Here is a 112,475-nt window from a genome sequence, read left to right as displayed (position 1 = left end):
AAAGGTCGCTCATCTTCATGCCGAAACCTCCGCGACGCTGCGCATGCGGATCATGACCGCGTTCTCTCCGAGGCAGACCAGTTCGCCGCGCTGGTTTTCGACCTCATGGCGGAACCTGACGATGCCGATACCCGGACGGGAGCGCATGGGACGGGCCTCGACGACGATCGATCGGCCCGACAGGGTATCATCAGCCAGAACCGGCTTTTTCCACTCCATAAAATCGATGCCCGGCGCGCCTTGCGCATCGGTGGCAAGGAGATAGGAATCGCACATCATGCGCATGAACACCGCCGAGGTGTGCCAGCCGGAAGCGGCAAGGCCGCCGAGAATGCTGGCGCGGCCCGCTTCCTCATCCAGATGCATCGGCTGCGGATCGAATTCCCTGGCGAATTCGATGATCTCCCCCGCCGTTACATGTTTCGGGCCGAGCGGAAATTCTCGCCCCGGCTGGAAGTCTTCGTAGACGAATTTCGTCATGTCTTCTCTCCTCCTCCACGTCTCGTTTATCGGCAAATCGCATGGCCGGCCGTGGTGGCGCAAGCATTTTCACGGTCAATATAAGGAAGGGACGACGATGACTGTCTATTGGCCGCCGACAGCCCTTGATTGTATGCTGGCGATATGTTGAGGCTTGGGTCGTGGCAAGATGGTATGAGAGCTAGAATGAGCGAACTCAAAGTCGCACTGGAAGAAGCAGCAGGCGCGGGGATCATTTCCTCCAGTCAGGCCGAGAGATTGCTGCCCTATCTGGCGGACAAGAACATCGGTGCGTTGCCGACCGGACAGGGTCTCTCGGCACCGCGTTTTCCGGATGATCCCAACCCTCTGGAAGATACGGAAGCGCCGCGTTTCGTGCGAGGCTTTCACGATGTGCTCATCACCATCGGTCTCGTCGTTCTGCTCATCGGGCTATGGGGGCTCGCGAACCGCTATGCGCCCTTGCTGGCAATCGTCGTCCTGGCCGAGATCCTGGTGCGCCGACAGCGGCTGGCGCTTCCGGCCGTGGTCTTGACCGTCGCGCTCGTTGTCTGGGTTTTCTACATGATGGTCAGCTATGTGAGTTCCACACCGACGCTGAGCGATAATTTTACGATCGGCGCAATCGTCCTGGTGGCGCCATTCCCGCTGTCGCTGGCATTGTTTTACTGGCGCTACCGCGTGCCGCTGTCGCTGGCTTTGTTCCTGTTTTCACTGTTCGGCCTGTTTCTCGCCGCGGTCTTCTATGTCGCCGGCACGGTAGCTGGCTCTTCGAATGTGCCGGCGGATTACCCCATCCAGACGATGATGATCTTGCTGGTGACTGCTCTTAGCAGCTTTGCATTGGCAATGCGTTATGATCTCAGCGACCCGCAGAGGGTTACGCGCCGTTCCGACGTGGCCTTCTGGCTGCATCTCGCAACGGCGCCGGCTCTGCTTTATTCGACGATCCTCTTGGCCCTGCGCCTCGAGCTCGCCAGCAGCGGCATCGTCTTCACCAATCTCACCGATGCCCTCTTCGGTGGCTATCTGCAGGCGGTGACGGTCCTCGTGGCGGTGCTGGTGATGATGCTGATCGGGCTTGTCATCGATCGCCGCGCTTTCGTGACCGCCGGCCTCGTATCGCTGGGCTTGGCGACGGCAGCCATCCTCAGGCACAACAATGCCGGGCTCGACAAGGTCGGCTTCCTGGTGTTGATGATTGTAGGTCTGGTCGTCCTCGTGATCGGCATCGGCTGGACCGATCTGCGCCGCCTTATCGTGCGGCGCCTGCCCGCCGGCGTGCAGGCGAGATTGCCGGCGCTCAGATAGAGTTTTTCGCTTTTCTTCGAATCGCGAAAACGCTCTATCCTTTTGTTTTAACGCAATTCCGGACGGAAAGCCGCTTCGCACTTTTCCTGAAATTGCTTAGGCGCCGGCATCCGAAAAGCGATCAGGTGTTGAAGCGGAAGTGAATGACGTCGCCGTCCTGGACGACATATTCCTTGCCTTCGTCGCGTGCCTTGCCGGCTTCCTTCGCGCCGGTTTCGCCGTTGTAGGCGATATAATCGTCATAGGCGATCGTGTTGGCGCGGATGAAGCCGCGTTCGAAATCCGAATGGATCACGCCGGCCGCCTGCGGCGCCTTCGTGCCCTGTTCGATCGTCCAGGCACGCGTCTCCTTCGGGCCTACGGTGAAGTAGGTAATGAGGTGCAGGAGCTTGTAGCCGGCACGGATCAGACGGTCGAGGCCGGCTTCATCGAGGCCGAGCGCGGAGAGGAATTCCTTCGCTTCTTCGTCGGGCAGCTGCGCCACTTCCGCCTCGATGGCGGCGGAGATGATGACGACTTCCGAATTCTGCTCCTTGGCCATGGCGGCGACGGCGGCCGTGTGCTCGTTGCCGGTTGCGGCATCGCCTTCGGCGACGTTGCAGACGTAGAGCACCGGGTGCGAGGTCAGAAGGTTCAGACTCTTGAGGATGCGGATCTCTTCGGCGTCGAGTTTCGACAGCAGCGTGCGCACCGGCTTGCCTTCCTGAAGCAATGCGAGCGACGCATCCATGATCGGCAGCATCGCCATGGATTCCTTGTCCTTGCCGGTAGCGCGCTTGCGCGTCTGCTCGGTACGGCGCTCAAGGCTCTCGAGATCGGCTAGCATCAGCTCGGTCTCGATCGTCTCGGCATCGGCGACCGGATTGATGCGGCCTTCGACATGGGTGATGTCGCTGTCTTCGAAGCAGCGCAGCACATGCACGATGGCATCGACTTCGCGGATATTGGCAAGGAACTGGTTGCCGAGGCCTTCCCCCTTCGAGGCGCCACGGACGAGACCTGCAATATCAACGAAGGAGATGCGCGTCGGGATCAGTTCCTTCGACTTGGCGATGTCGGCAAGTTTGCGCATGCGTGGATCGGGAACCGCGACTTCACCCGTGTTCGGCTCGATCGTGCAGAACGGATAATTCGCCGCCTGCGCCGCCGCCGTCTTGGTCAGCGCGTTGAACAGAGTGGACTTGCCGACATTCGGCAGCCCGACGATACCGCATTTGAAACCCATGGCATCTTGTCCATATCTTGAAAATCTTTGCAGTGCCTATGGGGGAAGGGCCGTTGCGGGTCAAGTCTTGTGCGGAAGCTGAGCCGATTTTCTGCTGAAAGCTGGGCTTCCGGGTGGATGCTGGGCGGCATTGTCCCCTGACGCAACTGTCCTTGAAGGATGTGGTGCGCTGCACTATAATCCTCTCATTAGCCCAAAACCCTTTCCCCTGTCGTCAACGGTGATGCCGATGAGTGACAATGATGTTGTCCTGAAGCCAAAGCCTAAAACGAAGCCGAAGGTCGAAAGGCCGAAGCTCTATAAGATCATTCTCGTGAACGACGATTATACGCCGCGGGAATTCGTCATCATGGTGCTGAAGGCCGTCTTCCGTATGAGCGAGGAGACTGGCTACCGGGTGATGATGACTGCACACAAGCTCGGAACCTGCGTGGTCATGGTCTGCGCGCGGGATGTCGCCGAGACGAAGGCGCAAGAGGCGGTCGATCTTGCTAAAAGCGCTGGATTCCCGCTGATGTTCACGACAGAGCCGGAAGAATAGGATTGGCCGTTTTCACCGCGCGGGGCGGCGGATATGGAAGCCGGTCTTATCCTGCTTGAAGCCGCAATTGGCGTAGAAGCGCAGCGTTGCCGGGTTCTTCGAGCCGGTCAGCAGCATGACCTTGTAGCAGTTCTTTTCCCAGGCAGTTGCGAATGCCGCATGGATGACTGCGCCGGCAAGGCCGCGCTGACGGTAATCGGCGTGGGTTACCACGTTCTCGATCAAAGCATAGGGCGCACCGCCGCGCGTGAGATTGGGAATGACGACCAGCGTCACGGACGAGGCGGCCTTGTCGCCGTCAAAGGCGGCGAGGATCGTCATGCCGGGATGAGTGAGGATTTCTGCGAGGCGGCTTTGCGCCAGTTGCAGATCCAACACCGGGTCTTCCGTGTTCAGGTGCCGATAAAGGGCAAGCAGCGTCGGAAGGTCCGCCATTGCGACCGAACGGATTGGGAGATTTGCGGCGTCTGCGACTGCTGGCTGCGGCACCTCAATCGTCCTTCTTGCCGAACATCCGCTTCAGCATTTCCGCCATAGGCCCGGTTTCCGGAACCTTTGGCTTGATCTGATTGCGCGCCTGATGAATGTGGGACTTGGCGGGCGCTTTCTTTTCCGGCTTTGGTGCGTCTTCCTCCGGCTTGCCGCCGAGGGCAAGCGCGATCTTGTTCATCAGCTGCGAATCCTCGCCGCGCACCAGCATGTCGGCATTGTCGGCGAGCGCATCGAACAACGGGTCCAGCCAGTCCCTGTCCACTTTGGCGAAATCGCCGAGAACGTGGTTGTGCACCAGTTCCTTGGCGCCGGGATGACCGATGCCCAGCCGCAGACGGCGATATTCCTTGCCGCAATGGGCGTCGATGGATTTGATGCCGTTATGGCCGCCATGGCCCCCGCCCGTCTTCAGCCGCGCCTTGCCGGCCGGCAGGTCCAGTTCATCGTAGATGACAACGAGATCGGACGGCTGGAGCTTGTAGAAGCGCATGGCTTCGCCGACGGCTTCGCCTGAGAGGTTCATGAAAGTCTGCGGCTTGATGAGCAGGACCTTCTGGCCGCCGAGTTCGCCTTCGGCAATCTCCGCCTTGAATTTCTTAGACCAGGGCGAAAAGCTGCGGCGACGATAGATCGCATCTACGGCCATGAAGCCGATGTTGTGGCGGTTGCCTTGATACTTGGCGCCCGGATTGCCGAGGCCCGCGATGAGAAGCATGCGCTTCATCCCTTGGAAAATACCGATGCCCTTCACCACAGCGATTTGACGGCAAAGTCAAGGCGGCATGCGGTCAGTCGCCCAGGTGAAGGCCGTACTTCAGGAAAATCTGGCGCTGCGTGCCGTTTGCGATCAGCATGTCGAGCGCCGTCTGCATTCTGCCTTGGAGTTCGGCAGGAAAATCCTTCTGGCATGCAATGCCCATGGGCTGCTGGGAAAGGATCGTCACTTTCTCGACGGCATTGCCTTCTTTACGCAGCTTGTCGAAATAAAATTCCGAGATCGGCATCAAGTCGATACGATCGCTCATCAGCTTCTTCAGGGTAGCTTTGAAATCGCTGCCGATGTCGATGCGCGGGAAATTATTCCGGCGCAGGATCGCTTCCGTATAATCTTCGCGCCATGTGCCGACGATATATTTCTTGGCTTCGGCGATGGTCGTTGCGGCAACGTTGGAGCCGCTATGCTTGATTAGAACGTTGCGATCGATCAGCAGCGGCTGTATCCATTTAAAGAGCTTGTCGCGCTCATCATTATGCGCAGTGACGAATACGCAGGTCATCGGCTCCGCCAGAGCCTGATTGTAGGCTCTCGCCCAGGGCATGACATCGATCGTGTAGTCGACTCCGATATCGGCCATAAGCTTTTGTATCTGCTCGGTGGCTGCGCCGACGGGCGTCTTGCCTTCACGATAGTTGAAGGGTGGATATTCCTCGGTGGTGAAATGAACGCTTTCGGCGCGGGCCGGAAAGAGACATGAAAACGAAAGCAGGCTGGTGGCGATTATGAACAGCAGCCCTCGCATCCGGCTCTCCATTGCTATGACGCCTGCGCTACGGGGGAAGAGCGGTCTTCCTGTAGGCTCGCCATCGTCTTCATGAGGTGGTCGGGATGCAGCGGGCGATAGAAAAGATAGCCTTGGCCGTAGTCGATACCCATCGTACGAAGGGTTGCGCATTCCTCTTCCGTTTCCACGCCTTCGGCAATCACCGTACAGTTCATCTTGTGCGACAGAGTGGTAATGCTTTCGACCAGCATGCGGCTCTTGGCGCTGACATCGGAGGCGGTATCGTTGATCGCGCGGATGAAGGATTGGTCGATCTTGATGATATCGACCGGGAAACGGTTTATATAGCTCAGCGAGGAATAGCCCGTGCCGAAATCGTCGAGCGCGATGCGGCAGCCATAGCGGCAGATCTCGTTGATGACCATGCGCGTCTCGGGATTGTCGTCCATGAGCACGGCCTCGGTGATTTCCACGACGATACGCCGGGGTGCGATTTCGTAGCGTGACAACAGAGCCGCCATGCGCAGCGGCAATTCGGATTCGAATTGCAGCGGCGAGAAGTTGATGGCGAGATAGGTATCCTGCATGCCCTCGATCCGCGAGAGACGGGCAAAATCGGCGATAGCCTTCTCCATGATGCGGTTGCCGATGCGAATGATCGAGCCGGTCTCTTCTGCGACCTCGATGATGCGGCCAGGGGGCAGGATACCTTTCTGCGGGTGATGCAGGCGCATCAGCGCCTCGAAGCCGGCGATAGAGCGGTCATCTATATTCACCACGGGCTGCAGATAGGCCTCGAACCAGTCTTCGTTGAGGCCGGTTTCGATATGGCTCTCGAGTTCGGCGCGGCGGCGGGAATCGTCCAGCATGCCGTTGTCGAAAATCTGTGCGCCATTCTTGCCATCGCGCTTCTTGGCATACATGGCGATATCGGATTTCAACAGCAGTTCCGCCGCATTGGTGGCTTGACGCGGGTAGATCGCGATCCCGATGCTGGCGCTGAGGCGCGCATCGCCGACGAAGGGCGCCTCGAAGACCTCGGCGATGAGGGCGGTCATTTCGATTGCTCTTGCTTCGGCATTCTCGGCCAGAAGCAGCATGGCAAATTCATCGCCGCCGAGGCGGGCGGCAATATCGCCCGGCGTCATGCATTTCTGCAGGCGCGATACCAATTCGCGCAGTGCAGCGTCGCCAGCAGCATGGCCCATATTGTCGTTGATCCATTTGAAACGGTCGAGATCGACAAAGAGGCAGGCGAGTTCGCGCTTGCGCAGGTCGGCTTCGTTGATCTTAGCATCCAACGCGCTCTCGAAGCCCTGGCGGTTGAGAAGGCCGGTCAGATGGTCGGTAATCGCCTGTCGCAGAATACGGTCTTCGGATTGCTTGAGTTCGGTGACGTCGGTCATGACGGAGAGCGACAGGCCATCCTGGATCGCTGTTGTCTCAAGGATAAGGACATCCATGACCCTCCCATCCCGGCAGAGGAATTTTACCGTGACGTCGATGCGGGCGGCGCTGTGGGTGTTGCCGCGTTTGCGCTCGACATATTGCGTGCGCGAATCCGGCGAGACCAGGCTCGCAAACTCGCGTCCGATCACTTCGGCACGATCATAGCCCGTGGTGGCAAGCCAATAGTCGCTGACGGCCGCGATGCACTCGTCCTTGTCGAGCGAAAAGAGCATGGCGGGCGTTAGATTATACGTGTCGGTTGCCCGGCGGTGGGCAAGCTTAAGTTCGTTTTCCTCTCGTTGCAGCTTGCTCTGCATGTCGTTGAAACTGCTTGCAAGCCGGCCCATTTCATCATTCGACTGCCAGTCCACATGATGACGCGAGCCGAGCCTTCGCGTAGCCTCGATGGCATGCGTCAACCGCATCAGCGGCTGGATGACGAAGATGCGATTGCCGATCAGCGCCGCGCCGAACACAGTCAGGACGGCGAAGATGAAGATGGAGATGAAGACGATCTCCTCGCTCTTCAGGCCGTCGAAGAGGCCGAGCTTAGGATAATAGACCGTGATGGTCCCGAGCCGTTTCGGACCATCGATGCCGTTATAGATGATCGGCCGGTCAATGGACTCGAGATCGCCCTTGTATGATTTCGGAATGGTCGATTGCGTGACGTCGAGCTGGCCGGAAAGATCGCGGACATTGACACGGACGATCGCGCCTTCCGCAACGGTCGTCGCACTGATCTGGGTCACGCTGTCTTCGTCCAGATCCCATAGCGGTTTTGCAAGGGCTTGGGCATTGGCGACGAGGAGAACGGTTATGTGATCCTTGATTTCCTTTTCCGCGCGTTCAGACGACAGAAAAAGGAATAGGACGAAGAGTGGCGCCACGAAAATCAGTAGCGCACCGCAGACGATCGCGAAAAACCTGTTTTCGACCGAATGACTCATAATTCCGTTAGCTCCCCAGCCATAGACCAGCAGATCTTGGGGCCGCATTCTACAACTCTTTCGCGTAGGTTTTCATGAATCCGTTAAATGTTGCTGAAACTGTGGGGTTAATGGAAATCAACCAATAGTATAGATTCCAAATCGTTCTTAGTTTTACTTTCTCTAATATTTATTTCTAGGCATAAAAAACCCGCCGTCCCGGAGGGCGGCGGGTCTCAATGTGCGGGCTTGAAGATGCCAATCAGGCGCTGGCTTCTTCGCCGCCTTCAGCTTCGTCTTCAGCAAGGCCGGCAGCCGGGGCAACGATCGTTGCAATCGTGAAGTCGCGGTCGGTGATGACCGGGGTCACGTTCTTCGGCAGCTTGATGGCGGAGATGTGGATGCTGTCGCCGCTCTTCAGGCCCGTGAGGTCAACGGTGAAGAATTCCGGGATCGCATCGGCCGGGCAATGAACTTCGACTTCGTGGCGAACGATGTTCAGCACGCCGCCAGCCTTGAGGCCAGGCGACTTCTCGTGGTTTTCGAAGTGAACCGGGATTTCGACGGTAACCGCCGTGTTGCCGGAAACGCGCAGGAAATCGACGTGAAGCGTGAAGTCGCGGACCGGATCGAGCTGGTAGTCCTTCGGCAGAACCTTGATCTTCTTGCCGTCGACGTCGATCGTGGCGATCGTCGTGAGGAAACCACCGGCGTGGATGCGCTTCGTCACCTCATTGGTGTTGAGGGCGATGGAAACGGGGGCCTGCTTGTCACCATAGATGACAGCGGGGATCAGACCATTGCGGCGAAGTTCACGGGCGGACCCCTTACCAACCCGTTCGCGCGCCTCGGCCTTGAGCTCGTAGCTTTCGTGGCTCATAGCTATTCCTTTCGAGGTTATTTGGAGAGTTCAGTCGGTCGGCCTACGCCGCATCGCTTGAACTGGAGGAGGGTATGCCCTGCCTCATCCGCGTTGCCTCCAAGGGTGTCTACGCGGACGCGTGGCGTATAATACAAAGCGGCCGAAGGTGCAAGCACCCCTGGAATCGGGGCCTTGTGATGACATTGCAACTGCCGCCGACAAGCCTGCGACTATGCCTCTATCAACGGCTTGACATATATCCTCAGCCCCATCAACAGTCGAATGCAATCGTTCCGGATCAAAAGGAGAGATCGGGCATGCGTTCCAGGGTCATCGCCGCCGCGGTTTTTTCCATGGGTCTTGCTGGTGTCTCACACGCAGCTGACGTGAACGAGCAAGGTGCCAAGGAACTCCGCAATGTTCTGACGCATTCGCTTTCGCAGGACCTTGCCCGCAGCGATTTCGTGACCGTAAAACCGGCCGGCGATCAATACGAGATCACCTATGATCTTGCGAAATTCTTCGACAAGATCAATTCGAGCGCGTTTTCGGTGACGGGTTTCAAGCCGCTCTCCCTTTTCGCACAGCCCGTCGAGCAGGGAAGGTGGCATCTGACGGGCGACAACAGTCTCGATGTCGCCTTGCATTCGCCGACCTCGGACATTGCCTATTCCATCGCTTCCAGCTCTTTTGACGGTGTTTTCGATCCTGCCATCGAAATGATGCGGTCGATGGGTATCAAGAGCAGCGGCGTGAAATTTTCGAGCGCCGGCGGCGGTCAGAAAAGCGGGCGCAAGATCGATGCGACCATCGACAGCGCCTCATTCGCTCACACGGTCACCGACAGCAGCGAAGCGGGTAAGGTCGATCTGCAATTGCAAGGTACGCTGCAGCGCTTGCATGAGCAGGTGACGCTGCGGCCGGATGCGGCGCCGATCACTTTCAGCGCCGACAGCGTCGATACCAACCTTACTGCCACCAGCCTGCCGGTGAAGGATCTGCGCGCGCTCATCCGGTTCTTCGTTCAACACGTCAAGGCCAAGCAACTTTCGCAAAGTGGCAGCGAAAAGTTCGAGCAGCTGGTCCATCAGGCTCTGCCGGTTTTCGGCTCGCTCGGCAAGACCGTGACCGTGAACAACGCGCTGGTGGCAACGGAGAAGGGCAAGGTCGGCGTCAAGCGTATCGATTACAGTTTCAAGATGGACGGTCTGACCAAGGCTTCGAACGTCAACCTGGAGCTTAGGGCCGAGCAGTTTACGCCCGATGCGGGTCTTGTGCCGGCTGCTTTTGTGCCCTTCCTGCCCGCGATGGTGGATGTTCAGCTCGGCGTGCCCAATATCAATTTCTCCGGCCTCATCGATGCTGGCCTCGATTCAATTGTCGCGCGGGAGGCGCCGGTTTCCGGTGAGGCTCTGAAACGCACGATGTTCCCGAGCGGCTACGGAACGCTGGAGTTTCCGAAGATCAGTGCAAAATCCGATGTCTACGACGTCGAGGTTTCCGGCGAGCTGAAGGGCTCGACCAAGCCACATTCCGGCTTTTCGCTGCAGGCGACGATCCTGGCGCGCGACTTCGACAAGACTGTCGCTGCCATGCAAGAGGCTGCCAAGACCCAGCCTCGCTTGAACAGTGTTTCTTTCAGCTTGATTGCTGCAAAGGGTTTTGCCAAGACCGACCCGGACGGCCGCCTGCGCTGGGACGTCACCATGGATGAAGACCGAACGGTGACGGTCAACGGACAGGTGATGAAGAAGCCTTGAAGTTTGAGGGTAAGCCCATGTATCAGGGCGATGATAAAGTTCCATGTAAAAGGCCGGTCGGCGCCTTCCAGGTTTCCACGTTTCTTTTCCATCATATTTGGGGGTGAGTTATGCGTTTCAAAGCGGTTGCCACGGCGGCTGTTCTCGCTGTCGGCGTGGTCGGCGTTGTGCAGGCGGCTGACGTCAGCGAGCAAGGTGCCAAGGACCTTTACGGCAATCTGACCTATTTCCTGCCCGATGATATCGCCAAGAGCGGTGCGATCGCGGTCAAGCCGGTCAGCCCACACTACGAAGTCACGTATGATTTGCAGAAGCTGCTCGATAAGTTGAATGTGAGCGGTTTCGATATCAGTGGCCTCAAGCCGCTGATGATGCTGGCAACGCCGCTTGATAGCGGCCTTTGGAACATTGAAGGCAACAACGCCTTCGATGTGACGGCCCGTTCGAAGCCTGGCAGCGGCCCCGATACCGAATTTCGCTATGCCTTGGCATCATCGACCTTTCAGGGCGTTTTCGATCCGGCACTTCATTATCTGCGTTCCATGGATATGAAGGGCAACGGCATCACCATCGCGATAAAGACCACCGACGAAGATAAGAGCGTCCAGAAGAATGACGCGACCGCCGACAGCATCACCTATACCGTGTCGTCGGCAGACAGCGGCGAGCCGGGCAGGCTCGATCTCAAGATGAGCGGCAGCCTGCAATCGCTCTACGACAAGGTTTCGGCCGACGATGCGACGCTCGGGGAAGTCAAGATCGCGGCGATCGATTTCAGCATGGGGGCGACGAAGCTGCCCTTGAAGGCACTGAATTCGCTGCTGCAGTTCGTCTCCGAACACAAGGATGAGAAGACGCTTTCCGATGCCGATAGCAAGGCGATCAAGGCCTTGCTGATGGATGCCATGCCGATCGTCGGCTCCTTTGACGAGTCCGTCGCCATCAAGGATATCGCGGTCACGACACCTTTCGGTAATGGCGGCTTGCAGAAGATGGGCTATTTCTTCAAGGTAGCCGGGCCAGCCAATGCCATGAATGCGGACTTCGGGCTGAATGCCGAGAAGCTTGCACTGGAAACGGGCCTGATCCCCGAAGACTATGTCGCCTTCATCCCCGATACGGCCGATATCCAGGTGCAAGTGCCGAACCTGAATTTCTCCGCTCTCGTCGATGTTTTTCAGCAAGCCGATTTGAAGAATCCTGAGAGCGACACGGCCATGGACGAGAAGCTGCAGAAGGCCATGTTCCCGGACGGGACGATGACCGTCAACTTCCCGAAGATCAGCGCCGTATCGGGTCTCTATGATGTCGAGGCATCCGGTAGCCTGCGCGGCTGGCTGAACGAGAAGGACCGCGTTGCCATGAAGATGACGGTTCTTGCTCGCGATCTCGACAAGACGATCGCCGCCATCCAGGAGGCCGCAAAGACCAAGGAGGATCTGTCTCAGCTCTCCTTCGGCCTGATGATGGCCAAGGGCTTTGCCAAGACGGATGCAGATGGGCGCTCGCGCTGGGATATCGATCTTTCAGACGATGGTCACGTGTCGGTCAACGGTCAGGTCCTGAAGTAAGCCAATTTGAAATCAGAATGCGATCATGTTTGTCCTGAAGCCGCTGAGCCAGCGCTCGATCTCTCTCCTATGGGCCGGCCAGGTGCTGGCGGCTACAGGCTCCGAATTCTACATGGTCGCAGTCGTCTGGATTGCGGCTGATTTCATCGGCAGCAATGCGGGATATGTTTCGGCGTTGCAGTCCGGCGCGCTGCTGTTCGGCAGCCTGTTCGGCGGTATCGTCACGGATCGCTGGCGGCACAGCAGGACGATGATCACGGCCGATCTGATGCGTGCGGCTCTATTGCTGATGCTGTCGTTGGCAAGTCTTCTGCATCTGATGAGCTTGCCGTTGTTGGTGGTGCTTGCAGGAAGCATCGCGTTGTTGACGTCGACGTTCGATCCGTCGCTGCAGGCGACCCTGTCGGTGATTGCGGTCGATGCCGAAGTCCGGCACGCGACCAACGGCCTCTTCGACGCCACGCGCCGCATGGCGCGCATTCTCGGTCCGAGCCTGATCGCGCTTGTGAACGGGTTCCTGCCGAAATCTCAGTTCTTCATGGTCACGGCCGCCGCCTTCACACTCTCAGCGCTTGCCGTGTGGTTGGCAGTGGCGAAACTCCCGACGGCGTCGCGGCGCCGCAATTTCTCCGGAATGGCGGCCGTCGTGGACGGCATTCTTGGCGGATGGCGCGCGGCGCGTGGCCATGCGGCAATTCTCTATGGCCTCTTCGCCAACCTGATGGGAAATGTCGCCTGGGCGATGGGGATTCTGCTCGGCATGATCCTGCATTTGCGCGAAACCAGCGCCGACCCGCTGACCGATTACAGTCTGATGATGACGGCTTACGGTGTCGGCAACCTGACCACCAATCTGATCCTCGGAAGCGTCAAGCCGCGCCGGCCGGTGGTCTGGATCATCGTGGCGAAGCTCATTTTCGGATCTGGAGTTTTCCTGTTGCCGCTGATGCACGATCGGATCGGGCTGATGATCGTTGCCTGCTTTGCGGCGATCAACGGACCTTTCGAGAACCTTGCCATGCTCCATCTGATGCAGACGCGCAGCGAGCCGCATCGTCTGGCGCAGGTCTATCGCTTATCGATGTGCGCGATCTTTACCGGCCTGCTTCTGGCCTACCTGATGTCGCCAACGCTGTTTGCGCGGTTCGGCATCGGGCCTTCGATCATGGGATCGGGCGCGGCCGTCTTCATCTCGGGGCTGTTGGGCATTGGCCTGCTCGCATGGAAACAGGCGCATCCTGCGGGAGCAAAGGCCACCTGAAGTATGCCGAAGGCTCAGTCGAACAGACTTGAAACCGATTCTTCCTGGCTGGTGCGGTTGATCGCTTCGCCGATGAGGCCAGCCGTCGTGATGACGCGAATATTCGGAGCCGATAGCACGGCGGTCGTCGGCTGGATGGAATCGGTAATCACCAGTTCCTTCAGCTGCGAGTTTGCGACGCGGGTCACGGCGCCACCGGAGAGAACGCCGTGGGTGATATAGGCGGTGACGCTTGCCGCGCCTCGTGCGAGCAGGGCATCGGCAGCGTTGCAGAGCGTGCCGCCGGAATCGACGATATCGTCGATCAGGAGGCAGTCCTTGCCGGAGACGTCACCAATGACGTTCATGACTTCGGATTCGCCGGGGCGATCACGGCGCTTGTCCACGATTGCCAGCAGACAGTCGAGGCGCTTGGCGAGCGCGCGGGCACGTACGACGCCGCCGACATCCGGAGAAACGACCATGACATTGCCGATATCGTAGTTCGCCTTGATATCGCGCGTCAGGATCGGCAGTGCGTAGAGATTATCCGTCGGGATATCGAAGAAGCCCTGAATCTGGCCGGCATGCAGGTCGAGCGTAAGAACGCGGTCCGCACCTGCCTCGGTGATCAGATTGGCGACGAGCTTTGCCGAGATCGGCGTGCGCCCCGAGGCGCGGCGATCTTGACGGGCATAGCCGAAATAGGGGAGGACCGCCGTTATGCGCCGCGCCGACGAGCGGCGCATCGCATCGATCATGATCAGCAGTTCCATAAGGTGATCGTTGGTCGGAAACGACGTCGGCTGCACGAGGAACACATCCTCGCCGCGTACATTTTCCTGGATCTCTACGAAAATCTCCTGGTCGGCGAACCGGCGGACGCTGGCTCTTCCCAAGGGAACGTTGAGATAATTGCAGATCGCTTCGGCAAGATGCCGGTTCGAATTGCCTGCGAAAACCTTCATTGTGGCCCGCCTATTACCAACCTGATAGCCGCGCTTTTAACCGCCTTGCTCTCGAATGCAAGAGGCAGAGGCCCGTTAGCTTCATATTTCTGAAAAGCTTTTAGCTATCCACCGTTGGATTCGCGCCAGGAATTGAAATCCGACATGGTTTTGGTGGCAATTTTCTGCATAACCGTTGGAGGAACGGCCGACCAAGGATCGCCACGCTTCAGAGGCGCGCTTTCCGAGCCCTGGATGCGATGGACGCGGTTGCCATTGCTGTCCAATACATCCCAGACGTAGGTCACGGAAATCTGCGGGCCATCTTCAAAGGCGGAAAGATAGCCCTTGAGGATATAGGCGGCACTGGAATCGCTTGAGCTCTTGATCGTCAGGCCGAGCGAGCGGGCGTCGGCACCAAGCTGGCGCGACAGCGGCGTGACGGCTTCGACCGGCGCGCCGATGATCGGAAGAAAGCGTACGCTGTTGCCGCCGGCTGCGGCTGTGGGCGGCAGAGCCGCCTGTTGATCCGGCTGCTGTTGATCTGGCTGCGGGTCGTCGGCAGTCTGTTGTTGCTGCTGCTGCGGTTGTGGATCGTCCGACAGGCGCCGGTCGGCCTCGCGCTGCTCGTCGGCTTCCGAAAACTGATTGTTAGATGGAGCGATGGAGGCGGTGCGGGAACCGTCGAGCGGGCGAGATGCATAGGGATTGGTGCCGTTCGATCTCAGCGCCGAGGCCTGGTCGTCGAGCGTGCCGCTGCCGCCGTAGTTTTGCGGCTGATAGGCCTGCTGCGAGGTCTGCTGCTGATAGCCGTAGCTCTCCTGCGCGCTTTGAAAGGTTTGGCGGTGCTGAGGCGTCGAAGCCATACGCTCGACATCCCGTTGGGTTACCGGGCTGGAGCCGGCATCACCGATGGCTTCGGGCGGCGTCAGGGCGTCCGTGGTGTTGCAGGCGGAGAGCGCTAGGCAAAAGCCGGCGACAATCAACGTTATCCTGACCACTCCCATTGACGCGATCCTTTCTCCCGACGGTCTGACCGTCCAGGATCGCTATCTTACGCCCCTAACGGTTAAGAAATTCGAGAGGGTGGCGGGAAAGGGCTTTCGGGGCCTGCGAGGTCGTCAGATAGGTCTGACCGAGTGTCATGGCGGTGCCGCTGTCGGAATCCATGATGATCATATGCACGAAGAGCGACATGTTCTCCTGGATCTCAAGCGGATTGCCCATGTGGAACATCTCGTGCTCCATCCATGAAGGCGAGAAGCGGGCGCCGAGAGAGTAGCCACAGGCGTTCAGCCGGTGGCGGCTAAGGCCGCGCTCGTCCATGATCTTGGCGTGCATGTCGAAGACGTCGCCGAAGGTGTGCCCCGGCATCAGGATTGTCTCGATTGCCTGCAGGGTTTCAAGGCAGGCGCTGTAAAGCTCGCGATGGCGATGGCTGGGAGTGCCGATGACGACCGTGCGCATCATGGCTGTGTGATAATGGGCATCGACACCGGCCCACTCGAGGGTCAGCTGGTCATCGGCATCGAGCTTGCGACGGCCGGACTTATAGCGGCAGAGCAGGGCCTCCGCGCCAGAGCCGATGATGAATGCATTGGCGGGATAATCGCCACCGCCGGCAAAGACGGCACCCTGCATGGCTTCCAGAATGTCTGACTCATCCGCGCCCACCTTAACCAGAGACAGGGCAGCGTCCAAGGCGTCGTCGGCCAATGCTGCGGCGCGTTCGACATGGATGATTTCCGCCGGGCTCTTCGTCAGACGCAGGCGGCTGATGAGATAGGAGGCGTCGACGATCTGGCCGAAGCTCGCCAATTGCTGGTCAAGCAGCCGGGCGATGCGTCCGGTCATGCCATGGGTGTCATATTCGATGCCGATACGGGCACCGAGAAGATCGAGATCCGACAATAGTTCCTTGAGATCGAGTGTCGGATCGGCGTTGACGCGATCGACCCAGATGCGGATGTCGGTGATGACGGAAGTCAGCTGCGCCTGGCGCAGATCGGCCGAGCGCGTCATCAGCGTCAGAGATCCATCCGCCTTGACGACCAGTGTCTGGAAAAAGCAAAAGCCGAACGTATCGTAGCCGGTGAGCCAATACATGCTCTCCTGTGCGAAGAGCAGCATGGCATCGAGTTTTTCTTCCTGCATTCTCGCCAGCAGGCGTGCCAGACGAGCATCGAATTCGCTGCGTTCGAAATGCAGGGCCATATTAACTTGCCTCCCCGATAGCGATGGCGGAAATCTGACGCCCGTAATCCGGCTCCTTCGCATGCGTCGTGCGACGATAGGAGAAGAAACGCTCCGCGTCCGGATAGGTGCAGAGGTTCAGGCTTTCGGCGGTGACGCCCGCCTTGCGCAGGCGATCGACCGTGAGGGACGGCAGATCGAACATGGCATGGCCTTCGCGCTCAGAAGGGGCGAAATATTTGGCATAACCGGGATCGTGAGCAAGGAAGCGTTCGACAAATTCGGGGCCGACCTCATAGCTCGCCTGGCTGATAGATGGGCCGAGGCCGGCAATGATGGCGTCACGCCTTGCGCCGAGCGTCACCATCGCATCGATGGTGTTTTCAAGCACGCCGGTCAGCGCGCCCTTCCAGCCGGCATGGGCTGCGCCGATAACCCGGTTTTCGGGATCAGCAAAAAGGATCGGGCCGCAATCGGCGGCGAGCACGCCGATGGCGATGCCCGGCGTGGCCGTCACCATCGCATCGGCCTGCGGCCGGCTGCCGTCGTAATGCGCACCGATGGTCACGACATCGGGCGAATGTATCTGATGCACGGTGGCGAGCCGCTCGACCGGCAAGCCGAACCAGCCGGCAACACGGCGCCGGTTTTCCTGCACGCGCTCGCGATCGTCATGCGAACCGAGCCCAACGTTCAGCCCGCGATAGAGGCCCTCCGACACACCGCCGGCGCGGGTGAAATAGCCGTGGCGAATGCCCCCAGCCTCGGCGGCGCTCAGCAATGTGCTTGCAAGTGGTGTCGGCAACGAGATGTCCCTTGATAATCTTGATTGACCTATCGTGCTTGAGATAACGCAGCCGCGGCGAAGCAGTTCGATCATTGAGGAATGTTGGCCCAGCCCGATGCACGCTGTCAATCCGAAGGATTGGTGGTCAAGTCTCAGCTGACGGGACGAAAGGGCAGGAGATCGATCGCAGGGCTGGAGACTGCCAGCACCTTGAAAAGCTCCCCCATCTTGCCTTCGCCGGCGCCGGCAAGCCGCTCTACCGCGACGCTGATATTCTCCTGCGTTGCTGCATCCTGGTCGCGGCCGAGGGCGGCTGCACGCTCCAGCAGACCGAGCCCGACAAGAAAATCGCCCTGATGACAGCAGCCGTTGATATGCAGGCCGGAGGCGAGCGCCGTCTGGGCCAGATGCTGAAAATCGACATGGCTGGTCAGGTCGGCTTCGCCGGGGTGCTCCAGCGGCGAATCGTATTCGTGCATGCGGACGGCCTGCAACGTATCGCCGAAGCTTGTCGCCATATGACCGTAGTCGATGGCAAGCGCCGTGCCGCCATGGGCGGCAAGCCTGTCGCAGATCGTCGTCATGACGGCCTGACGGGCGGGCGCAATTTCAAAGATCGTGCCGATCGGCGGCAGGCCACCGTCGGGAAGAAGCAAGGGGTCGAGAGTCGCGACGCCTGTCGTGAAGGTCAGCTCGTCGCTGATGTCGAGACCGACCATACGCTCGCGAAAACCATTGGCGGTGCGCACGAACTGGCGGATCGGAATGGCGTCAAAAAGCTCGTTGGCGGCGAGCAAGGTGAAACCCTCAGGCACCTCGCCGAAATCCGTATGCCAGGAAATTTTGGCGCCATACGCTTCCAGGGTTTGCCGCTGGAAGCCCTGCAGGCGTTCACTGGTCTCGACGAGATGCACCGTCATGACATCGTAAAGCGGCGGCGCCAGCTTGCTGATGACGCGCAACATGTCGGACATCATCGTGCCGCGGCCGGGACCGATCTCGACGAGGCGCACCTCGGCCGGCGTTCCATGCCGCTGCCAGGCATGCACCATGAAGACGCCGATCATTTCGCCGAACAACTGGCTGATCTCGGGTGCGGTGACGAAATCGCCGGATTGGCCGAAGGGTTCACGCGTCTTGTAGTAACCATGCACGGGGTCGGCGAGACACAACGAAAAATAATCCGTGATGCTCAATGGTCCGTTGGTGCGGATGATGGCTTTGATTTTTTCCCCGAGCGCCGTCGTCATTCTTTGCTTTCGCTAGTGCGTGATCCTGAAAGGCTGGGAGCCGTTCCTGAAAGGATCCCGCGTATTGAACTCCACCTCAAGCCATCTGCCTTGCCGCCGCCTGCCGGGCGCGGATGACAGCCCATAGGCCGATGGCAACCATCGGAAGCGATAGCACCATGCCCATCGTCAGCCAGTTCGTGCCGAGCAGATAGCCGAGCTGCTCGTCAGGCTGACGGAAGAATTCGACAAAAATACGCGAGAAGGCATAGCCGATGACGAAAATACCGCTGACCGTACCCGGCTTTTTCAATGCCAGCGCCCAGCGCGTAAGCATAAAGAGAATAAGGAAGAGGATGATGCCTTCGATGCCGGCTTCATAAAGTTGGCTCGGGTGCCGCGGGTCTGGGCCTGCAGGGCATACGCCATTATGGGCGGCGATCACATGTGGGCTGCAGAAGACCATCGCCCACGGAACGTCGCTGGCCCGACCCCAAAGCTCGCCGTTGATGAAATTGGCGATACGGCCGAAGAATAGGCCGATCGGCGCGACGGCGGCGACGATATCGAACAGGCTCCAGGTGGGGATCTGGTTGCGCCTTGCGAACAAGATCATGGCGATAGTCGTGCCTATTAATCCGCCGTGGAAGGACATGCCGCCATTCCAGACCTCGATAGCGCGGATCGGATTGGCGATCACCGGGTCGAGATCGTAGAAAAGGATGTAGCCGATGCGGCCGCCGAGAACGATGCCGAAGGCGACCCAGAGAATGAAGTCATCCAGATGCTGGCGCGTCATCGGTGCAGTATCGTTCTGCCAGAGTTTGCCATTGTCGACCAGCCGCCTTGCATAGAACCAGCCGAGCAGGATGCCTGCGACATAGGCAAGCCCATACCAATGGACTGAGATCGGGCCGAGGGAGACGGCGATGGGGTTGATGTCCGGGAACGGCAGGATGGCGGCGAGATTGGCGGATGTCAGCAAGATCGTCAGGCCCGTTTCAGCATGTTCCCGAAAGCACCGTGCCATTCCGGAACGGGGATCATGCTATATAGCTAAATGTGCGCGGAACATGGCGTTCGCTGTCGAAACGGTCAAGTCGATTGTTGATCCGGCCGAGATGGGGCTCCGGTTGTCCAGTCCTATCTCAATTTGCTTGCATCGGCCCCTTGGAAATCCTACCTCAGCACTATCTGGCCCATATCGATGCCTGACCGTTGAGGGCCGACGGCTGCAAGGAGATTGCCATGAGCACTGGACCGAACCGAATCTTGGATGAATTCGCCAAGCTGATGACCGATGCCGCCGGTGCTGCCCAAGGCGTGCGCCGTGAAATAGAGACCGCCTTCAATGCCCATGCCGAGCGCTGGCTGAACAGCATGGATATCGTCAAGCGCGAGGAATTCGAAGCCGTCCGCGAAATGGCGATCAAGGCGCGCGACGAAAACGAGGCGCTGCTGGCGAGAATCGAAGCGCTTGAAACTAAGCTTGCTTCCAAGGGCAAATAAGCCCGGTCTTACGTTTGCAGATCGGCACGGCACCCGTTTGCCGTGCCTTTTTCCTCTGAAAATTTGCGTTTGTTTTTCCACCTGTGGACATAGGCAAAAAAGCCAATCGCCAGAGTCGGTTATGACTCCCTTCTGAATAGACGTCGGAAGAGCTTTCCACAGTGCCGTTTCCAAAATCACCGTTCAGGGGCTGGCATGCCGGGCATGCCGCTATACACTGATTTTAAATGATGATTCGAAACGGACTTGGTAAGCCCCGGGCATGGTGGAAGCGTTAGTCTGGCAGCCGTTCAACATCATCCCGAGGATGTTTCCGGAGTAAAATTGTTTGCGTTCTTTCAGTGTCGAGCCACGGGAAAACTGCAACCGATCCGGTCAAGAAGGTGCTGCATGAGCCTTATGGAAATGGAAGCCGAACGACAATCGAACCCGGTCGACATGATCGAATTCGTCGCTGCCAACAACGATTGGTCGTTCGAACGGTCCGGCGAGGACGAACTCGCCATGACCGTCGAGGGACGATGGACCGACTATCACGTCTCGTTCTCCTGGATGGAGGAGTTCGAGGCGCTGCACATAGCCTGCGCGTTCGACGTCAAGGTTCCGGATCCCCGGGTCAACGAGGTGATCAAGCTCCTGTCCTGCATCAATGGGCAGGTGCTGATGGGTCACTTCGATCTATGGCGTCAGGAAGACATCGTTATCTTCCGCCAATCGCTTCTCTTGTCGGGTGGGGCGGAACCCACCAACCGTCAGGTGGAAGTGCTGCTTTCCAACGCGCTTGACACCTGCGAAGCTTACTATCAGGCTTTCCAATTCGTTGTATGGTCCGGCCTTGACGCGAACCGCGCCATGGAAGCCGTACTTTTTGAAACGGTAGGCGAAGCGTGACATGACAGGCGAACAATCCGCCAATGCATTCGCAGCCTCCGGTCCGATCGTCCTGATCGGCGCCGGTAACATGGGCGGGGCATTGCTGACGGGGTGGCTGAAAAACGGCGTGCCGGGATCATCCGTCATCGTTGTCGATCCAAACCCTGCCGAAGCGATGCGGAAAATGATTGCGGATGCCGGCGCAAGCCACGTCACTGAAGTGCCGAAACGCGTGACGGCGGGAGTTCTCTTCATAGCCGTCAAGCCGCAACTGATGGATGCAGTCCTGCCGCCGTTCAAGCCGCTTGTGGGCGAGACGACGGTCGTCGTCTCCATCGCGGCCGGCAAGACGCTGTCCGCGCTTGAAACGCATCTGGGAAAAGCGGCCATGGTGCGCGCCATGCCGAACACGCCCGCTATGGTCGGGCGTGGTGTGACGGGCGCTTTTGCCAATGCACGCGTGAGCGACGGCCAGCGGCAGCTGGTTCAAAACCTGTTGAAGGTATCCGGTCCGGTCGAATGGGTGCCCGGCGAAGCCGATATCGATTCGGTGACTGCGGTTTCGGGCAGCGGCCCGGCCTATGTCTTCTATCTCGTGGAATGCATGGCGGAGGCGGGTCGAAAGCTTGGCCTGCAGGCGGACCTCGCCATGCGGCTCGCACGGGAAACCGTCGCGGGGGCTGGTGAACTGTTGCACCAGTCTCCCGACGACGCTTCGCGCCTGCGCCAGAACGTGACCTCTCCCGGCGGCACCACAGCTGCGGCGCTGAGCGTCCTGATGGCGGAGGATGGCATGCAGCCGCTGTTCGATGAGGCCCTTGAGGCGGCGCGCAAGCGGGCACAGGAATTGGCCGGCTGAGTTTTCTATAAAGGCAGGACATGGCGGAAGAGATCACTTACGGCGATTTCGAGCGGGTGGACATCCGTGTTGGGACGATTATCGAGGCGGAAACTTTTCCGGAAGCGCGCAAGCCCGCTTACAAGCTCAGGATCGATTTCGGGCCGGAGATCGGCATCAAGCGTTCCTCCGCGCAGATTACCGTGCACTATACGCCGGAAACCCTTGTCGGCCGGCAGGTGCTGGCGGTCGTCAATTTTCCGCCGCGTCAGATCGGTCCGGTGCGCTCCGAAGTGCTGACGCTGGGCTTCGAAGACGAATCCGGCGCGATCGTTCTGGCCGCGGTGACCCAGCCGGTGCCGAATGGCAAAAGGATGATGTGAGCCTTTCCCTTTCGCAATAGGAGAGGGAAGGCGTCAGTGAATATCCCGTGAAACCGGGTCGGTCAGGCTGAAATCGAGGAATTCCGCTTCGAAGCCTTCGCGTTGCGGCGAGCAGAAGGCCGGGCCGACCAACACTTCCTCGAGCATCGGATCGAACCAGGCGAGCCTTGCCATCCGCCATTCGCTCATGCGGTCGGTGCGGTACTGGATGAAGAGGGCGTCACCGTTGCGGGTGACCCGTGCCGACATGGCATCGAACTCGTGATCGAGGCGGAAGGCGGACCAATCGGAATTGCGATTGGTGACGACGACGCTGAAATGCCTGGCGCCGTCGGTATATTCTATCCCGCATTTCATCCAGTGCCTGGCATCATGGCGGACCATCAGGCCGGCCTGATCGTAAAGCTCGCGATAATGCCCGACGAAGGTGACTTCGGCGGTAAAATCGCCCCGGCGGGACGTTCCAAGAAAATGACCGTCGTCGCGGTGGAAGCCGTAATAGGTTTCCTGCCAGAAATCGGTCTTGTTGCCGGATTGAACGAACAGGCGTCCCTGGTTCACTTCCCACATAGGCGGCGTGTTCAACCAGTGCATGCCCTCGATATCGATCGGCATATGCTCTCTCCCTCAGGCAGGAATGCGGATGGTGGCGCGCAAGCCCCCAAGCGGGCTGTCGCCGAGCGTGACGTTGCCGCCATGGCTGCGGGCGATGTCGCGCGCGATGGCAAGGCCGAGACCTGTGCCCGATTTGTCGAGATTGCGGGCTGAATCCAGCCGGAAGAACGGTTTGAAGACGTCGTCTCGCGCGGCGACGGGAATGCCGGGGCCGTCATCATCGAAGATGATCGTCAGCCATTTAGCACTGTGCCTGGCTTCCACGCGGAGGCTGTTGGCATAGCGTCGTGCATTGGTAGCGAGGTTCGTCACCAGACGGTTGAATGCATTCGGCCGGACGGAGATTTCGTCATCCCCTTCAATGGAGAAGCTCATGGACTTGTCGTGCAGCGTAAAGTCCTGCCGGATCTTTTCGAGGATATCGCTAAGCTTGAATTGTCCGACATCTTCTTCGGCTTCGCCGCGCGCGAAGGCCATGTAGCCCTCGAGCATGCTTTGCATGTCCTCCACGTCTTCGCTTAGGCCGACAAGATCCGGATTTTCGCCCACAAGGGCGAGCTGCAGCTTGAAGCGGGTGAGAACGGTGCGTAGGTCGTGACTGACGCCGGAAAGCATCGCCGTGCGCTGTTCGATCTGCCGTTCGATGCGCTCGCGCATCAGGATGAAAGCAAGGCCCGCGCGGCGTATTTCGTCGGCACCGCGGGGAGAGTAGTTTTCCAGGCGCTGGCCCTTGCCGAAGCTTTCCGCCGCCTGAGCCAGCGCCAGGATCGGGCGGATCTGGCCGCGCAGGAACAGGACGGCGATGCCGATCAGCACCAGCGAGGTGCCGACCATCCATAGAATGAAGATATGGGTGTTCGAGGCATAGGTCTGGCTGCGCTTGGCGAAGACGCGCAGCACCTTGTCCGGCAGTTTGATGCGGATTTCGACCAGACTGGAGTTGCCGACGGTATCGATCCAGAAGGGTAGATTGATCTGTTCCTTTATCTCGTCGCTCAAAATGCCATCGAGGATCGAGAAGAAGGGCTTTTCGCGCGGCGGCGGCAATTCGCCCCCGGGTTCGATCGATATGCTGAGGTCGAGCTTTTGCCGCGCTATCTGCGTTATGGCGGAATAGTCGGCATCCTGCGGATAGGTCTGGATGATGGTGATGATGGCGGCGATGTCGCGCGTGGTCGCCATCGACAGCCGCTGCGTCACCATCTGCCAGTGGCGCTCCATGAAGACGACGGTAACAACCGCCTGCAGAATGATCATCGGCAGGATGAAGATCAGCAATGAGCGGGCGTAGAGGCCGGTCGGCAGGATATAGCGACGCATCCAGCGCGAAAGCCACCGCAATCCGTTGGACGGCGTGTGATCCTGGTCGCGTCTGATGGAATCGAATGTCACCATAATCTGGTCCCGCGGGCCGATCTCAATCTATGCTCAGGCGATAGCCGATACCACGCACCGTCTGCAGCCAGATAGGGTTGGCAGGGTCATCTTCAATCTTGCGACGCAGCCGGTTGATCTGCACGTCGATCGTCCGCTCTCCCACTTCGGCGTCACTGCCGATGAGTTCATGGCGCGGGATCGTCTCGCCCGCGCGCTTGGCAAAGAGCAGCATGATTTCCTGCTCGCGATCGGTAAGCCGGATAAGTTCCGCGGCCTTCTTGAGCTCCTTGCGGGTGAGCGAAAAGGTGTACGGCCCGAACATGACCAGTTCGATCTTCGGGGAATCGGCGGGCGCATTGCGCCGCAGGATATTGTTGATGCGCAGCACCAGCTCACGCGGGTCGAAGGGTTTCGGCAGATAGTCATCCGCGCCGGCCTCAAGGCCGGCTATGCGGGAATCGGCTTCGGCCAGCGCCGTCAGCATGATGATCGGAATGTTCTTGATGGCGCGCAGGCTCGACGTCAGCGCAATGCCGGATTCGCCGGGCATCATCACATCCATGATGATGAGATCGAAATCGAGCCCTTCCAGCTTGCGGCGCGCTTCGGCGCCATCGGCGGCAGCCGTGACGCGGAAGCCCTTCTCCATAAGATAGCGGTTGAGGAGGGCGCGGATACGGGTATCGTCGTCCACTACCAGAAGATGTGCTGCATCATCCGAAATTGCTGCTTTTGTCGTCATTCGATCAATCTCGATCCTGTCCTACCCGTCGGTTTCGTTGACGCATTCCATTCCGGCCCCGCAGACTGGATGCTGTCATTTTACGGTCTGCATTCCTCTCAGGAAACGCTTCACGCTTTCGCGCGTCGCTTCGGACGCGCCTTCGAATGCCCTTTCAATGCGGCGCGATTGGGGCTCGGCCAGAGCCAGCGCCAAGTCTCTGCCGGCTTGCGTCGGGTACAGCTTGCGCTGCCGCCGGTCCTCCGGACCTGCGACCTGGCGAATATAACCCGAATCGATCAATTGTTTGAGAACCCGCGCCAGACTCTGTTTTGTGATCTGCAATGTTTCCAGAAGGTCCGCAACCGTCATGCCGGGTTCGCGGTTAACAAAATGGACGACGCGATGATGAGCCCGGCCGAAGCCGCTCTTGAGCAGAATCTGGTCCGGATCGGAAACGAAATCGCGGTAGGCGAAGAAAAGCAGCTCGATGATCTCGAAATCGATGCTTCCCGCGTTCTGCAACGGCGTGGCCAGCAGCTCCGTCTTTGCCGCATTCTGGCTCATCTGTCGTGGCACCGTGGCATTTCCTTTCCTATTATGGAGCATTCGGGAAACTTCCGCAAAAATACGTCAGGCCTGTTGACGCATTTTTACGTTGCCGCCCGGCTTCGCACAATGCCATGTTGCTCGAATGGCGCTGCTTCATGAGGAAATTAAGCGCGGTCCCAACGAAAACTCTAACATATCCTGTATTTTCGCGCACTGCCACCGGTGTTGAGACTCAGCGATTGGCCGCATGGCGAATCGGCAGATCGTCTGGGGCAAGTGGAGACGAGAGACGGACGCCTCGGGCTGGAAAGCCCTGCATATCCGACCGTCGAAGATGGCGAAAACCCTGGAGATGTCATATTTTTCCGCTCCGCCCGGCTAGAAGCACGGCTGAGGTAGCTGTGGCCAAGCAGAATGCGCATTGATCCGCACAAGCCGGGTCATTGCCAAGCCCGGCCTGCACGATCCGATTATTTACGCCTTGCGGCCGAGAACGGCGCCGACGATTGCGGAGAGTACGCCGCCGGCAACCAGCGAGGATATGCCCTGCGCGATAAGGCCGGTAAGGGCCTCGCTGCCGATCAGGTTCAGGATCAGGCCGCCTCCAAGGCCGCCGACGGCCCCGGCGATCGTTCTCGCAACAAGATTGATCCCATCCTGCTTCAAAACGGCGCTCGCGGCGTTGCCACCGATCGCACCGGCAATCAATTGCGTAATGATAGGCCCTAGACTTTCCATGACTGCCCTTCTCCCATAATTCCGGAGACGCTTCCGGATGCCCTCTCGCCGCAAACAGGTTCGATGCCAGGCAGCGGCGATAATCCCTGCTGATATTAGAATTACATCATGCATGGATCGCTGGAAATAGAAGGGCAACTCAAACGGGAGAATTCCGCAATAATTTCAGGGGAAATCCGCGGTTTGGACATGCGGCTGTCTGGCCGCATGTCAATTTCGCCATTTTATGCGGTCCCGTGAGGCGAATCAGCGGTAGACGTAGACGATCCTGCGCGTGCCGGGATCGACCAGAACCGGCTGATGGTTCACCTCGACATAGCTGTATTGATAATCCGGAATGCGGTGCACCTCCACGCTTTGCGGGACGGTGGCGCCCACGACCAGATCACCATTCAACCGAACCGTATCGACCGGGTTGTCATCAATATAGGTCCGGACTTCCTCAGGCGGGGTGACGGCGACCACATCGGTGTCATTCTCATCGACGGGACCCAGTAACTGATCGTTCGAACTTGGCTGAACGCGCCGGACGCTGCCGGTCTGGACTGGGTCTGTCTGTTCATAGGTGATGGTGGGAATGCCCAGGTCATCGCGGTGGTCCTGGACGACGACCGAGGCGCCATTCTGTTCCACGCTTAGATATTGCGCATAGACCCAGCCCCGCATGCCGTTGACATCGACCCGGCACCAGCGGCTGCCCTCGACGCAGCCATCCAGAGTGGCTTCGGACCCTCGTGTGGCGACGCCGACTGTGGGGAATTCCGCGCCTGGACCGGAACGAACTTCGATATCGGTGGCGGTCGTTGCGGCCATCTCGGCCTCGGCGAGACCCGCACTGCCGAGAAGGACAAAGCTGGCCAGCAACAGATTTCTTTTCAAGGACATTGGTTTTCTCCTTCTGTCTTGAAAGACTTCTCTTCAACGCTTCGGATGCTTCGGTGTTCCGATTGGCCAGGTGAGAGCAATGTGACAATCAATCGAAAATCAGAATAACCGTATGGAATAACTTGCCCTTCCGGAATTTCACGAGGATGGTCTTCGTTACCCGCGCCACTTTGCAGCCTACAGGGGCTGTTTTACCTGGAGTTTGCCGCTATACCGGCGACAAGACGATCAAACAGACGAGGCGCTCCATGGGCATGCTCCAGGCCGGCATCATTCCGGTGACCCCTTTCGAACAGAACTGCACCATCCTGTTCGATCCGGAGACGAAGGAGGGCGTGGTGGTCGATCCGGGCGGTGATGTCGATATCATCCTACAGACGGTGCGCGAGAACGGCCTTACTCTGAAGGCCATCTGGCTGACACACGGCCATATCGATCATGCCGGCGGTGCCGACGAGGTGCGCGAAGCGCTCGGCATCGAGGTGATCGGTCCCCATGAAGACGACCGCTTCCTGCTCGAGGATATCGAAGCCAAGGGCAAGATGTTCAACATCAGCGGCGTGCGCAACGTCACGCCGGACCGCTTTCTGAAGGAGGGGGACAAGGTCTCCTTCGGCGAACATGAGTTCGAGGTTTTCCACTGCCCCGGCCATGCACCGGGTCACGTCATCTATGTCAACCGGAAACAGGGTTTCGCCCATCTCGGCGACGTGCTGTTCAACGGCTCGATCGGCAGAACGGATCTGCCCGGCGGCAATCACCAGCAGCTTTTGGAATCGATCCGCGACAAGGTCTTTCCGCTGGGCGATGAGGTAGGTTTCATCTGCGGCCACGGACCTGGAAGCCGCATCGGCGATGAGCGCCGCAGCAATCCCTTTCTGCGCGGATTATGAGGAAAGCTCCGCTCGCTTGCTAGCGGCCATCCGGCCGCTTTGCTAACATTTCGAGAGAATATCATCGACAACGCTGGCGAGCGGCGCGGTGGCGTCAATGGTCACCGCGTTCTTCGGAACATCCTCCTGCGTCGCGTGCAATCGCATGATGACATCTCGCTCGGCAGGCCTACCGCCAAATTCGTCTTCCGGCCTGCTGGCAAGGCGGTGCCTCAGCGTGTCCAGATCGACATTCAGAACGAAGATTTTATCGAACAGATCGATAAAGCGATCGAAATTCCGGGAGCCGCCGCAGAAGAAGGAGATCGGGTGGCTTCGATCAGCGGCCAGGGATTTGACCTTGCCGACATCCCAAAGTTGATGTCTGTGCCCGAAGGCCACATCCGCAATGTGCTTCTGAAGGGCATAAGCATCCAGCGGTTCACCCGTCTTCGGATCGCCCTTATAGGCCAATTCCCGGTCACCATGGATCACATGATGCCCGCGCCGCTGCAGTTCGGCGGCAACAGCGGTCTTGCCGGTTCCTGAAACACCTTCGATCAAATAGTTCTTGATGCCCATTTGAAAGCGGTGCCTTGGTTCCTGCATTCTCATGCGGGGGTACGGTCGAAATCAATCGGCCGTGCAGAAATGGCGCATGCCGTCATAGCCGGCATAGGTGCCGGAGCGGCTGTCGAAGCTTCTATAACGGTCGTAGCAATAACGCATCCACGCCGGCGACCAGGGACGCAGGCCATATGCCGGCGGCGGCGCGTAATAACTGACGTTACGCTCGACATAAACACGGCGCGGCGGTGGACGATAATTATAGGCCGGAGGAGGCGCATCATAGTCCGGATCGACATAGGCCGGGGCCGGCTCGACGTAGCGCGGCTGGCTGGCAATGGCGGAGCCGACGATCAAGCCGGTTGCAAGCCCCGCAGCGCCGAGCGCCCAACCATCGCGGTTGTGATGGCGCCAATATTCATCGGCGGAAGCAGCGCTCATCGAAGCGACTGTCACCGCCGCGGCGACAGCGGACATGACGAGCGTTTTGCCGAGTATGGTCATTGGCCTGTCCTCTAACGGAGGCGGGATAAAAATTAGTCCCGCTCTTTCATGGAAGGCAAATTATATGGGGCAAACTGAATGCAGACTGAATGACAAAACCCGGCATTGCTGCCGGGCCTCAACTCGAATTTGATAACCGTAGGGTGTCTCAGCCAGCAATCTGCAGATTGACGGCCTTCGGTCCCTTGCCGCGGCGATCCGGTTCCGTGTCGAAGCTTACCTTCTGGTTTTCCGACAATCCTGCCAGACCAGAAGCCTGAACTGCAGAAATGTGTACAAAGATGTCTGCGCCACCCTTGTCCGGTTTGATGAAACCGAAGCCCTTATCGGTATTGAAAAACTTTACAGTGCCAGTCTCGGCCATGCCTCAGGTCCTTTTCTCTCTGCCCACCATCCACACGGGCAGCATTACTTCAGTTGCCCTTGCGGGCGCTTGCAGGCAGTTCTCGAAATTTGAAGGAAAAGGTCCCCGTAACTCGGCATGGACGTGATGCGATGTTTGCCACCCCGCTTCTCGACCAAGCTGACCGGAATATTAGCGTTTCCGGCTCGCAATTCTATTAGGACTTCCCATGCTCTAAAAATGCCCGAACACTGTTGAGAGTGCTGTGTTTAGGGGAAATTGGCAAGCAAAAGTTTTTTAACGTGGCACAACGAGCACAATACCGTAACGCGAATATGTTAAGGCGATTCGCAAATTTTCCCATTTTGAAACAGGTTTCTAAGGGTTTTGCATCGTCCACGATATAGTTTTGACAAAATTTCCCCAAATCCGTTGGTGTGAACGGTCGTTTTCGATCGTTCGAAAAATTTTGCCAAGCCATAGAGGCACGCGACCGAAAGCCCGCATTTCCGGCGTTTTTACGCTGCAGCGTCGCGCCGGCGTGTCAGTTCTGGGACCAATTCTACAGCGAGCATCGCCGCAAACATTAAGGCGCAGCCGGCATAGCCAAGCGGGCGGATGGTCTCGCCGAGCAGCAAGGCGCCGAGTGAAGCTCCGAACAGTGCTTCCGAAGACAGGAAGATCGCGGCCTGGGGTGCGGTCGTATAACGCTGGCCGATGATCTGCAGCGCAAAAGCCAGGCCGGAGGAAAAGATGCCGACGTACAGGATCTCGCCGAGTGCGGCACTTATATCGGCAATGCTGATTGGTTCGATGACGGCGGCAACCGCGAGAGCGAGAACGGCGGTGACGGCAAATTGCGTGGCCGAAATACCGAGCGGCCGACCGGTTTCGTTGACGGCGGAGCCGGCGAGCGTGATTTGGGCTGCCCAGAAGAGGGCGCAGATCACAGTCAGGAAATCGCCAACGGTAAGGCGCGAGAAGGAGCCCCCCGAGAGCAGGTAGATGCCGCAAAGCGCCATCAAGGCTGCAGGCCAGATGACCCAATGCGGCGAGCGTCGCAGGAAGATAACGGCGATCAGCGGCACGAAGACCACGTAAAGGCCGGTTATGAAACTCGAGTTCGTGACGGTCGTCGTCAGAAGGCCGAGTTGCTGCGTTGCCGCTCCGCCGAAAAGAGCAAGGCCGATCAGCAAAAAGGAGAGCCAGTTGCGAGGCGTCAGGGGCTTCGCAGCCTTCCTGTTTTCCATCCACACGAAGGGCAGGACGACCAGGGTGGCGACGGCGAATCTGAGACCGATGAACCAGAAGGGGCCGATCGCCTTCATCGCTGTCGATTGCGCAACGAAACCGCCACCCCAGATCGCGGCGGCAAGCAGCAACAACAAATTCGCCTGTATGCGAGACATCTGCATCCTGCGGAAAGGGGAGGAAAGAACGAGGCCGACCGTTAGCAGCTGCTTTTGCTTGCGGCAAGGCAGAAAGGCGCAAGAAGCGGAATGCTTCCCGCTAGCTTGCAGCCCTCGAAATCCTCAGGAGCGCACCATCGCTTTCATCCGTCGTTATCAGCAAGGCACCATCGGGCGCGACTATTACATCGCGCATGCGGCCGAATTTTCCCTCAAATATGCGTTCCTGTTCGATGATCTTGCCTTTGCCGTCCTGGCTTAGCCGTGAGAGCAGCTCGAACTTCAACGCCGTGACGAGAAAATCGCCATTCCACTCGGGAAACATCTTGCCGCGATAGACGGCAATGGCGCCGGGCGCGATCGAAGGATCCCAATAGAAGCGGGGCTGCTCCATGCCGGCGTTTGCGGTTCCGATGCCGATCTTGGTGCCGTTATAATTGACGCCGTAGGAGATGACTGGCCAGCCGTAATTCTTGCCGGCTTCGGGCGTGTTGATCTCATCGCCGCCCCTGGCGCCATGCTCGGCCGTATAGAGCCTGTTTGTCTGGCTGTCGAAAGTGATGCCCTGCGGATTGCGATGGCCCTTCGACCAGATTTCGGGTAAAGCGCGCTTGCCGTCCTTGAACGGATTGTCGGCGGGGATGCTGCCGTCGGCGCCGATGTGAATGATGGAGCCGGCGTCGTCGTGAAAGTCCTGAGCTCGATCCTGTTGGCCGCGATCGCCGAGGCTGACGAAGAGGCTGCCGTCGCGGGCAATTGCGATGCGCGAACCATACTGGATATTGCCGCGCGACAGCTTGTTCATCAGGAAGATGCGCTTCACATCGGTCAGCCGCGTTTCGTCCGGCGATAGTCTGGCGCGAAAGACGGCTGTGCCGCTTCCGCCGTCGCCTGCCACGGAGGCCGTCAAATAGAGGGTGCGATTGCTGGCGAAGTTCGGATTAAGGGTTATATCGAGGAGGCCACCCTGACCATGCGCGTAAACTTCGGGCACGCCTGATATAGGGCCTGAGACCTTGCCGTCGCGGATAAGGCGAATGCGGCCGGGCCGCTCGGTCACGAGATAGGCGCCATCCGGCAGCACTTCGACGGCCCAGGGGTGATCAAGCCCCGTCGCGACTGTTTCGACTTTGACATCAACCTTTTGCGTCTTGAAAGTCTGCACCGGTTCGGCAAGCACCGATGTTGCGGTGAGCAGAGCGCCGGCCATCAAGGCGATGGAGAAACCCGTTCTGCCTAATCCCGTTCTGGCGCCGCGCATCTTTTCGACCTCCCCATAGGCTCGCTTTTGGAAGGTGGGACCGTTCGGTTGCCATTCAAGGCGGATCGCGGAACCGATAACGTCATTGTGTTCCTGCCTTCGGCGAAAGGACGTTTTTGGATCTGCCGATCTCGTCGGCAGGCGAAAGCATTTCCCACGCAAGAGCTATTCGACTGAAGGCGCGAGAGGCCGATGTCGAAGAAGTGTCTGATCCATATAGGAAATTCCCACCATCTTCAGAGTTTGATTCAGGTGCTTCGCGTGATGATTCAAGTTGAGAGGGGTTGGAGATGCCGGGCTACGGCCGATCTAACCTTGGCGAAAGGGGCGTGTGGTCTCTTGGGCAGGCTTCTAGCCGGATAAAAAAGCTAGCGCGCACGGCGCGGAAAGCCATGAAATAAAGCCACTGTGACGCCTTTGTGCTTGAAACGTCGGTCCATATTCGACATAGAGCTTAGCGCAGAAATCTGGTCCACAGGCTTTCTGCCATTTTCAACCGAATAGGACCGATCACCATGGCCTTTCTTGCCGACGCTCTTTCCCGTGTAAAGCCTTCTGCCACCATCGCCGTTTCCCAGAAAGCGCGCGAGCTGAAAGCAAAAGGACGCGACGTGATCGGCCTCGGTGCCGGTGAGCCCGATTTCGATACGCCCGATAATATCAAGACGGCGGCCATCGACGCGATCAACCGCGGCGAGACGAAGTACACGCCGGTCTCCGGCATTCCGGAACTGCGCAAGGCGATCGCCACCAAGTTCAAGCGCGAGAACAATCTCGATTATACGTGGGAGCAGACGATCGTCGGCACCGGCGGCAAGCAGATCCTGTTCAACGCCTTCATGGCGACGCTGAACCCGGGCGATGAAGTCATCATCCCGACGCCTTACTGGGTTTCCTACCCGGAAATGGTGGCGCTGTGTGGCGGCACGCCGGTTTTCGTCGCAACCACGCAGGCCAACAGCTTCAAGCTACAGCCGGACGACCTCGAAAAGGCGATCACGCCGAAGACCAAGTGGTTCATGTTCAACTCGCCGTCCAACCCGTCGGGCGCCGCCTACACGCATGCCGAGCTGAAGGCGCTGACGGACGTGCTGGTCAAGCATCCGCATGTCTGGATCCTGACCGACGACATGTACGAGCACCTGACCTATGGCGAGTTCAAGTTCGCCACCCCGGTCGAAGTCGAGCCGAGCCTCTACGACCGCACGCTGACGATGAACGGTGTCTCGAAGGCCTATGCCATGACCGGCTGGCGTATCGGCTATGCCGCCGGCCCGCTGCAGCTGATCAAGGCCATGGACATGATCCAGGGTCAGCAGACCTCGGGCGCAACCTCGATCGCGCAGTGGGCTGCCGTCGAAGCGCTGAACGGTCCGCAGGACTTCATTCCGCGCAACAAGAAGATCTTCGAAGGTCGCCGCGATCTCGTCGTGTCGATGCTAAACCAGGCGAAGGGCATTTCCTGCCCGGTTCCGGAAGGCGCCTTCTACGTCTATCCGTCCTGCGCCGGCCTGATCGGCAAGACGGCTCCGACCGGCAAGGTCATCGAGACGGACGAGGATTTCGTCTCCGAGCTGCTGGAATCGGAAGGCGTTGCTGTCGTCCACGGCTCGGCTTTCGGCCTCGGCCCGAACTTCCGCATCTCCTACGCGACCTCGGAAGAGCTGCTTGAGGAAGCTTGCCGCCGCATCCAACGCTTCTGCGGCGCCTGCAAGTAAGCGGCTAGCGATAGCTTACATGGAAAGCCCGCCAGAGATGGCGGGCTTTTTCGTATTCAGGCTGCCGGTTTCGGCTTCATCAACTGATTCAACTGTTTCGCAATTTGAATCCGATCATCGGCGTAAGTCCCTGAAATCAGAGTCAAAGGCCGAGCGCCGTCAGCATGATGAAGGTGGCGAAGAGAATGAAATGGGTCATCCCCTCGATGGCGTTGGTTTCGCCGTCGTTTAGGTTGATGGCTGCAACGATCAGCGTAATCATCACCATGACCGTCTGCACCGGCGACATCGCCATGATGAAGGGCTGGCCGGTATAGAGCGCAATCGCCTCCATGACCGGCACCGTCAGGATCACGGTCGACAGCGAGGCGCCAAGGGCGATGTTGACAGTCGCCTGCATGCGGTTTCTGAGGGCTGCCCGCAGAGCCGTCAGAATTTCGGGTGCAGCGGAGATGGCGGCAACGACTATCGCGGCGATGGCGGGCGGAGCGCCAGTGCCCTTGAGACCAGTATCCATGAAGGCCGACATGAATTCGGCGAGCGTACCGATCAGGACGACCCCGATCAGGATTGTCACGATCGAAGTCGCCGTGGAGTCCTCTTCATGATGTTCTTCAGCCTCGGTAGCTGCGAGCTTCTTTTCCGTGCGCGGATAGCTATAGCTGAAGAAATAGCTGTGCCGGCCGACTTGCATGCGCAGGAACAGCGCATAGAGGGCGATCATCGCAACGATGGTGAAGGCGGAATAATAGTGCCATTTCGCGTCCGGTATGAATTCCGGCACGATCATCGAAATGCCCATGGCAGTCAGGATCATCACGCCATAGGTCCGGCTGGAATCGTCATTATAGGGCTGTTCGCCATGCTTCAGCCCGCCGAGAAGGGCGGCGAGGCCGAGGATGCCGTTGATATCGAGCATGACGGCGGCGTAGATCGTGTCGCGCACCAGCGTCGGCGAACTCTCGCCGCTCATCATGATGGCAAGGATGATAACTTCGACGGCAACGGCGGAAAGGGTGAGGATCATCGTGCCGTAGGGATCGCCGACCTTGACGGCGAGCGTCTCGGCATGATGGGCGACGCGCATGGAGGCCAGCACAATGGTTGCGATCAATGCCGCGGCTGCGATCATTGATGCGCCCTGGCCCATTTCCAGAATGGAATGCTCGCCGACATAGGCGCCAACGGCAACTATCAATGCCACCAGCAGGTTTCTTTCCTGCTTAAACCACTTTGCTATGAGCACTTTCCCACCTCTGCGCCGATTCACGGTTGCACTCTAAAGCAAGGAGTTCGCACATCAAGCTTGCGGGAAGAGGGCGAAATTTGCAGTTAACGCGGTTTAATGGAATACTGCGCGGATAGGTCTGCCCAACCACAACGCCGCGGCATCCTCGAATCCGTCTCAGATGCACGCGATCCCGCCGGCGACATCCGGTTCGAAGGTCTTGGCAGATGAGAAGGAGGGTCTGAATGGTCAAGGTCGTTTACGAAATCGTGCCGCATGACGGTGGGTGGGCTTATCGCTTCCGTGATGTTTATTCGGAAGCGTTTCCAACACATTCCGAGGCGGTGGAGGCCGCCAGGATCGTGGCCGCGGAACAGCAGATCGGGGGAGACTCAGCCGAAATCAGCTGGCAGGACGAGAGCGGCAAGTGGCATGAGGAATATGCCGACGGCGGTGACCGACCGGAAACGGAAGTCATCGATGGCCAGGTGCATTTCCCGCCGATCGATACTGCTCCTGGCGCTTAGCCTTTCGGCTTCTTTAACGCCTTTTCTATAATCGCGTCGACGAAGCGACGCTTTTCGGCGGTGTAGTGATCGCCATCATGGCGATGGAGTTCGGCCAGCTCCACTTTCAGCGCAGTATAGGCTGCTGCTTCTGCCGGGTGGGTCCGAAGATAATCGCGAAAGATCAAACGTCGTTCGTGTGTTCGGTTGTCCGGTGGGCAGAGATAAATTCGTTCCGGCGGCTTGCCGTCGCGCCGCATGAAAGCCCAGACATCGTCGTCATAGCGATTGCCGCGCGGTTCGTAATTCTCCCCTAGAAGAATCTGGGTCGCCGGCGGTACATCGGCTGAGCTGCGCAGGATGATGTCGATATCGATGAGCGGTTTTGCGGCAATCCCGGGAATTGACGTACTGCCGATGTGCTCGATCGCCATGACATAGGGCGCCAGCAATCGCTGAAGCTTATCACGGATGCGCTCGAAATCCTCTGGCCAGCGCCGATCGTATGGCACCAGTTCCACCGCTGTTGCCATGGTCAAGATCCATTATCCACGCTGTTTTCCTTGATATAATCAAGCAACCCCATCACCAGCCCATCGAATGTCACGCGGCAGCGTGGCGATGTCTTCAGGTTTTCGTGCATGACGATCCAGGTGTCGATCTCGACCTTGATCTCCGGCAACAGCTGCACGAGGGCTGGATCGCGGCTTGCCAGGGGGATTTGAAGGAAGCCGATGCCGATGCCGGCGCGCAGGGCGTTATGCAGAGCAATGCTGTGATCGGAACGAAAGCTGAAGGAAATGCCTTCGAGCACAGGATAACGCTTCGTCATCATGCGGATATAGGCAGTCTGGCGATCGAAGCCTATGAGCTTGTGCCGGCCCAGTTCCCCGACGGTTTCGGGCTTGCCGTACCGCTCGATATAGCTGCGATGGGCGAAGAGGCCGAGAGAGATGATGCCGATGTGCCGAGCGAGCAATGCTTCTTGCGCGGGCGCGACCATGCGCACGGCGATATCGGCCTCACGCTGCAGCAGATCCTCCACCGTATCGGAGGCCGAAAGCTCTACGATCAGATCGGGATATCCTGCCTGCAGCTTGGCAAGGATCGGCGGCAGCACTTCGGCGCCGATGACCTCGCTCGCGCTGATGCGCACCGTGCCGCTGACCTTATCCTTCGAGCCGGAGGCCGCGCGCAGCAGTGCCGCAGCTGTGCTGGCCAAAGTCTCGGCATAGGGTTTCAAAACCATAGCGGCATCGGTGGGCAGCAGCCCCTGTTGCGAACGCGTGAACAGTTCTGCGCCGACCGATTGCTCCAATGCAAGGATATGACGGCCGACCGTCGGCTGTGTCAGGCCCAGTTCGCGGGCAGCGGCTGATAGCGAGCCGTGTTCCAGCGCGGCAAGAAAGGTACGATAGAAATCCCAGCTTGGTTCAGTGAGTTTTGTCATACATTTATGTATAACATCTGCAGATTTTTCGGCAATTTCGTTTATCGCCGATACCAAGCATAGTCAGCCCATCGAAACCGATGGAGATGACGATGAGCAACCAGACAGAGAATACGAAAACGGCCCTGGTACTCGGCGCGACTGGCGGCATTGGCGGTGCTGTCGCGCAAGGACTTGCCCTTCGCGGCTGGCGCATCCGGGCGCTGAACCGCAATGCGGCCGAGGCGGCTCGCCGCCAGCCGGATTTCGACTGGTTCCAGGGCGATGCCATGCAGGCGGATGATATTCTGAAGGCGGCGCAAGGTGCGGATGTCATCGTGCATGCGGTCAACCCGCCCGGCTATCGCAATTGGGGCAAGGTGGTCCTGCCGATGCTCGACAACACCATTGCCGCCGCCAAGGCGGTCGGTGCACGGATCGTGCTGCCAGGTACGGTCTATAATTTCGGCCCCGATGTTTTCCCGATTGTCACGGAAGACAGCGCGCAGCGGCCGAAGACCCGCAAGGGCGCCATCCGTGTGCAGATGGAGCGGCGTCTGAGGGCAGCGGCAGAGCAGGGCGATAGCCCTGTCATCATCGTTCGCGCCGGCGATTTCTTCGGGGGCGCGCGCGCCAACAGCTGGTTTTCTCAAGCCATGGTGACGCCGGGTAAACCGATCACTTCGATGACCTATCCGGGCAAACGCGGCGTCGGCCATCAATGGGCCTATCTGCCCGATGTTGCCGAAACCATGATCCGGCTGATCGAGGAAGGCGACGAGCTGCCGGCCTTCGCCGTCTATCATATGCGCGGTCATTGGGATGGAGACGGCAGACAGATGATCGAAGCCGTACAGCGCGTGGTTGGACACAAGGTGAAGGTGAAATCGTTTCCCTGGTGGATAGTACCGCTAGCCTCTCCCTTCGTGACATTCATGCGAGAACTGCGCGAGATGAGCTATCTCTGGGATGTGCCGCTGGAGATGCGGAACGACAGGCTGGTGGCTGTGCTTGGCGAGGAACCGCATACGCCGATCGATGAGGCGGTGAGAGCAAGCCTTGTATCGATCGGTTGCCTGCAAACTGCGTGAATGGCTCGTTTCACTCGCTTCAGAAGCCGATATGGAGAGCCCCCGCAACATAGGTTGCGAGGGCTCTTTGTCGAAAGCGCACTCTGGCTGAGAAGCCCCAATTAGGCTGCTTCTTCGAGCGTCGGATAGTCGGCGTAACCCTTGGCGCCGCCGCCATAGAGCGTTGCCTGGTCCCATTGGGCGAGCGGCGCATTTTCCTTCAGGCGACGGACAAGATCCGGATTCGAAATGAACGGCTTGCCGAAGGCAACGACATCAGCCTTGCCGCTCTCGACAGCTTCGATCGCCATTTCGCGGGTATAGGCATTGTTGAGCATCCAGCCGGCCGTGCCGCCTGCAGCCTTATAGGCCGCGTGCAGCGCGTCGTAGTCGAAGGGCAGGAAGTCGCGCTTGCCGCCGGTTTGGCCTTCGACGACATGGATATAGGCAAGGCCGTATTTCGCCAGGCCTTCGACGACCTGGGTGAATAGCTGTTGGGGAGCCGGGTCGCTGGCATCGCCAGAGGGCGTGACGGGAGAAATGCGGATTGCCGTGCGGCCAGCGCCCACTTCCTTGGTGACCGCATCGACCACTTCGAACAGGAAGCGGGTACGGTTCTCGATCGAGCCGCCATACTGGTCGGTGCGATCGTTGATATCGCCGCGCAGGAACTGGTCGATCAGGTAGCCGTTGGCGCCGTGGATTTCGACGCCGTCGAAACCGGCATCGATGGCGGCGCGAGCGGCCTTGCGATAATCTTCAACGATGCCCGGAATTTCCGAGGTTTCCAGGGCGCGTGGTTCGGAAACATCGGCAAAACTGCCGGTGCCGTCGCTATTGACGAGATAGGTCTTGGAGTTTTCAGCGCGCCTGGAGGTCGAGGAGACCGGCTTGCCGCCGTTCGGCTGCAGGGTTGTGTGGGAGATGCGACCGACATGCCACATCTGGACAACGATCTTGCCGCCATTGGCGTGCACGGCTTCCGTCACTTTCTTCCAGCCGTCCAGCGCTTCCTTGCTGTAAAGGCCGGGAACATTGGCATAGCCTTGACCTTGATGGGTGATTGCCGTTGCCTCGGTGATGATCAGGCCCGCGGTCGCCCGCTGGGCATAATATTTGACGTTCAGATCGTTCGGCACGGCATTCGGCGAGCGATTGCGCGTCAGGGGCGCCATGACGATGCGGTTGGCGATGGAGATATCACCAAGCTTCGTCGGTTCGAACAGTTTGGTCATGGGCAGTCCTTTCTTTTGGGGGAGGGAGAAATCAGTAAGAGGCGACCGCCAAGGCCGGGAACCTATGTGTTAAGGTAGTCGCTTCTTGGGGAAGATCGCGGCGGTTGCGAAGGACGTGAGCACGGGTGCAGGGAGAGCAACCCACATTTTCAGAGTTCCTTCTCCATGGCCGCGAGGAATTCGGCGATTGTTTCCTCGTTGCGCTTGTAGAAAATCCACTGGCCGAGGCGCCGGGTCGTCACCAGGCCGGCACGGTGAAGCGTGCCGAGGTGGGCCGAGACGGTGGATTGCGAGAGACCGCACCGCTCAAATTGGCTGGCGCAGACACCAAGCTCCAGCGGATGTTCCTGCGTCGGAAAATGGGCTTCCGGATCTTTCAAGTGGTTGAGGATTTCGAGCCGGGCCGGATTGGCCAACGCCTTCAATATCTCGTTTTTGTCCATGGTGCTTACCAGCAATATCGAATAATTACGATCTATGTATCGATGATTTTCGATATATCAAGGGTGACGCCGAATATTATTTTCGGCAAGGCTGCCGACATGCGTGCTTAGAAATTGGGCAAAAAAAGAGGGCCACCGGTATGAACCAGGGCCCTTATAGGTGTGAAGGTCAAAACCTCCAGAGGGGAACAGCCAATGCGGTGGAACTGGGAGGAAAAGCCACCGTGTGCATCAGCTGTGTGCGTTATGATGTTAATTTGTGCAGTGCGCAATGCTTTTTTGTGCATGGCAGTTATGCGTTTGGCGTGTCTGGGACAAAAGAGCAAAAAAAAGGGCCTCCGGAGTAAACCAGGGCCCTATAGGTATGAAGGTCAAAAACCTCCAGAGGGGAACAGCCAATGCGGTGGAACTGGGAGGAAAAGCCACCGTGTGCATCAGCTATGTGCGATATGGTAGTTAAATGTGCAGGCTTCAACTCTCATTTGTGCATATCAGCTATGCATCATATGCGCGGCTCGTATGCTAGTCCTAAAAAGAGTTGGTTATCAGTGACTTACCTTCGTCAGAAATTCCAGTTGCGCGCTTTCGCGACGATAAAATCACGGAAAACCTTGAGCTTGGCCGCATTCTTCATTTCGTCCGGATAGCAGAAATAGGTGTCGAAGGACGGCACGTCTGCATTGATCGCGAGTTGAATAAGGCCTGGGTCGCGGCCGACGATATAATCGGGCAGTACTGCGATGCCAATGCCAAGCAGGCAGGCGCGCTTGATTGATGTCTGGCTGTTGATCTGCAGATGCGGAGCGCGCTTGTTGTCGGATGAGCGGCCGGCAATCTCGAGCCAATTGACATCCAGCAGGTAGTTCGGTGCCGGTTCGCCGAAGCTGATGATGCGATGCTCGTCCAGATCCTCGACCGACTGCGGCTCGCCGTAGCGGTTGATATAGGAGGGGGCGGCATAGACGTGCATATGCACGGTAAAGAGCTTGCGCTGGATCAGATCCGATTGCTGCGGCTGGCGCAGACGGATGGCGCAATCGGCGTGACGCATGTTCACGTCCAGCTCCTCATTGTCGAGAATGAGCTGGATCGACATGTCAGGATAAAGCTGCAGGAATTCCTGGATCTTGTCGGTGAGCCAGCCCTGGCCGAGGCCAACGGTCGTCGTCACCCGCAGTTTGCCGCTTGGCTTGTCGGTCGTCTCGGTCAATTGCATCTTGACCGTTTCGAGCTTCAGCAAAACGTCGTGAGCGGTGCGATAAAGCAGCTCGCCCTGTTCCGTCAGGATGAGGCCGCGCGCATGGCGGTGGAAGAGTTTTATGCCGACATCCTGCTCGAGAGCGCTGACCTGGCGGCTGATGGCGGATTGGGACAAATGCAACTTGTCTGCCGCATGCGTGAACGAACCCGCTTCGGCAGCCGCGTGAAAGATACGCAGCTTGTCCCAATCCAATGGCATGCCGTTTCCCCTCATCGGCTGCATCACTCCGCAGCCACGGCGACGGGCATGTGCCCAGTCAGATAGCGTTCCGCTTCAAGTGCGGCCATGCAGCCCATTCCTGCTGCCGTGATTGCCTGCCGGAACGTATCGTCGGTCACATCACCGGCCGCATAGATGCCTTCGACGTTGGTCGCGGTCGAATCCGGTGCGGTCCAGAGATAACCATTGTCCTTAAGCTTCAATTTGCCCTTGAAGAGCTCGGTCGCCGGCGCGTGGCCGATGGCAACGAAGACACCGTCGATCGGCATCTCCGTGATGGCGCCAGTGCGCGTATCGCGCAGGCGCGCGCCCGTGACGGATGGCGGCATCGGCGGCTTGGCCGGCGTCCCGGTGATCTCCGCGACCTCAGTGTTCCAGAGAATCCTAACGTTTTCCTTGGCGAACAGGCGCTCCTGCAGGATCTTTTCCGAACGGAAAGTATCGCGGCGATGCACCACCGTCACCGATTTGGCGATGTTGGAGAGATAGAGTGCTTCCTCGACAGCGCTGTTGCCGCCGCCAACCACGATCACATCCTTGTTGCGATAGAAGAAGCCGTCACAGGTGGCGCAGGCGGAGACGCCGAAGCCCTGGAAATGCTGTTCACTCTCGATACCCAGCCATTTCGCCTTGGCGCCGGTGGCAATGATGAGAGTGTCGGCGGTCCAGACCTGACCGCTGTCGGTATGGGCAACGAAAGGACGCTTGCTGGTATCGACTTCGGTCACGAGGTCGTTGACGATCTCGGCGCCGACATGCTGGGCCTGCTGCAGCATCTGCTCCATCAGCCACGGACCCTGGATCGGATCGGCAAATCCCGGATAATTCTCGACATCGGTCGTGATCATCAGCTGGCCGCCCTGTTCGAGACCGGCGATCAGAACGGGCTGCAGCATCGCGCGCGCGGCATAAACCGCTGCGGTGTAGCCGGCTGGGCCGGAACCGATGATGAGCACCTTCGTGTGGCGGGCAGGCATAGTCAGTCCTTTCAATTCGGCGATTGCGAAACCGCGGCCTCAAGCGCGCAAAACAGGCGATTTCGCGATCCGCGCTTCATTTATGATTGCCTTATGCATTTATTCAAGGGCAGCCTTGCATTACACACAGAGCAAATCCGCTTTGTGTTAGAATCAACTACGCGGGAGAAACTTTCTTGCGTATTTTCCAGCCTTATATAGAAGCTGGCGAGGGGGAATTAAAGAAAGGCAAAAAAGTGCTTCGCGCTGAGCTCGATGCTATCGATATCAAGATTCTGCGGGAACTCCAGCGGGACGGACGCATGACCAACGTCGAGCTCGCGGACAGGGTCGGCATTTCGGCGCCACCATGCCTGCGCCGCGTGCGCAAATTGGAAGAGGCTGGTGTCATCGAAGGCTATCACGCCATGCTGAACAGCCCGAAACTGGGCTTCGATCTCGTGGCTTTCTGCATGGTCGGCCTCAAGCATCAGTCGGAAGCGAATCTCAAGGCTTTTGCCAGCGCAACCTCGGCTTGGCCGCTGGTTCGACAGGCTTGGATGGTGTCCGGCGACAGTGATTTCCTGCTGCATTGCGTTGCGGAAAATCTCACCCGTTTCCAGGATTTCGTCATCGAAGTCCTGACGGCGAATGAACATGTCGATACCGTGCGCACCATGCTGACCATCCGACAGGTCAAGAAACTCGGCTTGGTGGAGCTCTAGGCGAATGGCGGATCGCCCCTGGCATCGGTCGCTGATCAAAACCGGCGTGCGCCTCTTTCTGGGCGGCTCGCGGGCTCATGTGCAGGACTGGTTTCCGGGGCTCAGCATCGTCCGCAGCCAGAATGTCAGCGAGGTGCTTTACCGCGGCGTCAAGGTTGCAAGCCTTGCCGGCATGGATCGTCTGCGCGAACGCTGCGGCGATGCGGTCTACATCGTCGGATCAGGCCCATCGATTCGCAATAGCGATCTGAGCGGCCTGGAATTCCGCAGTGCCATTCTTTTGAATGGTGCCATCCGCTTGTCTGGCGACCGGATCGCCGAGCCTTTGGCAATTGCAGTCGAGGATGAGCGTTTTGTCTGGCGGCATCTCGATATGCTGCGCGAGAAGGTGGCGCCGGGTTCGCTTTGCCTGTTTTCCGTGGCGGTGCTGCGTGCACTCTGCGAGATCGACAAAAGCTGGCTGGCGGACAAGACGATCATCCTAATCGACGATATCCGCAAGCCCTATGGCGCGCGCCGCCGCTCCCTCGACGATCTCAAAAAACTGCAATATGTGCGATTGGATGCTGAGGGTTCGGCGGGTTTTTCGCTCTCGCCGGATCGCGGAGTTTTTCTGGGCGGATCCGTTGCCGTATCGGCGCTGCAATTTGCTCTTTACTGCGCAAAGCATCAAGTCGGCTTTCTGGGGATCGATATCTCCAATGCCGGAGAACCCCGCTTTTACGAGACCGCCGGAGATACAGCTTTTTCCGGCATTGCACGCGCTGAGGCCCGCATTATCGAGCATCTCGTACTTGCCCGGCAAATCGCTGCCGAGCGCGGCGTCTCTTTCGTCAACTATTCCCGTGTTTCGGCGTTGCTGAAATATGATTTTGGTTACGACGACAGGTTCGCATTGAAGCCGCAGGCGTGATCTTGCTGACGCCAGCAAGACCGGCGGGCCTGCTTTGAAATTAGGGTCGATGGAATGAAGCTTATGCGCTGGCTGAAACCCAAGGCGTCCGACGCCAAGAAGCTGTCCATTGATCCGCCCGAGCCAAGGGCAGGACGCCATGGCATCGCCATTGCCGCCTGTGTGAAGAACGAGGCTCGTTATATCGAGGAATGGGTGCGCTTCCACCAAGCGGTCGGCATTCGTCACTTCTATATCTATGATAATGGATCGACGGATGAGACCTGCTCGCTTCTTCGAAGCCTACTCTCTGAAGATGCGTTGACGATTGTTCCCTGGGCCGGGCGCATGCGCGATGCGGCGACATCGGCGGTACTGAACGGCCAGGTCATTACCTTCGCGCATGCCATCCTGAATTTTGGCGGTGACTACCGCTGGATGGCGTTTATCGATGTGGACGAATTCCTCCTGCCGAAGGAGGCTGCGACGGTCGAGCAGGCGTTGGAAGCCGTTGGCGATTTCCCGAATGTCTCGCTGCCCTGGCATATGTTTGCGACCAGCGGCCATGAAACGCCGCCGGACGGACCGTTGACGTGGAATTATACGATGCGCGGCGCCGATCCAATGACGACGAAGGAAAACGTCAGCAATTTCAAGTGTATCGTCGATCCATGTGAAGTAACCGAAGTCAGTGTGCACCAGTTCCGGACGCAGGCCTACGGGGATCTGACGGCCAATGACGCGGGCAAGCGGTTTACCCGGCGTGCGCGGAAGTCGCCCGAATTCTATTCGAACCGTTTTCTGCAGCTGAACCACTATTATACGAAGTCCCGGCAGGAGCTGATGGAGAAGCTGGCGCGGGGTTGGACCTATGACAGCAGTGCGACGAAATATCGGGACAAGGTCCTGTCCATCGTCAAAAGCATCGAGGAAGACATGGTGGAGGATCGTTCGATGATCGATTTCATCGAGCGCGAGCGCATCGATCTCGGCCGCTGATTGATCCGCTCACTTGTTGGCGACCAGCAGCCGCTTGTAGACGTCGCCGATGGCGGTCGCTTCCTTTTCCAGGGCGAATTCGCTGCGCACATGGCGCACGGCATTTTCTCCCTGATGAAGGGTTTCCTCCGGATTGGCCAGATAGAAGGCGATCGCTCTGGTGAGAGCCTCGCCATCGCCCGCCGGCACCACGGCGCCGGTTTCACCCGGCACGATCATTTCGGCATAGGCGCCGGCATCCGAGGCGACGACGGCGGTGCGGGAAGCCATGGCTTCGAGCGGCGTAAGACCGAAACCCTCGTTGCGGGAAGGGGCGACATAGAGGGTGGCGCGGCGATACCAGGGCTTGATATCGTCGACTTCGCCCATGAAGCGGATGCGATCGGTGAGGCCTGCATCCGCCACCATCTTTTGCAACTGCTCGCCAAAACCGCGATGCTCTGATGTCACGCGGCCGCACACGACGGCTGTCCAGTCCGGATAGCGCGGCAACAGCTCGATCATCGCCTTGACGAAGAGATCCGTGCCCTTCTGATGGCGGACGCGGCCGAAGCAGCCGATCAGATAGGTGCCGGGCAGGCCGGTTGCGGCCATGCGGTCATCAAGCTTTTCCGGCGGATGGAAGCTGTTGAGGTCGACGCCGTGCTGGATGACGGTGTGCGGCACTTCGAGAAAGCTGCCCGAGCGGGTGCTGGTGGCGATCACGGCATCCATGCGGCGGATCAGCCAGCGCGTATAGCCTGTATGGCGGCGCTGGGCGGCCGAGGTAAAGACGAGCTTGAGAGGCATGCGCAGAACGGAGCGCAGCAGCAAACCCGCTAGCATTTCGTTGTTGCGGCGGGCATGCCAAATGCGGACGCGATAGCGGCGCGGCTTCATCCACAGACCGGGCAGGCGGAGCCAGCCGAGCCTTGGCAGGCTCTCCGGCAGGCCGGGGCCGAGTGTGGCGATATGATAGCCGAGCTCGACCTGCTTGGGGATCAGTTGCACGATCGTAGACGTAACGCCGGAAAGCCGGCGTTTGAAGTTCGTTGCTATGATTTCGATCTCACGGAGATCGCTCGCATGCGCTGTCTCGCGATCGCGCACGGGCGATCAGCCCCAAGTGATGGAGAGAATTTCGTAGCCCTTGGCGCCGCCGGGTGCATTGACCTCGATGGAATCGCCGACTTCCTTGCCGATCAGGGCGCGGGCGATCGGGGAGGAGATAGAGATGCGGCCTGCCTTCACGTCGGCTTCCTGGTCGCCGACGATCTGGTAGATCTTCTCCTCCTCGGTGTCTTCGTCGACGAGTTTGACCTTGGCGCCGAACTTGATCTTCGAGCCGGACATCTTGGTGAGATCGATGACTTCGGCGCGCGCCGTCAGATCTTCGAGCTCGGAGATGCGGCCTTCATTATGGCTTTGGGCTTCCTTGGCGGCATGGTACTCGGCATTTTCAGAGAGATCGCCATGGGCGCGCGCCTCTGCAATTGCCTCGATGATTCGCGGGCGCTCTTCCTGCTGACGCCAGCGCAGTTCTTCCTGCAGCTTGACGAACCCGTTCTGCGTCATCGGTACCTTTTCAACCATTTTTCTTGTCCTTCACTCCCTGTGTTGCTCTGCTGCAGACACAAAAGAAAACAGGTCCCGAAGGGGTACTTCGGAACCATCCAGAGCCGTTATTCCCTCATCTATAGCAGATTGCGACAGACGAATGCCAGAAAATTCGAAGGTTTAAGACAAGCTCCTGTTGAAGCCCTTGACCATTCGACCGGCTGGCGGGGCGCAGCGAAGGTGAGCCGGCTATCCCGCTCACGCTCCTGACTACGGAATTAACTGCTTCAGAAATAGCTCTGCAGCGGTTGAACTTCGAGGTTTCCGGCCTTCAGCGCCTTGATCGCCATGGCGGCTGCTTCGGCACCGGCCATGGTGGTGTAGTAGGGCACCTTCTGCATCAGCGTCGCCCGGCGCAGGGACTTCGAATCCGAGATCGCCTTGTTGCTGTCGGTCGTATTGATGACGAGCTGGACCTGACGGTTGCGGATGGCATCCTCGATATGCGGACGTCCCTCAAGCACCTTGTTGATCTTCGTCGCCTCGATGCCGTTTTCGGCGAGGAAGCGCTGGGTGCCGCCGGTTGCGAGCACCTTGAAGCCCTGTTCTGCCAGCATGCGGATGGCTGGCAGCACGCGCGGCTTGTCGTCGTCGCGGACCGAGACAAACACCGTTCCGTCACGCGGTAGCTCCACGCCGGCGCCGAGCTGCGACTTGGCGAAGGCCAGCGCGAAATCCGTATCGAGGCCGATGACTTCGCCGGTCGAGCGCATTTCCGGCCCGAGCAGGGTGTCGACGCCAGGGAAGCGGGCGAAGGGGAAGACTGCTTCCTTGACGGCGATATGCTTCAGCTTGCGCGGATCGGGTTTTTCGCCATAGGCGGCAAAGGTCGCATCCAGCTTTTCGCCGGCCATGACGCGGGCGGCGATTTTGGCGATCGGCGCGCCGATGGTCTTGGCGACGAAAGGTACGGTGCGCGAGGCGCGCGGGTTGACTTCGAGCACGTAGACCGTGTCGTCCTTGATGGCGAACTGAACGTTCATCAGGCCGCCGACATTCAGAGCCTTGGCCATGGCTTTCGCCTGGCGCTCCAACTCGTCGATCATCGCAGGAGAGAGCGTGCGAGGGGGCAGCGAGCAGGCGGAGTCACCCGAATGAATGCCGGCTTCTTCGATATGCTCCATGATGCCGGCAATGTAGACGTCGGTGCCGTCGGAGAGGCAATCGACGTCGACTTCGATGGCGTTCGTCAGATAGCTGTCGAACAGCAGCGGGTTCTTGCCGAGCAACGTGTTGATCTGGCCGGTCTTGTCGTTCGGATAACGCTGCTTGATGTCTTCCGGCACCAGTTCCGGAACCGTGTCGAGCAGGTAGCCCTGCAGCTGGCCTTCCGAATGGAGGATCTGCATGGCGCGGCCGCCAAGAACGTAGGACGGGCGTACGACCAGCGGGAAGCCGATTTCGGAGGCGACGAGGCGTGCCTGTTCGACGGAGTAGGCAATGCCGTTATTCGGCTGGTTGAGATCGAGCTTCATCAGGAGCTTCTGGAAGCGGTCACGATCTTCGGCAAGGTCGATCGCATCAGGCGCAGTGCCGAGGATCGGGATACCGTTCTTTTCCAGCGCTTCGGCGAGCTTCAGCGGGGTCTGGCCGCCGAACTGGACGATGACGCCAACGACTTCGCCCTTTTCCTGCTCCGCACGCAAGATCTCGATGACATCTTCGGCCGTCAGCGGCTCGAAATAGAGACGATCCGACGTGTCGTAGTCGGTCGAAACCGTTTCCGGGTTGCAGTTGATCATGATGGCTTCATAACCGGCATCCTTCAGCGCGAAGGCGGCATGGCAGCAGCAATAATCGAATTCAATGCCCTGACCGATTCGGTTCGGGCCGCCACCGAGGATGACGACCTTCTTGCGGTCGGAAACCTGGGCCTCGGAGCGGGCAGCGCCGACGAAGGGCGTTTCATAGGTCGAGTACATGTAGGCCGTCGGCGAGGCGAATTCGGCGGCGCAGGTATCGATGCGCTTGAAGACCGGGCGGACATTCAGAGAATTACGGAGTTCGGCGACTTCCTTCGGGCGCTTGCCGGCCAGCGTCGCGAGACGGGCGTCGGAGAAGCCCATGGCCTTCAGCATGCGCAGATTGGCGGCATCCTGCGGCAGGCCGTGCTCACGAATGCGGCTTTCCATGTCGACGATGTTCTTCAGCTGCTCAAGGAACCAGGGGTCGATCTTGCAGCCTTCATGCACCTCTTCGACGCTCATGCCCTGGCGCAGCGCCTGGGCGACCATGCGCAGGCGATCGGGCGTCGGCGTGCCGATGGCGGCGCGAATGGCGTTGCGGCTGCCTTCGCCTTCCTCTACGCCGGGAATTTCGATCTCGTCCAGGCCCGTCAGGCCGGTTTCGAGACCACGCAGAGCCTTCTGCAGCGATTCCGCGAAGGTACGGCCAATCGCCATGACTTCGCCGACCGACTTCATCGCCGTGGTTAGAACCGGGGATGCGCCGGGGAACTTTTCAAAGGCGAAACGCGGGATCTTGGTGACGACATAGTCGATTGACGGCTCGAAAGATGCTGGGGTTGCGCCGCCGGTGATATCGTTTTCGAGTTCGTCCAGGGTGTAGCCGACGGCGAGCTTGGCTGCGATCTTGGCGATCGGGAAGCCGGTTGCCTTCGAGGCCAGCGCGGAGGAGCGCGATACGCGCGGGTTCATCTCGATGACGACCAGGCGGCCGTCCTTCGGGTTGACGGCAAACTGTACGTTCGAGCCGCCGGTTTCGACGCCGATCTCGCGCAGAACCGCGATCGAGGCGTTGCGCATGATCTGATATTCCTTGTCCGTCAGCGTCAGAGCCGGAGCGACGGTGATCGAATCGCCGGTATGAACGCCCATCGGGTCGATGTTTTCGATCGAGCAGATGATGATGCAGTTGTCCGCCGTGTCGCGGACCACTTCCATCTCGAATTCCTTCCAGCCGAGCACCGATTCTTCGATCAGCACTTCCGTGGTCGGCGAGGCATCGAGGCCGCCGCCGACGATTTCGAAGAATTCCGAGCGGTTGTAGGCGATGCCGCCGCCGGTGCCGCCAAGCGTGAAGGACGGACGGATGATGGCGGGCAGGCCGACATGGTCGAGCGCCTGGGCGGCAATTGCCATCGCGTGGCTCATATAGCGCTGCTTGCGGTCGCTTTCGCCGAGGTTCCACTGATTTTCCAGTTCGTCGAGCGCCTTGTCGAGCTCGGTGCCGGTAAGCTGCGCCTTCAGCTTACCGCGCTCGGCCTCGTGGGTCTTGCGGTCGGCATCCTTAATGTCTGTGGCGTTTGCCAGCATGGAGCGCGGCGTTTCCAGGCCGATGCGGGCCATGGCTTCGCGGAAGAGGGCGCGGTCCTCGGCCATGTCGATCGCGGCGGGCTTGGCGCCGATCATCTCGACATTGTAGCGGTCGAGCACGCCCATGCGCTTCAGCGACAGCGCGGTATTGAGTGCGGTCTGGCCGCCCATGGTGGGCAGCAGCGCGTCAGGGCGCTCCTTGGCGATGATCTTGGCGACGACCTCGGGCGTGATCGGTTCGACATAGGTCGCATCCGCCAGGCCCGGATCAGTCATGATCGTTGCCGGATTGGAGTTGACGAGGATGACGCGGTAGCCTTCCTCTCGGAGCGCCTTACAGGCCTGCGTGCCGGAATAGTCGAATTCGCAAGCCTGTCCGATAACAATCGGTCCTGCACCGATAATGAGGATCGATTTGATATCTTGGCGCTTCGGCATGGGCTCACATCCATTTTTTCGTTGCGCCAAAAACCGGCCAGGGTGGGAGATCACCGGCCGGGGGCGCTATGGGCAATATTTTCAGGCTAGAAGCGGCTTATAGGCAAATGTATTTGCAAACGGAACCCCATAAATGGCGGAATCGACATGAATTCTGCCAAGATCGCCCAGGGGCGGTTAAATGATATGCCAAATGGGAAAGCGTGACAGCGACGGGACCCTCGTTGATCGGCTAACCCTCAATATAATGTGGTACGAAGCGGGACGTGTCACGGGTGATGGGTGTATCATCCTCGCGAATGCCGATGCCCGCTGGCTGGCCGGCGACAACCCAGGAGCCGATGACAGTCCAATCGTCGCCGAAACGGGGGAGCAAGTGCATCGCCTGCCTTATATATCCTTCTTCACCGTACGGCCCTTCAACCTGGTATATGCCGGCACCGGCTTCGTGATTGACGAGCGTTACATTAGCACCCTCGCGCGATAGCAGCGGCTTGCGGACATATCGTTCGTCGAGATCGCTAATGCGCGTATCGTCCTCGAAATAGGCGGGCAGAAGGTTTTCGTGGCCGGGGAACATATCCCATAGAACCGGTAGCAGTCCCTTGTTGGACAAGGTCAGTTTCCACAGCGGCTCAATGACACGCGTCGGGGTGAGCGGCAGATGGCGGCCGAAAGGTTCGCGCACCATGTCTTCGAGGGGATAGAGCTTGAACAGGCAGTCGATGGGCTCATCCTGAAGGTCGATCAGCCGATGCTCATCGTCGACGCCGATATCCGGCATGGCGATGAGCTTCGCCTTGCAGCCGGCCTGAGCGGCGCAGTCGACAAGATAGTTCAACGTCACGAGGTCTTCTTCGGATTCCAGCATGCCGGCAAAGTGCATGTGCCCCGAAGGTGCCGCAAGAATACGTATGGCATCGATCAGTCGTTCGTGCACCGAATTGAATTGGTCTGCCGAGGAGGGAAGTTCGCCGCGCTGCTTCATATCTTCCAACCAGCGCCACTGAAAAACAGCACTTTCGAATAGACTGGTCGGTGTATCGGCATTGAATTCAAGAAGCTTTGCCGGACCGTTCCCGTCATAAGAAAGGTCGAAACGGCCGTAGAGGTCATGCTCGTGATTGCGCCAGGAACGCTGTACAGCATCATGATAGGCCGAGGGAATGGCCATCCGGCGCATCAATTCCTCGTCCGAGGCGATCCTTTCGACCGCCGCATAGCACATTTCCAGCAATTCGGCCGAGGGAGCCTCAAGCCTCGTTTCGATTTCCTCGAGAGTGAAAACATAGGCATGCCGCTCGTCCCAGTAGCGCTCACCATACATGGAATGGATGGTAAAGCCGCAGGCTTCGGCGTCGGCCTTCCAATCCGGCCGTTCGTTCATCACTACGCGTTTCATTCGTTCACCCATCAGCCCGAAAGATGGAAGCCACGAAAGCCCCAACCACCGCGTTCTACTGCTCCGCTCGAACGGCTGGCACGTTCGGAGGATTTTCCCCAAGAGCCACCGCTACCGCCGCCACCGGAAGAAGACGATTGTGTGTTGTCGTCTTTTCTTTCAGCATATTTCGTTTTTCCAAGCAGCATGCCATTGGCAAGGCTTCGTCCGGTCGCCGTTCGAAAGTCGGTACTCCCAAACGGCTGATATAGCGCCTTCGTATCAAACGATCTGGCGGCGCTGCCGACGAGATAACCGGCCAGGAGGGGAATGAAGTGACCCATACCGGACTGATGCGTGCTTGTCGTTGGCTGACAATTGTTGACGCCATAGTCCTTTTCGCAGTTTGCGGCTGTTTCATAGGCAGGTGCATTCTGCTGGCGTTCCACTTCGGCCGAGGCAAAGCCAGATCGACATTCATCAGCGGAAAAGACTTTACCCGCAATGCAGGCATTGACGTCTTTGTAAATTTGAACCCTATCCTCCTTCTCGCCACAGCTCGTCAATGCCGCTGTTCCCATGAGCAGCAAAGACACACTCATCGATCGCTTCATAAAACCCCCTGCGCGGTACGCGTTAAGGCCCCACATCGTTCAGGATCGCCTGACGGCATCGCGGTTGTCCGCTTATGTAAGAGATACAACGTGAAGAATGTGGGCGCGAAATCTGAGTTAGGTGCAAATCGTCCGCATTTAAAGAATGCGGACGCAAGTTAGGCCGATTTTTTTAAATCAATGGTTGTGACCGTAAAGAATATCTTTCCAACTTTCATAAGTCGCATTGACTCTATGTATTTGGAGAGAGCTGTCTTTGCCTCCGGTCCGCCCCGGCAGAAGCGGTGGTAATCCGGCAGCCATCAGCCGAAACGACGCCGAACGGCTTCCGCATAAGAGCGGCTGACTGGCATCTCCATTCCGTCGCGTGCGACGACGAAAAGCTTGCCGTTGTCGCGTTTGAGGCCGGCAACATGATCCGCCGCGACCCAGTGTGATCGATGGAGGCGGATACCCTCGGTATTGCCGATTTCCATCAGGGCATCGCTGAAGCGCAGCAGGATGAGTTCACGGCCACGTGCCGTCACGACCTCCGTGTAGTGGTCGCGAACGGTAAGCCTTATCAGCGCTCCACGGTTTTCCGGCTTCAAACGCGAGAGAATCGGAGGTTGCGGTATTCCGGGCCGAATCTCAGGTGCGGAGGCGGATATCGTCTTCGCTTCCGCGAGATCTGTTCCTCCGGCTGCGATCGCTATCTGCCGATGCATGGTCATATAGGAGAGAATGCAGAAGAGGGCGCAGAGGGGTATGGATCCGATGGACTGATGCAGGCTGCCGGCTACCGTGGGCCATGTGCCGAAGAATGCGAAGTCGATGAGCGCGATGCCGAAGCCGATCGGCAATGCAGCGACGACTGAACCGATCATCATCCTGGCGAACATGCTTGCTATTTGCCCGCGCAGCAGGATCTCGGCGACGATGGAGAAGACGATCGCGATCGACCACGCCATGGCGTGCAGCGCAAGCCAGTAGCCCAGTCTTGCTCCCGGCATCAGCCGGTCAAGAGTGCCGTACGGTCCGGTCAGGGCAAAGATCAGGACGATCGTGACGAAGGTCGCCCAGAAGCGCGGTGAACGCTGGATGACCTGCAATTCGCGAAGCGTGGACTGCAGAAAGGTGTGATCCACGAAGATGTCTCGTTCTTTCGCGCAATTTCGGTTGAGAGAACGACACTATCACGGAAAGGCTCGATAAACTCAACCGGATAGAAATCATGACGTTCGAGCCGCTTCTTGATGCACCAATTGCGATCCAGATCCATGTCGCGGCGGTCGTCCCGGCCGCATTGCTGGGGGCCTATCTTCTCGCAAGGCCGAAGGGGACGCCGATACACCGGGTGCTCGGCAAGATATGGCTGGCTCTCATGGCCGTCACGGCGCTCTCGAGCTTCTTCATTCATCAGATCAACATGTTTTACGGCTTCAGCCCGATCCACCTGCTCTCCCTTTTCGTTCTCTTCGGTTGCTGGGGAGCGATTGCCAATGCCCGCAAACATGATATCGGCGCGCATAAACGCATTGTCAGAGGCCTTTACTTCGGTGGCATCGTGGGTGCCGGAGCTTTTACCTTTCTTCCGGGGCGGATCATGAGCAAGGTGGCCTTCGATGGCGATGAAATGGCGCCGTTTCTGGTGGCGGCGGGTATAGTCATCGCGCTTTTATGGCTGATGTCCAAAGAAATATGGCAGCGCCGCCGTTTAAGCTAATGTTCTGTCGATAGCCAACTGGCTTTGTTACACTTCCTGGATATATAAATACCTCAAGGGACTTTGATTTTAGGCATCGCCAGGAGGTGCACTATGGATTGGAAGGGGCGTCGGCAATCCGACAATATTGAGGACGAACGCGGCTCATCACCGATGAGCGGCGGCGGTGGCGGCGGCTTTCGATTTCCGGGTGGAGGGATTGGCGGCGGCGGTTTGAGCTTCCGCACCATTATCGTCCTTATCGTGATCTTCCTGATCCTGAGGGCCATGGGCGTCGATGTCATCGGCCTACTGCAGCAAAGCGGCATGCTGGAGGGTGGCGGCTCCGGATATCAGCAGAGCACTTCCAACAATAGTAGCGGCGGGCAGCCGGCCAATGACGAGATGAAGCAGTTCGTCGCGACCGTTCTTGCCGATACGGAGGACACCTGGACCGGCATCTTCAAATCGATGGGCCAGACCTATACGGATCCGAAGCTCGTGCTGTTTTCCGGCAGCTTCCCTTCGGCTTGCGGTCAGGCTTCGGCGGCGACCGGCCCCTTCTATTGCCCGAGCGATCAGAAGGTCTATCTCGACATGGCCTTTTTCCAGCAGATGAAGGACCAGTTCGGTGCATCCGGCGATTTCGCGCAAGCCTATGTGATCGCACATGAGGTCGGCCACCATGTCCAGGACCTGCTCGGAATCCTGCCGAAGTTCAACCAGGCCCGCCGCACCATGAGCGAAGTGGACGCCAACAAGATGTCGGTGCGCATCGAACTGCAGGCCGATTGCTTTGCCGGAATATGGGGCAAGTTCACGCAACAGAAGGGGATCCTGCAGGCCGGCGATCTCGAAGAGGCGCTGAACGCGGCGCAGCAGATTGGTGATGACACGCTACAGAAGCGCACGCAGGGCTATGTCGTTCCCGACAGCTTCAATCATGGCACTTCGGCGCAACGCATGAAGTGGTTCAAGCAGGGCTTCGATTCCGGCAAGCTCTCGGATTGCGATACGCTGAACAATCCAGTCTGATCTTGCTTGCCCGCTGCCGTGATGCCGGCGAGCGGGCAAGCCTTTCGGGTTATTTCTCGCTGTCGAGATGCGTCAGCTGCGCTTCGGGGTAGCGGCCACCGGCAGCGGCGTCTTTCGGGATCGCGCGTTCGATCGCGGCCATATCGGCCTCAGACAATTCAACCGAGAGCGCTCCCAAGGCTTCCGTCAGGCGGTCGCGGCGACGGGCGCCGATGACCGGGACGATATCCTTGCCCTTGGCTGCGACCCAGGCAATCGCGATCTGAGCGACGGTTGCGCCCTTCGCCTCGGCGATCCGGCGTAAAGCTTCCACCAGTTCCAGATTCTTTTCGACGTTTCCAGCCTGAAAGCGCGGGCTTATCGTGCGGAAATCGCCCTTTTGGACATTATCCTTCTGCCAGTGGCCGCTGATGAGGCCGCGCGAAAGAACGCCGTAGGCGGTGATACCGATACCTAGTTCACGGCAGGTCGGCAGAATCTTGTCTTCGATGCCACGCGAGATCAGCGAATATTCGATCTGTAAGTCGATGATCGGATGGACGGCGGCGGCGCGGCGGATGGTGTCAGCGCCGACTTCAGACAGGCCGATATGCCTGAGGTAGCCTGCCTTGATGAGATCCGATATCGTGCCGATCTGATCTTCAATCGGCACGTTCGGGTCGAGCCGGGCAGGGCGGTAGATATCGATGTAATCGACGCCGAGGCGCTGCAGCGAATAGGCGACGAAATTCCGGATCGCCGCCGGCCGGGCATCGTAGCCGAGCCATGCTCCGGCGGGATCGCGCAGCGCGCCGAACTTGACGCTCAGCAGGAAATCGTCCCGCTTCAACCCCTTGATCGCTTCGCCGATCAACATCTCATTGTGGCCCATGCCGTAGAAATCACCGGTATCGAGCAGGTTGATCCCAGCATCGAGCGCGGCGTGGATGGTGGCGATGCTTTCGGTGCGATCAGACGGCCCATACATGCCAGACATGCCCATGCAGCCGAGGCCAAGTGTCGATACCTGCGGTCCGGTTCTTCCCAGTTGATGTTTTTCCATCGTTACTCTCCTTGGTCGAAGGTGCGCCCTCTTTTCCAGAGGCCTCTGTGATGATGTTTTACTCCGCTGCTCTCTGTGCGATAATCCCGGTAAATCGAAACAGGTCGTTTGGAATTTCGCACAATGGATGACTTGCCACTGGCAGACCTGGTTGCCTTTACTGCGGTTGCCCGCGAACGCAGCTTTCGTGAAGCGGCACGCAAGCGCGGCGTTTCCGCCTCGTCATTAAGCGAAGCGGTTCGGCGGCTGGAGGAGCGGCTGACGGTCCGTCTGCTCAATCGCACGACCCGAAGCGTGACGCCGACGGAAGCTGGGGAGCGGCTGATGGAGCGGCTGACGCCCGCTATGAGCGAGATCTCTGTGGCGCTTGACGATATCAACAGCTTTCGTGACAGCGTCGGCGGGACTTTGCGGCTGAATGTGCCGATCGTCGCTGCCATGGTCGTCATGCCCGACATCATCAGCCGCTTTCTGAAGGAGTATCCGGCGATATCAGTCGAAATCGTCGCCGAGGACAGTTTCATCGATGTGGTGGCGGCCGGCTACGATGCCGGGATTCGCTATGACGAGCGGCTGGAAAAGGACATGATCGCCGTGCCCATCGGGCCTCGGCGACAGCATTATATCACCGCAGCGGCGCCGGCCTATCTAGCCGCAAGCGGTACGCCGCAACATCCGCGCGATATACTCGAGCATCGCTGCATTCGTCATCGCTTCCTGAGCGGATCGGTAGTGCCTTGGGAGTTCGAAAGGAACGGCGAGACGATCTTCATTACGCCGCCGATGGTGGTTGCGACGAATTCGATCGAGATAGAGCGCAGCGCTGCGGCGGCTGGATTGGGCATTATCAGGACATTCAAAGAGTTTCTTGCGCCGCAGATTGCGAGCGGAGAATTGGTGCCGATTTTGGAAGAATGGGACACGGCTTTTTCCGGTCCGTTTCTCTATTATGCCAGCAGACGTCATATGCCGGCACCGCTTAGAGCCTTCGTCGACTTTCTCAATCGAGAACAGCGGCGCGGTCGCGACAGATAGTCGCTTTTGTGCCAAGGATCAAAAAAAGCGTTCGATAAATCAATAGGATTGAAGCGTTCACGTATTGTTTCCGCCAAAATCTTTATGTATGGGGAACGCACCGGTTTTTCGTTCACGTTCTGTCTCTTTCATCGAGGCGGAGCCGCCAGAAGGCATCTCCATGATCGATCAGAAATTCGCCCGTCGAGGCCTGTTCCTCGTCTTCCTTATCCTCTTCCTCGACGTCATCGGTATCGCGATCATCATGCCGGTGATGCCGAAATATCTTGAGGAGTTGACGGGTGCCTCGGTCAGCACGGCGGCGACCGAGGGCGGCTGGCTGTTGCTGGCCTATGCCGGCATGCAGTTTCTGTTTTCACCCTTGATCGGCAATCTGAGCGATCGCTATGGCCGTCGGCCGCTGCTATTGGCCTCCGTGCTGACCTTCGCGATCGACAATTTCATCTGTGCGATTGCCGGCTCATACTGGATGCTGTTTGTCGGCCGCATCCTCGCCGGCATCAGCGGCGCAAGTTTCTCGACCTGCTCCGCCTATATCGCTGATATCAGCAATGACGAGAACCGCGCGAAGAATTTCGGCCTGATCGGCATGGCTTTCGGTGTCGGCTTCGTGCTTGGCCCCGTCATCGGGGGCTTTCTGGGCGAGTTCGGTCCCCGCGTGCCCTTCTATGGCGCGGCGGCTCTCGCGTTCCTGAATTTCGTCGGCGCCTATTTCCTGCTGCCGGAAACGCTCGACGCCAAACACCGCCGGCCCTTCGAGATCACGCGCGCCAATCCGTTCGGCGCGCTGAAGCACATGCGCCGCTACCAAGGTATCGGCTGGGTCTGTGTCGTGATGTTCCTGAACTGGCTGGCGCATGGTGTTTACCCGGCGGTCTGGGCTTTCGTCACCTCCTATCGCTATGACTGGAGCGAGGGGCAGATCGGCTTCTCGCTCGCTGTCTATGGGATAGGTGCCGCCGTCGCCATGGGTCTCGTATTGCCACGGCTGGTGCCTGTGCTCGGCGAGTGGAAGACCGCAGTGCTCGGAATGGTGTTTTCCGGTCTCGGCCTGATCGGCTACGCCTTTTCATGGCAAGGTTGGATGGTTTACGCAGTTATCGTCCTGACTGTCATTGAAAATGTCGCGGACGCGCCGCTTCGTTCCATTGCAGCCAGCAAGGTTCCGCCTTCCGCACAAGGCGAATTGCAGGGAGTGCTCGGCAGCCTGACGAGTATAACCGCCATCATTGGGCCGGTGCTGTTTCCGTATCTGTTCCAGTATTATACCGCGCCAACCGCACCCGTCGTTTTTGCTGGTGCGCCCTTCATCATGAGCGCAATCCTGGTGGTCGCCGGCCTTGTCGTGCTCGTGGCGAAGGTCCGCAAGACCGAGCCGAAAGCGGTATCCCAATCGCAGGCGGGCGAAGCGGCCTAAAATATCATCAGATATTTTGATGTTCTGATGAATTCTTTAGCATTATCGACTTGTCTGCTGGCTTTTTAACCTAGGTTGCGTTAATGCGGCAGGCTCGCGCACCCTTGGGTAGGACGGTTTGCGCGACTCTAAAGATCGAGTCTTCGCTATGGATATGCCTGCACCTGCGCGCCCTTACGCGCATGACAATAATAATTCGTGGTCTGCACATGTGCGCGCAACGCTTGCGCTGGGCATTCCGCTGATCGGTGCGCAATTGGCGCAGCTCGGGATTAACACCACTGACGTCATGATCGTGGGCCGGCTCGGTGCCGAGCAACTGGCTGCAATGGTGCTTTCCGCGCAGTTTCTGTTCACGATCCTGGTTTTCGGTTCGGGTTTTTCCATCGCAGTCATGCCGCTGGTGGCGCAAGCCTATGGCAGAGGCGACGCTACCTCGGTGCGCCGTGCGCTGCGCATGGGCCTCTGGGTCGTAACGGCCTATTGGCTGTTGGCGCAGCCGGCTTTCTTCTATTCCGAGGAGATTTTGCTTGCGGCGGGGCAGAAGCCCGATGTCGCGAAATTGGCGAGCGGCTATATCGACATCGGCCACTTCGCCGTCTTGCCGGGGCTGCTCTACAATGTCATCCGGGCGCTGGTGAGCGCCATCGGCCGCGCCGGCATTATCCTCAAAGTGACTATCGCCATGTTGGTGATGAATGCCGTGCTTGCCTATATCCTGGTGCTCGGCCATTTCGGCCTGCCGGCGATGGGCCTGCATGGTGCGGCCATTGTCTCGGTCGCCGTGCAGACCGCCGGTTTGCTGTTCATCGTTGGTTACGTGCAAGCCCACCAGGAAACGCGGCGCTACGAGATCTTTGTGCGATTCTGGCGGCCCGACTGGCATGCTTTATGGGATGTCATCCGGTTTGGTTTCCCAATCGGCGTAACGGTTCTCGCTGAGGTCAGCCTATTCACGGCAGCATCGCTGCTGATGGGCCAGATCGGCACCGTCGAGCTTGCTGCGCATGGCATCGCTTTGCAGTGGGCGTCCATCGCCTTCATGATTCCGCTGGGCCTCAGCCAGGCGGCGACCGTGCGCGTCGGCGTCGCTCACGGGCAGGGCGATCATTTCGGCCTGAAGCGTGCCGCCATCGTCGCGCTCATCCTTTCGAGCTGCATCGCGCTTTGCGGCAGCATACTGTTTGCGACTATACCCTCCTGGCTGGCAAGCTGGTTCCTTGACGTTCATTCGGCCGAGGCGCCTGAGGTCCTTGCCTTTGCCGCCCCGCTGATCGTCGTGGCCGGCTTCTTCCAGCTTGTCGATGGGCTGCAGGCGATTGCGAGCGGTCTGCTGCGTGGACTGAAGGATGCGCGTGTGCCGATGATCCTGGCGCTGATCGCTTATTGGCCAATCGGCTTCTTCCTCGCCTGGTTGCTGGCGTTTCCGCTGAATTTCGGCGGTATCGGCATCTGGTTCGGGTTCCTGCTCGGCCTTGCCTCCGCAGCGGCGATGCTTTGCGCGCGCTTCTACATTCTCGTGCGGACGGAGAAGGCTGCCTCCGCTTGATAGCGAGAGTCATCCCCGTCCTGCGAGACTACTGACAAAAATTGACAGCATGATCGTCTATATCTGTCTCATACCAGAGACGGGAGACGACCATGAATTTCAAGGCAAGCAATCCTAGTGATGCCGCGCTTTTCCCGCGGGACGATCAGATCAATCGGGGGGCGGCCGTACGCCTCCTGCCACACGCCAACACGTCGTCCCGGCGTCCGGAGCCGGAGCAGAAGTCCTACTGGTTGGCCGTGGCCAGTGCCGAGCATGTACGCATTGGGCGCGAACATGGCTTCATGCAGGTGAACCACGGCAAGCGAGCCCCCTTGAAGCGTATCAAGCCGGGCGATGGCATCGTCTACTACTCCCCTTCAGTGAAGATGGGCGAGAGGGACGGCTTTCAGAGCTTCACCGCCATCGGTTTTGTCCGTGAGGGTGAGCCTTACCTTGCCGAGATGGGTTGCGGAAAAGCCTATCGCAAGGATGTGGACTGGCTTGATGCGCCCGAACAGCCGCTCCGTCCTCTCCTGGGCTGGCTTGATTTCACCCAGGACAAGAATTGGGGCTACAAGCTGAGATTCGGTCTCGTTGAATTCGGGCAGTCGGATTTCGAGTTCCTCGAAGAAATCCTGATGAGCGAGCTCGAAGTGGTCAAGCAGCGCCGCCTACAAGCCTGAGCTTCGGCAAGCATGAACATATGTGCCGAGAGACCTCCCAAGTTGACGCACAAAAAGAAAGCCTCGGATTGGCACCAATCCGAGGCTTTCTCATGCGATTAGATGGTCGGCTTTATCAGGCGCGCTCGGCCAGGGCTTCTTCGCCCTTCTTTTCGCGCACTAGGTTGATGAAGCGGCGGAAGAGATAGTGGCTGTCCTGTGGGCCGGGCGATGCTTCCGGGTGATGCTGCACGGAGAAGACCGGCTTGCCGGAAACGCGAAGACCGCAATTGCTGCCATCGAACAGCGAAATATGAGTCTCCTCAACGCCTTCAGGCAGCGACTTCGAGTCGACTGCGAAGCCGTGGTTCATCGAGACGATCTCGACCTTGCCGGTCGTATGGTCCTTGACCGGATGGTTGGCACCGTGATGGCCCTGATGCATCTTTGCAGTCTTGGCTCCGAGGGCGAGGCCAAGCATCTGATGGCCGAGGCAGATACCGAAGAGCGGGATTTCGGTCTTCAGCAGATCCTTGATGACGGGCACGGCATATTCGCCGGTCGCTGCCGGGTCACCGGGGCCGTTCGAGAGAAAGATGCCATCCGGCTTGAGATCGAGGACGTCATTCGTGGAAGCCGTCGCCGGCAGGACGGTGACCTTGCAATCGAGGCCGGCGAAGAGGCGCAGGATGTTGCGCTTGACGCCGTAGTCCAGGCAGACGACATGGTACTTGGCGTCATCGGCGCCGAGTTCGCCATAGCCTTCGTTCCAGACCCAGGGTGTCTGCGACCATTGCGAGGACTGGCCGGAAGAGGCGACCTTGGCGAGATCAAGACCTTCAAGTCCGCTCCAGGCCTTGGCGTCCGCCTTCAGCTGCTCGATGTCGAAGACGCCGTTCGGATCGTGAGCGATTACGCCATTCGGCATGCCGTTCTCGCGGATCCAGGCGGTCAGCGCACGCGTGTCGATGCCGCAGAGACCGATGATGCCGCGCGCCTTCAGCCACTGGTCGAGGTGCTTGGCGGCGCGGTAGTTCGAGGGGTCGGTGATATCGGCCTTGAAGATGACGCCGACGGCGCCGTGACGGGCGGCGGGCGTCAGGTCTTCGATGTCTTCATCGTTGGTGCCGACATTGCCGATATGGGGGAAGGTGAAGGTGACGATCTGGCCGAGATAAGAGGGGTCGGTCAGGATCTCTTCATAACCCGTGAGCGCGGTGTTGAAGCAGACTTCGGCCTGGACCTTGCCGGTCGCGCCGATACCCTTGCCTTCGATCACAGTGCCATCCGCGAGAACGAGGAGGGCAGTCGGCTTTTCAGTGGTCCATGGGGCTGTGGCGGTCATAGTCGTCATCCCGTTTCCGGCGTCGGGCGCGGCCTTGAAGAGACCGGCGGTTCCGCCATGTTTGTAGCAAGGTGCAGCCGTCGACAGAGGTCGCGGCTTGAGATCTTCCTATCGATCTTATGTGCAGGTGATGGACATAGCTAAACAAGGCGAGCCGGTCAATGCGCGCTTTTGCTTTCCCGCCAAGGAATTCGGGCTCTCGGGCGCAATTGCGTTGATCGACACTGTTGGTTTAAGAGACAGCAACATGACATAAGTGGCCGGGACGATCGTCGCCGGCCTGCTTCAAGGAGTTAAAGACATGATCCGCGAAACCCTTTCCAACGCCCAGAAAGATGCCATGAAGGCCAAAGACACGGCGAGGCTTTCGACCGTCCGTCTCATCCTTGCAGCCATCAAGGACAAGGACATCGCCAATCGCGGTCTCGCCAAGGAACAGGCGAGCGAAGACGAGATTCTGCAGCTGCTCGCCAAGATGATCAAGCAGCGTGAGGAATCGGTGAAGATCTACATCGAGGGCGGCCGTCCGGAGTTGGCTGACAAAGAGCGCGACGAAATCGCCGTCATCCAGGGTTTCATGCCGGAGCAGCTTTCCGAAGAGAAGGTTCGCGAGATCTGCGTTGCGATTGTCGCGGAACTTGGCGCGCAGGGCCTGAAGGATATGGGCAAGTGCGTGGCCGCCCTGCGCGAGCGCTATGCCGGTCAGATGGATTTTGCCAAGGCTTCGGCTATCTTGAAGGAGCTGCTGAAGTAAAATTCTGTTTCGCGCTCGGCATGCGGATTGGCCGCGTGCCGAGGGTGTTTTGCCAGGCGGCGTCTATGATGGCGAGCTTCCCCGCCTGATAGTTGCAATACTCCTCGACGAAGGCGCTCGAGAGCCAAAGTTGGCTCCGCCCCGGCGATCCCGTCCACCCGACGCTTTGCATCTTTATGGCCTTGTTCATGAGTCGCTTTGCGTTTGTTCTGGAGATCAGAAAGCGGTTGCAGATATCGGTAAAGGCCACCGGCCCGATAATCGCTTTTTTTGTCGCGGTGTTGATCGTCCCGATGCGGGAGATCAGATAATCCATGATGATGCCGCCCGAGTTTGCCCAGGTAAACAGGTCGAAGGTTTCTCCCGGATTGCGCAGCTTGCCGTTTTCGATGATGCCAACCGAGATCGTGGGCTGCAGCAGGGCAATGAGTTCCGGTTTTTTGCCAAATGAGGCGTTACGCTTGCCGCCATCCAACCGATCCAGCACGGAAAGATGGATGCTCAGCCAGAGCGCAAGCTGTTTTGCGGCCTCTTCGGTGGGCTGCATCGGCCGAGCGCGCCGATCATTGGCTATGGGCAGGTAGCGCAGGAAACCGAGAGCAAGCATCTCCTGAATAAAGCTGAGCGCGGTGTTGTGGCTGGCGATTTCATGCTCGACAATATAGTTGGCGAAACGATTGGCATGGATGCCGGGCGGTTCTCCGTCGATGCCGCCGCAATAGAGGGCGAAGCCGGCAAGCGCCATCAGCCAGCGCTGCTGTGAAGCAAAGACGGAGCATACGCGCTGATTCTGATCATAAGTGGATATAATCTCTCGTGTATAATCGAGGATTTCTGGGAAAAAATTCGGGTTTTTTGTAAGTTCCTTTGTAGACAAAGACATGCAACCGTCTCCGATCAACTGAACTAAGTTTCAAATTGTCTGACGAGATAATTAATAAGATCGCATATACGTAGATAATAAAGGATATCGATCGATATCATTGCGTCAAGATATTCGCGGCGAGGAACCAAAGATGTTCCGCAGCGTGTGCTCAATACTCGTGCTGTCGCGAAATGGAGATGGCCAAAATTAGAGAAGGCAGGAGCTGGGGGAGCTCCTGCCTTCTTGCGCTTTGCTGACATTTGATGACGCAGGGTGGGGCCCAAAAATCAAACGTCTTTTGCAAAGGCACTCAGGTGGGGCGGCGCCGGGGGTAGGGATGGTGCCCCACCTGAGTATCTGCTGAACTTATCGGAGAATCCTGATCTGCTGGGGCAAAGCCAATGCCTGCGGCGGCAGTTCGGACATTTGAATCTTTACGCCTGCTGAAAGGGCAGGGACTTTCATATCCGCCGGCAGCTGATATCCTGCACCGGCATAGAGCACGTTCTTGTCGCTGGCGCTGCCGGTCATCGTGGCCGAGCTATAAGTAGCTGTGGCAAAGATGGCTGCTGCTGCCAAGGGTACGATAAGAACGCGCATTTTTCTCTCCTAAACTGAAAGCCCGTACCTGGTGGCCTTCGGTTCGTCAGGGCGTCTCGGCATGTCGCGTCGCGAAGAAGTCCTTCGCCGGCTTGTCTCGCCCTGTGAGAAGGACGCTATTGCGACGCACACCAACAATCAAATTACAAAAAAATAATGTTTGGCTTACGAACCATGCCGCAAATGTGCCTTCAAGGAGTGTCGCCCGGGCGCGATTGCTTTGCAGCCATTGATTGTTCATGGCGTCGCCCTTGTTCGCATTTGTCGACCATAGGCTGTGCAAGCCTTTGCTTTTTCGCAGATTTTTGCGGACGAAATAGTTACTCCTATGGACATAATTCTACCAGTTCCGGTCACGGTGAAGCGGTTTTTGGGCGTTTCGGGCCTGTCGAACGCGGCCGTGGATTTCGAGGCGAATACGAATAAATGTGCCGCCGTGTTCACGGAGTTGTGATCGAGGGGCGAAAATGCAATCGCCTGCAAAGGGCTGTGAATAGCGTGGGAGGCGGTCGGGTGGTCGTGGCAATGCCCCGTATTCCTGTTTATATGGAGCGAGCCAGAGGTAGCCATGCGATTTTCCAATACGTTTCTCGATGAGATTCGCGACCGCGTCTTGATTTCAGACGTGATCGGTCGTCGCGTGACGTGGGATCGGCGCAAGACCAATGTGCCGCGCGGCGATTACTGGGCCTGCTGCCCCTTTCATGGCGAGAAATCGCCGAGCTTCCACTGTGAGGATCGCAAAGGGCGCTATCACTGCTTCGGCTGTGGCGTCACAGGCGACCATTTCCGCTTTCTGACCGAATTGGAGGGCTTGAGCTTTCCGGAGGCCGTGCAGCAGATCGCCGACATGGCCGGCGTTCCGATGCCCGTTGCCGATCCGATGGAGGCGAAAAGGGAGAAGGAACGCACGTCGCTGCTCGACGTCATGGAAATGGCGACGCAGTTCTTTCAGGATCAGTTGCAGACGGCCAATGGCGCACGGGCGCGAGCCTATCTGCGTGATCGCGGCCTCAGCGGCCGCACGATCGAGACCTTCCGTTTGGGATATTCGCCCGATAGCCGCAACGCCCTGAAGGAGCATCTTGCCAGCAAGGGTGTGCTGAAGGAGCAGATGGAGGCCTGTGGCCTCGTCGTGCATGAGAACGTGCCGGTCTCCTATGACCGCTTCCGCGACCGCATCATGTTTCCGATCCTGTCCTCGCGCGAGAAGGTGATTGCCTTCGGTGGCCGCGCCATGTCGCCGGATGCGCCGGCGAAATATCTGAACTCCAACGAGACCGAGCTCTTTCATAAGGGCAATGTGCTCTACAATTTCACCCGCGCCCGCCGCGCTTCGCAGGGCGCCGATGGCGCCGGGACCATTATCGCGGTCGAAGGTTATATGGATGTCATCGCGCTGCATCAGGCCGGCGTCGAGAATGCCGTTGCGCCGCTCGGCACGGCTCTGACGGAGAGCCAGCTCGATCTCCTCTGGAAGATGGCGCCGGAGCCGGTGCTCTGCTTCGATGGCGATGGCGCCGGCATCCGCGCCGCCAATCGTGCCGCCGATCTGGCGCTGCCTCATATCAAACCGAACCGCACCGTACGCTTTGCGCTCTTGCCCGATGGCAAGGATCCCGACGATCTCGTGCGGCAGGATGGGCGCGCACCGTTCGACAAGGTGCTGGCGCAGGCAAAGCCGCTGGCCGACCTGATTTGGACGAGGGAAGCCGGGAGCGGCACCTTTGAGACGCCGGAAGCGCGGGCGGAGCTGGAAGCACGGTTGCGGCGCATCGTGTCTGTCATCGGCGACGAAGATGTGCGCCGCCATTATCAGCAAAATATGCGCGAGCGGCTGAACGGGCTGTTCCAGCCGCAGTTCCAGCGGGGCGGCCAGCAGGGGCGTGGTTTTTCCCGCGACGGTAATAGCCGCAACTTTGCAGGTCGTGGCGGACAGGCGCGTACCGGGGCTGCGGTGGCGACGACCGCATCCGATCGCTTGCAGCGTTCCGCCATGATCAAGGGACATCAGGATATTCCGAGCCTTCGCGAAAGCGTGCTCGCTTTGACCATCGTCAACCATCCGGCACTGCTACAGGACGAATATGACGAGATCGCCGCGATCGATTATGACAGCCGCGAACTGCAGCGGCTCTGGTCTGCGGTCCTCGGGGCGGCTGCAACTCTGGTTGGGCCTCAGCTCGTGCGCGAGCGATTGCTCGAGCAATTGGAAGAACAGGATTTCGGCGCCCTGCTGAAAAGCTTGGAACAGCAGATTCGCAATGCCCGCCTGTGGACTGCCACCGAGGCCGCCGCCATGGAGGATGCGCGCGAGGGCTATCGCCAAGCACTTGCGCTCCACAAGCGCTCGAAAGCATTGCGCTGGCACAAGATCGAGCTGGAAGGCGCTATTGCCGAGGCGACGGAAGAAGGCGACGGTGAAGCGATCGAGCCGTTGATTCGCGCCTTGCAGGAAGTACAGCTCGAGGCGCTGCGTCTGGAAAATCAGGAAGCGATCATCGATGGCTTCGGCGTGCTCTCCGGTCGCGTTAAAGGTGCCGCTGGAAAATAGGGAATAGATGCCTCAGCCTGAACGACAAGAGCCGCGATTTTCCGTAGACGACGCATTGTTTGGTGAGGGCACACGTGCGCCGGCGCCGCTCGATGTGCTGAAACGTGTCTATGGCTATTCCGCCTTTCGCGGTAAGCAGCAGCAGGTGATTGAGCATGTCGTCTCCGGCGGCGACGCGGTCGTGCTGTTTCCGACCGGTGCCGGCAAGTCGCTGTGCTTCCAGATTCCCGCGCTTTGCCGCGATGGTATCGGCATCGTCGTCTCGCCGCTGATCGCGCTGATGCGGGATCAGGTAGAGGCGATGAAGCAGCTCGACATTCGTGCCGCCGCCCTGAATTCGTCCCTGTCGCGCGAGGAAGCGAGCGATGTCTATCGCGCCATTTCCGCAGGCAAGCTCGATCTGCTCTATGTAACCCCGGAACGCATCGTAACTGAGGGCTTCTGCCAGATGCTCGGCCGGGCGAAGATCGCGCTTTTCGCGATCGACGAGGCGCATTGCGTCTCGCAATGGGGCCATGATTTCAGGCCGGAATATCGCGATCTCGGCCGGCTTGCCGAGCTTTTTCCTGGTGTTCCGCGCATCGCGTTGACGGCAACGGCCGATCCCCATACCCGCGAAGACATTATCGAGCGGCTGGCTCTCGACGGTGCCAAGGTCTTCACCACCAGTTTCGATCGTCCGAATATCACTTACGAGATTGTCGAGCGCGACCAGCCGCGCCAGCAATTGCTGCGTTTTCTCGAGGGCCATCGGGGCGATAGCGGCATCGTCTATTGCCTCTCCCGTGCCAAGGTCGAGGACACGGCGGAGTGGCTGAATGGGCAGGGCATCCGCGCGCTTCCCTATCATGCCGGCATGGATCGAGCGCTTCGCGATGCCAATCAGGATGCCTTCTTGAAAGAGGAAGACCTGTGCCTCGTAGCGACGGTTGCCTTCGGTATGGGCATCGACAAGCCGAACGTGCGTTATGTCGCCCATCTCGATCTGCCGGGATCGGTGGAGGCCTATTACCAGGAGACTGGCCGCGCCGGGCGCGATGGGCTGCCCTCCAATGTCTGGATGGCTTATGGCATGGCCGATGTCATCCAGCGCGGGCGGATGATCGACGAAGGCGGCGCGTCCGAGGAAATCAAGCGGGTAGAACGGGCAAAGCTCAATGCGCTGCTCGCGATCTGCGAGACGGCCGGCTGCCGGCGGCAGTCGATCCTTTCGCATTTCGGCGAGGCACATGGCGGCGGCTGCGGCAATTGCGATACCTGCCTGAAGCCTGTGGAGACCTGGGACGGAACGGAAGCTGCCATCAAGGCGCTTGCCGCCGTCTATCGCACCGGCGAGCGTTTCGGCACCGGCCATGTCATCGATGTGCTGATGGGAACGGTCAATGAGAAGACCGAGCGTTTCGGCCACATCGATATGCCGGTTTTCGGCGCAGGTAAGGATATTCCGTCTCGCACCTGGCAATCGATCTTCCGGCAATTATTGGCGAACGGCTTTATCAGCATCGACCACACGGCCTTCGGTGCCATGAAGCTCCAGGAACAGGCAAGGGCCGTCTTCAAGCGCGAGCGGCAGGTGTTTTTCCGCAAGGATCGGCCCGAAACGGGCCGTCGCGGCAAGAAGGCGGGACGACCGGAGAAGCAGGCGCACGGGCTTTTCGGCGAGGCACAGGCACTGTTCGATGCGCTGCGGGCCGAGCGCACCCGGATCGCCAAGGAGTTGGGCGTGCCGCCTTACGTCGTTTTTCCGGATACGACGCTGATCGCCTTTGCGACAGAACGGCCCAGGAATCACCGAGATCTTCTAGGGATATCGGGGGTCGGGCAATCGAAGCTGGACCGCTATGGAGACGCGTTCCTTACCGTGATTTCGGAGTTCGCCAATCGGTGACGTGTTGATGCCATTATCGAAGCCCGCCTGCTGACACGCTACATGCGCACCGTCATTCCGCCATCGACGGTCAGGACGTGGCCGTTAACGAAAGAAGCGGCATCGCTGGCGAGGAAAAGTGCTGCGCCCGCAATCTCGTCGGGACGTCCCCAGCGCTGAACGGGGATGCGTTGGCGCACGATGGGGATCAGGTCTTCGTTCGCGACCATGGCGGCGTTGGTTTCCGTTGCGAACCAGCCTGGCGCGATGGCGTTGCTTGTGATGCCGTGAGGGCCAAATTCCACAGCCATGCTACGCATTAGACCTGTCAGACCCTGCTTGGCGGCGGGATAGACGCAGTCACCCGGCATGACGACCTGTCCGCTGATCGAAGTGACCGAGATCAGCCGCCCGTGATTATTTCGTTTCATCAGGCGCGCGGCGTCGCGGGAGAGCATGATCGAGGCGGCGAGATCCGTGTTGAGCAGGGCGATGATCGCCTCGTCGTCGAAGTCGGCCAGCGGGCGCCTGTCGCGGGCACCGACGTTGTTGATCAGTATGTCGAGCCGGCCGTGATTTTTCTCGATGGCGTTTATTGTTGCATGCCGAGCGTCGCGATCGGAAATGTCGAAGGCCGCGGTTTCGGCGGAGCCACCTCTCGCCTGGATGATCCCAATCGCCGTATCCAACGTCGCCGCGGTCCGCCCATTGATTATGACGTGTGCTCCGGCATCAGCGAGAGCCTTCGCCATTTCGAATCCGAGCCCGCGTCCGCCTCCCGTGATGAGGGCAACCCGTCCTGCGAGGGAGAATCTATGGAATATGCTCATGGCTCTCCCTTATTTTCAGAGTAACGCAATCTGTTGCAAAATATTGGACTGAGTCAAGTAATTTTTGCGATAACCAGCAATGAGGCCTGGCTGGAAAGTTGCGTGATTTCCCTCTGCTTCGACAGATCCTGTCGAAACCGTCGCCTATCGCGCGGACGTCACGGCGTTGCGCATTTTTGCCGCTGTCGGATGCAGCAACAGGCCGGATCCTATGTTATTCCTTGATTAATTAGGCCCTTTGACCAGCATCGGAATGCGACCATGACTTCAGCGTTCATATCCCATTTGCGCAACGAACTTCTCGGCCTGAAAGAAGCCGGCCTCTATAAAGCCGAGCGCGTCATCACCTCCAAGCAGGCTGGCGAAATCGCTGTGCTTGGCGGCGCGCGCGTCCTCAATTTCTGTGCCAACAACTATCTCGGTCTCGCTGACAACGAGGAGCTTGCCGAGGCCGCGAAGACGGCGCTCGATCGCTATGGCTACGGCATGGCCTCGGTGCGCTTCATCTGCGGCACGCAGGAAGAGCACAAGCAGCTCGAGGCGCGGATTTCGGCTTTCCTCGGCATGGAGGCGACGATCCTCTATTCGTCCTGCTTCGATGCCAATGGCGGGTTGTTCGAGACGCTGCTGTCTGAGGAGGATGCCATCATCTCCGATGCGCTCAACCATGCTTCGATCATCGACGGCGTGCGGCTCTCCAAGGCAAAGCGCTTCCGCTATGCCAACAATGACATGGCGGCTTTGGAAGAAGAGCTGAAGAAAGCGGAAGGTAGCCGCTTCAAGCTGATCGCGACGGACGGCGTCTTCTCGATGGACGGCATCATCGCCAACCTCGGCGGCGTCTGCGATCTGGCGGAAAAATATGGCGCGATGGTCATGGTCGATGACAGCCATGCGGTCGGCTTCGTCGGCGAGCATGGCCGGGGATCGGCCGAATATTGCGGCGTCGAAGGCCGGATCGACATCATCACCGGCACGCTCGGCAAGGCGCTCGGCGGTGCCTCGGGTGGCTATACGTCGGCGAGAGGCGAGATCGTCGAATGGCTGCGGCAGCGCTCGCGTCCGTATCTCTTCTCGAACACATTGGCGCCCGTCATCGCGGCTGCTTCCTTGAAGGTCTTCGATCTGATCGAGAACGGTGCCGACCTGCGTGCACGCCTTCAAGGCAATGCCGAACTCTTCCGCCGTGAGATGACCAAGCTCGGCTTCACGCTTGCCGGCGCCGATCACCCCATCATTCCCGTCATGCTCGGAGATGCAAAACTCGCGCAGGACATGGCGGCGCTCATGCTGCAGAAGGGCGTCTACGTCATAGGCTTTTCCTTCCCCGTGGTGCCGAAGGGGCAGGCGCGCATCCGCACGCAGATGTCAGCCGCCCATTCGAAGGCCGATGTCGAAAAGGCGATTGCAGCCTTTGCCGAAGCCGGAAAAGAACTCGGAATCATTTGAATTGGTTGGAGAGAACCGATCATGTCGAACATGATGAAAGCGCTTGTTAAAGCCAAGCCGGAAGTCGGGCTGTGGATGGAGCATGTCCCAGTTCCCGAGGTTGGGCCGAACGATGTTCTGATTCGGGTCAAAAAGTCGGCTATCTGCGGCACGGATGTCCATATTTGGAACTGGGATCAATGGGCGCAAAAGACCATTCCCGTACCGATGGTCGTCGGCCACGAATTCTGCGGTGAGATCGCCGAGATTGGTTCGGCCGTGACGAAATATCATGTCGGCGAGCGCGTCTCGGGCGAAGGTCATATCGTTTGCGGCAAATGTCGTAACTGCCGGGCGGGCAGGGGCCATCTCTGCCGCAACACGCTCGGCGTCGGCGTCAACCGCCCCGGCTCCTTCGGCGAGTTCGTCTGCATACCCGAATCCAATGTCGTGCCGATCCCCGACGATATCCCGGATGAAATCGCCGCGATCTTCGACCCCTTTGGCAATGCCGTGCATACGGCGCTTTCCTTCGATCTGGTCGGTGAAGATGTGCTGGTGACCGGCGCAGGGCCGATCGGCATCATGGGTGCGATGGTCGCCAAGCGCTCCGGCGCCCGCAAGGTCGTCATCACCGATATCAATCCCATCCGGCTGGCGCTCGCCCGCAAGGTCGGCATCGATCATGTCGTCGATGCCTCGAAGGAAAATCTCGCCGATGTTATGAAATCCATCGGCATGACCGAGGGTTTTGACGTCGGGCTGGAAATGTCGGGTGCGGCTCCTGCCTTTCGCGACATGATCGATAAGATGAACAATGGCGGCAAGATCGCCATTCTCGGCATCGCGCCGGCCGGCTTCGAGATCGACTGGAACAAGGTCATCTTCAAGATGCTGAACCTGAAGGGTATCTATGGCCGTGAGATGTTCGAGACCTGGTACAAGATGATCGCCTTCGTGCAAGGCGGTCTCGATGTATCGCCCCTCATCACCCATCGTATCGGTATCGATGATTTCCGCGATGGCTTCGAAGCAATGCGCTCGGGCAATTCCGGCAAGGTCGTTATGGACTGGAATTGATGCCATTCGGTCACACTTCCGGCCTCGGTAATACCTGCCGATGCTGGAAATGTGAGGCTTTGCTCAGGATGCTCTTGTCATCGCGCGGGGACTTCCTAAATACGGGAAACAATAAATTGCTGCGTGCGTAGCCTGTGGATAAGGCTTTTTCGCGCATTTAACGGGCTTTTTTGCTGGAAAAGCTTGACGAGAACTAAAATTCTGGGAATCACCGTTTAACTTCGGAAAGAACGGTAAACTGGATCAAGCGGATCACCTAATACCATGGCCGGAAATCCAAACGCAATCCAGCTTTGCAATCCGGTGGCGGTGATCGTGGTTAATCGGGCATTAAAGGTCATTCCGTTAGGTGTTCGTCGGTGAGTCGCGGCTGGTGCAGGGCGCGCCAGCCAGTGTGATTGTTTCACCGCGTGAAAGTTTGCAGCGTCAGGGAAAGCGACGATATAAAAATGGCAACAAAGGTCAAAGAGAACGAAGAAGCTGAAGTCGAGCGCGACGGCACCTCCGACGGCCCCCTTCTCGATCTTTCCGACGACGCGGTCAAGAAGATGATCAAGGCCGCGAAGAAGCGCGGCTACGTGACGATGGACGAGCTCAATGCCGTTCTGCCGTCCGAGGAAGTGACGTCCGAACAGATCGAAGACACGATGGCCATGCTTTCGGACATGGGCATCAACGTCATTGAAGACGAAGATGTCGAAGAGGCTGGCGCTGCTGCCAGCGACGACGACGATGCCGGCGGCGACGATGAAAGTGAAGGCGGCGAACTGGCCCCCTCCACCGGTTCCGCGCTTGCGACCGCGAAGAAGAAAGAGCCGACCGACCGTACGGACGACCCGGTGCGCATGTATCTGCGCGAGATGGGTTCCGTCGAGCTTCTGTCGCGTGAAGGCGAAATCGCGATTGCCAAGCGCATCGAGGCTGGCCGCGAAACCATGATCGGCGGCCTCTGTGAGAGCCCGTTGACGTTCCAGGCGCTGATTATCTGGCGCGACGAACTCAACGAAGGCACGACGCTGCTGCGCGAGATCATCGACCTCGAAACCACCTATTCCGGTCCCGAGGCCAAGGCTGCGCCGCAGTTCCAGAGCCCTGAGAAGATCGAGGCTGACCGCAAGGCAGCCGAAGAGAAGGAAAAGGCACGCCGCGGCCGCTCTCCTTCCGGTGACGACGACATCACCAATGTCGGCGGCGAAGGCCTGCCCATCGAGGAAGAGGAAGAGGACGAGGACGAATCCAACCTCTCTCTCGCCGCGATGGAAGCCGAGCTTCGCCCGCAGGTGATGACGACGCTCGACATTATCGCTGAAACCTACAAGAAGCTGCGCAAGCTGCAGGACCAGCAGGTCGAGCAGCGCCTGTCGGCTTCCGGTACGCTGTCTTCGGCGCAGGAGCGCCGCTATAAGGAGCTCAAGGATGAGCTGGTCAAGTCGGTCAAGTCTCTGTCGCTGAACCAGAACCGCATCGACGCCCTCGTCGAGCAGCTCTACGATATCAACAAGCGCCTTGTTCAGAACGAAGGCCGCCTGCTGCGCCTTGCCGAATCCTATGGCGTCAAGCGTGACAGCTTCCTGGAGCAGTATCAGGGCGCCGAGCTCGATCCGAATTGGATGAAGTCCATTGGCAATCTGGCTGCCCGTGGCTGGAAGGAATTCGCCAAGAGCGAAAACACGACCATCCGCGACATTCGCCAGGAAATTCAGAACCTTGCGACCGAAACCGGTATTTCGATCTCGGAATTCCGCCGTATCGTTCACATGGTTCAGAAGGGCGAGCGCGAAGCGCGCATCGCCAAGAAGGAAATGGTCGAAGCCAACCTGCGCCTCGTCATTTCCATTGCCAAGAAGTACACCAACCGCGGCCTGCAGTTCCTCGACCTCATTCAGGAAGGCAATATCGGCCTGATGAAGGCGGTCGATAAATTCGAATATCGCCGCGGCTACAAGTTCTCGACCTACGCCACCTGGTGGATTCGTCAGGCGATCACCCGTTCGATCGCCGACCAGGCACGCACCATTCGTATTCCGGTGCACATGATCGAAACGATCAACAAGATCGTTCGCACGTCGCGCCAGATGCTGCATGAAATCGGCCGCGAGCCGACGCCGGAAGAACTGGCCGAAAAGCTCGCCATGCCGCTCGAAAAGGTGCGCAAGGTTCTGAAGATCGCCAAGGAGCCGATCTCGCTCGAAACCCCGGTGGGTGACGAAGAAGATTCGCATCTCGGCGATTTCATCGAGGACAAGAATGCGCTTCTGCCGATCGACGCCGCCATTCAGGCGAACCTGCGTGAGACGACGACCCGCGTTTTGGCATCGCTGACGCCGCGCGAAGAGCGTGTGCTGCGCATGCGCTTCGGCATCGGCATGAATACCGACCATACGCTCGAAGAAGTCGGCCAGCAGTTCTCGGTGACGCGCGAACGTATCCGTCAGATCGAAGCCAAGGCGCTGCGCAAGCTCAAGCATCCGAGCCGCAGCCGCAAGCTCAGAAGCTTCCTCGACAGCTGAGGTCTGGCGCAAGCCGACATCGGTGTTTTATGAGATAAGGCCCGGTTCGCGAAAGCGAGCCGGGCTTTTCATTGGCACTATCAAATTTGAGGAGCCGCTTATGGCAAGCAAGCCGCAATTCATGGAGACATCCCTTCCTGTCCGACTGCGCGATCTGCTGGCCGGGTACGAATGGCGACAGGATGGGCTCGGGCGTTCCTCGGCCCATGTTTTCCGGCTTGAGGCCGATAGGCGTGCGCCGGTCTATCTCAAGACCGAGCTGGCCGATCCCTTGGGTGAGCTGGCCGGCGAAGTTGCGAGGCTGCGATGGCTCGCCTCGCAGGGTTTTGCCTGCCCTGAAATCATTGCCCACGAGACGGACGGTGAACGCGAATGGCTTTTGATGGGTGCTCTTCCCGGCAGCGATCTCGTCAGCGCCGAGTGGTTGCAGCCGCTTGAGCGGGTGCGGCTTTTGGCGGATGCGTTGCGGCAATTGCATGCCATCGATATCGCCGCTTGTCCCTTCGATCATCGGCTGGAGAACAGAATCGGCACGGCAAAGGCGCACTTGCTTGCCGGTCGCGTCGATGAGGATGATTTCGATGAGGCCCGGCTTGGAAGATCGGCAGAAGATCTCTTCCGCGAACTTCAGGCCAAGAGACCGTCAATGGAGGATCTTGTCGTCACCCATGGAGATGCCTGCCTTCCGAATTTCATGGCCGACGGCCCGAAGTTCAGCGGCTATATCGATTGCGGTCGTCTCGGCGTGGCTGATCGCCATCAGGATATTGCACTTGCCTGTGGCAGCATCGAGCACAATTTCGGAGAGGAATTGGTTGCGGAGTTTTTGAAAGCATATGGCGATTTTCAGCCACAAGAAGAAAAGATGGCATACTATCAGCTACTGGATGAGTTCTTCTGACCGGGCATGCGACTGTCTAGGCGAAGCGCGATCACGCAGGTTTGTTTTTGCGCCATTGCGGATCGCGCAGAGGCCTGACAAGTTCGATTTCGACCGATGCCTCTTTCGCGGTGCGTGGTCGGGCACCATATGTCAGCGACCGGAAAATCTTCTGATCTGTTTGCCGATAAGGATCGAATGAATCGATGCATTGTTTTCGCCTGATTGCTTTCTCGTCGCGAGCCATCCGCTGAACGATGGAAAAGGTCGCGGAAAAACGGGATAGGGAAATAAGGCCGGGCTTTGTCCTGTCGATCCTTCTGCACGTCCTGTTTGTCGCGATTTTTTTGCTGCCGCTATTTCCCGCGCCACCCGAGGCGAAGCCCGAGCAGAGCGTCAATGTCGAGTTGGTGCCGCAGCAGGGGGAAAAGCAGGAGCTTGCGACCAAGGCGAACGAGAAGCCCGATCAGCCTCCGAAGCCGACGCCGAAACCTGACGAGAAGCCGGCGGAGCAGACGGCCGAAACCCAACAGGAGCCACAGCAGCCCGAGGGAAAGAAAGCGGACGAGCAGCCGCCGAAGCAATCCGATCCCAACGGCAAGAAGCAGGCAGAGAAGTCTGCATCAAAACCTGACGAGGCCACGGCGGATAAGCCGGTAGAGCAGGCGAAGTCTGAGCCCAAACCTGATGATCCCAGTGCTGAGAAGCCGGTCGAAAAGGCTGAGCAGAAACCTCCTGTCGTAGACGTGCCTGTTCCAGACATGGACGGCGATCAGAAGAATCCGACCACTACACAGCAGGCCGACGCTTCGGAGCAGCGGAACGATATGCCTCCAACGCAACCAAACAATGCCGCGGCGGAGCAACAGGCAGCTGCACAAGCGCCAGCAATACAACAGGCGCAGGATGCCCAGCAGCAGGCTGATGCCAAGGACCAGACGGTCAATGCGGCTAAGCCACTGGCGAGCGATTCGACCAACACGGCCTCATCATCGGTGCCTGATGTTCTTGCGACCAACGAGCCTTCGGATTTTCAGGTGCAGCAGCGGCAGGCGGCGGCGTCCGATCTGAAACAGCGGGCGCCTTCTGAGCAGGTCGAGAATGAAGCGAAAGACCTGCCGCAGATTGTCGTTCCGGCGGTAAAACCTTCTCCCTCTCAGCAAGCTTCTCAAGGTCAGACCACTTCGAGCAGTCAGAGCGATCAGACCGAGGGCGCTGCTTTGGTAACTGAAGCGCAGCCTAAATCAGACGCGACGAAGATGGCTGTCCGCGCGAAAAAGCTTTATTCAGAGGTCGAGATGGCTCGACTGTCGAAGAGCAATTATGATGCCTGGAAGAAGATGCCACGTAGAGAGCGCGTTTCGTATCTTTGTCGCAGTGAAGCTCTAGCTCAATTTGGGCATGAATTTAACGCGCCAAATTATGTCAATTCGGCATTCTCGCCTACTATGCTAAGTGACACTGGTGTCTCCGCGGACGGGTTAGCGGTTCCGACCTCGAAAGGTTGGTATAGAATTGCCTTCAGGTGCAAAGTTGACGATGCCGCTTTGAAGGTCACGGCTTTCTCATACACGAACGATGGACGTGTCCCCAGAAATCAGCTTGAGAGGCTCGGTTTGCCTGTATTTTGACGAAGCTGACAATCATGCTTTCAGGCTAGAAAATAGTTTATTCCCAACCCAATCGAAATTGGGATCATTTCATCATACAATTGCCTGTATCTCCCTGATTCAGTGTCCTCCCATCGCACTTTTCTGAAGATTCCGATGTCCTCGATTACAGCCGATTCCAGCTCTGCGGCCGCAAGCCGCTCCGCCCTGCGTGGTGTCCTTGTGGCATTCGCGTCCTATGCCGTCTTCGCCTTCAGCGATGCCTCGATCAAGATCCTGCATGGGGTGATCCCCTCCTATCAGGTCGCCTTCATCGGCGCGCTGTTCGGCTTTGCTGCCGTGCCTTTCCTGAAGAAACGGGAGGACGAATGGCTTGATATGGTGAGGACGTCGAACCGTCCCTTGTGGCTGTTGCGTTTCGTCTGCGGCGCGACTGGCGCGATCTGCTCCGTCGTTGCCTTCACCAAGCTGCCAATGGCGGAAGCCTTCGCGCTGCTGTTTCTGCTGCCGTCCTTTGTCACCATTCTCTCGGTGATCTTTCTCAAGGAAGATGTACGCTGGCAGCGCTGGACGGCGGTCATTCTCGGTTTCGTCGGTGTGCTGATCGTCCTGCGACCGGGTTTTCGCGAGCTTTCGATCGGTCATCTCTGTGCGGCGATCGGCGGTCTTGCGGCGGCGATCTCCATCGTCGTCAACCGCGCGCTCGGCTCAAAGGAGAAGCGCATCTCGCTTTATGGCGCTGGTCTTTTTGGAACGCTTATCGTCAGCGGCCTTCTCATGCTGTCCGAAGTCACCATGCCGACGCTGACGCAGTGGATATTCCTCGCGAGCTACGGCCTGCTTGGCGCGTGCGGCAGCGTCTTGCTCTTGACGGCCGCGCAGATGGCGCCCGCCAATCTGGTTGCGCCGCCGCAATATAGTCAGATGCTCTGGGCGATCGCCTTCGGTTACCTGCTGTTCAACGATAGCATCGATATGCCGATGGCCGTCGGCATCGTCCTCATCATCTTTTCCGGCTTGCTGACATTGGCGCGGGAGCGCAAGCGCGGCACGCCGCTGCCGGCCGCCGTTACCGGCGATACGCAGGCGGCATTGGCAACGGTGGAGGATCACAAGGCCGCAGGAGGCGCTTAAGCCTTGTGTCCTGATTGCGGATGCGCAAAATTGCCGCTCGAATAGGATGTCATAGCTGATACAGCGAATGGGCGGGATGAAAGGCACCAGGATGAAGTCCGGTCAATTCAGGATATACCGCTCTCGCCTTGCCGGCATCGAGGCAGTTCGGGCCGAAACCGGCCATAGCTTCCCCAAGCATACACATGACCAGTTCGGCATCGGTGTCATCGAGGCCGGCGCGCAGAGGTCGCTGAGCGGGCGAGGGATGGTGCATGCCGAGGCCGGCGACGTCATCAGCGTCAACCCGAACGAGGTGCATGACGGCATGCCTATCGGCGAAAGCCGCGCATGGTCCATGCTCTATTTTGATCCCCGGCTGATCGGCGATCTGTTGCGCGATGTCGGCGAGGGCAGGTTCGGCGCGGTGGAATTTCCATCGCCTGTCATCCGCGGCGGCGAGATGGCCGGGCATTTCAAAACCCTGTTTTCGCTTCTGATCGAGGATGCGGCTGAGAATGTCCTCCTGCGGGATGAACTGCTTCTGTCGCTTATAGCCGATGTGATGCGCGAGGGGGCAGGCGCCTTGCGCGAAGATGCCATTCCCGCTGATATCAAAAGGGCACGGGAATTGATCGATGACGATCCCGCCGCTCCATTGACCCTCCCCGAACTGGCAGAACTATGCGGGCTGAGCCACTTCCGTTTCCTGCGTGCCTTCAGCAAGGCGACGGGACTGACGCCGCACGCCTACCTCATGCAGCGCCGCATTCACGAAGCGCGGCGGTTGATTGCGGCGGGCACGTCTCTCGCGGAAGCGGCCTTTGCCAGCGGTTTTTCCGATCAGAGCCATATGACGCGCCTCTTCGTCCGCAATTTCGGCGTTTCGCCGGGCGCCTATGCGGCAGCCACCGGCTGAAGCTTCCGCAATTTTATTCAAGACGGAAAGATGGTGCCGAGGTTTTCTGCTGCGACAAGCAGAGACCTACGAGGAGGCGTGATGTTTTTCCGACATTCGAACGAGATCTGGAGTGAGTTCCCTGAGTTGGTTCCCGGTGTGTTATCTGCCGAAGGGATCACCTCGACTGCCGATGTCGAGGGTCGGATCGCAAAATATCATGCGATCGCTACAGAGCGGTTGGCGAGACGTCCGGAAAGCGAGATGGCTGAAATCCAGGCCTGGCGGCGTGGTTTCTCCAAAATGGGATTGAAGCCGACGCAATATCGCTGCGCCTCCGAAGCGCTGCTGCGCCGATTTCGCCAGGAGGGGTCGTTGCCGCGGCTGCATCCGCTCGTCGATCTCTGCAATGCCATCTCGATCGCCTTCGCGATTCCCGTTGCCGTTTTCGATCTTTCGAAAATCTCCGGCAATATCGAAGTGCGGCATGCAAGCTGCAGCGAATCCTATTTGACCTTTTCCGGTGAGGTGGAGCATCCGGAGGCGAGGGAGGTGATCTTTGCAGATGCGGCTGGGCAGGCACATGCCCGCCGCTGGACCAATCGGCAGAGCGGCCTGTCCGCAATGCGTGACGACACACACTCGGTGCTTATCGTCGCGGAAGCGCTGCACGGTTCTGCGGCCAGCGATGTTCCCAAGCTGATCGATACGATCGCAGCGGAGCTGGCGGCGATATGGTCGATCGAGGTCAGGCAGGGTGTTCTCAGCTCGTCTTCACCGCGATTTGATCTATCGTCCGCGATGAATTTGCAGCTGCAGCAAAAACAAGATTGACAGGAGGCGCATCGAGGCAGAGCAGGGAGGTGTAGAAAATTCGATTGTTGAGAAGCAAGTCTGCGAGCGCTCCTGCCGGCAGACAAAAAGGCCCATGGATACATTGCAGACTCTAGGCCGGCCAAGCGTGCTCGGTCACCCCGGCTATCGTTCATTCGCTGCGTCGCGCGTCTTTTCTTCGATAGGCTTTCAGTCTGTCACGGTTGCCATGGGCTGGATGATCTACGATCAGACCCATAGCGCCTTTTTTCTCGGCCTCGTCGGCTTCTGCCAGTTTCTGCCGATGGTCATTCTGACCTTTATCGTCGGGCATGTCGCCGATCGCTTCGACCGCCGCCGCATCGGCCTTGCCTGCCAGCTGATCGAGGCGTTGACAGCGCTGGTTCTCGCGGTGGCCGTCTGGCAGCACTGGATAGGTCCCGCCGGCATTTTGGCTGCCGTTGCCGTCATGGGCGCAGCAACCGCCTTTGAACGTCCCACGATGGCAGCGCTTTTACCCAATATCGTGCCGTCTTCGTTGCTGCAGGTTGCCATTGCCACCTCCACTTCGATGATGCAGACGGCCTTCATCATCGGGCCTTCGCTGGGCGGTCTGCTTTATGGCGTCAGTCCCGTTGCTCCGTTTGCCATGTCGGCCGTGCTTTATATAATCGCGAGCGTCAACGTCATTTCGATCCGGGTCGAGCGGGAGCAACCGGCATCGCGCGAGCCGGTGACGCTGAACTCCGTTTTTGCCGGCGTTTCCTTTATCGCGAGCCGCCCGGTCATGCTGGGAACGATATCGCTCGATCTCTTCGCCGTGCTGCTTGGCGGAGCGACGGCGCTGCTGCCGATGTTCGCGCGCGATATCCTGCATGCCGGACCCTGGGGGCTCGGCCTCTTGCGTGCCGCGCCGGCGATCGGCGCGCTCGCCATGTCCATCTGGCTGGCACGTCGGCCGCTGCAGAGCGATGTCGGCAAGAAGATGCTGTTTGCCGTGCTCATCTTTGGGGTCGCCACTATCGTCTTTTCGCTCTCGAGCAACATCATCCTTTCGGTCGCGGCGCTCTTCGTCGTCGGAGCCTCGGATACCGTCAGCGTCGTCGTGCGCAGCTCGCTCGTGCAGCTTCTGACGCCTGATGCTATGCGCGGCCGCGTCAATGCCGTGAATTCGCTGTTCATCGGCACCTCCAATCAGCTCGGTGAATTCGAGTCCGGCATGCTTGCCACTGCACTTGGACCTGTCCTGACCGGCATCGTCGGCGGCGTCGGAACCATCGTCGTGGTGCTCCTCTGGATGCGCCTCTTTCCAGATCTGACCAGGGTGAAGACGCTCAGAGGTTAACGGCGTCCATCCTTGGATTGCTTTTCCGCGAGATTGATTAACCCGACGTCCCGCAGCAGATGTTGGTTTTCCTCCGGCAACATGTCTCGCTTTCGGCCACCTTCATTATGCGAGCGTCGTTCCGCGGCGCCTTGCCAGATCAGGAGTCGGACGACCCATGCTCTCCAGCTGTCAATATGAAGGATGTTCATCTATCTGTGACCTCGAAGTGCTTGGTCAGTAGATAGGTGCGCTTGGAATAGAGCGATGTATAATGAATCCTCAGGCTACAAAGCATGAGGGATTTTCATGGGAAAGAGGCCGTTGCCACCGCTCTCGGTGCTTCAGACATTCTGCGCCATTGCCGAGACCGGCGGTTTCGGCCGTGCTGCCGAGCGGATCGGGCAGACACAGACGGCGGTCAGCCACCAGCTTGCGCAGTTGGAAGGATGGATCGGCGGCCGTCTGTTCGATCGCGGCCGAAATGGAGCGCGGCTGACATCGTTGGGCGCCCGCCTGCACCCAGCAATCTCAGGCGTGATCGCCGAGCTGGAGGCGGCACTGTACCAAGCGCGCGCGAGTATTTCGGTTCGCGGCGTCGCGGTCTCCGTCTCGCCGGAGTTTTCCAGCCAGTGGCTGGCGGCGCGGCTGCCGGATTTTTGCCAGCGTCATCCGAACATCGAGGTGAAGCTGGCTGTCGGCTACCAGCGCCCGGATTTTCAGCCTCGAGGTACCGATCTCGCCATCTGGCTCGGCCGTGCCGACGCGGCTTTCACCCATGAAGAACTGCTGACGGACGAAGAGTTCGTCGTCAGTTCACCGGAACTGTCCAAACGACTGCCGCCGCGCTGGGCCATTAGAGCCGCTCCGCTTCTGCGCTATTCCGGCATGCGGCATACGATTCTTGATTGGCAGCGCTGGCACGAGCAGGTGATTGGCGAGAGCGGCGGTGAGGACGGCGTGCGTTTCGATATCGCACGGGCTGTGGAGGAGGCGCCTCTCTTCGATTCCTTTGCCGAGATGCTGGAGGCTTGCCGACAGGGCCGCGGCTTTGCTCTCGTGCGAAGCTCGCTGGTGGCACGCGATCTCGCCGAGAAAAAGTTGGTGAGATGCTTTGTCGAGGTGCAGCCGGCTGCCGTCAGCTATAGCCTGGTCTATCCGCCGGCCGCCTTGCTGAACCCGGCTGCGGCCCTGTTCCGCAACTGGTTGCTCGCGCAGGTTCGTTTGCCGGACTAGTGGGAGATGGCCTGTTAATCGCGCAGCCGAATGAGGCCAGCCTGAGTGGGAGCAAAACCGAGCCCTCGATAAAAGCTGCTGAGATGCGGCTCGAAATCGACATGCAGCCATTCCGCGCCACGTTCGTTGGCCAGGGTTTTCGCCCGCTCGACGAGAGCGCTTGCGATGCCTCTGCGCCGAAATTCCGGATCGACGCAGGTATCGAGAATAAAGGCATGAATGCCGCCGTCCCAGGCGACATTGACGAAGCCGACCAGTCTCGTGCCAGCGAATGCGCCGACATGGGCGAGATTTCGGGAAAGGATGGGCTGGAAGTCCCGTGGGTGGGGAGTGTTCCAGGCGGTCGCCCACAGGGCATTGAGCGCCTCGTTTCCCAGATCCGGATTATCTCTGTATTCTATAGCCATTGGCATTTCTCCCGCGTGTTACTTCGGCGCATTCATTCCGACCGCTCGGAAGCGTGCGGAATATATCTGCTGCCGATGTCGGATCCGGTTGTGGTCGATCGTCCTTTGAAGGTGAACATAGAACCGAGGAGGCTGAAATGTCCTATGTCGATGGTTTCATCGTCGCTGTGCCGAAAGACAAGATCGAGGCTTACAAGGTGCTGGCGCAAAGAGCCGGGGCGGTCTGGCGTGAATATGGCGCACTCAGCTACGTCGAGGCCATAGGCGACGATGTTCCCTATGGCGAACTCACCTCTTTTCCGCGTGCCGTTCAGGCAACGGAAGACGAGGTCGTGGTGTTTTCGTGGATCACCTATGAATCACGGGAAAGCCGCGATTCGATATTGGCCAAGGTCATGGCCGATCCCCGGTTGAAGGATGAGATGGAAAACATGCCCTTTGACGGCAAGCGCTTGATCTATGGCGGCTTCAAGGTCGCCATAAAGCTTTAGTCCGAGCAGAGGCCGGACTTGACATCCGGCCACTGCGCCCGACCTGATGCGCATCGCTATCGTCATGTTCGGGGATGCCATGCCACAAACCGTTGTCACGCTCTCGACCCATGGTCAGGGGCTCTATGAATTTACCGATCAAGTGGCGAAATTCGTCCGCTCAGTAGCGGCAGGCGGTGAGGGGCTTCTGACCGCTTTCGTACGCCACACCTCCTGTTCCCTTCTGGTTCAGGAAAATGCCGATCCCGATGTGAAGACCGATCTCAAGGCCTTCTTCAGCCGGCTCGTGCCGCCATCCTCAGATCCGTCGATGCGCTGGATCGTGCACACGATGGAGGGGCCGGACGATATGCCGGCGCATATCAAGGCTGCGCTGATGCAGGTTTCCATCGGCATTCCGGTGATGAACGGTCGGCTGGCGCTCGGCACCTGGCAGGGGATCTATCTTTTCGAGCATCGCGACCGACCACATCGCCGCGAGATCGTGCTGCATTTTTCCGCCTGAGCTTCATCCGCCGCTGCGTCAATCAGTTGTTAACCGTCGTGAATACAATCTGAACGGCCAATTCGTGTTCGGTTCAGCTTGGCTGACCTAACGTGGCCCCAATCCCAAGGGCGTTCACCAATGAGCGACCAATAAGGGGATTGCAACGATCCGCAGCAAGGATTTGAAGGAGAAACACCATGACCAATCTTTTCGCCAAGGCAGGTATTGCAGCTCTCATGGCATTCGGCGCCATGTCCGCCACCACCATGACGGCATCGGCCAACGACTTCCATCCTGGCATCCAGCAGGCTCGCTATGATCACCCGCGCGGCCGCATGTGCTCGCCCCGTCTTGCTGTTGAGAAAGCACGCGACATGGGCCTGCGCCGCGCTCGCATCGACAATATCACGCCGCGCCGCGTCGTGGTCGAAGGCTTCGGCCGCCGTGGCCCGGATCGCGTTGTGTTCGCTAATGCGCCGGGTTGCCCGTTGATCCGCCGCTGATTGCTGCGTACCGAGGTTTTCCACATCTATGTGATGAATTTGAAGCCGTCTCCAAAAGAGAGGCGGCTTTATTTTAGCTCTATGCTACTATCGGCCCTCTGGTTTCCCCTTAGCGTTCATTGTAGCTGAATAATGGATGAATGGCTGATTCCGAGCTTATTCAGCATCATGCCTTTACCTCTCGGGCACTCGTTCAGCACTTCTCGCTGGCGTGAGAGAGGCCTTCTGCTTCACGGAGAACACAATGAGACAAATGCTGGCAAAGTTGGGGGTCGCTGTCTGTGTCGCAGTGACTGCATTGTCGGGCACTGCGGATTTTGCCTCTGCACAGGGCGTGGATATTTATGTGAACCCGGGCCGCCATCGCCCGCCACCGCCGGATTATGATCGTCCGCCGCCGCGTTTTGACCGCCGTGGCTGCGATCCGCGCCAGGCCGTGGATGTTGCACGCAGTTATGGTCTGCGCCGCGCTCGGGTCGTGGATGTGACGCCGCGCCGTGTCATCGTTGACGGCTTCGGCCGCCGCGGTCCGGATACGATGATGTTTGCCAATGTTCGCGGCTGCCCGCTTCTGGGCCGCTGACAATCAAAACGGGCGCATAGAGCGCCCGTTTTCGTTCTCTGACCTTTTCGCCTTTGGCGGGGGCCGCGGAACCGCCCTTTGCGCGATCCGATGGGATCTGAGCGAAGGGCGGTTTTGTTTTGTCTACTGCTGGATCGCGTAAGTGATGCTCACCGATGCGTTGTATTCGTTCTCGCCGGTTGCGACAGGGACGGCCTTGTCCATCGGTGCGGATGCAGCCATGGCGCGCATATAGGGCTGAGGCGGTGCAGCAACGACGCCGTCATGAATGGCGATGATACGGCCGAGTTTGACACCGGCGGCATCCGTCAGGGTCTTTGCCTTGGCGGCGGCATCGGCGACCGCCTTCTTGCGTGCTTCTTCGAGTACGGCATCCGGCTTGTCGTTGGTGAACTGGATATCGCCGCCCTGGTTGATGCCGAGCTTAACCGCCTGGTCAAGCAATCCGCCCAGCTTGGAGAGATCGCGCACGCGAACGGTCAGGCCGTTCGTTACCTGATAGCCGTTCAGAACCGGCGGCTGGTTGTGGCCGTCCTTGTCGTTGGGGTAGGTATATTGCGGCTGAATGGAAAAGCCGGAGGTCTGCAGATCGCGCTCGGCAATGCCGCTTTCCTTCAGCGTTGCCAGCACGGCACCCATGGCCTTGTTGTTCTGATCGAGAGCGTCCTGGGCTGCCTTGGCCTGTTGAACGACCGTCAGCGTCACCACAGCCATATCCGGCGCGATCGCCGCATGTCCCTCGCCGGTGACGGTGATAACGGCCTCGCGCGGCTTGCCATCTTCGGCAAAGGCAGCAGCCGCCGGCACGAAAAAAGTGGCGCTGACAAGAGCAGCAAGAGCAAAATCTCTGGTTTTCGTCAGAAGCATGGTTCGTTCCTTGGTTGATGATCCCTCAAGATGAGCTTTTGCGGATTCATTGTGAAGGTATTACGGCAGTCCCTTGTCGGAAAAGAGAAATTGGGTTAGAGCCAAGTCGGCTTCGGAGAACCATTGCTCCGGAATCGCAAGCGCAACGTCTTTTGCTGCGCCCGGGCCTGTAGCTCAATGGTTAGAGCCGGCGGCTCATAACCGCTTGGTTGGGGGTTCGAGTCCCTCCGGGCCCACCAGTCATTTTTTAACCAATTCATTTTGTTTCATTTTCGGCAACATTCCCCTCGCCAGATTCACATGGAGGGGCAAGTTCGTTCGCCAACTGTTCAGAGACGATGCGAGAAGCCTTCACTCCAAGGCGAGCTCTATCAGCCCCCTTGGTGTAAACTTCCGCCTGTTTAGAGTTGGTCCAGCCGAATTGGCTCATCAGTTCGTAGGCAGTCGCCCCACCACTGGCGGCCATCGTTGCTGCCAACTTCCTTAGCCCGTGAGTTTTTTCAATCCTCGCTTTTCTCGCGGCGTCCCCAAACCAATTACCAAATCCTGGAACAGAAAACGGCTTTCCATATTCCGTAACAAGAAAATGAAGATCGCCAGTCTTGGTGGCGTCGATGATGTCTACGTTCGATCTACCTCAGGGAGGGTTGCCAAGATCTACGGCTAGGAGGCTTCAGCGTTCAAAATCCTGCCTTTTTGAGACCTTCTCGATACAGGTCCTTGTGCCATCGCTCCTTCACGGGGACGAGCGATAGCCATTCATCGACGTCGAAAGCAGGATTGTTCTCGCGGACGCGACGAACGAGTGCGCGGGCTTCATCCTGATTGCCGAGCATTGCCCAGCTCGCTGCGGCAAGCCCGTCCGCTTGCCTTGGATCGATCATTCGGCCGATATAATCGAGTACGGTCTGGAACTGGTTCAGGGCATAATTCGCTCGGGCGGCGATCCAGAGATAGACATCCGGATTTATGGGATTGAGATCCATGGCCCGCTGGATTTTTTCGAGAGCCAGGCCGGGCCGGGAAAAGTGGACCAGAGTGTCAGCATGGTCGGCAATAATATCGGCGTTATGCGGACTGAGGGTCTCCGCTATTTCCAACGCTTCTACGCTGCTGTCGATAGAACCCAGAAAAAGCTTGGCGACGCCCAGCTCGCGATAGCCGTCCGACAAATCGTTGCGAACCGAGATGGCGCGTTCGGCAAAATCTTCGGCCGACTTCAGCAGTTGGTGCTCGCCGCGCGGGGTTAACCGCCATTCCTTGGAATAGGTGCGGGCAAGGGAGCCGAGGGCCGGTACAAAATCGGCGCTATGGCGCAGCGCGGCTTTCAGCTCCTTGCGGGCGTGTGTCAGGTTGGGCAGGGTAGGGCGATCGAGATATTGCAGCCCGACAAGGTATCGGTGATACGCGACAGGGTTTGGCTCAAAATATATGCGCGCCAATTCATGATGCTCGACCTTCGCGACAACGATGCGCACGACCTCCTGCGAGATTTCGCGCTTGTAGCGCGCAAGATCCGGTTTAGCGAAGGAGAAGTGCTCCGCCCACAGAATCTTGCTGCCTGGCAATGAGATGAGCTGCGTAAAGAGCGTGGGATCTTCCCTCGGCCCGATTAATCGGCTCTCCAAGACGTAATTGATGTCGTATCGCTCGAAAAGCGTGGTTTGATCGCCGCTTTGGCGTCCGATCTGAGCAGCGGAATAGGGGGCGATCACTCTCAGGCTATGCAGTGCGCCAAAGCCAAGGGTGATATCTTCGATCAGGGAGGACGCGAGCATGGTTGCCATGTCATCGGTACTGCCGCTGGCGGGCGGCAGCAATGCGAGACGTGGAATGCGCGAGATCGTCCGCAAAGGGATATCCTGTTCGGATATGGCGGTCGAATGCGGCGCAGCGGCCGATATTGATGAGCGAGAGGATGCCCGAAGGAGCGCCGGCCATGATGAGGCGAGATCCTTACGTTGCGTAAATATGCGTTTGAGTTGTTCCAGACCGCCCTCGGCATCGAAAGCCTTCAATAATATACGATGCGTTGCAATGTCCTGCGGCTCGGCTTCGAAAAGAAGGAGAGCCGCCTCCTTGATGAGTGCGGCATCGCTGGTCGCTATCGGAAGCTTCACCGCCGCATCCAGTGTTTCCTTCAAGATCGCAAAGTGGCGCTTTCTTTCGCCCTCTCGCCAGTCGATGAAGGCTCTGGTCTGACAGTTGGCCCGCTCCATGAACTTTGATTGCAAGGCCTCGATCAAGCGAGCAACGCTCTTTATCGAATCCTTGGACGTGTCTGCGTCGGCCGGGAAGATGTCGCTTTTGAGCGAGCCGGTTACCAGGTAAATATCTGTATCGTCGAAGGTCAGAAATTCGGTGTTCAATTCCGATTGGCGGCTCTTGATACGAGAGACCAGCTTGCGAAGATTTGTCAGCGAATTCGCCAAGTCGCCATCGCCCCAGAGAAATCTCGCCATATTTGTTCTGCTGACGGATTTTCTATCGCTCGTGAGCAGATAGGCAATAATCAGAAGCGCCTTCTTGGGGAACTTTATTTGATGTTCGCCGTCATCCAGAAGAGCGATTTCACCAAAAGTTCTGAGTAAAAATTTCATCGCGCCTTCTATATTGCTTCAGATATATAACCGCGGCCGTCTTTCGCGCTCCATCTGGATAAACGGCGAAATGACAGTGGAATCGATTATATATTCCTGATGCAATGCACAAATATTTGCAAATGAACTATTCTCGAGCTTTAATTTCGAAAGTTATTGTTGCACAAAAGCTCAGTTTTCCGACATTCATTCGACGTCTGGCGAGCTCGTTTCCGATGCAGGTCCGTTAAGAAAACAGTCCTGATTGGTTAAATTCCATCTTCCCCGCAACTACTGGCGGTCGGAAAATTCATGACCAACGCGGTGTTAGAGAAGCTCCCGGCCTCCAGATACTTCCCCGCCACAGAAATGGTAACTTCAATTAGGGTCAGGATTTTATTGCCCCTATCGGTCCATTCGCCAACAGAGCCCACGGCTTATACTTTGGTATAATGGCGGTGCACCATCGCCTGATTGACCGCTCTTCGCGGCTGTGACACTACGGCCATGTCTTCGCGACGTCAGGCGAAGGCTTACGAAACCAACAGATCAAGAAACTAATGGACAGCTACCCTAGTCGCTATCCGGTTGTGGCGTCATGCTGCATCCGGACGGTCATCGCAACAACCTGGACCGCTGCCGGCATTCGCCGGGCGAGCGTCGGTCGGGCCTAGCCTGTCCGGCTCGCCCTTCGGATCTGCCGTCAGGCGGGCCGATGAGGTGAGCCATGAACAACATCGTTCTTTTCCGCGGACGCAGGTTCGCAACCAAGTTTTCAGCCCCGAACGCTTTTGCCGTTTCGACCGGCAGCCGTCCGGCCGAACGTTCCGTATCGCCGCAGCGTCCGCCGCTGATCGCCATTTGGCACATCAATTCCCATACCGGGAAGCTTGAGTGCTTTTGGACGACGGAAAGCGGGCCTTCCCTTGATGAGGATGGCAGCCGTCGCGCGGCCTAAACCGTTCCTTCTGAAAGAAGTACCTGTGGCGTCGCTATGCGGCGCCTACGTCGCGCCCTGGCTAAAAATTCCTGTTTTCAAAGGGTTATCACATGGTTTTCCTTGCTAACGATCGACGCGGGCGCAGTGCCGTTGCCGCGTTGGCGGGTGCCCGTATCCTGCCGAATGGCTATGATCTCGCCGCATTCGCTTTCATTGCCGCTGCCGCCTATCTCGCACTTCATGGTATTGCCGAGATGCGTGCGCCACTGGCCGGTCTGTCCACGGCACCGCTGTCGCTCGACCCGGCCTATCTGCCCGAATATGCCCTGCGCACGACTTTGCGGATGATGGCGGCCATCATCGCCTCCCTCATTTTCACCTTCGTCGTCGCGACGCTTGCCGCAAAGAGCCGCCGCGCCGAGAAGATCATCATTCCGGCCCTCGACATTCTGCAATCGGTGCCGGTGCTCGGCTTTCTGACCTTCACGGTGACCTTCTTCATGGGGCTTTTCCCCGGAAGTCAGCTCGGCGCGGAATGTGCGTCGATCTTCGCGATCTTCACCAGCCAGGCATGGAATATGGCTTTCTCTTTCTATCAGTCGCTGCGGACGGTTCCGCGTGACCTCGATGAGGTCAGCCGTGGATTTCGCCTGTCGAGCTGGCAACGTTTCTGGCGGCTGGAGGCTCCCTTTGCCGCCCCCGGACTCGTCTGGAACACGATGATGTCGATGTCCGGCGGCTGGTTCTTCGTGGTTGCATCCGAAGCGATCACGGTGGGTAACACCACCGTGCAGCTTCCAGGTCTGGGTTCGTGGCTGGCGGTTGCGATCGACAAGCAGGATTTCACCGCCGTAGGCTGGGCCGTACTTGCCATGGCAGTCGTCGTCCTTCTTTACGATCAACTGCTTTTCCGCCCCATCGTCGCCTGGGCAGACAAGTTCCGCTTCGAACAGACCGCCGGGCAGCAGAGGCCGCGCTCCTGGGTTTATTCGCTGATCCGTCGCACGCGCTTCCTGAAATATGTCAGCACGCCTTTGGCTGTCGTGTGGGGCCGGCTGATGCTCCTGCGGCTGTTGCCGGCCTCGCGTGCCGCCGCAGAGGAGCGCAGCCGGCAGCGAACCATCAGCTGGGCGATCGATATCGCCTGGTATGTGCTGATCGGCGTCATTGGTGCCTGGAGTATCGGGGATGCGGTTTCCTATCTCAGCCAGACGCTCTCCTGGAGCGATGTCTGGATCGCTTTTGCCGGTGGGTTCGTGACGCTCATTCGCGTTGTCGTTCTCATTGCAGTCGCCAGCGTCATCTGGGTTCCTATCGGCGTCTGGATCGGCTTGCGTCCAGCTGTTGCCGAGCGCGCCCAACCCCTGGCGCAGTTCCTGGCGGCCTTTCCGGCCAACGTGCTCTTTCCCGTTGCAGTGGTTGCGATCGTTGCGACGGGCGCCAGCCCGAACATCTGGCTGTCGCCGCTGATGGTCCTCGGCACGCAATGGTACATCCTGTTCAACGTGATTGCCGGCGCGAGTGCATTCCCTACCGATCTGCGGGAGGTATCCTCGGTCTACCGGCTGCGCTCATGGACCTGGTGGCGACGCGTGATGCTGCCGGGAATATTCCCTTACTACGTCACGGGAGCACTGACGGCGTCCGGCGGTTCATGGAACGCGAGCATCGTCGCTGAACTGGCGAGCTGGGGCAACACAAAACTCGAAGCCTTCGGACTTGGATCATACATCGCGAAGGCGACTGAGGCGGGCGATTTTCCGCGTGTCATCCTTGGTATCGTCGTCATGTCGATCTTCGTGACGCTCTTCAACAGAACGCTCTGGCGGCCACTCTACGTCTTCGCCGAACGCCGCATGCGCCTCGATTAATTCAAGATCGGAGAACCGAATATGGAAAACGCTGTCATCTCCAGGAAGCTCGATATTGTAAAAAATGCACCGCTAGTTCTCGCCAAGCAGGTGTGCCAGGCCTACGACAAGGGGGCGTCCGGCTCGCTCGTCGTGCTCGAGAATGTCGATCTGCAGCTTTATCCCAATGAAATCGTTGGGCTGCTCGGCCGTTCCGGTTCCGGCAAATCAACGCTGCTGCGTGCAATCGCCGGCCTGATCCGCCCGAGCAAAGGGGACATCACCTTCCAAGGCAGGCCGGTCGTCGGCCCCAACTCCGATGTTGCCGTGGTCTTCCAGAGCTTTGCGCTCTTTCCCTGGCTGACCGTCTTGCAAAACGTCGAGCTTGGCTTGGAGGCGCAAGGTGTTGCCTCTTCTGAGAGGCGCAAGCGTGCGCTCGCGGCCATCGATCTCATCGGCCTAGACGGTTTCGAAAGCGCCTATCCGAAGGAGCTGTCGGGCGGCATGCGCCAGCGCGTCGGTCTTGCACGGGCACTCGTTGTCCGGCCGAAGGTTCTGCTGATGGACGAACCATTTTCGGCGCTTGACGTGCTGACGGCAGAAACGCTTCGCACGGATCTGCTTGATCTGTGGTGCGAGGGCCGGATGCCGATCGAGTCGGTTCTCATGGTGACACACAATATCGAAGAAGCGGTGCTGATGTGCGACCGTATCCTGATCTTCGGGTCGAATCCCGGTCGCGTGATTGCGGAGATCCATGTGGATTTGCCGCAGCCGCGCAATCGTCTCGATCCGGCCTTCCGCATGCTCGTCGAAGACATCTACGCGCGGATGACGGTAAAGACCGGTGCACTGACGCGCGAAGGCCTTTTCCCTGGCACGGGTATTGCGATGGCTCTGCCGCGCGTGTCGACCAATCTGATGTCCGGTCTCATCGAAACCGTCGCCGCTGAGCCCTATCGCGGGCAGGCCGACCTGCCGCCGCTGGCGGCCCATCTGCATCTCGATATCGATGATCTCTTTCCGGTCGCGGAAACGCTTCAGCTCCTGCGTTTCGCTGATCTGGAAGGAGGCGACATTAAGTTGACGGCGCCGGGCTTGCGTTTCTTCGACAGCGACGTCGATGAACGCAAGAAACTCTTCGAACAGCACCTGGCGACCTATGTGCCGTTGGCTGCACATATTCGCCGTGTGCTCGACGAGCGGCCGACTCACCGCGCACCTGCACGGCGCTTCCGCGATGAGCTGGAGGATCACATGTCCGAGGATTATGCCGACACCACCATCAAGGCCGTCACGAACTGGGCTCGCTATGCGGAATACTTCGCCTATGACGAAAACGCCGATCTGTTCACGCTGGAAAACCCGAGTTGAAACCCCGCTGGAACGAACGCGAGAGGGCGCCGCCGGTTGAGGCGGCGATCAGCTCATGGCGTTCCAGGATTTGACAGGCCGCCTAGCAAGACTTAGCGCATCAGATCCGGCGGGTCGCCAGCTTTGGCGGCGCCGGAGAACGCGGTTGTTGTTTTGATGCTTCGGTTCGGGCAGTTTGCAGCTTCCGCACGCAATCTTGCGGAAGCCGTGATGCAGGGATGCCAGAGATGAGGCGCGAGTTTTTGAAATACCTCTTCGAGATGCCCTTGCTTTGGCTCGGCATTGCAGTCCTTGCCGGTCTCATTTTCATCGGCGATACGATCACCGATCTGGAGATCGCCTTCGCCGTTTTGTATGTATCGGTCATCTTGCTGGCGGTCTATTCGGGGCGGACCGGCGCTATCGCGATAGTCGGGATTGCATGTGCTGCTTTGACTGTCATCAGCTATTTTCTGACGCGTCACGGCGCTTCGCAGGCAGGCCTGATCAACAGTACACTTAGCCTAGTCGCGATCGGCGCGACCACTTATCTGGCTATCAGGATCGAAATGCTTGATGCCAGGGCGAGGCAGGCGCAATCCGAGCTTGCACGCATGTCGCGTCTCATGATCGTCGGTGAGTTGGGCACATCGATAGCCCACGAAGTCAGCCAGCCGATCACCGCAATTGCCGCTAACGGCAATGCCGCGCTTCGATGGCTGTCCGCAACACCGGCCGATCACGACGAAGCCCGTCGCGCCATCGAGCGAATTGTCGCGGATGCGGGGCGAGCAGGCGATGTCATCGGCCGCGTCCGCGGGCTCGTGGCGCGCTCTTCGCCATCTAGCGACACGATCGATCTCGTCGAGGCTATCAATGATGTACTGGAACTCGTGCGCAGCGAGATTCGACGGAATAAAATCCTGTTCCGCTCGGAATTGGTGAGCGATCTGCCATTGATGGCCGGCGACCGGGTCCAGCTGCAGCAGGTGATCCTCAATCTCGTCATGAATGCGATCGAAGCTCTGGCGGAGGTCGATGCGGAAACGCGCGAGCTGCTTGTCAGCGCTGCCGCGGACGAACGGAAGGTGACCGTCAGCGTGCGCGATACCGGCAGCGGCATCCCGGCCGAAAGGCTCGACAGGATATTCGATGCCTTCTACACGACTAAGCCGAAGGGCATGGGGATGGGGCTTGCCATTAGCCGATCCATTATCGAGGCGCATGGCGGGACCATCTATGCCGCGCCGAATTTTCCACGCGGAGCCGTCGTCGGTTTCACCTTGCCGCTGAACGGAAGGGCAAAGGGGTAGGGCATGCAAGGACAGCAGCCGACCGTTTACGTGATCGACGACGATCCATCCGTGCGCGATGGGCTGGACAGCCTATTACGCTCCATCGGCTACGATACGCGTGCTTTTGCATCGCCGCGGAATTTCCTGGCTTCTTCTCGGTCTGAGGGGCCAGCCTGCATCGTCCTCGATGTCAGGATGCCGGATGCGAGCGGTCTTGATTTTCAGGATGAGCTTGCGCGTATGGGGTATGCAATCCCGATCATTTTTCTCACCGGGCACGGCGACGTGCCGATGTCCGTCAGGGCGATGAAAGCGGGGGCGGTGGAGTTTCTCTTGAAGCCGTTCCGTGAGCAGGATCTCCTCGATGCAATCAGGCAAGCGCTCGAAATCGATCGCATCCGGCTGCGTAAGCAGGCGGAGGAGGTCGATCTTCATGAGCGATTTTCGACACTCACGCCACGTGAACGCGAGGTGATGGCGCTCGTCGCACGAGGTCTCCTCAACAAGCAGATCGCTGCTGAGATCGGCCTCAGCGAAATCACCGTCAAGGTTCATCGAGGTCAGGCGATGCGCAAGATGCGGGCCGACTCCGTCGCCGACCTCATTCGGATGGCGGATAATCTTGGCCTCACGAACGATAAAGCCAGCGATACTGCGCCCGGGCTCCGTTAGTCTTGCAGCACTCGTCCCCAGTCGCGAGGATCTCATGACTTACGAATGCGGTGTTGCCACGTGGGTTAGTTCAATCCCGCGGAATCGTGGGCGTTCCCTGGTGAAAAATCATCTGCCATCGCCCATCGATACGCTGCCAAATCGAACTCCGTAAAGTATGCCGCTCCGGACCGCTCTCTCCGGCCTGCCGGACGCTTCTGTAGGTGACGAGGACAGCATCTGGTGAGATCGATCGAAAGGCATAGTCGCGGGAAATAATGGGAGGGGCGGCTTCTGCCGTCTTTTCTGCAGCCAGACCGGCGATCAGGTCATCCCTATCGTCGTAGACCGTACCGGAACTGCCAAATTCAACGAAGCCTTTGGCCAGCAATTCCTCCACGACTGCCGGCGACCGTCGTATTTCCGGGAGATGTAGCTTCTGCTCCAGCAGGCGGATCTCTTCAAGCTCGTGCTGGGGAACGTTCATTGTTTCAGCGACCTCCCGTGAATATCGATGTTTGCATGTCGTGGACCTCAGTATGTCACGAGCGCTTCCAGTTTTCTCTCCCGCTCGAACTTGTGGTTTTGATCATAGTCAGCTTCTCTAGATTGCTCCAACGCAGAGACGAAAAGTTCGGCGGCGTGACGACCCGCCTGTGTTCTGTCGTCTTCGATGACCGTTGCTATCCGCCGGAATAATTCGGACTCGAAGCTGCCTGCATTGTTCGAGGCATTCGGCCGTGACAGTCTTGCACCACCATCCAGTCTGATTGCCGACACATAGAACTCGTCCTCGTAATCGGCTCCTGCCGAGGTCAGCTCAGCACGCCCGTATAACAGCAATCCGGTTTCCCAACGATCGCATAGACGGATACTAAGCTCATCAAATGAATATTCGCAGGAGAATTCTGAAGCGTACATCATCATTCTCCCGCCCTGGCGATCGACGATAGCTCGGCAGCGCCGGCTCCCCTCAAGGCATCTGCCGGTATGATTATGAAAGCATTCGGCTGTCTCGGCATGAATGACATTCTCCTTCGATGGCCTTGCGGCTTTTCCAATCGTTGCAATTGGCCTGTCCGGTTTCGCTAACTTCGGACGAGATCCTGCTCTTGTCCGGGCTCATTCCATTCAGGGCCAATGGCTCTTCTCGGTGAAGTTGCCATTCAACATGATATATGTCAACATAATTTATGTTTATCGCGTACCTCAAATAGAAAATTGGTTTTATTTGCGTGCGATATGACCGCAGATCCGGCCGATGATCGTCAAGCGGTCCAATTCGACGGTAAAAGTTTCCAGTGCCGGATTGTCGGAGATGATCTTGACTTCGCTTGGCCGGCTAAAGGGAACTCGCTGCAAGCGCTTGATCTGCGGCTCCGTATAACCGTCGCTGATCGCATAGACCGTATCGGTGGTCATTTGGTTCTGTGAGAGATCGACGATGACGCGATCGCCGGGCATGTAGGTCGGCTGCATGGAATCGCCGACGACTTCCATGATGATCGTGTGGCTCGGGGAAGCCTTGGCCTCGTTTCGCAGATAGCCGGTGGGGATAAGCCATTCTGCGACGATCTTATGCCCGGCGACATTGCCTGAGCCGACGGGAAGGTTGATGACTTCGCCGACGACGCCGCTACCGGCGCCGAGCTTGACGTCCACTTCCGGTGTTGCGCCTTCGATCTGCGGCTTCCAGTGTTCCCGGCTATAGCTGAGCTCGTCGCCGCTCTCGGCAAATCCATCGTGATCCTGCTCGTCGGGATCGAAGGACATGACAATGTTTGGTGCCGGACGTGCGGTTTTGCGCTGGCCTTCGCCGGTGAGAAGATAAGCCGCGGTCGTGCCGAATTTCTTGGCATAGCGATTGGCGACTTCGGCGCTGAATTCGTTCTGACCATTTTCATGCGCGCGATAGGTGGACAAGCTCACGCCCAGCGCTTCTGCCGCCTTCGTGGCTGATGGATAATTTGCGGCTTCGCGCGCCGCTCTTAGTCGTTCGCCCATGGATTTCTGCATCTTTTGACCCTTGCAAAATTTCCGACATAAATCATGTTGACAACGTCATTACTATCAACATAATTTGTGTTTATCAAGGTGCCCGTGGCGCAAAACGCTGTTTGGCGGGTGAGCGGCCCGGCGCAGTACGCGACGGACAATGTTTTGGAGGTGGAGTTATGATCACAGGCAATGGGAACAGGAGGACAGCGTCGCCGGCTGGATATTTCGATCGCTTTTGGGGGTGCCCAGGATGCCTCCGAATTCTATCGATCGCGGAGATCATCGAGCTGCATTGTGAGGGTTGTGATGCAGCCGTCGAGCCTGCGGAAATGACGAAGATCGGGTCATTTTCCGAAGCAGTTGGTCAGGAGGCGCTGCCATGATCGAAATGCTTCAGGGTCTTCTCGCCTGTATCGGCGCCGCGTTGTTTTTTGTCGCTATGGTGATCGCGATAAAGTCGGTCATTTGGAAATCGCCAATGAGATCCCTTGAGGATGAGGACTTCGGTGCTCCGGAGGGAGACCAAATTCATTTCCGCATTGCCGAAGACCCCACGCTTGCGCCCAAAGAGCCGGCACGGCCGGCGAAACTGCGCAGGCGGTAGGCGGGCACCCAAACGTCAAAACCCAATCGAAAACTCTAGAGATAGACCTGGCCAAGCGAGCCGGGGGAGGTTGCTATGAACGAATTTCAAATCGGAACAGAAGCCGTTGCCGGCGGCCATCTCGGCTGGATTCGCAAGGTTCACCGAGCGACAAATGAGGTCCTCCGGGATAGGAGAGGTGAACCGATCGTCTTTGCGACGCAAGATGCTGCCAAGGCTGCAGCCGGCGAGGCGATGGTTGCTTATCTCAACACGCCGATGCTCCGAGATGGGGCGAGGGTGGAAGCGATTTCTAAGGCGGAGGCCTTCTTCAAACCCAAATCGGCCAGCGCTACCGCCACGATTGGAAGCGCTTAGTGAGCTGCCCATGGATGGAAGAGGCAACAAATTCGCCGACGAAAGGAGTTGAACTGTCATGACCAAAGGCAGGCTGGATCTTATTCTCGATGGGCTCGGTATCAAGCTGGTTCCCGTCCATCGGCGCCGCGCACCGGCGGAGAGCCACGCGCGCGGTACGATGCAGGAAATCCGGGGCCGCTACGGGGACGGTCATCTGGTCTTTGTTCTGCGATGCATCCGACAAACCGGGAGCAATCGCGATGAACTCTGGTCGGACACGATCGGCGCCATATCCGATGTCCTGGCGCAGCGCCAGGATTGGGCGCTGCAGCGTCCAGGTGATCTCTTGGGTGCCTTCGATGATATCGCGCTTGCTACATTGCGCACGGATGCAGTGGCGCGGCGGCCGTGGCCCGTTCGGGCGACATTGCGAACGCTGATTTATCAGGAATTGGAGAAACGACTTGATGCACCGGTCCGCCTTGCAGTTTGACGACCTGTCCCGTCGCGCGGCTGAGATTGCCGACCTGAGCCTGATCGTCCGTGCACGTTTCGTCGAAGCTGCCGATACGATGGTTCATCTCGACGTGCGCGGCATCCGGCCCGACAGGATGCGGACACTTTGGCCGGAGGTTTTGCCCGAACCGATGGATCATGCCGATATCCGCATTCGCTATCGGCCGAGTGCTGCAGCCATCAGTCGGGCAGAGGAGGTTTTGCTGGAATGGCTCCGGGTTCACGTCCAGGATGAGGAGCGGCGCATTCTGCTTTCGCGATGGTCCATTTGTCTTGCCGCGCCCTATATTGCTGGTTCGTTTCGGGATTTTTGCGCGCGGACCGGGCGCGTACGGCGCACGGCCGAACGGCGTATTCACAGCGAGTTCCAGAAGTTGGCCGATGTACTTCTCGCTGCCTCACCGATGCTTCAGGAACCGGATTGGTCGCGCATATCGCCAATGATGCCGAATGCGCCTGGCGGTCTCGACCGGGCAAGGCCCAAGGCACCCAAACATGAAACACATTGGCTGCCGGACGATGCGCGGCCAGTTTTCGACGCGGCAAGCCCGGAACTTGCCGAACTGGCCAAGCGACTGGAACGCGGGAATCGCAGGCGCGCCAAGATGAAAGTCTGAGCCGTCGCACTGATGCGGTCCGAACCCGCGATCATTGTGATGCGCCAGTATCTCCGATTGGTGACTTTGTTCAACCAAGCGCAAAGACGCCGGCGGGGCGAGTCTTTGCAGTGATCTCGCCAAAATCTGGGACCGTGTATTCTGCCAAGAGCCGGAGACGCGATGTCGGCAGATGAGTTCGCCAGGGATCACCGATCAGAATCATGATTTCCCGAGCCAGGCAGCGGTCCAGAAGTGCGATGACGCTCTCCGCAAGCGCTGCCTCATAGAAAAGATCCCCGACGCATATGACGTCGACGTCAGGCGGTTCGCTTTTCGTCAGGTCGGCGAGTACCGTATCGATCGTCACATCATTGAGCGCGGCATTGAGCTCGATAGCTGCGATTGCATAGGGATCGACGTCGGCGGCATAAACTTTCGCCGCGCGTGCCTTTGCAGCGGCAATCCCAACAATTCCCGAGCCGGCTCCCAGATCTAATACGCGGCGACCAGCCACACTTTCCGGCCTATCAAGAAGATAACGGGCGAGAGCCAGACCTCCTCCCCAGTAATGCGCCCAGTACGGTGAGCCGAATTGCAAATCTTGTTCTGCGAGGTGTCGCAGCCCGCTTTGTGGATCTGCTTTATGCAGGCAAATATCGGGGATACCGGGAACAGGCAGGACCGGGAGATTGGCGGCGATGAACCGCCGAACCCAATCCTGGCTCATGGGATCATCCGAACTGCTGTTTCGTCTTGCCGAGATTCCTGTCGGCCGGCCTTTGCGCATCTTGAGTATTTTCGCGAATTGAGGGCTAGATCGTTTAGTTCGTCGGACTGGAGAATCCGATATTTACGGGGAATTTCAATTGTTTATTTGTAGCCCCCGTCAAAATCCTTATTCCTTGCGCGCTGATCGGCCTTAAAAGGTGTCGCCAACTCAGCCGAAATACGGTATCTATTTTGGCATGATGAGAACAGTTGCAGCGACGCACTGTTGACCGCAAGCGATGTTTTAAACCGCTTGTTTCTTTCAAAATTCCATCGGAAATCATGAAGCATGACCAATGCCGACAAGCCAGTCGCGCCGCGCAAACCGCGTGCGCGCCGTCGCAAGGTTGTTTCCACCGAAGGTACGCCGCTTGATTACATGCTGAAAGTGATGCGCGACGACGAGGCGGACCAGAAGCGGCGCGATGAAATGGCGAAGATTGCCGCATCCTATGTTCATCAGAAACCTAGCGAGCGCTCCGGCGCCGGGGCCAAGGGAGGCCGCGGCGTCACCATCGATCTAACCAATGCCACGGATGAGCAGCTTGCAATAACGGCGACGAGACGAGCGGCGACGGTTGGCGTTATCGCGGGCGCGGCCTGGTGCAGATCACCGGTCGGGACAATTATGCCAAGTATGGCATCGCCGATGATCCGGATAGGGCTCTCGATCCTGATAAAGCGGTTGAAATCCTATTTGATGGCATGATCAACGGGCGTTTCACTGGCTGGAAGCTTGCCGATTACTTCAACGCTATCGGTTCCGATTGGCTCGGGGCGCGCCGGATTATCAACAGCACGGATCGAGCAATCGATATTGCCGGCTTTGCCAGGAAGTTCGCTGCGGCGATTGAGGGTGCTCGATAGATTCGCAGAACGATGGGCTGTGGCCGGATACAGGCTATACAAAGGGTGCTGACCTCCTAAATCCCTTTCGTGGCTGCCTCCCATGAATTCAAGGCTTCGGGGTCGCGCGCTGATGCACAACCCTCATCGATACAACAGGAGAATATATGTTCAATACGAATACGTTCCACAATATTCTGAATGTGTTAATTGCGTTATCGGCTTCGATGATCGCTATTCGAGGCTTTGCTGCAGCCGCTGTAGCGGCTTTGAGCATGCTGAAAATCGTTATCAATATCATGCGGGACGGTATTACGGGTTTGATAGAGCCTCAGCCGCCTGTTGACAAATAAGCTTATCCAGCCGCCGCACGCCATGAATAAGCAGCGGCGGCATTCCAAATCCCAAAATTCGGTCGAGAAAAGCGATGACGTTGCACGAATTTCTGGATGCTTTGGGCATCAAAGTCGGAGTTGTCATTGCTGGCCTTTCCGGCGGTATCCTGCGCGGTCTCTCCAGGCGCCGATATACGACGCGAGAGATTGTTGAATCGCCTATTTGCGGCGCGCTTGCTGCAACCTATTTAACGGAGCCGGCGCTTTTCTATCTGCGCGCTATCAACTGGCCTTTGCCTCAAGAGGATGTCGCGGCCATGAATGCCACGGCTTTCGTCGTTGGCGTATGCGCCATGTGGATTGCCGACCTGCTTTTTGACGCCATTTCCAGATGGGTTAAGGGAGGGCATGAAAGGACTTAGCGACGATTTCTTATGGGAATAGAGTTGCCGCAACAGGAGGGGAGTCTTAGCATTTTTGGATTGATATCCGTGCAGTCGAGACTATGTCTTGATTACCTTTCACCAAAGGGAATGGGGGCGCCTTGTGGTTGATTTGTCGGATCGTTTTGCGGTTTCAACCTGGTCCTTGCACCGGGCGCTCGGCGCCACCTATCCCTATAAGCCTGGCGATCGAGCATACCCGGCTCGCCAATCGACTTACGGGAAGGGTACGATCGAATTGATCGACGTGCCGCAACAATGCGCCGATCATAGCATCTTTCGGCTTGAGATTTGTTCCTTCCACTTGCCGAGTCTCCTTCCCAGCTATCTCCGTGATTTTCGCAAGGCCACAGAGGAGGCAGGCGTAAAGCTTCAGACGCTGCTCGTCGAAGACGGAGACCTGAGCAATCCGCAAACCGCTCAGCGCGACGCAGAATGGATGACGGGATGGATCGACGTTGCCGCGGCTCTTGGGGCTGGAAACATGCGTGTTATTGCCGGAAAGGCTCAGCCGACGAATCCAGCTTTGACGCTTGCCGAAACTCATTTGCGGCGGCTGGCTGAATTGACTGCCGCGGCGGGAGTGCGCCTCGTCATAGAGAACTGGTTCGATCTTCTGCCAGGGCCGGTGGAGGTCAACCGGATTCTCGATGCTCTGCACGGTACAGTCGGTCTCAATGGAGATTTCGGCAACTGGGAGCGAGCCGGCAAATACGAGGATCTAGCGAAGATCATGGGCCGCGCCGAACTCTGTCACGCAAAAGGACGATATTCAGCAGCAGGCCTCGATAAGGAGGATTATGTTCGCTGCATTAAGCTTTCCAACTCCGCTGGCTATCAAGGTCCTTTCACACTGATCTACGACTCCGCTTATCATCAGGATGAATGGTCCGGGATCCTCGACGAGCGAGACTGCATCGCCAGCGTCTTCGAAGAGAAATCGACATAAAATAAGGTCGCTACCGCCACATTTGCAGAGGCGTTACTTGGGGAAATTGTGCTCAGTTTTGGATATAAAGCTGGATATCCGAGCAACACATCAGTGTAAATCGTAATTGTGTAATGCGCCTAGCAACTGATCTTGTGTTTGATAACCGGCGTTATAAAGATCAATGGCCACATTAGCTGCGGACAGACCTTCCTGACTTTGCAATTTGATGCTGCGCTCGGCGCACCATGCAAAAAGGGCGCCTGCGAGGACGTCGATATCATCGGAGTAAAGCGGCGTGTTGACCATCATAGACATTCACTACACCATTCATGTCGGAGCTTGATATTGTGGGGTGAAGTGAACACTGCGTTGGTTTCGGAAATTTGCAACCAAGTTTACCGCGCGACGTTAACGGCCGCCTGATACGGGACAAACTCTGTGTCTTAACGTAACACGGGTTCATTATTGGACACATTATTGCTAATTTTGATGTCCGCCGGGTGGTGGCAGCGACCGAGTGAGCCTGTCCCCTGTATCGTGGGGCGCAACCAACAGTACCACGCCGAGCGTAATTGCCAGCGCAACTAAGACGGATAATACCAGCCTCGGCCGGGAAGGCATCATTGATGGACGGGATGCGACGCCTTAACAGCGGCCTCGATCAACTCCTCGGCATATAAAAGTGCCGATGCCGTATCTTCTCCGTCGAGTTTCAACTCCTTACACTTACGATGCAAGGCTCTGCGAATTTGGGCCAGCAACGCTGCGTCAATATCGACTTCGCCTTCTTCGAACACATGCGTCAGTGCCGACTGGGCGACAATCTCCAGAACCGCAACCCGACCTTCTATTTCGCCTAGAGAGGGTATCGCGTTCCTCTTTGCATGCTGCTTGCAATCGCGATGGGTAGTAAGCATCTCGGTCACCTCCTCCACGAAAGAACATAACTATCGAGAAAGGAAAAAGTTCGGCCACTTCTCAAAAAAACTGGGCTCTCGCAATGCGAGCAGCCATATTGCTCTGGAGTTATACATTTTCGGCAGCCTTTTCACTTCATAGGGCAAAGCTTGGGATCCGATAGTACATCGGCACAGCGGGGTGACCGGCGGAAATCATCGTAATAAAGCGTCCATATGGTGGTATCCGCGGCGCGATATGGCCCGAACTTGAAATATTGGTTTTTTCCCAACCCATGATCCGCATGTCCTATATGACCGGTGACAGTAACGATCCATTTATTGTTGGCAAATATCTCGATATGACCCGAGCCATCCGGGCCAGGTTTGCTGTAAATGGCAAAATCGATCCAGCCTGATGCCGGCGTCGGCAACTTGTTTCCACGATTTATTACTTTGATCGCGTTTGTGCAGCCTGTAAATTCTTGTCCGTCTGATTCGCCCCAATTGTCATCCGTAGCCACCAATGCGCGCATCTGATTGGTATCGGGACGAAACCAGACCGGCGCCTCGTCACTATTGCAGACCTTGCCTTTGTTTCCAGGCTCCTGGTTCTTGACGGGCGCAACGTAGTTGGTTTCTACGGTCGCGAAGAGCTTCCCATTATTGAGCCGCAATGCGAGAAAGGGACTGAAGTCCCCTTCGGCTTTCGGTCCGATTTCCCGCTTCCATTGAGCAATGAGGTAGCGATGGTCGCCAGAGGGTATGGGATCGGCGAACTTTACAGCGAAACCGTACCAAACTCCCTGATTGTATGGCACGCGATATTTAGTGCGCTCCCAGATCTCGGCTCTTTCGCTGCAATTTGTTTTATCCGGCGCGCAGAATGGCCGGACACTCAGCTTCAATGCTCCCGCGCCGGTACGTTTTACGTCTGATTGAAATTCGATCGTTCCTGCCTTTTGTTCAGCATTATCGCGATAGTAAAGGTGCCCAGATCGCGCGAAATCCTTGCCGTCGAAACCGTCGCGCAGCACTAATTGTGCTGGACTGTCGGCCAGAGCCGATGTTGTGGCACAGGTGCAGGCCAGTATGGCGGGCAGCGCATATTTTGCATTCATGCTGGAGTATTCCTCTGGCGGGACATTCATAGAGCTTTATCAATGACCTGTTCGCTTCCTGCAAGCAAGCAAGAGCGCTAGCCTTCAAGGCCGGGTGATGGCAGCTTGGTTTCGAAATGCGGAAGAGATAGATGGACAAATCGTTCTCTCCGCGTTTCATAGGCGAATACAATTTTTAGAGAAGGTTTCCATGACGATCGACCAGGATCTCGCCCGCATCGAGCTGCAAGAGGAAATGCTGCGTTTCGATGCTTTTGACCTTTCGACCGCTTGGGTGCTCGGCAAGTTGTTGCGCGACCTCGCCAGCGAGCGCAACATGGGCGTTGCCATCGATATCACCCTGCATTCCATGCCGGTTTTCTACATAGCCTTGCCCGGCTCGACACCTGATAATTCCAATTGGATTCGTCGGAAGCGCAATATGGTGCTGCGTTACTTCCGCAGTAGCTACGCCAGTACGTTGCGGCTACAGCAGCAGGGTAAGACGATCGAGGACAACGGGCTTTCAAGCGCGGAATATGCCGCATCTGGCGGTAGTTTCCCCATTTTTGTCAACGGCACGGGGTGCGTTGGCGCCGTCACCGTTTCAGGTCTGCCGCAGCGGGAAGATCACAATCTTGTTGTCGAAGCCCTGGCTCTCACTCTCGGCCACGAGCTTCACAATCTCAGCCTCGCATAGAGGGGCCGAAGCGGCGCCGCCAGTCGAGCGGGCGCGCTGCTGATCTCAGATCTTGCCGCCGGCCTCGGCGATAACCTTGGTCAGGCTGCCCGTGGCCGGGAAAAGCGGGATGAGGCAGGCCTGCAAGGCATGATAGATATCGCCCTTGCCAGGAAACAATGTATGAGCCGGAATTAGATCTTCCGTCAGCTCTTCATGCCAGCCGCCATTGACGCGATCGATGAAGGCTTGGCCGATCACGCTCCAGATCCTGCGGTAGCTTTCTTCGTGAAAATCGCTCGGGACGTGTTCGTTCAGGTAATGAGCGGCACCAGCCCCCTCGCAGGCAGGCCACCAAAGCTTGTTGCGCTTTGCAGGCACATCGCCCCAATCAAGTGTATAGAAGAATCCGCTCTTCTCATTGTCCCAGCCGAGTGACATGGACTGAGAGAAGAGGCCCTTGGCTGCTTCAGGCATCCAGGCATGCCGCTTTTCCCCAAGCGCCCAAAGCTGCAAGATCAGACGCGCCCATTCCAGCCAATGCCCTGGTGTCGTACCCGACGGGCGAAACATCTCATTGCCGCGGTAATTCTTATCGAGCACCCAGTCGGCGTTGAAGTGTTCGGTAACGCGCCAGCCGACGGACCCCGCCGAACGGCGAATGACGAGATCGGCGATACTTTCTGCTTTTTCGAGATATGTCTTGTCGCCGGTCGCTTCGAAAGCAGCCATCAGCGCTTCCGTCAGGTGCATGTTGGAGTTCTGGCCGCGATAGGTGCCACCGTCGATCAAGGACCAATCCCGATTGAATTCCTCGGCGATCGCCCCGTGCTTTGCTTCCCAGAACTTAGTATTCAGAATTTCCGTGACGTCTGCCAACATGCCATCGGCCAGTGGATGGCCGATCGTCTTTGCGGATGAAGCAGCAAGCAGCACGAAAGCGTGGCCATAGCCCTGCTTGCTGGAATCGACGGGGCCGTCATTGTTCAGCGACCAAAAATAGCCGCCATGCTCGGTGTCGCGATGATGCTTCCATAGATAGTTCATGCCGTGATCCACAATTTCGTTTGCGCCGGGACGGCCGAGCAACGACCCGATCGAGAAGCAGTGCACCATGCGGGCGGTCGAATGAATGCCGCGTACGGGATTTACCTTATCCAACGGCTTGCCGGCATCATCCATGTCGTGGAAGCCGCCTTTGGGATTGACGGCGCGGTACTGGAAGAAATTGAAAAGCGCATCGGCCTGATCGAGCAACCAGCGCCTGTGATAGGCGCGGGTGCTCCAGTTTCCGAGCGCTGTGGGTTCAACCTGTATGTTCATGCCGTCCTCCTAGGATTCTCTTCCAGAAGCCGTATAGCGCCGTCCGAAAGCGCTGTCATGGCGTTATGGGATGAAGCTGTGTCGTTACCCCCGCGTTGTCCATGGTCGGGCGGCAATTCGTCCGCTCTGCTTTTCCTGAAAGAACACAACTATAGAAGATGCGCGCTTGCGCTGCACCGAACATGAGCGTAGATATGTTGACATAAAGATATCTTTATGTGATCTGGTTGCGGAGTCGCAATCAGGCCAGAGGAATTCGCTTATGTTTGACACTCTTTTTGGTTCCGAGACGACGAAGCGTAATGGCGGCGAGATTTTCGAAGCCTTGCGAAAGGCGGCCAGTGAACGGATACTCGTGCTTGATGGCGCCATGGGCACGCAGATCCAGGGTCTCGGCTTCGACGAGGATCAGTTTCGCGGCCACCGGTTCATCGGTTGCGCGTGCCACCAGAAGGGCAATAACGACCTCCTCATCCTGACCCAGCCCGATGCGATTGAAGATATTCATTATCGCTATGCCAAAGCCGGTGCGGATATCCTCGAGACCAATACTTTCTCTTCCACCCGCATTGCGCAGGCGGACTACCAGATGGAAGGTGCGGTCTACGATCTCAACAAAGAGGGCGCCGAGATCGTCCGCCGCGCCGCGATCCGTGCGGAACGCGAAGATGGTAAGCGACGCTTCGTGGCCGGTGCGATCGGACCGACCAATCGGACGGCGTCCATTTCTCCTGATGTTAACAATCCTGGCTACCGTGCGGTCACTTTTGATGTTCTGCGCTTGGCCTATGGCGAGCAGATCGACGGTCTGATCGACGGCGGTGCAGATATCATCCTGATCGAGACAATTTTCGATACTCTGAATGCAAAGGCCGCGATCTTTGCATGTGCGGAGCGCTTCGAGGCCAAGGGTGTTCATCTGCCCATCATGATTTCTGGCACGATCACCGATCTTTCCGGGCGCACGCTATCCGGCCAAACGCCGTCAGCCTTCTGGAATTCCGTGCGCCATGCGAAGCCTTTCACAGTTGGCCTCAACTGTGCTCTCGGTGCAAACGCTATGCGGCCGCATCTGCAGGAGCTTTCGGCTGCTGCGGATACCTTCATCTGCGCTTATCCCAATGCCGGTCTGCCGAACGAATTCGGTCAGTATGATGAGACGCCCGAGATGATGGCGGCACAGGTCGAAGAATTTGCGCGCGAGGGGCTGGTCAATATCGTTGGCGGCTGCTGCGGTTCAACGCCGGAGCATATCGCCGCAATCGCTCAGGCAGTTTCGAAATATCCGCCACGGCAGCCTGCCGAGCATCGTCCCTTCATGTCGCTCTCGGGTCTGGAGCCATTCGAGCTCACCAAGGATATTCCCTTCGTCAATGTCGGTGAGCGGACCAACGTCACTGGCTCGGCGAAATTCCGCAAGCTGATCACCAATGCCGACTATACGGCAGCGCTTGCCGTCGCCCGCGATCAAGTCGAAAATGGCGCGCAGGTCATCGACATCAACATGGACGAGGGCCTGATCGACTCCGAAAAGGCGATGGTGGAGTTCCTGAACCTCATCGCCGCAGAGCCGGATATTGCCCGCGTTCCCGTGATGATCGACAGTTCCAAGTTTTCGATCATTGAGGCCGGCCTGAAATGCGTTCAGGGTAAGCCGATCGTCAATTCCATCTCGCTGAAGGAAGGCGAGGAGAACTTTCTCAAACAGGCACGGTTGATGCGAATGTACGGCGCGGCCGTCGTCGTGATGGCGTTCGATGAGACAGGTCAAGCAGATAGCTACAAGCGCAAGGTCGAGATCTGCTCACGTGCTTATAAACTGTTGACTGAAGTGGCAGGCCTGTCGCCGGAAGACATCATCTTCGATCCGAATATCTTCGCCGTTGCGACTGGCATCGAAGAGCACAACAATTACGGTGTCGATTTCATCGAGGCGACGAGGACGATCCGGAAGACCATGCCTCTGGTCCATATTTCCGGCGGTGTCTCAAACCTGTCCTTTTCGTTCCGCGGTAACGAACCCGTTCGCGAGGCCATGCATGCCGTATTTCTTTACCACGCCATTCAGGCGGGCATGGACATGGGCATCGTCAATGCCGGGCAGCTGGCTGTCTATGACAATATCGATCCGGAATTACGGGACGCCTGTGAGGACGTGGTGCTCAACCGCCGTCCGGATAGCACGGAGCGCCTACTTGAGATTGCCGAGCGCTTTCGCGGTGCCGGCAGCAAGGAGGCGAAGGCCCAGGATCTTTCCTGGCGCGAATGGTCGGTCGAGAAGCGGCTCGAACATGCGTTGGTCAACGGCATTACCGAATATATCGAGGCCGATACCGAGGAAGCGCGTCAGAAGGCTGAGCGGCCGTTGCATGTCATCGAAGGCCCGTTGATGGCCGGCATGAATGTCGTTGGCGACCTCTTCGGTTCGGGCAAGATGTTCCTGCCACAAGTCGTGAAGTCCGCCCGTGTCATGAAGCAGGCCGTTGCCGTGCTGCTGCCATACATGGAAGCCGAGAAAGCTGCCAACGGCGGCAGCAGCGAACGGCAGTCAGCCGGCAAGGTGCTGATGGCGACCGTCAAGGGCGACGTGCACGACATCGGCAAGAACATCGTCGGCGTCGTGCTTGCGTGTAATAATTACGAAATCATCGATTTGGGCGTCATGGTGCCGGCGACCAAGATCCTCGAGACAGCCGTCGCCGAAAAGGTCGATATCATCGGCTTGTCGGGATTGATTACGCCGTCATTGGACGAGATGGTGCATGTCGCCTCGGAGATGGAGCGGCAAGGCTTCGATATTCCGTTGCTGATCGGCGGGGCCACCACCAGTCGCGTCCATACAGCGGTAAAGATCCATCCGAGCTATCATCGCGGACAGACGGTCTATGTCACGGATGCAAGTCGTGCGGTCGGTGTTGTCTCAGCGCTGCTATCGCCCGATGCGCGGCAGGGCTATGTCGATACCGTTCGGGCTGAATATTTCAAGGTCGCTGCTGCGCATGCGCGGAGCGAGGCCGAGAAGATACGCCTGCCGATTGCAAGAGCGCGTGAGAATGCCGAAAAAGTGGATTGGTCGGGCTATAAGCCGGTCAAACCGCAGTTCCTCGGTACCAAGGTATTCGAGCGCTACGATCTGGCTGAGCTGGCGAAATATATCGACTGGACCCCATTCTTCCAGACCTGGGAGCTCAAGGGTCGTTTTCCGGCAATTCTCGAAGACGAGAAACAGGGCGGGGCGGCGCGGCAGCTCTATGCCGATGCACAAGCGATGCTCGAAAAGATCATCGCGGAAAACTGGTTTCGCCCGCGCGCCGTCATCGGCTTCTGGCCAGCGGGCACGGTCGGCGACGATATCAGGCTGTTCACCGACGAAAGCCGCAACGGGGAGCTTGCCACTTTCTACACACTGCGGCAGCAACTGTCGAAGCGGGACGGTCGCCCGAATGTGGCGTTGTCGGACTTTGTGGCGCCGGTTTCCAGCGGTGTCGGCGATTACGTCGGCGGCTTCGTCGTCACGGCCGGTATCGAGGAGGTGGCCATTGCCGAACGCTTCGAACGCGCAAATGATGATTATTCGTCGATCCTCGTCAAGGCGCTGGCCGACCGCTTTGCCGAAGCCTTCGCCGAGCGGATGCATGAGCGGGTACGTCGAGAGTTCTGGGGCTATGCTGCGGATGAGAATTTCACGAGCGAGGAGCTCGTTCTCGAAGCCTATGCAGGTATCCGTCCAGCACCTGGCTATCCGGCGCAGCCTGACCATACCGAGAAGGATACGCTTTTCCGCCTGCTGGATGCCGAAGCGACAACGGGCGTGAGGCTCACGGAAAGCTATGCGATGTGGCCAGGTTCTTCCGTCTCGGGCATCTATATCGCTCACCCGTCTTCCTACTATTTCGGTGTCGCCAAGATTGAGCGCGATCAGGTCGAGGACTATGCGGCTCGCAAGGGCATGCCCGTGGCAGAGGTAGAGCGTTGGTTAGGTCCTGTCCTCAATTATGTGCCGGAGAAGCGCGAGACCGCGGTCGACGACGCAGCCTGATCGCGAGTCATGTCAAAGACTTGCGGTGTTCAGCTTAGAATTTGATTCCATATACGAGCGCCACCTCAGCCATTCGGTTGGGGTGGCGCTTTTTTGATTCTGAGATTTTTACGGTTTCGCAGGCGTGGGCTAGTTCGCGCCGATCGTCAGTTCCGCGACGAAGTCATAGGCGTCACCGCGATAGAGCGAGCGTGTAAATTCGACTGCGCGGCCTGAACCGAGATAGGAGATGCGCTCGATCGATAGGCCGGCTGCTCCCACGGGAACGCCGAGCAATCCCGCATCGGCCTCTTTCATGTTGGTCGCAGATATGCGCTGAACGGCGCGAACGGGACGTACCTGGCGCTTTTCCAATTCCGCATAGAGCGATGTCGTTACTACCGACGGATCCGGCAGGAATTCACCGGAAACGCTGGCGTGCTCGATCGCGAGCGGTTGATCGTCGGCAATGCGCAGGCGACTGAGGCGCGATACCCGAGTGTCGGCGGCAAGCCCGAGAATCATCATCTCATCGGGGGAGGGCGTATGGATGCCCTTGTGCAGCCATTCCGAACGAGCCGTCATCCCGCGCCTCGCCATGTCCTCGGTAAATGAGGTGAGTTGCGACAGTCGCTGCTCCACCTTGGAAACGGGCTTTGCAACGAATGTACCCGAACCGTGACGGCGAACGAGAATGCCTTCCGCCACTAGGTCGTCGATCGCCTTACGCACCGTGACACGGCTGACCGCAGCAAATTCGGCGATGTCGCGCTCAGGTGGAAGCGCATCCCCATGTTTCAGCCTGCCGACCTTCACGGCCTCTTCAAGCCTGCGTCGTAGCTTGACGTAAAGTGGACCCGTCCCACCTCCGGAAAGGCGCTCCGGCGAGAAGATCGCGCTCAAGTCTTCAGTCATGCCCTGTTTACCTCTCCACCCAGCAGCAATTTCGCCGCCAACTCCACGGCTCCGCGCAGAACGTCCCCTCTTGGCTCCGCGAGAATCGCCTTGTGGCGTTCATCAAGCCAGGGGCGATAGGCTTGGGCAAGGCCGCCGAGAAGGCAGATCGAAGGGCATTCCGGCCAAAGCAGCGCATCCAGACTTTCGGTTATCGATTTTGCCGCAGTTCTCACGATGTCGATGGCGACTGCATCCTCCATTCCGGCATATTCGAAGATAACAGGCGCGTAGCGGGCAAAATCCTTGGGCTTGGAGGCGTGCGCAAATTCGACGATCCGTTCTGGATCATTACCGTATTCGGCCATGATCGATGCCGTCAGTGCCGAACCCGCCGTCACCTTGTCATGTGCCAAGACAGCTCTCTCGAGCAAATCTCGCCCAAGACGAGCGCCACTTGCCTGGTCGCCTATGACAAAACCCCAGCCGCCGATACCCCAAATCCTGCCGTCACGGCGGGCATTGTAGACTGAGCCGGTGCCGAAGGCGCCGATGACGCCATCGGCGTCGCCGAGAGCGCCTTGAAGCGCTGTCGTCGCATCCGTGACAACACGTGTGTTTGCAAAGGGCAGGGCGCCTTCGACCTTTTTACCGTAATTGCCGACATTGGCTCCTGCTGTTCCGATGACGGCCGGTAATTCCTGCAGCAGTTCGGGAGTGAGCCCAGCATCGATCAAGGCCTGCTTTGCCGAGGCGACGATATGAATCAGCGAATTTTCCAGATCGGAGAGGATGTTCGCCGCACCCGCCTTGCCGGTACCGAGCACCTGCCCGCTATGATCTATGACGGCCGCCCTGCAACTCGTGCCGCCGCCATCGATACCAATCGCAAACTGCCCCATCATGCCTCCGGATGCCGCCTGTTCCCCGTTTTTCACATAATACCAAAAAAATACCATTTACCAATAGGCAAAGCGAGCATTTTTGCTTGTCTTCATCTCATTGAATTACCTAGGTAAATTAATGAGTTTCAATCTTTTTGCATTCGAAAGTTAAATTTGGCTGGACAATTGGTATTTTTTTGGACTTAATTCGGAGTAAGGGAACAGTGCAAATGGACATCGGCAAAGCCGGCAGAAAAACAACAGCCGGTAAGTGAAGCGGAAGGGCGTGCATCTCGTCGTTGCGCCAGGCCGTTCAGGATCAGGAGGATCTCGTTTCGACGTTTGTCATAATTTCCCGCGTGGTTCTTGCTGTGTCTTCGTCTGGTGGCGGCGACAGCAATTGATAGGGCCGATCAGGCACAAAGCCTCTGAAGCCTTTTGCATGGAGGGGTCGGCAATATTGGCGGTCCCTATGGAGCGCTGACCGTTCCTCGGACAGGCCAGCGGATTTCAGATCGAGAACAGCGCCTTGCTATGGCGCGGAAAACAGGAGAGGGAAATGAAAACCAATGTTCTGAAAGGCTTGCTTCTTGCATCGAGCCTGCTGACCTCGGTCAGCCTGGCGCATGCGGCCGATGTGACGCTGACGGTTGAAAGCTGGCGTAATGACGACCTGCAGATCTGGCAGGAAAAGATCATCCCGGCTTTCGAAGCGAAGAATCCGGGTATCAAGATCGTCTTCTCGCCGACGGCTCCGACCGAATACAATGCATCGCTGAACGCCAAGCTCGACGCCGGCTCTGCGGGCGACATCATCACCTGCCGTCCGTTCGATGCTTCGCTCGACCTCTTCAACAAGAAGCACCTTGCTGATCTAACGAGCCTGAAGGGCTTGGAAAATTTCTCGGCTGTCGCCAAGGCTGCATGGTCGACCGACGACGGGAAATCCACCTTCTGCGTGCCGATGGCGTCCGTCATCCACGGCTTCATCTACAATAAAGACGCCTTCGACAAGCTCGGGCTGAAAGTGCCGGCGACGCGTGACGAGTTCTTCGCCGTCCTCGACAAGATCAAGGCCGATGGCACCTATATCCCGATGGCCATGGGCACGAAAGATCTTTGGGAAGCCGCAACCATGGGCTACCAGAACATCGGCCCGAACTATTGGAAGGGCGAAGACGGCCGTAAGGCTCTGATCGCTGGCAAGGAAAAGCTGACGGACGCGCCGTGGGT

Annotated in this window: 113 protein-coding genes and 1 tRNA gene (2 of these 114 running past the window's edge); 57 read left to right on the top strand and 57 right to left on the bottom strand. The window is 58.3% G+C overall.

Annotated features, from left to right (window positions below):
- Both FHT85_RS03020 and FHT85_RS03015 read right to left on the bottom strand, forming a co-directional pair.
- Window positions 1-19: the 5' end (the start) of a MaoC family dehydratase gene (locus FHT85_RS03020; RefSeq protein WP_112334313.1), read on the bottom strand. 449 nt of this gene lie to the left of the window's left edge; the window shows 19 of its 468 coding nt (coding positions 1-19); the start codon lies at window positions 17-19; its stop codon lies beyond the left edge, outside the window.
- A complete protein-coding gene (locus FHT85_RS03015) occupies window positions 16-480 on the bottom strand; it encodes a MaoC family dehydratase (protein WP_112334314.1) in 465 nt (154 codons plus the stop codon). Before FHT85_RS03015 ends, FHT85_RS03020 begins: the two co-directional genes overlap by 4 nt.
- A gap of 186 nt (window positions 481-666) precedes the next feature.
- Here FHT85_RS03015 and FHT85_RS03010 point away from each other — a divergent pair, with 186 nt between their 5' ends.
- The gene (locus FHT85_RS03010; RefSeq protein WP_112334315.1) at window positions 667-1,791 is read left to right on the top strand and encodes a hypothetical protein; all 1,125 of its coding nucleotides are present in this window, start codon (window positions 667-669) and stop codon (window positions 1,789-1,791) included.
- A 121-nt stretch (window positions 1,792-1,912) separates the two neighbouring features.
- Here FHT85_RS03010 and ychF read toward each other — a convergent pair whose 3' ends face one another.
- Window positions 1,913-3,016, bottom strand: coding sequence for a redox-regulated ATPase YchF (gene ychF / locus FHT85_RS03005; protein ID WP_112334316.1), 1,104 nt, complete (start codon window positions 3,014-3,016; stop codon window positions 1,913-1,915).
- A 229-nt stretch (window positions 3,017-3,245) separates the two neighbouring features.
- Here ychF and clpS point away from each other — a divergent pair, with 229 nt between their 5' ends.
- A complete protein-coding gene (gene clpS / locus FHT85_RS03000) occupies window positions 3,246-3,557 on the top strand; it encodes an ATP-dependent Clp protease adapter ClpS (protein ID WP_112334317.1) in 312 nt (103 codons plus the stop codon).
- 12 nt (window positions 3,558-3,569) lie between these two features.
- On the opposite strand, the gene FHT85_RS02995 is transcribed toward clpS, so the two are convergent.
- From FHT85_RS02995 to FHT85_RS02975, 5 genes are all read right to left on the bottom strand, one after another.
- Window positions 3,570-3,992 carry a GNAT family N-acetyltransferase gene (locus FHT85_RS02995; protein ID WP_112334800.1) on the bottom strand — a complete coding sequence of 141 codons (423 nt, stop codon included), beginning with the start codon at window positions 3,990-3,992 and terminating at the stop codon, window positions 3,570-3,572.
- A gap of 55 nt (window positions 3,993-4,047) precedes the next feature.
- Window positions 4,048-4,764, bottom strand: coding sequence for an aminoacyl-tRNA hydrolase (gene pth / locus FHT85_RS02990; RefSeq protein WP_112334801.1), 717 nt, complete (start codon window positions 4,762-4,764; stop codon window positions 4,048-4,050).
- 73 nt (window positions 4,765-4,837) lie between these two features.
- Entirely contained in the window at window positions 4,838-5,569 is a 732-nt protein-coding gene (locus FHT85_RS02985; RefSeq protein WP_112334318.1) for a substrate-binding periplasmic protein, read from the bottom strand.
- A 14-nt stretch (window positions 5,570-5,583) separates the two neighbouring features.
- Window positions 5,584-7,950, bottom strand: a complete 2,367-nt coding sequence (locus tag FHT85_RS02980) for an EAL domain-containing protein (RefSeq protein WP_112411601.1) — start codon at window positions 7,948-7,950, stop codon at window positions 5,584-5,586.
- Window positions 7,951-8,191: 241 nt separating this feature from the next.
- Window positions 8,192-8,809, bottom strand: a complete 618-nt coding sequence (locus FHT85_RS02975; protein WP_015340613.1) for a 50S ribosomal protein L25/general stress protein Ctc — start codon at window positions 8,807-8,809, stop codon at window positions 8,192-8,194.
- 299 nt (window positions 8,810-9,108) lie between these two features.
- On the opposite strand from FHT85_RS02975, the gene FHT85_RS02970 reads away from it, so the two are divergent.
- The 3 genes from FHT85_RS02970 to FHT85_RS02960 all read left to right on the top strand — a co-directional run bounded on the left by FHT85_RS02970 (window position 9,109) and on the right by FHT85_RS02960 (window position 13,383).
- On the top strand, window positions 9,109-10,551 hold the full coding sequence (locus tag FHT85_RS02970) for a hypothetical protein (protein WP_112411602.1): 1,443 nt from the start codon (window positions 9,109-9,111) through the stop codon (window positions 10,549-10,551).
- Window positions 10,552-10,661: 110 nt separating this feature from the next.
- Entirely contained in the window at window positions 10,662-12,122 is a 1,461-nt protein-coding gene (locus tag FHT85_RS02965) for a hypothetical protein (RefSeq protein WP_112411603.1), read from the top strand.
- A 25-nt stretch (window positions 12,123-12,147) separates the two neighbouring features.
- Entirely contained in the window at window positions 12,148-13,383 is a 1,236-nt protein-coding gene (locus FHT85_RS02960) for an MFS transporter (protein ID WP_112334322.1), read from the top strand.
- 14 nt (window positions 13,384-13,397) lie between these two features.
- Here FHT85_RS02960 and FHT85_RS02955 read toward each other — a convergent pair whose 3' ends face one another.
- The 6 genes from FHT85_RS02955 to lgt form a co-directional block, all read right to left on the bottom strand.
- On the bottom strand, window positions 13,398-14,330 hold the full coding sequence (locus FHT85_RS02955) for a ribose-phosphate pyrophosphokinase (protein ID WP_015340609.1): 933 nt from the start codon (window positions 14,328-14,330) through the stop codon (window positions 13,398-13,400).
- A 104-nt stretch (window positions 14,331-14,434) separates the two neighbouring features.
- A complete protein-coding gene (locus FHT85_RS02950) occupies window positions 14,435-15,316 on the bottom strand; it encodes a hypothetical protein (protein ID WP_112411604.1) in 882 nt (293 codons plus the stop codon).
- A gap of 55 nt (window positions 15,317-15,371) precedes the next feature.
- The gene (locus tag FHT85_RS02945) at window positions 15,372-16,523 is read right to left on the bottom strand and encodes a M24 family metallopeptidase (RefSeq protein WP_112411605.1); all 1,152 of its coding nucleotides are present in this window, start codon (window positions 16,521-16,523) and stop codon (window positions 15,372-15,374) included.
- A 1-nt stretch (window position 16,524) separates the two neighbouring features.
- Window positions 16,525-17,307, bottom strand: a complete 783-nt coding sequence (gene pgeF / locus FHT85_RS02940; protein ID WP_112399078.1) for a peptidoglycan editing factor PgeF — start codon at window positions 17,305-17,307, stop codon at window positions 16,525-16,527.
- 134 nt (window positions 17,308-17,441) lie between these two features.
- Window positions 17,442-18,539 carry a class I SAM-dependent methyltransferase gene (locus FHT85_RS02935; RefSeq protein WP_112411606.1) on the bottom strand — a complete coding sequence of 366 codons (1,098 nt, stop codon included), beginning with the start codon at window positions 18,537-18,539 and terminating at the stop codon, window positions 17,442-17,444.
- 76 nt (window positions 18,540-18,615) lie between these two features.
- Window positions 18,616-19,503 (bottom strand): prolipoprotein diacylglyceryl transferase, encoded by an 888-nt coding sequence (lgt, locus tag FHT85_RS02930; RefSeq protein ID WP_162709699.1) that lies wholly within the window; start codon window positions 19,501-19,503, stop codon window positions 18,616-18,618.
- Between the two features lie 263 nt (window positions 19,504-19,766).
- Here lgt and FHT85_RS02925 point away from each other — a divergent pair, with 263 nt between their 5' ends.
- The 4 genes from FHT85_RS02925 to FHT85_RS02910 all read left to right on the top strand — a co-directional run bounded on the left by FHT85_RS02925 (window position 19,767) and on the right by FHT85_RS02910 (window position 22,121).
- Window positions 19,767-20,027, top strand: coding sequence for an accessory factor UbiK family protein (locus FHT85_RS02925; RefSeq protein WP_015340603.1), 261 nt, complete (start codon window positions 19,767-19,769; stop codon window positions 20,025-20,027).
- Window positions 20,028-20,417: 390 nt separating this feature from the next.
- Entirely contained in the window at window positions 20,418-20,918 is a 501-nt protein-coding gene (locus FHT85_RS02920) for a YbjN domain-containing protein (RefSeq protein WP_041677603.1), read from the top strand.
- Window position 20,919: 1 nt separating this feature from the next.
- Window positions 20,920-21,759, top strand: coding sequence for a pyrroline-5-carboxylate reductase (proC, locus tag FHT85_RS02915; RefSeq protein ID WP_112399075.1), 840 nt, complete (start codon window positions 20,920-20,922; stop codon window positions 21,757-21,759).
- A gap of 20 nt (window positions 21,760-21,779) precedes the next feature.
- On the top strand, window positions 21,780-22,121 hold the full coding sequence (locus FHT85_RS02910; RefSeq protein WP_112399074.1) for a tRNA-binding protein: 342 nt from the start codon (window positions 21,780-21,782) through the stop codon (window positions 22,119-22,121).
- A 33-nt stretch (window positions 22,122-22,154) separates the two neighbouring features.
- Here FHT85_RS02910 and FHT85_RS02905 read toward each other — a convergent pair whose 3' ends face one another.
- The 6 genes from FHT85_RS02905 to FHT85_RS02880 form a co-directional block, all read right to left on the bottom strand.
- Window positions 22,155-22,736: a DUF1349 domain-containing protein gene (locus FHT85_RS02905; protein WP_112411607.1), complete on the bottom strand. Its 582-nt coding sequence runs from the start codon at window positions 22,734-22,736 to the stop codon at window positions 22,155-22,157.
- 12 nt (window positions 22,737-22,748) lie between these two features.
- Window positions 22,749-24,131, bottom strand: a complete 1,383-nt coding sequence (locus FHT85_RS02900) for an ATP-binding protein (RefSeq protein ID WP_112334330.1) — start codon at window positions 24,129-24,131, stop codon at window positions 22,749-22,751.
- 22 nt (window positions 24,132-24,153) lie between these two features.
- The gene (locus tag FHT85_RS02895; RefSeq protein WP_015340597.1) at window positions 24,154-24,855 is read right to left on the bottom strand and encodes a response regulator; all 702 of its coding nucleotides are present in this window, start codon (window positions 24,853-24,855) and stop codon (window positions 24,154-24,156) included.
- A gap of 75 nt (window positions 24,856-24,930) precedes the next feature.
- Complete coding sequence (locus FHT85_RS02890; protein ID WP_181476084.1) at window positions 24,931-25,401, bottom strand: MarR family winged helix-turn-helix transcriptional regulator; 471 nt, start codon at window positions 25,399-25,401, stop codon at window positions 24,931-24,933.
- A gap of 459 nt (window positions 25,402-25,860) precedes the next feature.
- Complete coding sequence (locus tag FHT85_RS02885) at window positions 25,861-26,124, bottom strand: hypothetical protein (protein WP_112399071.1); 264 nt, start codon at window positions 26,122-26,124, stop codon at window positions 25,861-25,863.
- A 246-nt stretch (window positions 26,125-26,370) separates the two neighbouring features.
- The gene (locus FHT85_RS02880; RefSeq protein ID WP_112399070.1) at window positions 26,371-27,009 is read right to left on the bottom strand and encodes a DUF1236 domain-containing protein; all 639 of its coding nucleotides are present in this window, start codon (window positions 27,007-27,009) and stop codon (window positions 26,371-26,373) included.
- 248 nt (window positions 27,010-27,257) lie between these two features.
- Between FHT85_RS02880 and FHT85_RS02875 the strand changes: the two genes are divergently transcribed.
- Window positions 27,258-27,902: an MBL fold metallo-hydrolase gene (locus FHT85_RS02875; RefSeq protein WP_112334333.1), complete on the top strand. Its 645-nt coding sequence runs from the start codon at window positions 27,258-27,260 to the stop codon at window positions 27,900-27,902.
- A 42-nt stretch (window positions 27,903-27,944) separates the two neighbouring features.
- Here the strand turns inward: FHT85_RS02875 and FHT85_RS02870 are convergent, their stop codons facing one another.
- The 5 genes from FHT85_RS02870 to FHT85_RS02850 all read right to left on the bottom strand — a co-directional run bounded on the left by FHT85_RS02870 (window position 27,945) and on the right by FHT85_RS02850 (window position 31,965).
- Complete coding sequence (locus FHT85_RS02870; RefSeq protein ID WP_112411608.1) at window positions 27,945-28,463, bottom strand: nucleoside kinase; 519 nt, start codon at window positions 28,461-28,463, stop codon at window positions 27,945-27,947.
- 51 nt (window positions 28,464-28,514) lie between these two features.
- On the bottom strand, window positions 28,515-28,952 hold the full coding sequence (locus tag FHT85_RS02865; RefSeq protein WP_112411609.1) for a BA14K family protein: 438 nt from the start codon (window positions 28,950-28,952) through the stop codon (window positions 28,515-28,517).
- A 148-nt stretch (window positions 28,953-29,100) separates the two neighbouring features.
- Window positions 29,101-29,316: a cold-shock protein gene (locus FHT85_RS02860; protein ID WP_004116423.1), complete on the bottom strand. Its 216-nt coding sequence runs from the start codon at window positions 29,314-29,316 to the stop codon at window positions 29,101-29,103.
- Between the two features lie 497 nt (window positions 29,317-29,813).
- The gene (locus FHT85_RS02855; RefSeq protein WP_112411610.1) at window positions 29,814-30,704 is read right to left on the bottom strand and encodes a DMT family transporter; all 891 of its coding nucleotides are present in this window, start codon (window positions 30,702-30,704) and stop codon (window positions 29,814-29,816) included.
- A 100-nt stretch (window positions 30,705-30,804) separates the two neighbouring features.
- A complete protein-coding gene (locus tag FHT85_RS02850; RefSeq protein WP_112411747.1) occupies window positions 30,805-31,965 on the bottom strand; it encodes a PQQ-dependent sugar dehydrogenase in 1,161 nt (386 codons plus the stop codon).
- A gap of 515 nt (window positions 31,966-32,480) precedes the next feature.
- Here FHT85_RS02850 and FHT85_RS02845 point away from each other — a divergent pair.
- Complete coding sequence (locus FHT85_RS02845; RefSeq protein WP_112411611.1) at window positions 32,481-33,683, top strand: pyridoxal phosphate-dependent aminotransferase; 1,203 nt, start codon at window positions 32,481-32,483, stop codon at window positions 33,681-33,683.
- A gap of 142 nt (window positions 33,684-33,825) precedes the next feature.
- Here FHT85_RS02845 and FHT85_RS02840 read toward each other — a convergent pair whose 3' ends face one another.
- The gene (locus tag FHT85_RS02840; RefSeq protein WP_112411612.1) at window positions 33,826-34,887 is read right to left on the bottom strand and encodes a calcium:proton antiporter; all 1,062 of its coding nucleotides are present in this window, start codon (window positions 34,885-34,887) and stop codon (window positions 33,826-33,828) included.
- A gap of 269 nt (window positions 34,888-35,156) precedes the next feature.
- On the opposite strand from FHT85_RS02840, the gene FHT85_RS02835 reads away from it, so the two are divergent.
- Complete coding sequence (locus FHT85_RS02835) at window positions 35,157-35,438, top strand: DUF2188 domain-containing protein (protein WP_015340586.1); 282 nt, start codon at window positions 35,157-35,159, stop codon at window positions 35,436-35,438.
- On the opposite strand, the gene FHT85_RS02830 is transcribed toward FHT85_RS02835, so the two are convergent.
- Window positions 35,435-35,956: a GrpB family protein gene (locus tag FHT85_RS02830; RefSeq protein ID WP_405047984.1), complete on the bottom strand. Its 522-nt coding sequence runs from the start codon at window positions 35,954-35,956 to the stop codon at window positions 35,435-35,437. The two genes, FHT85_RS02835 and FHT85_RS02830, sit on opposite strands and share 4 nt — an antisense overlap.
- Window positions 35,953-36,867, bottom strand: a complete 915-nt coding sequence (locus tag FHT85_RS02825) for a LysR family transcriptional regulator (RefSeq protein ID WP_112411613.1) — start codon at window positions 36,865-36,867, stop codon at window positions 35,953-35,955. Before FHT85_RS02825 ends, FHT85_RS02830 begins: the two co-directional genes overlap by 4 nt.
- 92 nt (window positions 36,868-36,959) lie before the next feature.
- On the opposite strand from FHT85_RS02825, the gene FHT85_RS02820 reads away from it, so the two are divergent.
- Window positions 36,960-37,937 (top strand): SDR family oxidoreductase, encoded by a 978-nt coding sequence (locus tag FHT85_RS02820; RefSeq protein WP_246779867.1) that lies wholly within the window; start codon window positions 36,960-36,962, stop codon window positions 37,935-37,937.
- A 101-nt stretch (window positions 37,938-38,038) separates the two neighbouring features.
- Here FHT85_RS02820 and FHT85_RS02815 read toward each other — a convergent pair whose 3' ends face one another.
- From FHT85_RS02815 to trxB, 4 genes are all read right to left on the bottom strand, one after another.
- Complete coding sequence (locus FHT85_RS02815; protein ID WP_112411615.1) at window positions 38,039-39,151, bottom strand: alkene reductase; 1,113 nt, start codon at window positions 39,149-39,151, stop codon at window positions 38,039-38,041.
- A 149-nt stretch (window positions 39,152-39,300) separates the two neighbouring features.
- The gene (locus FHT85_RS02810) at window positions 39,301-39,594 is read right to left on the bottom strand and encodes an ArsR/SmtB family transcription factor (RefSeq protein WP_112334342.1); all 294 of its coding nucleotides are present in this window, start codon (window positions 39,592-39,594) and stop codon (window positions 39,301-39,303) included.
- Between the two features lie 562 nt (window positions 39,595-40,156).
- Window positions 40,157-41,053 (bottom strand): LysR family transcriptional regulator VtlR, encoded by an 897-nt coding sequence (locus FHT85_RS02805; protein ID WP_015340580.1) that lies wholly within the window; start codon window positions 41,051-41,053, stop codon window positions 40,157-40,159.
- Between the two features lie 23 nt (window positions 41,054-41,076).
- Window positions 41,077-42,051 (bottom strand): thioredoxin-disulfide reductase, encoded by a 975-nt coding sequence (gene trxB / locus FHT85_RS02800; RefSeq protein WP_112334343.1) that lies wholly within the window; start codon window positions 42,049-42,051, stop codon window positions 41,077-41,079.
- Window positions 42,052-42,287: 236 nt separating this feature from the next.
- Between trxB and FHT85_RS02795 the strand changes: the two genes are divergently transcribed.
- The 3 genes from FHT85_RS02795 (at window position 42,288) to FHT85_RS02785 (ending at window position 44,646) form a co-directional block, all read left to right on the top strand.
- Window positions 42,288-42,755, top strand: a complete 468-nt coding sequence (locus tag FHT85_RS02795; RefSeq protein WP_015340578.1) for an Lrp/AsnC family transcriptional regulator — start codon at window positions 42,288-42,290, stop codon at window positions 42,753-42,755.
- Between the two features lie 4 nt (window positions 42,756-42,759).
- Window positions 42,760-43,668, top strand: a complete 909-nt coding sequence (locus FHT85_RS02790; RefSeq protein WP_112399061.1) for a glycosyl transferase — start codon at window positions 42,760-42,762, stop codon at window positions 43,666-43,668.
- A 63-nt stretch (window positions 43,669-43,731) separates the two neighbouring features.
- Entirely contained in the window at window positions 43,732-44,646 is a 915-nt protein-coding gene (locus FHT85_RS02785; RefSeq protein WP_112411749.1) for a glycosyltransferase family 92 protein, read from the top strand.
- 9 nt (window positions 44,647-44,655) lie between these two features.
- Here FHT85_RS02785 and FHT85_RS02780 read toward each other — a convergent pair whose 3' ends face one another.
- The 6 genes from FHT85_RS02780 to FHT85_RS02755 all read right to left on the bottom strand — a co-directional run bounded on the left by FHT85_RS02780 (window position 44,656) and on the right by FHT85_RS02755 (window position 53,077).
- Window positions 44,656-45,735, bottom strand: coding sequence for a glycosyltransferase family 4 protein (locus tag FHT85_RS02780; RefSeq protein WP_112411616.1), 1,080 nt, complete (start codon window positions 45,733-45,735; stop codon window positions 44,656-44,658).
- Between the two features lie 6 nt (window positions 45,736-45,741).
- Window positions 45,742-46,218, bottom strand: coding sequence for a transcription elongation factor GreA (gene greA / locus FHT85_RS02775; protein ID WP_015340574.1), 477 nt, complete (start codon window positions 46,216-46,218; stop codon window positions 45,742-45,744).
- Window positions 46,219-46,469: 251 nt separating this feature from the next.
- Entirely contained in the window at window positions 46,470-49,955 is a 3,486-nt protein-coding gene (carB, locus tag FHT85_RS02770) for a carbamoyl-phosphate synthase large subunit (protein ID WP_112411617.1), read from the bottom strand.
- 232 nt (window positions 49,956-50,187) lie between these two features.
- A complete protein-coding gene (locus FHT85_RS02765; RefSeq protein ID WP_112411618.1) occupies window positions 50,188-51,357 on the bottom strand; it encodes a glutathionylspermidine synthase family protein in 1,170 nt (389 codons plus the stop codon).
- 11 nt (window positions 51,358-51,368) lie between these two features.
- Window positions 51,369-51,938, bottom strand: coding sequence for a DUF1190 domain-containing protein (locus FHT85_RS02760; RefSeq protein ID WP_162709693.1), 570 nt, complete (start codon window positions 51,936-51,938; stop codon window positions 51,369-51,371).
- A gap of 314 nt (window positions 51,939-52,252) precedes the next feature.
- The gene (locus tag FHT85_RS02755) at window positions 52,253-53,077 is read right to left on the bottom strand and encodes a LytTR family DNA-binding domain-containing protein (protein ID WP_112411619.1); all 825 of its coding nucleotides are present in this window, start codon (window positions 53,075-53,077) and stop codon (window positions 52,253-52,255) included.
- An 86-nt stretch (window positions 53,078-53,163) separates the two neighbouring features.
- On the opposite strand from FHT85_RS02755, the gene FHT85_RS02750 reads away from it, so the two are divergent.
- Together FHT85_RS02750 and FHT85_RS02745 are read left to right on the top strand one after the other, a co-directional pair.
- Window positions 53,164-53,655 carry a DUF2306 domain-containing protein gene (locus tag FHT85_RS02750; RefSeq protein WP_112334350.1) on the top strand — a complete coding sequence of 164 codons (492 nt, stop codon included), beginning with the start codon at window positions 53,164-53,166 and terminating at the stop codon, window positions 53,653-53,655.
- Between the two features lie 93 nt (window positions 53,656-53,748).
- Window positions 53,749-54,669 (top strand): neutral zinc metallopeptidase, encoded by a 921-nt coding sequence (locus FHT85_RS02745; protein ID WP_112334351.1) that lies wholly within the window; start codon window positions 53,749-53,751, stop codon window positions 54,667-54,669.
- A gap of 49 nt (window positions 54,670-54,718) precedes the next feature.
- On the opposite strand, the gene FHT85_RS02740 is transcribed toward FHT85_RS02745, so the two are convergent.
- Complete coding sequence (locus FHT85_RS02740; RefSeq protein WP_112411620.1) at window positions 54,719-55,711, bottom strand: aldo/keto reductase; 993 nt, start codon at window positions 55,709-55,711, stop codon at window positions 54,719-54,721.
- 123 nt (window positions 55,712-55,834) lie between these two features.
- On the opposite strand from FHT85_RS02740, the gene FHT85_RS02735 reads away from it, so the two are divergent.
- The 4 genes from FHT85_RS02735 (at window position 55,835) to FHT85_RS02720 (ending at window position 60,377) form a co-directional block, all read left to right on the top strand.
- Window positions 55,835-56,746: a LysR family transcriptional regulator gene (locus FHT85_RS02735; RefSeq protein ID WP_112399056.1), complete on the top strand. Its 912-nt coding sequence runs from the start codon at window positions 55,835-55,837 to the stop codon at window positions 56,744-56,746.
- A 160-nt stretch (window positions 56,747-56,906) separates the two neighbouring features.
- On the top strand, window positions 56,907-58,163 hold the full coding sequence (locus FHT85_RS02730) for a TCR/Tet family MFS transporter (protein WP_112334806.1): 1,257 nt from the start codon (window positions 56,907-56,909) through the stop codon (window positions 58,161-58,163).
- A gap of 148 nt (window positions 58,164-58,311) precedes the next feature.
- Window positions 58,312-59,712, top strand: coding sequence for an MATE family efflux transporter (locus FHT85_RS02725; protein WP_112411621.1), 1,401 nt, complete (start codon window positions 58,312-58,314; stop codon window positions 59,710-59,712).
- A 92-nt stretch (window positions 59,713-59,804) separates the two neighbouring features.
- Window positions 59,805-60,377, top strand: a complete 573-nt coding sequence (locus FHT85_RS02720; RefSeq protein WP_112334355.1) for an EVE domain-containing protein — start codon at window positions 59,805-59,807, stop codon at window positions 60,375-60,377.
- Window positions 60,378-60,492: 115 nt separating this feature from the next.
- Here the strand turns inward: FHT85_RS02720 and carA are convergent, their stop codons facing one another.
- Window positions 60,493-61,701 (bottom strand): glutamine-hydrolyzing carbamoyl-phosphate synthase small subunit, encoded by a 1,209-nt coding sequence (gene carA, locus FHT85_RS02715; protein WP_112334807.1) that lies wholly within the window; start codon window positions 61,699-61,701, stop codon window positions 60,493-60,495.
- Window positions 61,702-62,002: 301 nt separating this feature from the next.
- On the opposite strand from carA, the gene FHT85_RS02710 reads away from it, so the two are divergent.
- Complete coding sequence (locus tag FHT85_RS02710) at window positions 62,003-62,455, top strand: GatB/YqeY domain-containing protein (RefSeq protein WP_183773954.1); 453 nt, start codon at window positions 62,003-62,005, stop codon at window positions 62,453-62,455.
- Here the strand turns inward: FHT85_RS02710 and FHT85_RS02705 are convergent.
- Window positions 62,430-63,200: a hypothetical protein gene (locus FHT85_RS02705; RefSeq protein ID WP_246779866.1), complete on the bottom strand. Its 771-nt coding sequence runs from the start codon at window positions 63,198-63,200 to the stop codon at window positions 62,430-62,432. The two genes, FHT85_RS02710 and FHT85_RS02705, sit on opposite strands and share 26 nt — an antisense overlap.
- Before the next feature lie 486 nt (window positions 63,201-63,686).
- The gene (locus FHT85_RS02700; protein ID WP_015340561.1) at window positions 63,687-63,920 is read right to left on the bottom strand and encodes a hypothetical protein; all 234 of its coding nucleotides are present in this window, start codon (window positions 63,918-63,920) and stop codon (window positions 63,687-63,689) included.
- Between the two features lie 568 nt (window positions 63,921-64,488).
- On the opposite strand from FHT85_RS02700, the gene dnaG reads away from it, so the two are divergent.
- Both dnaG and recQ read left to right on the top strand, forming a co-directional pair.
- Window positions 64,489-66,474, top strand: coding sequence for a DNA primase (dnaG, locus tag FHT85_RS02695; protein WP_112411623.1), 1,986 nt, complete (start codon window positions 64,489-64,491; stop codon window positions 66,472-66,474).
- 7 nt (window positions 66,475-66,481) lie between these two features.
- Window positions 66,482-68,362, top strand: coding sequence for a DNA helicase RecQ (gene recQ / locus FHT85_RS02690; protein ID WP_112411624.1), 1,881 nt, complete (start codon window positions 66,482-66,484; stop codon window positions 68,360-68,362).
- 38 nt (window positions 68,363-68,400) lie between these two features.
- On the opposite strand, the gene FHT85_RS02685 is transcribed toward recQ, so the two are convergent.
- Window positions 68,401-69,171 (bottom strand): SDR family oxidoreductase, encoded by a 771-nt coding sequence (locus FHT85_RS02685; protein ID WP_112411625.1) that lies wholly within the window; start codon window positions 69,169-69,171, stop codon window positions 68,401-68,403.
- Window positions 69,172-69,432: 261 nt separating this feature from the next.
- Here FHT85_RS02685 and FHT85_RS02680 point away from each other — a divergent pair, with 261 nt between their 5' ends.
- The 10 genes from FHT85_RS02680 to FHT85_RS02635 all read left to right on the top strand — a co-directional run bounded on the left by FHT85_RS02680 (window position 69,433) and on the right by FHT85_RS02635 (window position 82,063).
- Window positions 69,433-70,620 (top strand): glycine C-acetyltransferase, encoded by a 1,188-nt coding sequence (locus FHT85_RS02680; protein ID WP_112334361.1) that lies wholly within the window; start codon window positions 69,433-69,435, stop codon window positions 70,618-70,620.
- Between the two features lie 21 nt (window positions 70,621-70,641).
- Window positions 70,642-71,679: an L-threonine 3-dehydrogenase gene (gene tdh, locus FHT85_RS02675; protein WP_112411626.1), complete on the top strand. Its 1,038-nt coding sequence runs from the start codon at window positions 70,642-70,644 to the stop codon at window positions 71,677-71,679.
- Window positions 71,680-72,128: 449 nt separating this feature from the next.
- Complete coding sequence (gene rpoD, locus FHT85_RS02670) at window positions 72,129-74,189, top strand: RNA polymerase sigma factor RpoD (RefSeq protein WP_015340553.1); 2,061 nt, start codon at window positions 72,129-72,131, stop codon at window positions 74,187-74,189.
- Window positions 74,190-74,289: 100 nt separating this feature from the next.
- Window positions 74,290-75,090 carry an APH(3')-II family aminoglycoside O-phosphotransferase gene (locus FHT85_RS02665; protein ID WP_112411627.1) on the top strand — a complete coding sequence of 267 codons (801 nt, stop codon included), beginning with the start codon at window positions 74,290-74,292 and terminating at the stop codon, window positions 75,088-75,090.
- A gap of 236 nt (window positions 75,091-75,326) precedes the next feature.
- A complete protein-coding gene (locus tag FHT85_RS02660) occupies window positions 75,327-76,700 on the top strand; it encodes a DUF930 domain-containing protein (protein ID WP_112411629.1) in 1,374 nt (457 codons plus the stop codon).
- Between the two features lie 135 nt (window positions 76,701-76,835).
- A complete protein-coding gene (locus FHT85_RS02655; RefSeq protein ID WP_112411630.1) occupies window positions 76,836-77,813 on the top strand; it encodes a DMT family transporter in 978 nt (325 codons plus the stop codon).
- A 91-nt stretch (window positions 77,814-77,904) separates the two neighbouring features.
- A complete protein-coding gene (locus FHT85_RS02650; protein ID WP_112411631.1) occupies window positions 77,905-78,711 on the top strand; it encodes an AraC family transcriptional regulator in 807 nt (268 codons plus the stop codon).
- 81 nt (window positions 78,712-78,792) lie between these two features.
- Window positions 78,793-79,524 (top strand): B3/4 domain-containing protein, encoded by a 732-nt coding sequence (locus FHT85_RS02645; RefSeq protein ID WP_112399045.1) that lies wholly within the window; start codon window positions 78,793-78,795, stop codon window positions 79,522-79,524.
- Window positions 79,525-79,618: 94 nt separating this feature from the next.
- Entirely contained in the window at window positions 79,619-80,848 is a 1,230-nt protein-coding gene (locus FHT85_RS02640; protein ID WP_112411632.1) for an MFS transporter, read from the top strand.
- 288 nt (window positions 80,849-81,136) lie between these two features.
- Window positions 81,137-82,063, top strand: a complete 927-nt coding sequence (locus tag FHT85_RS02635; protein ID WP_112411634.1) for a LysR substrate-binding domain-containing protein — start codon at window positions 81,137-81,139, stop codon at window positions 82,061-82,063.
- 14 nt (window positions 82,064-82,077) lie between these two features.
- Here FHT85_RS02635 and FHT85_RS02630 read toward each other — a convergent pair whose 3' ends face one another.
- Window positions 82,078-82,470, bottom strand: coding sequence for a GNAT family N-acetyltransferase (locus tag FHT85_RS02630; protein ID WP_409527316.1), 393 nt, complete (start codon window positions 82,468-82,470; stop codon window positions 82,078-82,080).
- Between the two features lie 137 nt (window positions 82,471-82,607).
- On the opposite strand from FHT85_RS02630, the gene FHT85_RS02625 reads away from it, so the two are divergent.
- The 4 genes from FHT85_RS02625 (at window position 82,608) to FHT85_RS02610 (ending at window position 84,534) form a co-directional block, all read left to right on the top strand.
- Complete coding sequence (locus FHT85_RS02625) at window positions 82,608-82,961, top strand: DUF1428 domain-containing protein (RefSeq protein WP_112411636.1); 354 nt, start codon at window positions 82,608-82,610, stop codon at window positions 82,959-82,961.
- Between the two features lie 79 nt (window positions 82,962-83,040).
- Window positions 83,041-83,466, top strand: a complete 426-nt coding sequence (locus FHT85_RS02620) for a secondary thiamine-phosphate synthase enzyme YjbQ (protein ID WP_112411750.1) — start codon at window positions 83,041-83,043, stop codon at window positions 83,464-83,466.
- Between the two features lie 179 nt (window positions 83,467-83,645).
- Window positions 83,646-83,951, top strand: coding sequence for a hypothetical protein (locus FHT85_RS02615; RefSeq protein ID WP_112411637.1), 306 nt, complete (start codon window positions 83,646-83,648; stop codon window positions 83,949-83,951).
- Between the two features lie 244 nt (window positions 83,952-84,195).
- Window positions 84,196-84,534: a hypothetical protein gene (locus FHT85_RS02610; protein ID WP_112334374.1), complete on the top strand. Its 339-nt coding sequence runs from the start codon at window positions 84,196-84,198 to the stop codon at window positions 84,532-84,534.
- 123 nt (window positions 84,535-84,657) lie between these two features.
- Here FHT85_RS02610 and FHT85_RS02605 read toward each other — a convergent pair whose 3' ends face one another.
- Complete coding sequence (locus FHT85_RS02605; protein ID WP_112411638.1) at window positions 84,658-85,401, bottom strand: SIMPL domain-containing protein; 744 nt, start codon at window positions 85,399-85,401, stop codon at window positions 84,658-84,660.
- 163 nt (window positions 85,402-85,564) lie between these two features.
- Here FHT85_RS02605 and FHT85_RS02600 point away from each other — a divergent pair.
- A tRNA-Ile gene (locus FHT85_RS02600) sits at window positions 85,565-85,640 on the top strand.
- Between the two features lie 17 nt (window positions 85,641-85,657).
- Here FHT85_RS02600 and FHT85_RS02595 read toward each other — a convergent pair.
- On the bottom strand, window positions 85,658-85,867 hold the full coding sequence (locus FHT85_RS02595) for a hypothetical protein (RefSeq protein ID WP_183773951.1): 210 nt from the start codon (window positions 85,865-85,867) through the stop codon (window positions 85,658-85,660).
- A gap of 214 nt (window positions 85,868-86,081) precedes the next feature.
- Entirely contained in the window at window positions 86,082-87,221 is a 1,140-nt protein-coding gene (locus FHT85_RS30390) for a hypothetical protein (protein WP_246779865.1), read from the bottom strand.
- A gap of 408 nt (window positions 87,222-87,629) precedes the next feature.
- On the opposite strand from FHT85_RS30390, the gene FHT85_RS30385 reads away from it, so the two are divergent.
- The 6 genes from FHT85_RS30385 (at window position 87,630) to FHT85_RS02565 (ending at window position 94,090) form a co-directional block, all read left to right on the top strand.
- Window positions 87,630-87,992, top strand: coding sequence for a hypothetical protein (locus tag FHT85_RS30385; RefSeq protein WP_246779864.1), 363 nt, complete (start codon window positions 87,630-87,632; stop codon window positions 87,990-87,992).
- 715 nt (window positions 87,993-88,707) lie between these two features.
- Window positions 88,708-88,938, top strand: a complete 231-nt coding sequence (locus FHT85_RS02585; RefSeq protein ID WP_112411641.1) for a hypothetical protein — start codon at window positions 88,708-88,710, stop codon at window positions 88,936-88,938.
- A gap of 92 nt (window positions 88,939-89,030) precedes the next feature.
- Entirely contained in the window at window positions 89,031-90,791 is a 1,761-nt protein-coding gene (locus tag FHT85_RS02580) for an ABC transporter permease (protein ID WP_112411642.1), read from the top strand.
- A 21-nt stretch (window positions 90,792-90,812) separates the two neighbouring features.
- Window positions 90,813-92,144 carry an AAA-associated domain-containing protein gene (locus FHT85_RS02575; protein WP_112411643.1) on the top strand — a complete coding sequence of 444 codons (1,332 nt, stop codon included), beginning with the start codon at window positions 90,813-90,815 and terminating at the stop codon, window positions 92,142-92,144.
- Between the two features lie 227 nt (window positions 92,145-92,371).
- Window positions 92,372-93,436 carry a sensor histidine kinase gene (locus tag FHT85_RS02570; protein WP_112411644.1) on the top strand — a complete coding sequence of 355 codons (1,065 nt, stop codon included), beginning with the start codon at window positions 92,372-92,374 and terminating at the stop codon, window positions 93,434-93,436.
- A 3-nt stretch (window positions 93,437-93,439) separates the two neighbouring features.
- Window positions 93,440-94,090, top strand: coding sequence for a response regulator transcription factor (locus tag FHT85_RS02565; protein ID WP_112411645.1), 651 nt, complete (start codon window positions 93,440-93,442; stop codon window positions 94,088-94,090).
- A gap of 70 nt (window positions 94,091-94,160) precedes the next feature.
- Here the strand turns inward: FHT85_RS02565 and FHT85_RS02560 are convergent, their stop codons facing one another.
- The 3 genes from FHT85_RS02560 to FHT85_RS02550 all read right to left on the bottom strand — a co-directional run bounded on the left by FHT85_RS02560 (window position 94,161) and on the right by FHT85_RS02550 (window position 96,085).
- On the bottom strand, window positions 94,161-94,556 hold the full coding sequence (locus tag FHT85_RS02560) for a DUF4440 domain-containing protein (RefSeq protein WP_112334385.1): 396 nt from the start codon (window positions 94,554-94,556) through the stop codon (window positions 94,161-94,163).
- Between the two features lie 47 nt (window positions 94,557-94,603).
- A complete protein-coding gene (locus FHT85_RS02555) occupies window positions 94,604-94,990 on the bottom strand; it encodes a hypothetical protein (RefSeq protein WP_246779863.1) in 387 nt (128 codons plus the stop codon).
- A 306-nt stretch (window positions 94,991-95,296) separates the two neighbouring features.
- Window positions 95,297-96,085: an XRE family transcriptional regulator gene (locus FHT85_RS02550; protein WP_015340459.1), complete on the bottom strand. Its 789-nt coding sequence runs from the start codon at window positions 96,083-96,085 to the stop codon at window positions 95,297-95,299.
- A 361-nt stretch (window positions 96,086-96,446) separates the two neighbouring features.
- Here FHT85_RS02550 and FHT85_RS02545 point away from each other — a divergent pair, with 361 nt between their 5' ends.
- The 4 genes from FHT85_RS02545 to FHT85_RS02530 all read left to right on the top strand — a co-directional run bounded on the left by FHT85_RS02545 (window position 96,447) and on the right by FHT85_RS02530 (window position 98,143).
- The gene (locus FHT85_RS02545) at window positions 96,447-96,671 is read left to right on the top strand and encodes a hypothetical protein (RefSeq protein WP_112334390.1); all 225 of its coding nucleotides are present in this window, start codon (window positions 96,447-96,449) and stop codon (window positions 96,669-96,671) included.
- A 75-nt stretch (window positions 96,672-96,746) separates the two neighbouring features.
- Entirely contained in the window at window positions 96,747-97,028 is a 282-nt protein-coding gene (locus tag FHT85_RS02540) for a hypothetical protein (protein ID WP_112399018.1), read from the top strand.
- Between the two features lie 58 nt (window positions 97,029-97,086).
- Window positions 97,087-97,503, top strand: a complete 417-nt coding sequence (locus tag FHT85_RS02535; RefSeq protein ID WP_112334391.1) for a hypothetical protein — start codon at window positions 97,087-97,089, stop codon at window positions 97,501-97,503.
- On the top strand, window positions 97,478-98,143 hold the full coding sequence (locus FHT85_RS02530; RefSeq protein ID WP_112411647.1) for a DUF6362 family protein: 666 nt from the start codon (window positions 97,478-97,480) through the stop codon (window positions 98,141-98,143). Before FHT85_RS02535 ends, FHT85_RS02530 begins: the two co-directional genes overlap by 26 nt.
- A gap of 70 nt (window positions 98,144-98,213) precedes the next feature.
- On the opposite strand, the gene FHT85_RS02525 is transcribed toward FHT85_RS02530, so the two are convergent.
- Window positions 98,214-98,852, bottom strand: a complete 639-nt coding sequence (locus tag FHT85_RS02525; protein WP_183773948.1) for a class I SAM-dependent methyltransferase — start codon at window positions 98,850-98,852, stop codon at window positions 98,214-98,216.
- Window positions 98,853-99,182: 330 nt separating this feature from the next.
- Here FHT85_RS02525 and FHT85_RS30380 point away from each other — a divergent pair, with 330 nt between their 5' ends.
- The 4 genes from FHT85_RS30380 (at window position 99,183) to FHT85_RS02505 (ending at window position 101,466) form a co-directional block, all read left to right on the top strand.
- Window positions 99,183-99,602, top strand: a complete 420-nt coding sequence (locus FHT85_RS30380; RefSeq protein WP_246779862.1) for a hypothetical protein — start codon at window positions 99,183-99,185, stop codon at window positions 99,600-99,602.
- A gap of 304 nt (window positions 99,603-99,906) precedes the next feature.
- Window positions 99,907-100,092 carry a hypothetical protein gene (locus FHT85_RS02515; protein ID WP_112411648.1) on the top strand — a complete coding sequence of 62 codons (186 nt, stop codon included), beginning with the start codon at window positions 99,907-99,909 and terminating at the stop codon, window positions 100,090-100,092.
- Between the two features lie 74 nt (window positions 100,093-100,166).
- Complete coding sequence (locus tag FHT85_RS02510) at window positions 100,167-100,496, top strand: hypothetical protein (RefSeq protein ID WP_112411649.1); 330 nt, start codon at window positions 100,167-100,169, stop codon at window positions 100,494-100,496.
- A gap of 124 nt (window positions 100,497-100,620) precedes the next feature.
- Entirely contained in the window at window positions 100,621-101,466 is an 846-nt protein-coding gene (locus FHT85_RS02505; RefSeq protein WP_112411650.1) for a sugar phosphate isomerase/epimerase family protein, read from the top strand.
- Window positions 101,467-101,556: 90 nt separating this feature from the next.
- Here the strand turns inward: FHT85_RS02505 and FHT85_RS02500 are convergent, their stop codons facing one another.
- From FHT85_RS02500 to FHT85_RS02490, 3 genes are all read right to left on the bottom strand, one after another.
- Window positions 101,557-101,763, bottom strand: coding sequence for a hypothetical protein (locus FHT85_RS02500; RefSeq protein WP_112334397.1), 207 nt, complete (start codon window positions 101,761-101,763; stop codon window positions 101,557-101,559).
- Between the two features lie 305 nt (window positions 101,764-102,068).
- The gene (locus tag FHT85_RS02495; protein WP_112334398.1) at window positions 102,069-102,365 is read right to left on the bottom strand and encodes a hypothetical protein; all 297 of its coding nucleotides are present in this window, start codon (window positions 102,363-102,365) and stop codon (window positions 102,069-102,071) included.
- 131 nt (window positions 102,366-102,496) lie between these two features.
- A complete protein-coding gene (locus FHT85_RS02490) occupies window positions 102,497-103,465 on the bottom strand; it encodes a polysaccharide lyase (RefSeq protein WP_112334400.1) in 969 nt (322 codons plus the stop codon).
- Window positions 103,466-103,655: 190 nt separating this feature from the next.
- Between FHT85_RS02490 and FHT85_RS02485 the strand changes: the two genes are divergently transcribed.
- Window positions 103,656-104,144: a heme-degrading domain-containing protein gene (locus FHT85_RS02485; protein WP_112334401.1), complete on the top strand. Its 489-nt coding sequence runs from the start codon at window positions 103,656-103,658 to the stop codon at window positions 104,142-104,144.
- A 45-nt stretch (window positions 104,145-104,189) separates the two neighbouring features.
- On the opposite strand, the gene FHT85_RS02480 is transcribed toward FHT85_RS02485, so the two are convergent.
- Window positions 104,190-105,446, bottom strand: coding sequence for an AGE family epimerase/isomerase (locus tag FHT85_RS02480; RefSeq protein WP_112411651.1), 1,257 nt, complete (start codon window positions 105,444-105,446; stop codon window positions 104,190-104,192).
- A gap of 262 nt (window positions 105,447-105,708) precedes the next feature.
- On the opposite strand from FHT85_RS02480, the gene metH reads away from it, so the two are divergent.
- A complete protein-coding gene (gene metH, locus FHT85_RS02475) occupies window positions 105,709-109,485 on the top strand; it encodes a methionine synthase (protein ID WP_112411652.1) in 3,777 nt (1,258 codons plus the stop codon).
- A 129-nt stretch (window positions 109,486-109,614) separates the two neighbouring features.
- On the opposite strand, the gene FHT85_RS02470 is transcribed toward metH, so the two are convergent.
- Entirely contained in the window at window positions 109,615-110,379 is a 765-nt protein-coding gene (locus tag FHT85_RS02470) for a GntR family transcriptional regulator (protein ID WP_112334406.1), read from the bottom strand.
- A complete protein-coding gene (locus FHT85_RS02465; protein WP_112411751.1) occupies window positions 110,376-111,260 on the bottom strand; it encodes a BadF/BadG/BcrA/BcrD ATPase family protein in 885 nt (294 codons plus the stop codon). Before FHT85_RS02465 ends, FHT85_RS02470 begins: the two co-directional genes overlap by 4 nt.
- A gap of 541 nt (window positions 111,261-111,801) precedes the next feature.
- Between FHT85_RS02465 and FHT85_RS02460 the strand changes: the two genes are divergently transcribed.
- Window positions 111,802-112,475, top strand: partial view of an ABC transporter substrate-binding protein gene (locus FHT85_RS02460; protein WP_112334407.1) — the 5' portion only. Its footprint extends 586 nt past the window's final position; 674 of the gene's 1,260 nt are visible here — the first part of the coding sequence; its start codon is at window positions 111,802-111,804; the stop codon falls past the right edge of the window.

This window comes from Rhizobium sp. BK312 (assembly GCF_014193605.1).
Taxonomy (GTDB): domain Bacteria; phylum Pseudomonadota; class Alphaproteobacteria; order Rhizobiales; family Rhizobiaceae; genus Rhizobium.
The sequence above is the reverse complement of the archived record's forward strand: the minus strand, read 5'-3'. Positions and strand labels throughout refer to the sequence as shown.

Bases quoted from the DNA above. Each gene is read 5' to 3' on its own strand.
- FHT85_RS03015 (WP_112334314.1), bottom strand. From the start codon at position 480: ATGACGAAATTCGTCTACGAAGACTTCCAGCCGGGGCGAGAATTTCCG.
- FHT85_RS03010 (WP_112334315.1), top strand. From the start codon at position 667: ATGAGCGAACTCAAAGTCGCACTGGAAGAAGCAGCAGGCGCGGGGATC.
- ychF (WP_112334316.1), bottom strand. From the start codon at position 3,016: ATGGGTTTCAAATGCGGTATCGTCGGGCTGCCGAATGTCGGCAAGTCC.
- clpS (WP_112334317.1), top strand. From the start codon at position 3,246: ATGAGTGACAATGATGTTGTCCTGAAGCCAAAGCCTAAAACGAAGCCG.
- FHT85_RS02995 (WP_112334800.1), bottom strand. From the start codon at position 3,992: ATGGCGGACCTTCCGACGCTGCTTGCCCTTTATCGGCACCTGAACACG.
- pth (WP_112334801.1), bottom strand. From the start codon at position 4,764: ATGCTTCTCATCGCGGGCCTCGGCAATCCGGGCGCCAAGTATCAAGGC.
- FHT85_RS02985 (WP_112334318.1), bottom strand. From the start codon at position 5,569: ATGCGAGGGCTGCTGTTCATAATCGCCACCAGCCTGCTTTCGTTTTCA.
- FHT85_RS02980 (WP_112411601.1), bottom strand. From the start codon at position 7,950: ATGAGTCATTCGGTCGAAAACAGGTTTTTCGCGATCGTCTGCGGTGCG.
- FHT85_RS02975 (WP_015340613.1), bottom strand. From the start codon at position 8,809: ATGAGCCACGAAAGCTACGAGCTCAAGGCCGAGGCGCGCGAACGGGTT.
- FHT85_RS02970 (WP_112411602.1), top strand. From the start codon at position 9,109: ATGCGTTCCAGGGTCATCGCCGCCGCGGTTTTTTCCATGGGTCTTGCT.
- FHT85_RS02965 (WP_112411603.1), top strand. From the start codon at position 10,662: ATGCGTTTCAAAGCGGTTGCCACGGCGGCTGTTCTCGCTGTCGGCGTG.
- FHT85_RS02960 (WP_112334322.1), top strand. From the start codon at position 12,148: ATGTTTGTCCTGAAGCCGCTGAGCCAGCGCTCGATCTCTCTCCTATGG.
- FHT85_RS02955 (WP_015340609.1), bottom strand. From the start codon at position 14,330: ATGAAGGTTTTCGCAGGCAATTCGAACCGGCATCTTGCCGAAGCGATC.
- FHT85_RS02950 (WP_112411604.1), bottom strand. From the start codon at position 15,316: ATGGGAGTGGTCAGGATAACGTTGATTGTCGCCGGCTTTTGCCTAGCG.
- FHT85_RS02945 (WP_112411605.1), bottom strand. From the start codon at position 16,523: ATGGCCCTGCATTTCGAACGCAGCGAATTCGATGCTCGTCTGGCACGC.
- FHT85_RS02935 (WP_112411606.1), bottom strand. From the start codon at position 18,539: ATGACGACGGCGCTCGGGGAAAAAATCAAAGCCATCATCCGCACCAAC.
- FHT85_RS02925 (WP_015340603.1), top strand. From the start codon at position 19,767: ATGAGCACTGGACCGAACCGAATCTTGGATGAATTCGCCAAGCTGATG.
- FHT85_RS02920 (WP_041677603.1), top strand. From the start codon at position 20,418: ATGAGCCTTATGGAAATGGAAGCCGAACGACAATCGAACCCGGTCGAC.
- proC (WP_112399075.1), top strand. From the start codon at position 20,920: ATGACAGGCGAACAATCCGCCAATGCATTCGCAGCCTCCGGTCCGATC.
- FHT85_RS02910 (WP_112399074.1), top strand. From the start codon at position 21,780: ATGGCGGAAGAGATCACTTACGGCGATTTCGAGCGGGTGGACATCCGT.
- FHT85_RS02905 (WP_112411607.1), bottom strand. From the start codon at position 22,736: ATGCCGATCGATATCGAGGGCATGCACTGGTTGAACACGCCGCCTATG.
- FHT85_RS02900 (WP_112334330.1), bottom strand. From the start codon at position 24,131: ATGGTGACATTCGATTCCATCAGACGCGACCAGGATCACACGCCGTCC.
- FHT85_RS02895 (WP_015340597.1), bottom strand. From the start codon at position 24,855: ATGACGACAAAAGCAGCAATTTCGGATGATGCAGCACATCTTCTGGTA.
- FHT85_RS02890 (WP_181476084.1), bottom strand. From the start codon at position 25,401: ATGAGCCAGAATGCGGCAAAGACGGAGCTGCTGGCCACGCCGTTGCAG.
- FHT85_RS02885 (WP_112399071.1), bottom strand. From the start codon at position 26,124: ATGGAAAGTCTAGGGCCTATCATTACGCAATTGATTGCCGGTGCGATC.
- FHT85_RS02880 (WP_112399070.1), bottom strand. From the start codon at position 27,009: ATGTCCTTGAAAAGAAATCTGTTGCTGGCCAGCTTTGTCCTTCTCGGC.
- FHT85_RS02875 (WP_112334333.1), top strand. From the start codon at position 27,258: ATGGGCATGCTCCAGGCCGGCATCATTCCGGTGACCCCTTTCGAACAG.
- FHT85_RS02870 (WP_112411608.1), bottom strand. From the start codon at position 28,463: ATGGGCATCAAGAACTATTTGATCGAAGGTGTTTCAGGAACCGGCAAG.
- FHT85_RS02865 (WP_112411609.1), bottom strand. From the start codon at position 28,952: ATGACCATACTCGGCAAAACGCTCGTCATGTCCGCTGTCGCCGCGGCG.
- FHT85_RS02860 (WP_004116423.1), bottom strand. From the start codon at position 29,316: ATGGCCGAGACTGGCACTGTAAAGTTTTTCAATACCGATAAGGGCTTC.
- FHT85_RS02855 (WP_112411610.1), bottom strand. From the start codon at position 30,704: ATGTCTCGCATACAGGCGAATTTGTTGTTGCTGCTTGCCGCCGCGATC.
- FHT85_RS02850 (WP_112411747.1), bottom strand. From the start codon at position 31,965: ATGCGCGGCGCCAGAACGGGATTAGGCAGAACGGGTTTCTCCATCGCC.
- FHT85_RS02845 (WP_112411611.1), top strand. From the start codon at position 32,481: ATGGCCTTTCTTGCCGACGCTCTTTCCCGTGTAAAGCCTTCTGCCACC.
- FHT85_RS02835 (WP_015340586.1), top strand. From the start codon at position 35,157: ATGGTCAAGGTCGTTTACGAAATCGTGCCGCATGACGGTGGGTGGGCT.
- FHT85_RS02825 (WP_112411613.1), bottom strand. From the start codon at position 36,867: ATGACAAAACTCACTGAACCAAGCTGGGATTTCTATCGTACCTTTCTT.
- FHT85_RS02820 (WP_246779867.1), top strand. From the start codon at position 36,960: ATGAGCAACCAGACAGAGAATACGAAAACGGCCCTGGTACTCGGCGCG.
- FHT85_RS02815 (WP_112411615.1), bottom strand. From the start codon at position 39,151: ATGACCAAACTGTTCGAACCGACGAAGCTTGGTGATATCTCCATCGCC.
- FHT85_RS02810 (WP_112334342.1), bottom strand. From the start codon at position 39,594: ATGGACAAAAACGAGATATTGAAGGCGTTGGCCAATCCGGCCCGGCTC.
- FHT85_RS02805 (WP_015340580.1), bottom strand. From the start codon at position 41,053: ATGCCATTGGATTGGGACAAGCTGCGTATCTTTCACGCGGCTGCCGAA.
- trxB (WP_112334343.1), bottom strand. From the start codon at position 42,051: ATGCCTGCCCGCCACACGAAGGTGCTCATCATCGGTTCCGGCCCAGCC.
- FHT85_RS02790 (WP_112399061.1), top strand. From the start codon at position 42,760: ATGGCGGATCGCCCCTGGCATCGGTCGCTGATCAAAACCGGCGTGCGC.
- FHT85_RS02785 (WP_112411749.1), top strand. From the start codon at position 43,732: ATGCGCTGGCTGAAACCCAAGGCGTCCGACGCCAAGAAGCTGTCCATT.
- greA (WP_015340574.1), bottom strand. From the start codon at position 46,218: ATGGTTGAAAAGGTACCGATGACGCAGAACGGGTTCGTCAAGCTGCAG.
- carB (WP_112411617.1), bottom strand. From the start codon at position 49,955: ATGCCGAAGCGCCAAGATATCAAATCGATCCTCATTATCGGTGCAGGA.
- FHT85_RS02765 (WP_112411618.1), bottom strand. From the start codon at position 51,357: ATGAAACGCGTAGTGATGAACGAACGGCCGGATTGGAAGGCCGACGCC.
- FHT85_RS02760 (WP_162709693.1), bottom strand. From the start codon at position 51,938: ATGAGTGTGTCTTTGCTGCTCATGGGAACAGCGGCATTGACGAGCTGT.
- FHT85_RS02750 (WP_112334350.1), top strand. From the start codon at position 53,164: ATGACGTTCGAGCCGCTTCTTGATGCACCAATTGCGATCCAGATCCAT.
- FHT85_RS02745 (WP_112334351.1), top strand. From the start codon at position 53,749: ATGGATTGGAAGGGGCGTCGGCAATCCGACAATATTGAGGACGAACGC.
- FHT85_RS02740 (WP_112411620.1), bottom strand. From the start codon at position 55,711: ATGGAAAAACATCAACTGGGAAGAACCGGACCGCAGGTATCGACACTT.
- FHT85_RS02735 (WP_112399056.1), top strand. From the start codon at position 55,835: ATGGATGACTTGCCACTGGCAGACCTGGTTGCCTTTACTGCGGTTGCC.
- FHT85_RS02730 (WP_112334806.1), top strand. From the start codon at position 56,907: ATGATCGATCAGAAATTCGCCCGTCGAGGCCTGTTCCTCGTCTTCCTT.
- FHT85_RS02725 (WP_112411621.1), top strand. From the start codon at position 58,312: ATGGATATGCCTGCACCTGCGCGCCCTTACGCGCATGACAATAATAAT.
- FHT85_RS02720 (WP_112334355.1), top strand. From the start codon at position 59,805: ATGAATTTCAAGGCAAGCAATCCTAGTGATGCCGCGCTTTTCCCGCGG.
- carA (WP_112334807.1), bottom strand. From the start codon at position 61,701: ATGACCGCCACAGCCCCATGGACCACTGAAAAGCCGACTGCCCTCCTC.
- FHT85_RS02710 (WP_183773954.1), top strand. From the start codon at position 62,003: ATGATCCGCGAAACCCTTTCCAACGCCCAGAAAGATGCCATGAAGGCC.
- FHT85_RS02705 (WP_246779866.1), bottom strand. From the start codon at position 63,200: ATGGCGCTTGCCGGCTTCGCCCTCTATTGCGGCGGCATCGACGGAGAA.
- FHT85_RS02700 (WP_015340561.1), bottom strand. From the start codon at position 63,920: ATGCGCGTTCTTATCGTACCCTTGGCAGCAGCAGCCATCTTTGCCACA.
- dnaG (WP_112411623.1), top strand. From the start codon at position 64,489: ATGCGATTTTCCAATACGTTTCTCGATGAGATTCGCGACCGCGTCTTG.
- recQ (WP_112411624.1), top strand. From the start codon at position 66,482: ATGCCTCAGCCTGAACGACAAGAGCCGCGATTTTCCGTAGACGACGCA.
- FHT85_RS02685 (WP_112411625.1), bottom strand. From the start codon at position 69,171: ATGAGCATATTCCATAGATTCTCCCTCGCAGGACGGGTTGCCCTCATC.
- FHT85_RS02680 (WP_112334361.1), top strand. From the start codon at position 69,433: ATGACTTCAGCGTTCATATCCCATTTGCGCAACGAACTTCTCGGCCTG.
- tdh (WP_112411626.1), top strand. From the start codon at position 70,642: ATGTCGAACATGATGAAAGCGCTTGTTAAAGCCAAGCCGGAAGTCGGG.
- rpoD (WP_015340553.1), top strand. From the start codon at position 72,129: ATGGCAACAAAGGTCAAAGAGAACGAAGAAGCTGAAGTCGAGCGCGAC.
- FHT85_RS02665 (WP_112411627.1), top strand. From the start codon at position 74,290: ATGGCAAGCAAGCCGCAATTCATGGAGACATCCCTTCCTGTCCGACTG.
- FHT85_RS02660 (WP_112411629.1), top strand. From the start codon at position 75,327: ATGGAAAAGGTCGCGGAAAAACGGGATAGGGAAATAAGGCCGGGCTTT.
- FHT85_RS02655 (WP_112411630.1), top strand. From the start codon at position 76,836: ATGTCCTCGATTACAGCCGATTCCAGCTCTGCGGCCGCAAGCCGCTCC.
- FHT85_RS02650 (WP_112411631.1), top strand. From the start codon at position 77,905: ATGAAGTCCGGTCAATTCAGGATATACCGCTCTCGCCTTGCCGGCATC.
- FHT85_RS02645 (WP_112399045.1), top strand. From the start codon at position 78,793: ATGTTTTTCCGACATTCGAACGAGATCTGGAGTGAGTTCCCTGAGTTG.
- FHT85_RS02640 (WP_112411632.1), top strand. From the start codon at position 79,619: ATGGATACATTGCAGACTCTAGGCCGGCCAAGCGTGCTCGGTCACCCC.
- FHT85_RS02635 (WP_112411634.1), top strand. From the start codon at position 81,137: ATGGGAAAGAGGCCGTTGCCACCGCTCTCGGTGCTTCAGACATTCTGC.
- FHT85_RS02630 (WP_409527316.1), bottom strand. From the start codon at position 82,470: ATGGCTATAGAATACAGAGATAATCCGGATCTGGGAAACGAGGCGCTC.
- FHT85_RS02625 (WP_112411636.1), top strand. From the start codon at position 82,608: ATGTCCTATGTCGATGGTTTCATCGTCGCTGTGCCGAAAGACAAGATC.
- FHT85_RS02620 (WP_112411750.1), top strand. From the start codon at position 83,041: ATGCCACAAACCGTTGTCACGCTCTCGACCCATGGTCAGGGGCTCTAT.
- FHT85_RS02615 (WP_112411637.1), top strand. From the start codon at position 83,646: ATGACCAATCTTTTCGCCAAGGCAGGTATTGCAGCTCTCATGGCATTC.
- FHT85_RS02610 (WP_112334374.1), top strand. From the start codon at position 84,196: ATGAGACAAATGCTGGCAAAGTTGGGGGTCGCTGTCTGTGTCGCAGTG.
- FHT85_RS02605 (WP_112411638.1), bottom strand. From the start codon at position 85,401: ATGCTTCTGACGAAAACCAGAGATTTTGCTCTTGCTGCTCTTGTCAGC.
- FHT85_RS02595 (WP_183773951.1), bottom strand. From the start codon at position 85,867: ATGGCCGCCAGTGGTGGGGCGACTGCCTACGAACTGATGAGCCAATTC.
- FHT85_RS02585 (WP_112411641.1), top strand. From the start codon at position 88,708: ATGAACAACATCGTTCTTTTCCGCGGACGCAGGTTCGCAACCAAGTTT.
- FHT85_RS02580 (WP_112411642.1), top strand. From the start codon at position 89,031: ATGGTTTTCCTTGCTAACGATCGACGCGGGCGCAGTGCCGTTGCCGCG.
- FHT85_RS02575 (WP_112411643.1), top strand. From the start codon at position 90,813: ATGGAAAACGCTGTCATCTCCAGGAAGCTCGATATTGTAAAAAATGCA.
- FHT85_RS02570 (WP_112411644.1), top strand. From the start codon at position 92,372: ATGAGGCGCGAGTTTTTGAAATACCTCTTCGAGATGCCCTTGCTTTGG.
- FHT85_RS02565 (WP_112411645.1), top strand. From the start codon at position 93,440: ATGCAAGGACAGCAGCCGACCGTTTACGTGATCGACGACGATCCATCC.
- FHT85_RS02560 (WP_112334385.1), bottom strand. From the start codon at position 94,556: ATGAACGTTCCCCAGCACGAGCTTGAAGAGATCCGCCTGCTGGAGCAG.
- FHT85_RS02555 (WP_246779863.1), bottom strand. From the start codon at position 94,990: ATGTACGCTTCAGAATTCTCCTGCGAATATTCATTTGATGAGCTTAGT.
- FHT85_RS02550 (WP_015340459.1), bottom strand. From the start codon at position 96,085: ATGCAGAAATCCATGGGCGAACGACTAAGAGCGGCGCGCGAAGCCGCA.
- FHT85_RS02545 (WP_112334390.1), top strand. From the start codon at position 96,447: ATGATCGAAATGCTTCAGGGTCTTCTCGCCTGTATCGGCGCCGCGTTG.
- FHT85_RS02540 (WP_112399018.1), top strand. From the start codon at position 96,747: ATGAACGAATTTCAAATCGGAACAGAAGCCGTTGCCGGCGGCCATCTC.
- FHT85_RS02535 (WP_112334391.1), top strand. From the start codon at position 97,087: ATGACCAAAGGCAGGCTGGATCTTATTCTCGATGGGCTCGGTATCAAG.
- FHT85_RS02530 (WP_112411647.1), top strand. From the start codon at position 97,478: ATGCACCGGTCCGCCTTGCAGTTTGACGACCTGTCCCGTCGCGCGGCT.
- FHT85_RS02525 (WP_183773948.1), bottom strand. From the start codon at position 98,852: ATGAGCCAGGATTGGGTTCGGCGGTTCATCGCCGCCAATCTCCCGGTC.
- FHT85_RS30380 (WP_246779862.1), top strand. From the start codon at position 99,183: ATGACCAATGCCGACAAGCCAGTCGCGCCGCGCAAACCGCGTGCGCGC.
- FHT85_RS02515 (WP_112411648.1), top strand. From the start codon at position 99,907: ATGTTCAATACGAATACGTTCCACAATATTCTGAATGTGTTAATTGCG.
- FHT85_RS02510 (WP_112411649.1), top strand. From the start codon at position 100,167: ATGACGTTGCACGAATTTCTGGATGCTTTGGGCATCAAAGTCGGAGTT.
- FHT85_RS02500 (WP_112334397.1), bottom strand. From the start codon at position 101,763: ATGTCTATGATGGTCAACACGCCGCTTTACTCCGATGATATCGACGTC.
- FHT85_RS02495 (WP_112334398.1), bottom strand. From the start codon at position 102,365: ATGCTTACTACCCATCGCGATTGCAAGCAGCATGCAAAGAGGAACGCG.
- FHT85_RS02490 (WP_112334400.1), bottom strand. From the start codon at position 103,465: ATGAATGCAAAATATGCGCTGCCCGCCATACTGGCCTGCACCTGTGCC.
- FHT85_RS02485 (WP_112334401.1), top strand. From the start codon at position 103,656: ATGACGATCGACCAGGATCTCGCCCGCATCGAGCTGCAAGAGGAAATG.
- FHT85_RS02480 (WP_112411651.1), bottom strand. From the start codon at position 105,446: ATGAACATACAGGTTGAACCCACAGCGCTCGGAAACTGGAGCACCCGC.
- metH (WP_112411652.1), top strand. From the start codon at position 105,709: ATGTTTGACACTCTTTTTGGTTCCGAGACGACGAAGCGTAATGGCGGC.
- FHT85_RS02470 (WP_112334406.1), bottom strand. From the start codon at position 110,379: ATGACTGAAGACTTGAGCGCGATCTTCTCGCCGGAGCGCCTTTCCGGA.
- FHT85_RS02465 (WP_112411751.1), bottom strand. From the start codon at position 111,260: ATGGGGCAGTTTGCGATTGGTATCGATGGCGGCGGCACGAGTTGCAGG.